Annotated in this window: 87 protein-coding genes and 1 pseudogene (1 of these 88 only partly in view); 19 read left to right on the top strand and 69 right to left on the bottom strand. The window is 38.1% G+C overall.

Annotation, left to right across the window (positions count from 1 at the left end):
* Nucleotides 1-104: 104 nt before the first annotated feature.
* Nucleotides 105-344: an IDEAL domain-containing protein gene (locus tag MKX73_RS10710; RefSeq protein WP_079524745.1), complete on the bottom strand. Its 240-nt coding sequence runs from the start codon at nucleotides 342-344 to the stop codon at nucleotides 105-107.
* Nucleotides 345-531: 187 nt separating this feature from the next.
* Here MKX73_RS10710 and MKX73_RS10705 point away from each other — a divergent pair, with 187 nt between their 5' ends.
* The gene (locus MKX73_RS10705) at nucleotides 532-1,023 is read left to right on the top strand and encodes a competence protein ComK (protein ID WP_340717417.1); all 492 of its coding nucleotides are present in this window, start codon (nucleotides 532-534) and stop codon (nucleotides 1,021-1,023) included.
* 5 nt (nucleotides 1,024-1,028) lie between these two features.
* Here the strand turns inward: MKX73_RS10705 and MKX73_RS10700 are convergent, their stop codons facing one another.
* The 34 genes and pseudogenes from MKX73_RS10700 to MKX73_RS10535 all read right to left on the bottom strand — a co-directional run bounded on the left by MKX73_RS10700 (nucleotide 1,029) and on the right by MKX73_RS10535 (nucleotide 34,250).
* Entirely contained in the window at nucleotides 1,029-1,382 is a 354-nt protein-coding gene (locus tag MKX73_RS10700) for a hypothetical protein (RefSeq protein WP_079524743.1), read from the bottom strand.
* A 174-nt stretch (nucleotides 1,383-1,556) separates the two neighbouring features.
* Nucleotides 1,557-2,661, bottom strand: a protein-coding gene (gene prfB / locus MKX73_RS10695) for a peptide chain release factor 2 (RefSeq protein WP_340718887.1) whose coding sequence is annotated in 2 segments (ribosomal slippage) — nucleotides 1,557-2,588 and nucleotides 2,590-2,661 — 1,104 coding nt in all. Because the reading frame shifts where the segments join, the coding sequence is not laid out codon by codon here.
* Nucleotides 2,662-2,947: 286 nt separating this feature from the next.
* Entirely contained in the window at nucleotides 2,948-5,458 is a 2,511-nt protein-coding gene (gene secA, locus MKX73_RS10690; RefSeq protein ID WP_340717416.1) for a preprotein translocase subunit SecA, read from the bottom strand.
* A 386-nt stretch (nucleotides 5,459-5,844) separates the two neighbouring features.
* On the bottom strand, nucleotides 5,845-6,402 hold the full coding sequence (hpf, locus tag MKX73_RS10685; RefSeq protein ID WP_079524740.1) for a ribosome hibernation-promoting factor, HPF/YfiA family: 558 nt from the start codon (nucleotides 6,400-6,402) through the stop codon (nucleotides 5,845-5,847).
* Between the two features lie 159 nt (nucleotides 6,403-6,561).
* Complete coding sequence (locus tag MKX73_RS10680; RefSeq protein WP_340717415.1) at nucleotides 6,562-6,939, bottom strand: PilZ domain-containing protein; 378 nt, start codon at nucleotides 6,937-6,939, stop codon at nucleotides 6,562-6,564.
* Nucleotides 6,940-7,177: 238 nt separating this feature from the next.
* Complete coding sequence (locus tag MKX73_RS10675) at nucleotides 7,178-7,720, bottom strand: competence protein ComK (protein WP_340717414.1); 543 nt, start codon at nucleotides 7,718-7,720, stop codon at nucleotides 7,178-7,180.
* Nucleotides 7,721-8,333: 613 nt separating this feature from the next.
* The gene (gene fliS / locus MKX73_RS10670) at nucleotides 8,334-8,741 is read right to left on the bottom strand and encodes a flagellar export chaperone FliS (protein WP_340718886.1); all 408 of its coding nucleotides are present in this window, start codon (nucleotides 8,739-8,741) and stop codon (nucleotides 8,334-8,336) included.
* A 44-nt stretch (nucleotides 8,742-8,785) separates the two neighbouring features.
* Nucleotides 8,786-9,145: a flagellar protein FliT gene (locus tag MKX73_RS10665; RefSeq protein ID WP_340717413.1), complete on the bottom strand. Its 360-nt coding sequence runs from the start codon at nucleotides 9,143-9,145 to the stop codon at nucleotides 8,786-8,788.
* A gap of 18 nt (nucleotides 9,146-9,163) precedes the next feature.
* Nucleotides 9,164-11,062 (bottom strand): flagellar filament capping protein FliD, encoded by a 1,899-nt coding sequence (fliD, locus tag MKX73_RS10660; RefSeq protein ID WP_340717412.1) that lies wholly within the window; start codon nucleotides 11,060-11,062, stop codon nucleotides 9,164-9,166.
* A 57-nt stretch (nucleotides 11,063-11,119) separates the two neighbouring features.
* Entirely contained in the window at nucleotides 11,120-11,476 is a 357-nt protein-coding gene (locus MKX73_RS10655; RefSeq protein WP_340717411.1) for a flagellar protein FlaG, read from the bottom strand.
* 122 nt (nucleotides 11,477-11,598) lie between these two features.
* Nucleotides 11,599-11,727 (bottom strand): hypothetical protein, encoded by a 129-nt coding sequence (locus tag MKX73_RS10650; RefSeq protein ID WP_340717410.1) that lies wholly within the window; start codon nucleotides 11,725-11,727, stop codon nucleotides 11,599-11,601.
* 1,124 nt (nucleotides 11,728-12,851) lie between these two features.
* Complete coding sequence (locus MKX73_RS10645; protein WP_340717409.1) at nucleotides 12,852-14,255, bottom strand: glycosyltransferase family 4 protein; 1,404 nt, start codon at nucleotides 14,253-14,255, stop codon at nucleotides 12,852-12,854.
* A gap of 436 nt (nucleotides 14,256-14,691) precedes the next feature.
* A complete protein-coding gene (gene tnpC / locus MKX73_RS10640; protein ID WP_340717408.1) occupies nucleotides 14,692-16,254 on the bottom strand; it encodes an IS66 family transposase in 1,563 nt (520 codons plus the stop codon).
* Nucleotides 16,255-16,307: 53 nt separating this feature from the next.
* Nucleotides 16,308-16,661 (bottom strand): IS66 family insertion sequence element accessory protein TnpB, encoded by a 354-nt coding sequence (gene tnpB, locus MKX73_RS10635; RefSeq protein ID WP_340718885.1) that lies wholly within the window; start codon nucleotides 16,659-16,661, stop codon nucleotides 16,308-16,310.
* Nucleotides 16,661-16,852, bottom strand: coding sequence for a hypothetical protein (locus MKX73_RS10630; RefSeq protein ID WP_340717407.1), 192 nt, complete (start codon nucleotides 16,850-16,852; stop codon nucleotides 16,661-16,663). Before MKX73_RS10630 ends, tnpB begins: the two co-directional genes overlap by 1 nt.
* A gap of 80 nt (nucleotides 16,853-16,932) precedes the next feature.
* On the bottom strand, nucleotides 16,933-17,262 hold the full coding sequence (locus tag MKX73_RS10625; protein WP_340717406.1) for a class I SAM-dependent methyltransferase: 330 nt from the start codon (nucleotides 17,260-17,262) through the stop codon (nucleotides 16,933-16,935).
* A 132-nt stretch (nucleotides 17,263-17,394) separates the two neighbouring features.
* Nucleotides 17,395-18,807: a glycosyltransferase gene (locus tag MKX73_RS10620; protein WP_340717405.1), complete on the bottom strand. Its 1,413-nt coding sequence runs from the start codon at nucleotides 18,805-18,807 to the stop codon at nucleotides 17,395-17,397.
* Nucleotides 18,808-19,373: 566 nt separating this feature from the next.
* The gene (locus tag MKX73_RS10615; protein WP_340717404.1) at nucleotides 19,374-21,026 is read right to left on the bottom strand and encodes a glycosyltransferase; all 1,653 of its coding nucleotides are present in this window, start codon (nucleotides 21,024-21,026) and stop codon (nucleotides 19,374-19,376) included.
* Nucleotides 21,027-21,163: 137 nt separating this feature from the next.
* Nucleotides 21,164-21,277, bottom strand: a pseudogene (locus MKX73_RS10610) (flagellin); the annotation flags it as partial.
* 347 nt (nucleotides 21,278-21,624) lie between these two features.
* Nucleotides 21,625-22,407, bottom strand: a complete 783-nt coding sequence (hag, locus tag MKX73_RS10605) for a flagellin Hag (RefSeq protein ID WP_340717403.1) — start codon at nucleotides 22,405-22,407, stop codon at nucleotides 21,625-21,627.
* Between the two features lie 160 nt (nucleotides 22,408-22,567).
* Entirely contained in the window at nucleotides 22,568-22,780 is a 213-nt protein-coding gene (gene csrA, locus MKX73_RS10600) for a carbon storage regulator CsrA (RefSeq protein WP_087615601.1), read from the bottom strand.
* A gap of 4 nt (nucleotides 22,781-22,784) precedes the next feature.
* Nucleotides 22,785-23,222: a flagellar assembly protein FliW gene (fliW, locus tag MKX73_RS10595; RefSeq protein ID WP_340717402.1), complete on the bottom strand. Its 438-nt coding sequence runs from the start codon at nucleotides 23,220-23,222 to the stop codon at nucleotides 22,785-22,787.
* Between the two features lie 8 nt (nucleotides 23,223-23,230).
* Nucleotides 23,231-23,785: a DUF6470 family protein gene (locus MKX73_RS10590; protein WP_340717401.1), complete on the bottom strand. Its 555-nt coding sequence runs from the start codon at nucleotides 23,783-23,785 to the stop codon at nucleotides 23,231-23,233.
* A 55-nt stretch (nucleotides 23,786-23,840) separates the two neighbouring features.
* A complete protein-coding gene (flgL, locus tag MKX73_RS10585) occupies nucleotides 23,841-24,716 on the bottom strand; it encodes a flagellar hook-associated protein FlgL (RefSeq protein ID WP_340717400.1) in 876 nt (291 codons plus the stop codon).
* A gap of 13 nt (nucleotides 24,717-24,729) precedes the next feature.
* Nucleotides 24,730-26,316 (bottom strand): flagellar hook-associated protein FlgK, encoded by a 1,587-nt coding sequence (gene flgK / locus MKX73_RS10580; RefSeq protein ID WP_340717399.1) that lies wholly within the window; start codon nucleotides 26,314-26,316, stop codon nucleotides 24,730-24,732.
* A 92-nt stretch (nucleotides 26,317-26,408) separates the two neighbouring features.
* Complete coding sequence (locus tag MKX73_RS10575; protein WP_340717398.1) at nucleotides 26,409-26,912, bottom strand: flagellar protein FlgN; 504 nt, start codon at nucleotides 26,910-26,912, stop codon at nucleotides 26,409-26,411.
* 36 nt (nucleotides 26,913-26,948) lie between these two features.
* Nucleotides 26,949-27,209, bottom strand: a complete 261-nt coding sequence (flgM, locus tag MKX73_RS10570; RefSeq protein WP_340717397.1) for a flagellar biosynthesis anti-sigma factor FlgM — start codon at nucleotides 27,207-27,209, stop codon at nucleotides 26,949-26,951.
* A gap of 354 nt (nucleotides 27,210-27,563) precedes the next feature.
* Nucleotides 27,564-27,974 carry a TIGR03826 family flagellar region protein gene (locus MKX73_RS10565; protein ID WP_340717396.1) on the bottom strand — a complete coding sequence of 137 codons (411 nt, stop codon included), beginning with the start codon at nucleotides 27,972-27,974 and terminating at the stop codon, nucleotides 27,564-27,566.
* Nucleotides 27,975-28,042: 68 nt separating this feature from the next.
* Nucleotides 28,043-28,648, bottom strand: coding sequence for a ComF family protein (locus MKX73_RS10560; RefSeq protein WP_340717395.1), 606 nt, complete (start codon nucleotides 28,646-28,648; stop codon nucleotides 28,043-28,045).
* Complete coding sequence (locus MKX73_RS10555) at nucleotides 28,641-29,747, bottom strand: DEAD/DEAH box helicase (protein ID WP_340717394.1); 1,107 nt, start codon at nucleotides 29,745-29,747, stop codon at nucleotides 28,641-28,643. The genes MKX73_RS10560 and MKX73_RS10555 overlap by 8 nt, the downstream gene beginning before the upstream one ends.
* Before the next feature lie 806 nt (nucleotides 29,748-30,553).
* Nucleotides 30,554-31,396 carry a DegV family protein gene (locus MKX73_RS10550; protein WP_340717393.1) on the bottom strand — a complete coding sequence of 281 codons (843 nt, stop codon included), beginning with the start codon at nucleotides 31,394-31,396 and terminating at the stop codon, nucleotides 30,554-30,556.
* Between the two features lie 176 nt (nucleotides 31,397-31,572).
* Complete coding sequence (locus MKX73_RS10545) at nucleotides 31,573-32,088, bottom strand: nuclear transport factor 2 family protein (RefSeq protein ID WP_340717392.1); 516 nt, start codon at nucleotides 32,086-32,088, stop codon at nucleotides 31,573-31,575.
* A gap of 301 nt (nucleotides 32,089-32,389) precedes the next feature.
* Nucleotides 32,390-33,064 (bottom strand): response regulator transcription factor, encoded by a 675-nt coding sequence (locus tag MKX73_RS10540; RefSeq protein ID WP_340717391.1) that lies wholly within the window; start codon nucleotides 33,062-33,064, stop codon nucleotides 32,390-32,392.
* Between the two features lie 22 nt (nucleotides 33,065-33,086).
* A complete protein-coding gene (locus tag MKX73_RS10535) occupies nucleotides 33,087-34,250 on the bottom strand; it encodes a sensor histidine kinase (RefSeq protein ID WP_340717390.1) in 1,164 nt (387 codons plus the stop codon).
* 161 nt (nucleotides 34,251-34,411) lie between these two features.
* Here MKX73_RS10535 and MKX73_RS10530 point away from each other — a divergent pair, with 161 nt between their 5' ends.
* Entirely contained in the window at nucleotides 34,412-35,047 is a 636-nt protein-coding gene (locus MKX73_RS10530; RefSeq protein ID WP_340717389.1) for a YigZ family protein, read from the top strand.
* 140 nt (nucleotides 35,048-35,187) lie between these two features.
* Complete coding sequence (locus tag MKX73_RS10525) at nucleotides 35,188-36,237, top strand: LCP family protein (protein WP_340717388.1); 1,050 nt, start codon at nucleotides 35,188-35,190, stop codon at nucleotides 36,235-36,237.
* Between the two features lie 373 nt (nucleotides 36,238-36,610).
* Here the strand turns inward: MKX73_RS10525 and MKX73_RS10520 are convergent, their stop codons facing one another.
* On the bottom strand, nucleotides 36,611-37,666 hold the full coding sequence (locus MKX73_RS10520; RefSeq protein WP_340717387.1) for a glycosyltransferase family 4 protein: 1,056 nt from the start codon (nucleotides 37,664-37,666) through the stop codon (nucleotides 36,611-36,613).
* Between the two features lie 350 nt (nucleotides 37,667-38,016).
* Here MKX73_RS10520 and secA2 point away from each other — a divergent pair, with 350 nt between their 5' ends.
* Together secA2 and MKX73_RS10510 are read left to right on the top strand one after the other, a co-directional pair.
* Nucleotides 38,017-40,377, top strand: a complete 2,361-nt coding sequence (gene secA2, locus MKX73_RS10515) for an accessory Sec system translocase SecA2 (protein WP_340717386.1) — start codon at nucleotides 38,017-38,019, stop codon at nucleotides 40,375-40,377.
* Nucleotides 40,378-40,380: 3 nt separating this feature from the next.
* Nucleotides 40,381-41,286: an accessory Sec system S-layer assembly protein gene (locus tag MKX73_RS10510; protein WP_340717385.1), complete on the top strand. Its 906-nt coding sequence runs from the start codon at nucleotides 40,381-40,383 to the stop codon at nucleotides 41,284-41,286.
* A gap of 225 nt (nucleotides 41,287-41,511) precedes the next feature.
* Here MKX73_RS10510 and MKX73_RS10505 read toward each other — a convergent pair whose 3' ends face one another.
* Together MKX73_RS10505 and MKX73_RS10500 are read right to left on the bottom strand one after the other, a co-directional pair.
* Entirely contained in the window at nucleotides 41,512-42,060 is a 549-nt protein-coding gene (locus MKX73_RS10505) for a C40 family peptidase (protein WP_340717384.1), read from the bottom strand.
* A 322-nt stretch (nucleotides 42,061-42,382) separates the two neighbouring features.
* Nucleotides 42,383-43,402, bottom strand: coding sequence for a C40 family peptidase (locus tag MKX73_RS10500; protein ID WP_340717383.1), 1,020 nt, complete (start codon nucleotides 43,400-43,402; stop codon nucleotides 42,383-42,385).
* Between the two features lie 298 nt (nucleotides 43,403-43,700).
* On the opposite strand from MKX73_RS10500, the gene brnQ reads away from it, so the two are divergent.
* Nucleotides 43,701-45,020, top strand: coding sequence for a branched-chain amino acid transport system II carrier protein (gene brnQ / locus MKX73_RS10495; protein WP_340717382.1), 1,320 nt, complete (start codon nucleotides 43,701-43,703; stop codon nucleotides 45,018-45,020).
* Nucleotides 45,021-45,215: 195 nt separating this feature from the next.
* Entirely contained in the window at nucleotides 45,216-46,586 is a 1,371-nt protein-coding gene (locus MKX73_RS10490; protein WP_340717381.1) for a S41 family peptidase, read from the top strand.
* Between the two features lie 48 nt (nucleotides 46,587-46,634).
* Here the strand turns inward: MKX73_RS10490 and MKX73_RS10485 are convergent, their stop codons facing one another.
* From MKX73_RS10485 to MKX73_RS10470, 4 genes are all read right to left on the bottom strand, one after another.
* Nucleotides 46,635-47,228: a TetR/AcrR family transcriptional regulator gene (locus MKX73_RS10485; protein WP_340717380.1), complete on the bottom strand. Its 594-nt coding sequence runs from the start codon at nucleotides 47,226-47,228 to the stop codon at nucleotides 46,635-46,637.
* Between the two features lie 242 nt (nucleotides 47,229-47,470).
* Complete coding sequence (gene murJ, locus MKX73_RS10480) at nucleotides 47,471-48,988, bottom strand: murein biosynthesis integral membrane protein MurJ (RefSeq protein ID WP_340717379.1); 1,518 nt, start codon at nucleotides 48,986-48,988, stop codon at nucleotides 47,471-47,473.
* Between the two features lie 31 nt (nucleotides 48,989-49,019).
* Nucleotides 49,020-50,108, bottom strand: coding sequence for a glycosyltransferase (locus MKX73_RS10475; protein ID WP_340717378.1), 1,089 nt, complete (start codon nucleotides 50,106-50,108; stop codon nucleotides 49,020-49,022).
* Nucleotides 50,108-51,250, bottom strand: a complete 1,143-nt coding sequence (locus MKX73_RS10470; protein WP_340717377.1) for a polysaccharide pyruvyl transferase family protein — start codon at nucleotides 51,248-51,250, stop codon at nucleotides 50,108-50,110. Before MKX73_RS10470 ends, MKX73_RS10475 begins: the two co-directional genes overlap by 1 nt.
* A gap of 365 nt (nucleotides 51,251-51,615) precedes the next feature.
* Here MKX73_RS10470 and MKX73_RS10465 point away from each other — a divergent pair, with 365 nt between their 5' ends.
* Complete coding sequence (locus MKX73_RS10465) at nucleotides 51,616-52,563, top strand: nuclease-related domain-containing protein (protein WP_340717376.1); 948 nt, start codon at nucleotides 51,616-51,618, stop codon at nucleotides 52,561-52,563.
* 705 nt (nucleotides 52,564-53,268) lie between these two features.
* Here the strand turns inward: MKX73_RS10465 and MKX73_RS10460 are convergent.
* Together MKX73_RS10460 and MKX73_RS10455 are read right to left on the bottom strand one after the other, a co-directional pair.
* Nucleotides 53,269-55,542, bottom strand: a complete 2,274-nt coding sequence (locus tag MKX73_RS10460) for an S-layer homology domain-containing protein (RefSeq protein ID WP_340717375.1) — start codon at nucleotides 55,540-55,542, stop codon at nucleotides 53,269-53,271.
* 409 nt (nucleotides 55,543-55,951) lie between these two features.
* Nucleotides 55,952-57,442 (bottom strand): O-antigen ligase family protein, encoded by a 1,491-nt coding sequence (locus MKX73_RS10455; protein WP_340717374.1) that lies wholly within the window; start codon nucleotides 57,440-57,442, stop codon nucleotides 55,952-55,954.
* A gap of 449 nt (nucleotides 57,443-57,891) precedes the next feature.
* Between MKX73_RS10455 and MKX73_RS10450 the strand changes: the two genes are divergently transcribed.
* Together MKX73_RS10450 and MKX73_RS10445 are read left to right on the top strand one after the other, a co-directional pair.
* Nucleotides 57,892-58,158 carry a multidrug ABC transporter ATPase gene (locus MKX73_RS10450; protein WP_340717373.1) on the top strand — a complete coding sequence of 89 codons (267 nt, stop codon included), beginning with the start codon at nucleotides 57,892-57,894 and terminating at the stop codon, nucleotides 58,156-58,158.
* 302 nt (nucleotides 58,159-58,460) lie between these two features.
* Nucleotides 58,461-60,470 carry an S-layer homology domain-containing protein gene (locus MKX73_RS10445; protein WP_340717372.1) on the top strand — a complete coding sequence of 670 codons (2,010 nt, stop codon included), beginning with the start codon at nucleotides 58,461-58,463 and terminating at the stop codon, nucleotides 60,468-60,470.
* Nucleotides 60,471-60,768: 298 nt separating this feature from the next.
* On the opposite strand, the gene MKX73_RS10440 is transcribed toward MKX73_RS10445, so the two are convergent.
* From MKX73_RS10440 to MKX73_RS10395, 10 genes are all read right to left on the bottom strand, one after another.
* Nucleotides 60,769-62,745: an N-acetylmuramoyl-L-alanine amidase gene (locus MKX73_RS10440; RefSeq protein ID WP_340717371.1), complete on the bottom strand. Its 1,977-nt coding sequence runs from the start codon at nucleotides 62,743-62,745 to the stop codon at nucleotides 60,769-60,771.
* A gap of 659 nt (nucleotides 62,746-63,404) precedes the next feature.
* On the bottom strand, nucleotides 63,405-64,346 hold the full coding sequence (locus MKX73_RS10435; RefSeq protein WP_079524693.1) for a C40 family peptidase: 942 nt from the start codon (nucleotides 64,344-64,346) through the stop codon (nucleotides 63,405-63,407).
* Nucleotides 64,347-64,630: 284 nt separating this feature from the next.
* On the bottom strand, nucleotides 64,631-65,692 hold the full coding sequence (locus MKX73_RS10430; RefSeq protein WP_340717370.1) for a CAP and S-layer homology domain-containing protein: 1,062 nt from the start codon (nucleotides 65,690-65,692) through the stop codon (nucleotides 64,631-64,633).
* Nucleotides 65,693-65,946: 254 nt separating this feature from the next.
* A complete protein-coding gene (locus MKX73_RS10425) occupies nucleotides 65,947-69,984 on the bottom strand; it encodes a hypothetical protein (RefSeq protein ID WP_340717369.1) in 4,038 nt (1,345 codons plus the stop codon).
* A 490-nt stretch (nucleotides 69,985-70,474) separates the two neighbouring features.
* A complete protein-coding gene (locus MKX73_RS10420; RefSeq protein ID WP_340717368.1) occupies nucleotides 70,475-73,036 on the bottom strand; it encodes an S-layer homology domain-containing protein in 2,562 nt (853 codons plus the stop codon).
* Between the two features lie 386 nt (nucleotides 73,037-73,422).
* The gene (locus MKX73_RS10415) at nucleotides 73,423-74,082 is read right to left on the bottom strand and encodes an S-layer homology domain-containing protein (RefSeq protein WP_340717367.1); all 660 of its coding nucleotides are present in this window, start codon (nucleotides 74,080-74,082) and stop codon (nucleotides 73,423-73,425) included.
* A gap of 475 nt (nucleotides 74,083-74,557) precedes the next feature.
* Complete coding sequence (locus MKX73_RS10410) at nucleotides 74,558-77,476, bottom strand: S-layer homology domain-containing protein (RefSeq protein WP_340717366.1); 2,919 nt, start codon at nucleotides 77,474-77,476, stop codon at nucleotides 74,558-74,560.
* Nucleotides 77,477-77,651: 175 nt separating this feature from the next.
* On the bottom strand, nucleotides 77,652-80,426 hold the full coding sequence (locus MKX73_RS10405; protein ID WP_340717365.1) for an S-layer homology domain-containing protein: 2,775 nt from the start codon (nucleotides 80,424-80,426) through the stop codon (nucleotides 77,652-77,654).
* 30 nt (nucleotides 80,427-80,456) lie between these two features.
* Nucleotides 80,457-80,705 (bottom strand): hypothetical protein, encoded by a 249-nt coding sequence (locus tag MKX73_RS10400; protein ID WP_340717364.1) that lies wholly within the window; start codon nucleotides 80,703-80,705, stop codon nucleotides 80,457-80,459.
* A 251-nt stretch (nucleotides 80,706-80,956) separates the two neighbouring features.
* Nucleotides 80,957-82,144 carry a chromate transporter gene (locus tag MKX73_RS10395; RefSeq protein WP_340717363.1) on the bottom strand — a complete coding sequence of 396 codons (1,188 nt, stop codon included), beginning with the start codon at nucleotides 82,142-82,144 and terminating at the stop codon, nucleotides 80,957-80,959.
* Nucleotides 82,145-82,390: 246 nt separating this feature from the next.
* On the opposite strand from MKX73_RS10395, the gene MKX73_RS10390 reads away from it, so the two are divergent.
* From MKX73_RS10390 to MKX73_RS10380, 3 genes are all read left to right on the top strand, one after another.
* Entirely contained in the window at nucleotides 82,391-83,071 is a 681-nt protein-coding gene (locus MKX73_RS10390) for an amino acid transporter (RefSeq protein WP_340717362.1), read from the top strand.
* The gene (locus tag MKX73_RS10385; protein WP_340717361.1) at nucleotides 83,071-84,501 is read left to right on the top strand and encodes an HlyD family secretion protein; all 1,431 of its coding nucleotides are present in this window, start codon (nucleotides 83,071-83,073) and stop codon (nucleotides 84,499-84,501) included. Before MKX73_RS10390 ends, MKX73_RS10385 begins: the two co-directional genes overlap by 1 nt.
* A 143-nt stretch (nucleotides 84,502-84,644) precedes the next feature.
* Nucleotides 84,645-86,120 carry an S-layer homology domain-containing protein gene (locus MKX73_RS10380; RefSeq protein ID WP_340717360.1) on the top strand — a complete coding sequence of 492 codons (1,476 nt, stop codon included), beginning with the start codon at nucleotides 84,645-84,647 and terminating at the stop codon, nucleotides 86,118-86,120.
* 82 nt (nucleotides 86,121-86,202) lie between these two features.
* Here the strand turns inward: MKX73_RS10380 and MKX73_RS10375 are convergent, their stop codons facing one another.
* Nucleotides 86,203-87,540 carry an aminotransferase family protein gene (locus MKX73_RS10375; RefSeq protein WP_339197632.1) on the bottom strand — a complete coding sequence of 446 codons (1,338 nt, stop codon included), beginning with the start codon at nucleotides 87,538-87,540 and terminating at the stop codon, nucleotides 86,203-86,205.
* 226 nt (nucleotides 87,541-87,766) lie between these two features.
* On the opposite strand from MKX73_RS10375, the gene MKX73_RS10370 reads away from it, so the two are divergent.
* The 3 genes from MKX73_RS10370 to MKX73_RS10360 all read left to right on the top strand — a co-directional run bounded on the left by MKX73_RS10370 (nucleotide 87,767) and on the right by MKX73_RS10360 (nucleotide 92,005).
* Nucleotides 87,767-88,756, top strand: a complete 990-nt coding sequence (locus MKX73_RS10370) for a 2-hydroxyacid dehydrogenase (protein ID WP_340717359.1) — start codon at nucleotides 87,767-87,769, stop codon at nucleotides 88,754-88,756.
* Nucleotides 88,757-88,911: 155 nt separating this feature from the next.
* Nucleotides 88,912-90,036: an alanine dehydrogenase gene (ald, locus tag MKX73_RS10365; protein ID WP_340717358.1), complete on the top strand. Its 1,125-nt coding sequence runs from the start codon at nucleotides 88,912-88,914 to the stop codon at nucleotides 90,034-90,036.
* A 325-nt stretch (nucleotides 90,037-90,361) separates the two neighbouring features.
* Nucleotides 90,362-92,005 carry a PucR family transcriptional regulator gene (locus MKX73_RS10360; protein ID WP_340717357.1) on the top strand — a complete coding sequence of 548 codons (1,644 nt, stop codon included), beginning with the start codon at nucleotides 90,362-90,364 and terminating at the stop codon, nucleotides 92,003-92,005.
* A 132-nt stretch (nucleotides 92,006-92,137) separates the two neighbouring features.
* On the opposite strand, the gene ehuA is transcribed toward MKX73_RS10360, so the two are convergent.
* From ehuA to MKX73_RS10320, 8 genes are read right to left on the bottom strand one after another with little or no spacing between them, the layout of a single operon-like run.
* Nucleotides 92,138-92,935 (bottom strand): ectoine/hydroxyectoine ABC transporter ATP-binding protein EhuA, encoded by a 798-nt coding sequence (ehuA, locus tag MKX73_RS10355; RefSeq protein WP_445265742.1) that lies wholly within the window; start codon nucleotides 92,933-92,935, stop codon nucleotides 92,138-92,140.
* Nucleotides 92,936-92,948: 13 nt separating this feature from the next.
* Nucleotides 92,949-93,701 carry an ectoine/hydroxyectoine ABC transporter permease subunit EhuD gene (ehuD, locus tag MKX73_RS10350; protein ID WP_339197626.1) on the bottom strand — a complete coding sequence of 251 codons (753 nt, stop codon included), beginning with the start codon at nucleotides 93,699-93,701 and terminating at the stop codon, nucleotides 92,949-92,951.
* Entirely contained in the window at nucleotides 93,701-94,360 is a 660-nt protein-coding gene (locus MKX73_RS10345; protein WP_339197624.1) for an amino acid ABC transporter permease, read from the bottom strand. Before MKX73_RS10345 ends, ehuD begins: the two co-directional genes overlap by 1 nt.
* Nucleotides 94,361-94,380: 20 nt before the next feature.
* Nucleotides 94,381-95,244, bottom strand: a complete 864-nt coding sequence (gene ehuB / locus MKX73_RS10340; RefSeq protein ID WP_339197622.1) for an ectoine/hydroxyectoine ABC transporter substrate-binding protein EhuB — start codon at nucleotides 95,242-95,244, stop codon at nucleotides 94,381-94,383.
* A 19-nt stretch (nucleotides 95,245-95,263) separates the two neighbouring features.
* Nucleotides 95,264-96,697 carry an aldehyde dehydrogenase family protein gene (locus MKX73_RS10335; protein WP_445783311.1) on the bottom strand — a complete coding sequence of 478 codons (1,434 nt, stop codon included), beginning with the start codon at nucleotides 96,695-96,697 and terminating at the stop codon, nucleotides 95,264-95,266.
* Between the two features lie 44 nt (nucleotides 96,698-96,741).
* Nucleotides 96,742-97,986: a M20 metallopeptidase family protein gene (locus tag MKX73_RS10330; protein WP_340717356.1), complete on the bottom strand. Its 1,245-nt coding sequence runs from the start codon at nucleotides 97,984-97,986 to the stop codon at nucleotides 96,742-96,744.
* Between the two features lie 29 nt (nucleotides 97,987-98,015).
* Nucleotides 98,016-98,993 carry a cyclodeaminase gene (locus MKX73_RS10325; RefSeq protein WP_340717355.1) on the bottom strand — a complete coding sequence of 326 codons (978 nt, stop codon included), beginning with the start codon at nucleotides 98,991-98,993 and terminating at the stop codon, nucleotides 98,016-98,018.
* A gap of 14 nt (nucleotides 98,994-99,007) precedes the next feature.
* The gene (locus MKX73_RS10320; protein ID WP_340717354.1) at nucleotides 99,008-100,195 is read right to left on the bottom strand and encodes a M24 family metallopeptidase; all 1,188 of its coding nucleotides are present in this window, start codon (nucleotides 100,193-100,195) and stop codon (nucleotides 99,008-99,010) included.
* 189 nt (nucleotides 100,196-100,384) lie between these two features.
* On the opposite strand from MKX73_RS10320, the gene MKX73_RS10315 reads away from it, so the two are divergent.
* Together MKX73_RS10315 and MKX73_RS10310 are read left to right on the top strand one after the other, a co-directional pair.
* Nucleotides 100,385-101,386, top strand: a complete 1,002-nt coding sequence (locus MKX73_RS10315) for a pyridoxal-phosphate dependent enzyme (protein WP_340717353.1) — start codon at nucleotides 100,385-100,387, stop codon at nucleotides 101,384-101,386.
* 81 nt (nucleotides 101,387-101,467) lie between these two features.
* A complete protein-coding gene (locus MKX73_RS10310) occupies nucleotides 101,468-102,859 on the top strand; it encodes an aspartate ammonia-lyase (RefSeq protein WP_340717352.1) in 1,392 nt (463 codons plus the stop codon).
* A gap of 170 nt (nucleotides 102,860-103,029) precedes the next feature.
* Here the strand turns inward: MKX73_RS10310 and MKX73_RS10305 are convergent, their stop codons facing one another.
* The 4 genes from MKX73_RS10305 to MKX73_RS10290 form a co-directional block, all read right to left on the bottom strand.
* Nucleotides 103,030-104,595 carry a sensor domain-containing diguanylate cyclase gene (locus MKX73_RS10305; RefSeq protein WP_340717351.1) on the bottom strand — a complete coding sequence of 522 codons (1,566 nt, stop codon included), beginning with the start codon at nucleotides 104,593-104,595 and terminating at the stop codon, nucleotides 103,030-103,032.
* A 274-nt stretch (nucleotides 104,596-104,869) separates the two neighbouring features.
* Complete coding sequence (locus MKX73_RS10300) at nucleotides 104,870-106,435, bottom strand: sensor domain-containing diguanylate cyclase (RefSeq protein WP_340717350.1); 1,566 nt, start codon at nucleotides 106,433-106,435, stop codon at nucleotides 104,870-104,872.
* Nucleotides 106,436-106,629: 194 nt separating this feature from the next.
* Nucleotides 106,630-110,766 carry a chitobiase/beta-hexosaminidase C-terminal domain-containing protein gene (locus MKX73_RS10295; protein WP_340717349.1) on the bottom strand — a complete coding sequence of 1,379 codons (4,137 nt, stop codon included), beginning with the start codon at nucleotides 110,764-110,766 and terminating at the stop codon, nucleotides 106,630-106,632.
* Nucleotides 110,767-110,814: 48 nt separating this feature from the next.
* Nucleotides 110,815-112,692 (bottom strand): S-layer homology domain-containing protein, encoded by a 1,878-nt coding sequence (locus tag MKX73_RS10290; RefSeq protein WP_340717348.1) that lies wholly within the window; start codon nucleotides 112,690-112,692, stop codon nucleotides 110,815-110,817.
* Between the two features lie 262 nt (nucleotides 112,693-112,954).
* Here MKX73_RS10290 and MKX73_RS10285 point away from each other — a divergent pair, with 262 nt between their 5' ends.
* Nucleotides 112,955-113,845, top strand: coding sequence for a sulfurtransferase (locus MKX73_RS10285; RefSeq protein WP_340718882.1), 891 nt, complete (start codon nucleotides 112,955-112,957; stop codon nucleotides 113,843-113,845).
* Between the two features lie 70 nt (nucleotides 113,846-113,915).
* Here MKX73_RS10285 and MKX73_RS10280 read toward each other — a convergent pair whose 3' ends face one another.
* On the bottom strand, nucleotides 113,916-114,701 hold the full coding sequence (locus tag MKX73_RS10280; RefSeq protein WP_340717347.1) for a 5-deoxy-glucuronate isomerase: 786 nt from the start codon (nucleotides 114,699-114,701) through the stop codon (nucleotides 113,916-113,918).
* On the bottom strand, nucleotides 114,694-115,343 hold the 3' portion of the coding sequence (locus tag MKX73_RS10275; RefSeq protein ID WP_340717346.1) for a ketose-bisphosphate aldolase. It continues 196 nt past the right edge of the window; 650 of the gene's 846 nt are visible here — the last part of the coding sequence; its start codon lies off the right edge, out of view — the gene reads right to left on this strand; the stop codon is at nucleotides 114,694-114,696. The genes MKX73_RS10280 and MKX73_RS10275 overlap by 8 nt, the downstream gene beginning before the upstream one ends.

Below are 115,343 nucleotides of genomic sequence, written 5' to 3'. Positions count from 1 at the left end.
TATATTAGAACTATTTTAATTTTATTAGAAACTTTCCTCCTATTATTAGAAAATAACGGATCCGCGTTTGCCCATAAAAAAAAGCCACCTGGATAGGGCGGCTCTTAAGAAACGGTTTCCAATAACTCTTTTAACTCTGTAGTATAGCTGTGAAATGCTTGTTCGTTCTTTTGATCTAATGATGTATCGATAAGTAACTTTAATTGTTCAATACGTTGCATCCGCTGCAACCGACTAATAAATAAATCTAAATAAATTTCATTCAATAGCTTCTCTGCATGATGTTCAGTGGACTGCTGACTAACCGCTTTCAAAAAGTCTGTATACGAATAATATTTATCCATCGATATCACCTCGACCTCTTTTAACCATTATAAATTAAAAGTCATTTAATTTGCAATATATTCTGAAAAATTATCATATGACAGAATTTTCTAAATATAATGTTGATTTTTAGCAGTTTATGCAGTAGTTTAGATGTATAGTGAAAATTTAAGCGATTAAAAAAGTAGGAAAGATAGGGGATACAAAATGATCAGTAATTTAACACAAAAATCCAATTACATTATTTCTAACTCTACCTTCTGTTTAAGGTCCTATCAGCATCGAGATAAAATTCACACTGCCATTTTGGACAAGTACGGTCAATCTACATCTCCGTATAAACCATTAAAACTTATTCGCGATACTTGTCGTCTGCATGGAAGTTCCTATGACGCAAGCAAATATCAGGCGAGACGATTTTTTGGAGAGAATAAACATAAATTGCCGATCATGGTGGCCTATGATTTCGGGGATCCGTGTATTTTATTCCCCCTGTTTTCTCCGTTTTCACCTCACAATATTTGGTTATCCTTGAATCCTATTATTAATATTAGTGAAGACGGTGATAAAACGCTCGTAACTTTTGTGGATAGTACGGAGATTAGTCTGGACATCAATATGAAATCATTCAACCAGCAATATGTACGCGCTGCGATGTACTATAAATATCTGCTTTTACAGCGCAATGCCATCTTATAGGAGCATCAGCTTTTTTTAAAATATTCAGCAAGAAGTAACTCACTTTGATTACGAAGGCGAATATTCGAATATCTTCTACACTCCATGATTCCCCCAAAATAAAAATGATACTCGGTAAACAAATCATCCGTTTTGCCTCTCACTAAGCGCATCTGATGAAGTTTAAAATAGTCCTTCGTTTCTTTTAAGTCATGCTCTATTTTGATACGTACAGCATCGATTAATTGCAAATAGGGATTTTTAAATTTGAACGGACTTTGCTCCACTATTGTGTAATCTTTCCCAAGAATAATTAACAGCAACGGCAAATAAATCCCAGCCTCATAATACGGAATCGTTTTAGAAGGAATTTGCAGCATACGAATACCTCCAATCAATAAGAACGTTTGTTCGTATATGTATTTTCACATATTTTTTTAAATCTGACAAGTGGAAAATTATTACTCAGCTTAAATTTCACTAAAAAACCGTGCCTTAGTTTTTTACTAAGGCACGGCTTTCAATTTTTCCAGCGGATGACCGCTGAAAGTTGTTTAATAGGAGATTTTTGATCGTAAATAGGCAGTAATGAAAATATCGAGGTCGCCATCCATTACAGCGCCTACATTCCCTGTTTCTGCACTTGTACGGTGATCTTTTACCATTGAATACGGATGGAACACATATGAACGAATTTGAGAGCCCCAGCCGATTTCTTTCTGTTCTCCACGGATTTCATCCAGCTGTGCCTGCTGCTTTTCGATTTCCAGCTGATACAGCTTCGATTTCAGCATTTTCATTGCGGCATCACGGTTTTTGATTTGCGAACGTTCAGACTGACATTGTACAACGACACCTGTTGGTAAATGGGTAATACGTACAGCCGAGTCGGTCGTGTTAATATGCTGACCACCGGCACCAGTTGCACGGTACGTATCGACTTTCAGATCTTCTGTTCGCACATCGATTTCGATTTCGTCATTGAACTCCGGCATTACATCACACGAAACGAATGATGTATGGCGTCGACCTGATGAATCGAACGGTGAAATACGTACTAGACGGTGTACGCCTTTTTCCGCTTTCAAATAGCCGTATGCATTATGGCCTGAAATTTGCAGTGTAACCGATTTAATACCGGCTTCATCACCAGGCAAATAGTCGATTGTCGTTACTTTAAAGCCGCGCTTCTCTGCCCAGCGTGTGTACATACGTAATAGCATCGAGCCCCAGTCCTGCGATTCTGTACCACCTGCACCTGGATGCAGTTCCAGAATGGCATTGTTTTTATCGTATGGTTCTGATAACAGCATCTGCAGTTCGAAGTCTTCCATTTTTGCTCGGAATTCGGCCAGTTCTTTGCCCAGTTCTTCCTGCAATTCTGCGTCTGGCTCTTCGCGTAGAAGCTCGAGCGTCATTTCAAGATTTTCCTGTATATCGACTAATTCTTTGTATTCGTTGACAACTGCTTTAATGCCGTTACTTTCGTTAATAATTGCCTGTGCTCCGTTCTGGTCATTCCAGAATTCGGGTTCAAGCATTAGTTCATCTAGTTCCTGGATACGAGCCTCTTTGTTTTCTAAGTCAAAGAGACCCCCTGAAGTCCGCTAGTTTTGTAGCTGTATTTTCGAGTGCATTCCGCACATCTGCTAATTCCATCATATATTTTCCTCCGTAGTGGGTGTTAAAGTTTGGTCTTCTTATATCGTTGATTTCCGTTGCGGCGGACGCGTTTCGCGGGCGGGCGCCAATCCTCCTCGTCGCTACGCTCCTGCGGTGTATCGGCTGTCCCGCTATTCCCGCAGAAGTCGCCGCCTCCACTCCAATCAACTAATGTCGTTTAAAATGAAAACAATTCACTATATAAATATTTGGCAACTAGATTTTATTACAAAAACAAACCGGGTCATTGAGCATAGTTTCAATGACCTCGGTTTTATTGCTTTTATTGGCCTACGCCGTGGCATGATTTGTATTTCTTGCCGCTGCCGCATGGGCATGGGTCGTTGCGTCCGATGTTTTCCGCTTTACGTGTCGGTAGTTTTTTCGGTTTTGCTGCGCCTTCTTCTTTCGGGTTAACAGCTTGACCTTTTGCTACTTCTTCACGTTGCAGGTTGCTGCGGATTTCCGCTTTTAATGCGTACTTCGCCACATCTTCACGTACTGCTGCGACCATTTCCTCGAACATTGCAAAACCTTCTTGCTGGTATTCGCGTAATGGATCGTTTTGACCGTATGCTCGCAGGTGAATCCCTTGACGTAACTGGTCCATCGCATCGATATGGTCAATCCATTTCGAATCGATTGAACGCAGTAAAATAACCTTTTCAAATTCACGCATACGCTCTGGTGTCATCGCTTCTTCTTTTTCATCATAGCGCGCTGTCACTTTTTCAGAAATGAACGCGATCATTTCTTCCGGTGATTTATTTTCAAGCTGCTCTTTCGTAATATCGCCTTCATCTAAAAGATTTGCTGCGATATAGTCTTCCAGTGCATCCAGTGTCCAGTTTTCCTTCTCGCCTTGTGTGTGAAGGGCTACTTGATTTTCGATTGCCTGAGAAATCATTGACTCTACCAATGCACGCATATTTTCCGAATCCAATACTTCTTCACGTTCTTTGTAAATTACTTCACGCTGTTGACGAAGTACATCATCGTATTGCAATAGACGTTTACGCGCATCGAAGTTATTCCCTTCAACACGTTTTTGTGCTGATTCTACCGCTTTTGAAACCATGCCTGACTGGATCGGCTGTGTATCGTCCATACCAAGCCTTGCCATCATCGACTTCATTTTATCTGAACCGAAGCGGCGCATTAATTCATCTTCTAAAGAAAGATAGAATTGCGTTACCCCCGGGTTCCCTTGACGACCAGAACGACCACGAAGCTGATTATCGATACGGCGTGATTCATGACGCTCAGTACCGATTACCGCTAAACCGCCGATTTCAAGTACACCTTCACCCGGTTTAATGTCCGTACCACGACCTGCCATGTTTGTCGCAATTGTAACGGCACCTTTTTGACCGGCATTTAAAATAATTTCCGCTTCACGCTCATGGTTTTTCGCATTTAACACGTTATGCGGAATTTTAAATTTCGTTAAATATTTTGAAATAATTTCCGATGTTTCGATTGCCACCGTACCAACCAGTACCGGTTGGCCTAAACGGTGACGCTCTGCAATATCTTCCGCAACGGCTTTGAACTTGCCTTCCATCGTTGCAAAGATAAGGTCAGGACGGTCATCACGCGCAATCGGCTTGTTCGTAGGAATCGCCACAACCTGCATATTGTAGATATTGCGGAATTCCTCTTCCTCTGTTTTCGCTGTACCTGTCATACCAGACAGTTTCTCGTACATACGGAAATAGTTTTGGAATGTAACGGTCGCCATTGTCATCGATTCATTTTGAATCTCAAGACCTTCCTTCGCTTCAATCGCCTGGTGAAGACCATCCGAATAGCGGCGGCCTTTCATTAAACGACCAGTAAAGCCGTCAACGATAACAACTTCCCCGTCCTGCACAACATAGTCGACATCTTTATGCATCGATGCATGTGCTTTTAAGCTTTGGTTGATCGCATGGTTTAAACGGACATGTGTTAAATCGAATAAGTTATCGATGCCAAACGCACGCTCCGCCTTTTCGATTCCTTGCTCTGTCAGCGTTACGCCTTTTGTTGATTCTTCATAGTTGTAGTCTTCATCTTGCTTTAACATACGGGCAAATGCATTTGACTGCACGTAAAGCTGGGCTGACTTCCCTGCTTGTCCGGAAATGATTAACGGTGTACGCGCTTCATCGATTAAAATCGAGTCAACCTCATCGATTACCGCATAATAAAGCGGACGCTGTACACGGTCTTCTTTGTAAAGCACCATGTTGTCACGTAAATAGTCGAAACCAAGCTCATTGTTCGTCGAATATGTAATATCCGCTGCATATGCTTCGCGCTTTTCTTCTTTTGACAGGCTATTCAAGTTCAGACCGACTGTTAAGCCTAGCCAATTATATAACTCTCCCATTTCAGTCGCGTCACGGCTTGCTAAATATTCGTTGACCGTTACGACATGAACACCTTTACCAGTAAGCGCATTTAAATAAACGGACATTGTCGACGTTAAAGTTTTACCTTCACCGGTTTTCATCTCCGCGATGTTACCTTCGTTTAATGCAGCCGCCCCCATAATCTGAACGCGGAACGGGAACATGCCAAGAACACGGCGGGATGCTTCACGAATTGTCGCAAATGCTTCAGGCAACAAAGCGTCCACTGTTTCCCCGTTTTGATAACGGTTTTTAAATTCTTCTGTCTTCGCTTTTAATGCATCATCAGAAAGGCTTTCAAACTGCCCTGCCAATGCCTCTACTTTATCTGCAATTTTTTCTAAACGCTTTACTTCTTTTTTATTGAAATCAAATAATTTATTTAATATGTTTGCCATCGAATTGGTCACTTCCCAATAAATAGTCTCAAAGTATATTTTAGCATTATATATGCCGGTGGTGCAAATTGACTGTTGCAATCGTGGTAATGCGCATCCAAATTTTCACTAGAAAGAAACTCATCGGGATATGGAATATTTTATTAGCCACTTTTTCGTAGATATTAGCCATCTTATATATTTATTAGCCACCTTAACTACGATAATAGCCATTCGGAATTACTTAATAGCCATTTTGCAATAAATATTAGCCAATTCAAATTATAATAGCCACTTTATATTTTTATTAGACGGTTCCATATGTTTATTAGCCACTTTGCTGCAAAATTTTCACTACCTAAAAAACGGATTGCCCATTTCAGGCAATCCGCTTGTAAGCCAATCATTTAGTTTGTTTCGATTAAACCGTATTTACCATCTTTACGTTTGTAAACGATGTTTGTGCCGTCTGTTTCTGCATCTGTGAAGATATAGAAATCATGGCCCAGCATGTTCATTTGTAAAACAGCTTCTTCCTGATCCATAGGTTTCAGATCAAACTGCTTCGTACGAACGATTGTATATTCATCCTCTGAAGATTCAGCGTTCGCTTCCATTTGGGATGTCACATTGGCAAAGTAGATACCTGTACCTTCGCGATCACGGAATTTACGGTTTACTTTTGTTTTATGTTTACGGATTTGGCGCTCAAGCTTGTCGACAATTAAGTCAACAGCCGCATACATGTCGTTATGTCGCTCTTCGGCACGCAGCGTTAAATTTTTCATCGGAATCGTCACTTCTACTTTTGTTTGTTTATCATTATAAACCTTCAAATTGACGTTAGCGTTCGCGTTCAGATCTTCATTAAAATAGCGTTCTACCTTTTCAATTTTGTTCTCCACGTAATCACGAATCGCTGGAGTTACCTCAATATTTTCACCACGAATGTTAAACTTTAGCATGTGAACTCCTCCTTCATTACTGCTCTTATTAACTAATTCTACATACATAAATAAAATCCTGTTACGTCTTGAAACTTTTTTCAATTTTCGACAAGTTGTCCTACATATTGATAAGAAAGACACCGTATCGTTATATAGACTCAATGGTAACCAACCAATTTACTTACGTCCGACTTCTTTTTTACGACGAACTTTTAATTCGCTGACGATCAGTTCTTCAATACCTGGCTGATTTTCGAAGATCAAACCATATTGGAACTTATCGCCGTACCTCTTCTTCCATACGATGTCTCCAATGGCCTTAATCAGTACTTCGTCTAAAATGAATTCCAGTTCCAACTGCACCAGGTTATTATTATTTTCACCAATTTCCCGAGAAGAAAACATTTTCATTCCATGCGGGCTCACATCGATGATTTCACAGGGGTATTTTATCACCTCTAATTGTTCCTGTTTTCCATTGATCAATTCGGTAAAATTTGCTTCGATCGGGACCCCGAAAGTAAAGCGGAATCCTTCTGTGCGTTTAAATAGCATAACCGTTCCCCCTAGCCATTCAGTGCTACAATTTATATACCCACATTATGATGGAATATACGATTAAATGTCTATGTGCTTCAGTGCTATTTTAAGAAGAATTTGTGACTTCAAACTCATGACTAATGAACCAGAATTGTTTCCATTTGCAATAAAGGATTATGCAATCGATAAAAAATTGAGAAACAAAAAGAGTTTCACACATTGGGATGCTCCGTTGCGTAAAACTCTATGCTTATTATTGGATTACATACTCTTCATTTATTTCTGCACATTTTAACAGTATTTGCTGTTCGGCTTTGGAATACAAAGGACGCCTGTAAAATTGCTTTACAAAAGTCGTCGAACAGTAATCTTTTGCCTTAAGCCACTGTTTATACAGTTTACTGTACGATACAGGTACTTTAATTCGTTCATAATTCATTAAGATGACGATTGAGTGATTTTCCGTATCCGGTTCAATATTATGAACATGATGCAATGCAAAGTACATACAATTTTCCAGGTTGCGCATTGCCTCTGTCGGAAACCAAATATGAAATAACGGAGACCTCGGAATCATGATCGGGTTGACTGAATTGGAGCTAATGACCGCTTTTGCCGCTTCTTTAGCGCCTTTTAAGCTTGAACCATGTTGTTTCAGCTCCATATCCAGCAATTGCATTGGTGTGAAAGGCACTTTTTTATAACCAGTCGGAGTGATTATAAGCGTATAAAGATTATTGAACTGATCGAATTTAGGCTTTAATACACAGGCATCATAAAGGGAATTTCTATACATTTTCCATACTCCTTCCAATTTCTTGTTATCATTTTCAGTAAAAAGGAGTATACTTACTTTATGTCGGTATACTCCGGCGTCCAAACCTCAGGTGATGTCTATGCAGGATCTTCACTTGGGGTTTTTTATTTTGCCGTTTCACATACTCACTCACCCCCTTTACCGGTTAACATGATCTGGTAACCGCTTTCTTTGATGAATACAAGTAATAGAATTTTTCCAGCCAAAAACAATACCGCGACGGAATAGAATTATGATAGACGACTAACCGATTTATTATGTATTGGGAAAACGGATGAAATATTCGGATTCATGGAATGTAGTGGCATCTTGGGGGTTAATATTACCGTTTTCTGATTACTAAAAGGCGAATATTAATTTATTGGATGCTGATGGTCATAGGATGTACTCATTGTAGGACTTCATTCAAAAACAGAAGCTTTTTTGATTAAATTTGCTAATTATTTACATTATACAAAATAGTACAATATAATCAATACTATTTTGACTATTTTAAATTTTATAAATAAAGAAGTCGAAATTTAAGAGGAAAGTTGTATTTGAAAAAGCCGTTGTGAAAAGACTGTATTCTTCTCACAACGGCTTCTATATTTTAAACTTGTCCAGCTGTACCGTATTGCTGCTGGCGTGTAATTTTGATAACTTCTTTCCATGTGTCGCGGAATTCTGTTACGAGGCCTTCGACTTCTGTGATGATTGTAGAGTCATTGTTGATATTCGCTTCCATTAAACGACGGTTCATATAGTCGTACAAAGGGATCATTTGCTTCGATACTTCAAGATCTGTATTTAAAGTCGACATCAGTTCCGAAATAATCGCCTGTGCCTTTTGGATGTTTATATTTTTTTCTTCGATATTTTTTTCTTCAATCGCTTTTTTAGCTCTCGTTAAAAATTTCAGGCAGCCATTGTATAGCATTAATGTAAGCTCACCCGGTGACGCCGTTGTCACACTGTTTTGTTTATATGCATTAAAAGCAGCTGCTGTTTGAACTGTCATCATACACACTCCTCTATAGTTAAAACGCGCGTATCGGCACGTTGTTATTTCTTTTGATCGTAGTACTTCCCGTCCATGACCCGAACGGACGCATACGGGTTATTATACTGCACTTCGCTTTTCTTTGCTGTCTGGACGTTTTTCATATCCTGTCTGATTTCACCCATGAGCGATGCCAGACGTTCCTGTATCCCTTTATCGAGCTCTTGTAACAGCGCATGCTGCGGGTTTGTTTTGGACAGCCGGTTATTTTCCTGTTGAAGGGAGGCAATAAGCTGGCCGCGCTCTTCCAGCAGCTCATCAACAGATATTAAAAGTGCATCACGATCTTCCGTTTTCCCCACTTCCCCAAGTTGTTTAAAAAGCTTCGCGGAAACTTGAAGTAATTGCTGTTCTACCGCCATGTTTTCGCCTCCGCTCTTTTAGTAATACTGACTCATCAATGACGCTGATTGACTGTTCGCTTTGTTAATCATAGCTTCCATCGCACCGAATTGCTTCCAGTAACGGTCTTCGATAGATATTAATTTATCTTTCCAGGCATCTAGACGGTCGTTAACATTTTTCAGATATTTACCTAACGTATACTGTGTTTCCGTCATCGAACCACGGCCTGCACGCTCATCGATTTTTTTCTCAATTGCATCCATTTCATCACGGATTTTACGCATGAAACCACGTGTATCACCTGTGTCGATTGTACCGTCTGCTTTCGTTATCGTTGCTGACTTTTCACCGCTCATTGTCAGCAATTGTACCACTGCATCCGGGTCTTCCTCCAATGCTTTACGCAATTTCGTTTCATCGATTTCAAGCGTACCACCGCTCATGTAATCTTTCGAAGTACCAATACCGATAGTGTACAACGCGTTGTATTTCTGGTTCGTTACAGCGTGATTTGTCTGGTATACAAGACCGCGCAGTGATGAAAGTCCGCTCGTAATAATTGAATCATTTTTTAGCAATCCACTTTTCGCACGAGACTCCCAATTTTCAATATCTTTTTCTTCCATTTCTTTCTTTTGAAGCTCTGTTAATGGCTGGTAATCGCGGTATTTCGGCTGTTTCGTCTGATCAGTTAAATCTTTGATGAAGCCATTGTATGTTGAAACAAATTCTTTTACTTTTGTCATGATTTCGTCGACGTTTGTGGATGATGTCATTGTTACAGGGTTAGTCGTTGTATATGAAGCTTTCATTAAATCTTCTAATGCTTTATCAGCATCTTTATACTTATTTTCCACCGTCATAAGAGAGTCTTGTGCATCAATTGCATTTTCCCAATTTACCTTAGCAGCATTCCGTTCTTCTTCACTAAGAGCTGGGTCTATACTTTTTTGTTGTTGTTCATTAATTTCACTTGCAATTTTTGCTTTTACAGCATCAATTTGTTCTTTTAGTTTATTTGGATTATCTGGAGAATCGGATAATGCAACATTATAAGTTTTCGCTAATGAGTTAATTGTCTCCATTAATTTTTGTGAAGCCACAGTTAAGGTTTCTTTAGCTTCATTAACAAGTGTATCTTTATTATTAAACGTAGATTTCAATGTAATATTGTAGCCGTTTATCGAAAAGGCATTTGTTGTACGTTCTGTTACGATTCCATTTACTTGAAACTCTGCATTTTGACCTGCTTTTGTTACTAAGTTATTCAAGCCCAGTTTTTCAAACAACAATTTGCCATTATCATTTGTCGTCATTGCATCTGTCGGCGTTACACCGTCCGTTTCAACTGCCTTACCTGTGTTTTTAGCCGTAATCGATAACTGTCCACTTTCAAATATTGCAGAAACCCCTGCATTACTGCCATTTATTTTAGTAATAAATTCACTTACAGTTGTATTCTCATCGATTCTAATTGATACTACTTCGCCCATTTTTCCTTGAGCATTGATTGCCTGAAGCGTAAATTCTGGCGGCATATCCTTAGCACTACCAAATAAAGAACTCAGCTTTGTATCTCCTGTTACTCCATCTACCTTATTACCAACACCACGTGCTGCTTCAGCTAATTTTGTAACTTTCTCAATTGAAAGGGAGCCTGAAGCCGAACCCGTCGCAACCGCAGACACCAGATCCGAATTTGAACTTGTTGCCGTCTTCGTATTTAAGCTTTTTAAAATAAAATTATCGGCAATATACGTATCCAATGTCGTCATCTTTTTGTTGACGTCACGGTAGGCATCACGCTGCCATTCATAAATTTGCTTTTGCTGTTCTAGCTTATCCATTGGCATTCGCTCAGCTACCATTAACTTTTCTACAATACTATCTATATCCATTCCTGATGCTAAACCGCCAATACGCATCGTTGACATATAATCTCCTCCAAACTTCTTATGCATCCTTTTTGCTAGGCAATATTACGACAGGCACTAAATTTTCTTATCGACAATCATTCCTACGAGCTTTTGCATTTCATAAAATACATCAAGCACTTTTTTTGAAGGAATTTCACGAATAACCTCATGTGTTTCTGAATTCACGAGCTGTGCGTAATACGTATCCAATCCTTCATGGAATACAAATTTCAATTCACTGTTATTTATTGTGAAAAACTCATTTAAAGAATCGATCGCCTGCTCTAGTTGTTCTTTTGTGTCTTTTTTATCTACTGCTGATTGATTTTGTTGTAGAGCAATGGCATCCGCCTGTTCAGATCGTTGCCATTGTCCTTCTGTTGAATGCTGTGACAAGTTTGGCATTGAAATACTCGTTCCGTCAATTCTCATTTTTAACCCTCCGTTACCAAATATTCTTATTTATTTTATCGGCTGCATTTCTGATTATTTTATCGTTGTTTGGAATATGGAAAAATAATTTATTCACTAACATCTTATCAATTTTAGTAAATTTAGAACTGGTCATCTAACTCTTCTAATTCAGTTCTTAACTGCTGAAACCGTTCATTTAATTTCTTTTTAATATACTCTAGCAGTGCGTTCCGCTGTTTTACCCACTCTAGCTGCGCCTCTCTATTCATTACCAACCCTTCTTTCATTGTCTTTCACTACTCATTTTTTTCTTTTTCATTTTGAAATCACATATACACAATACGCAAAATAAATTTTTACGTTATTCATTTCAATTATGCAATTCTCATCTATGGAAAAGAATTTGATGCAGTATTATCATTATGAAGGGAGATTAGTATTCAAAATATGTTTGATACCTTGGTAAAACTAAGTTTCATAAAATTTTTCTTTCTCATTTTTTATTTTGCAGACCTGCTTCCCATTCTTACCTTCGTATACGTAGCGTTTCGAACATGATAGGGTAAAATGACACTTTAGATGGTCATCTTGAATGAGTTTCTCATCAATCTCATCTTGGAATTCAATTGATTCAACGCTGATCTTTCTTTTGTCTGTCGTAACATCACAATGTTTCTCCATCAATTCGATAAACAGCTGAATTCTTTCAATTTTACTCCGCCTCCTTCACACGTCTTTTCCTTTAAGAAAAGCGTAGTTTCCATCACCTCAAGTCTAAGAAATTAAAAAAGCCCAATCCCTTTTCTTGGAATAAGGCATTTTATACGTGTTCGGTTTGTTCAGCTAACTAGTTCTCCGTTTCCTCACCTAGTGTTTCAACCATAGAGTACAACATGATTCCACTTTTATTGTCATTCAGGATGAAGGTTTGATAAAACAAACTTCATACTCCAAGGGTCTCCAACTTTACGTACTCCACTATGCTGCTTGACAAGCCTATCAACTTGATATCATCTTCCGATAATTCCAGGAAAATCATTCGGCAATGTTTTCTTCTGTAAAAATTATCCACCTACTCACTTTGAATATTCTCCAACTTTTTCGATACAATTCGCCATGTTCGTTCAATATCTCGTCTTCCTCTTCCTTCAATTAAAGAAGGACTTCTCTTCGAAGAGAGAAGCCCTGTTTTTGGACATAAAGCTCAAGATTCAGAATGTGAAATCATCCAATGTCATCCTGCTGTAGTTAGTTACATTTACAACTTAAAGTTTGGCAATCCTGCAGCTTAAATATCTAATGTTTCTTCCTTAGTGTACAAGGAATCTATACAGTATTACCCGCAAATTCAACTAATGTTGAGAAGAACCTATTTGATGGGTGCAAAACACTTTTAATTCCTCAAATTCTTTAAAAATATAATACCGTTATTTTGTATTTCTATGTACTCAATAGGAAGGTTCCGACATACTATTTCAAATGATGACAATAATGCATTTTTATGATTCTCACCAAAACGGATATGGTCCATATTAAGCAGGTTCTGCATCGCAGAGATATCACCATTAATTAATAAAAACATTAGTCGAAGGACTTTTGAACTGAATCCATAAAGGTTAAATGGTGTGTAGTATATTTTTTCGCTTTCTAATATTGCTTCTTTATAAATCCCCTCTAATTGAGGAATAATGAAATCGGTCTTAAAACACTCGCTTCTTTTTTTAGCTTTTTTAGACCAAAAAAGTTGCTCGTCTTTACTACTCATTAACAGCTGTATTGCTGATTTTAATTCCGAACTATTTCTTTCTTTAACAAGAATACCACCAGATTCCAAAACCTCGCTTAACCCACCTATTTTACTCCCTATTACTGGTATTCCAACCGTCATTGCCTCGATTCCAGTATATGAGGAAGTTTCTTTGCTAATTCCAGAAGTTACAGAAGGAATAACACAAACATCCGCAGTCCTATAGATAGAAAGAAGTATTTCTCTAGAAACTGGCTTGATAACTTTAAATTTCTCATAATTTTTACTATCTGCAATCGCTTCATTAAGTCCCTGAATTCCGTGATCAACTAAAATCACACTGAAATTTCCGGTAATTTGTCCAACAGCTTCAATTAAATATTCTACGCCCTTATTAAAACTGAAGCGACTCGGACAGAAAACAAGAAAATTATCCTCTGGTATATTCAACTGTTTTCTAATGTCAAGATAATTTCCATTAAGAAAAGATGGATGGATTGGATTGGGAATTACATCTATATTAACTCCAGGGTAGACATTCATTAAATACTTTTTCAGTTCCACGCCTACTGCTATTACTCTATTAGCTTCTTTTAAAGCAAACCATTCCGTCTTCTTCCAATATTTATGCTCAATAGAATATCTTTCAATATTTCCATTTTCTACTTCTTCTTCAGCAATATAACCGTGAACAGTTAATATTATAGGTATATTGTACAATGCTGCCCTTTCTTTTAAATGATGGAAAGAAATTACATCGTGACAATGTATGATATCTGGTTGCTCTTCTGAAATCATCAGAGAAAAGTTCATTTCTAAGCGCACAGCCCATGTTTCAATAACATCAACCATCCAATTATTCGGATAAGGGTTTAATATTTGCTTATTTACATTTAATACAATACTAGCTAAATCTTCTACAATTTTACCTGCAGGGGTAATCCATTTAACTTCATGACCGGCATCTCTAAGCCCTTCTGTAACATTAAATAAATGTGTGGATATCCCACCCCCGCTATGCGCATCTAAAGCAACCATCCAGATTTTCATTATTACACTCCTTAAAAAATATCCTTAAATTTACACATCTCGAATAACTGCTTTTCTTTTTTAGTTGCGTAATCGGATGTAACGGGAGTCTTACTAGTATCAGGTAATGGTACTTTAGTAAAAATCATACCGTTCGTATAATTAAATTTCTCCAACATAGGATGATTATTAATATAGAGGAAACCTCTCTTTTCAAATTCTTTAGCCCACCACAATTTCGGATATAAAGTAACATGTGTTTCATCTAAGTCCCAAGGATCATAGAAATGCGGTTGGTTTAAGTAAATAGTATTTCCCATTTTTGTAATGCTATCGATTGTGGTGAAAATTTCAGGTTCGGGTATATGTTCGTAAGCCCGAAATATAAAAAATAGCGCACCTTTACGGTACGCATGACGAATGGCCAACTATCCTAGATTTTTTTTCGGATAGTTGGCTATTTTGCACATGTGGCTTGAATATTTTCTGACCAAGGCATGTAGTTATGTAAAATCTCAGGTTGTTGATGGAACGGTAAATTTGGTAACTCCGTCATCAGCTTCACTAGATATTGATAAAAATCAATCCCGTTTGCTTTGGCCGTTTCAGCTAAGCTTAAACAGATGGCATTCGCATTGGCACCCGCTTCGCTCACAGAGAAAAGCCAGTTTTTACGGCCAATTACATTTGGGCGAATCGCATTTTCAGCGGGATTATTGTCAATTGCGATGTGTCCGTTATCAAGAAAAACTTTTAACTCATCCGCTCGGCACAATGTATAGTCCGCTGCTTTCGCAATCGCGTTTTTCCCAAAGAAAGGAGAACGGTCAATCCAATCGAAAAATTCAGCTACGAGGGGCTTTGCTTCTTGTTGGCGAACTTGCACACGTTCTTCCGGCGAAAGGTGTTTGATTTTACGCTCGATGTGAAATAAACGATCGCAATATTCAACGCCTATTCGCCCGTTTTTACTATCGGCTTTCAGCCAATAACGTCGTACGTGCGCCCAACAGTTAGCGAACTGAACATTAGGCAATTGACCATAAGCCGAATAACCATCACAAATCACAGTCCCTTTGAATCCCGCAATTAAATTTTCTAATATAGCTCGCCCTCGTGAGAGTGCGCTCTTAAATAAAACGATAATAGGACCTTCACTTTGTACACTACGACATACCCAGTTATAGGCGTTCGATTGAGCAGATTTTCCATCCGAACGTTTAAGTATCTGTGCATACGTTTCATCGACATGCAGCACAGACTTCGCCGTCAATAGTTGCTTCATCAAATTATAAATCGGCTGAAGCCAATCTTCTGCTACACGTATTACCCAATTGGATAAATTCTTATCGTTGGTATGTAGGCCATGTCGCTCCCATTCATTTACCTGACGGTAAAGTGGCAAGTACTGGATAAATTTATCGTAGAGAAGCTTTGCTAAAACAGTGGGGCCGGCAATGCTTCTTTGGATAACACCTTGTGGTGCTTTGCCACGTTTGATTTGTGCTTTTTGTAGGGTATCTTTTTTACACGCTTTGCACTCATAAGTATGTTCGAAATGTTGTACACGCTTCATCGTCGCTGGAATAAATTTAGCTTCTTCACGTACCATTGTTGAACTGAATTCTACCATTTCACCAAGACAACAATCACATGCTAAGTTAGCTGGGTGATGATGAATTTCTTCAACTTCAATATCCTCACGAAACGAATCATTTCGTTTTTTATTTGTCTTTTTACGAGTAACAGTATAACTAACCGTTTCCGTGCTTTGTTCTTCTGTCTGCTCAGGTTCGCTAAAAGACGGATCATCTTCAAATAAAGAGCCTTGACCGTCTGGTGCTTGATATTTGGATTTCTCTGATTTAGAACCGTATAAAGCTTTTGTTAATTGGCGAATTTGTTCAGTTAATGCTTCAATTTGTTTGGTTAAACTTTTATTTTGTTCTTTTGTGTAGGCTAGTTGTTCTTCCAATAATTGAATCACTTTTTCATTTGAAGCGTTTCCCAAATCATTCACCACATTTCGTTCAATATAAGTTATGAATGATTATACCACTTAAAATAGGGCTATTAAAAGACACCTTTTGTAGATTTCGCAATCGCCTTTGGCTGTTGCAGGGATAATCCTTCTAATAACCAACGAAGCTCTTGTTGCGAAAGATTGCGCACCTCATTTTCATTGTTTGGCCATTGTAATTTTCCATTATCTAATCGTTTATAAAGTATGGCGAAGCCATCTCCATCGAAATACAAACATTTATAACGGTCCTTGCTCCATCCAGAAAACAGAAAGATCGAATCACTATACGGATCTAATTCGAAAGAATCTTGAATGAGCGTTGCGAGACCATCAATGCCTTTACGCATATCTGTCTTGCCGCAAATGATGTAGATGTTTTGCACGCTCGTAAAATCCTGTTTCATCAACCCTTCAGCTCCTTCATAATGGTTTGTATAATTCGCTCATCTACGCCATTGAAGAAGGAAATTTCAGCCGCAGCGGTTTTAATTACACAACTTGGCTCAGTAGTGTATTGGATAGAATGAATCGAAGAAGTTTCAACTGGAAAAGGATCGAGTTTGACGGGAACAATGGTTAATTTGTTTGTTGGCATAAGAATGGCACCTCCTTAGAATGATACGTTTATCGTACCGGAGGTGCCAGGTCATTTATATGCGTTGTTTGATTGGGGGCTTACATATGTTCTAAGACATCAAAAGCTACAATCAAATCAAAAGGCCCCTGAAAAGGACATTCTGTTGCGTTTGCTGTAGCCACATAAGGGCTTGCAAGTTCATCTGCATTTTGAATAGCATAACTACTAATATCAATTCCATATGAGTCTATTCCTAATAGTCGAAGGGTACGGACTAAATATCCCATCGCACACCCAACCTCTAATACAGTTTGGGGTTGTAAATAACAGTCAATATCATAAGCCCATTGTAAAAAACGATTATCGTATTTGTAATCTTGGTAATTACTATTACCAGAATAATAATTTTGATCAAATAAATTGGTCATCTTTATAGTCCCACCCTTTCAGATTTAATAAATAAAATCTATGCCATAACCTTTAGTATCCTAATGTATACCAAATGTCTTTTGGACATTTTCCTTCTCTTATTACTTAAAATGTCCAAAATACTGGTTAAATTAGTTATTAATATTCTTCACTTTATTTAAATAACTTAATGCAAGTTCTTCTTCACCAATATTTCTTAATACATACCCTAAATTTAAAAGTGCATCATCGTTATTCGGATTATATTCAATTGCCTTTTGAAACGTAGGAATAACATAATCAAATAATTGATGTTCCCAAAATAATACTCCAATTCTTGTTAGCCATGTGCTTTTAACATCATTTGAAAAATTTTTCTGAATAATTGAAAACAGCACATTTATATTAAGTTGGTTTTCTATTACTAATTCAAAAATTAGCTGTGCCTTGTCCTCTTCAGAAAGATCGGGGACTAACGAAATTTCTTTTTCAATTTTGTCTTTTAAATAATAAGTTTTCAAGATTTCTTCTATAGAATTCACTACAATCTGAGGGCTATAATGAAGTACTGACTCCCGACAAATCTTTATTTCCGGTAGGTTTATATCTCCATTTATTATTTCTTGAAGTTTTTTGTATAAAGTTGAAATATCCCTAACTTGATAAAGCCATCCATTTATACCTTCTTGGATTATTTCTTTTGGTCCATCACAATTTGTAGATAAAACTGGAATACCTCTTGATAATGCTTCGATTAAGACTAGACCAAAACCTTCAATATCGGAAGATAACAGTAATAATGAGGCTTCTTTTATTTCTTCCCATGGATTTTCCTTCCACCCATGCCATTTAACTCTATTGTTAATTCCGAGCCTATTAGCCAATATTTTCAATTCATTTTTGTTTGGTCCGTCTCCATATATATGTAGTCTCCAATTTCCTCTTAATTTACTCATAGCCCTAAACATTATATCTAATCTTTTCTCGTTATTATTTAAACGTCCAATATAGAGAAATTCATAAATATATTTTGGTCTATATATTATATTCGACTCATCAATATTCACAGGATTCCCGACATAATGAATAGATGTCTTGGCTCCAATAACATTTTCAATTTTTTTAGAAATACTATGTGAAATAGCGAGATGAGCATCACAATATTTTAATAATCCACTACCTCCATATGCTTCTGGTGGTCCATGCAACCAGGAGATAATTGGAGGACACTTAATTTCTAGGGAACTAAATGCCATTTTACAAACTGCACCAAATATTGGTGTGTGAGTTGCTAGAACTATATCCGGTATTCCAATCTGTGTTATAAGTTCACTATATCCTATTGCCATCTGATTAATATTAGTAGGCTGTTTAGAATCAATATTCCGTCTACAATAGTAATGAATTTCTGGTAATGTTTCCGTCCAATCCTTAAAATCCGGTTCAAACATTTGACATACTCTAACACGATGACCGCGATTTTTTAGTTCATTACTAACTATCGTCAAAACTTTTTCTAGTCCCCCGCGGCCAATAGCTCTACCAAGGACAATATCTACAATCACTTAAAAATCCTACTTTCTTTTTTATAATTTAATTATTCTCAAAAAGGACCTATTTACATTTAATAGTTAGTTTCATAATACGAGCCTTAAGGTTTGTAAGAAATAAAATAGAGCGCCTTCTCATATCATAAACAATGGGAAATTAACACTCAACCATACGGGAGAGATGCATCTACACCTCTAAAACTTAAACATCAACAATCTCTATTTAAAACATGAATTATTCGTTTTGAAATCTACTCATCATTTTAAAGACGCCTTTTTAACGATAACTAGTCATTAATCACTCGAGTAATGAAACAGGTTGTGACAATCAATGATTTGGTCAAACGTTAATTCTGATTTTTCCATATAATAGTGTTTTATAATTACATTACGAATGGAATGACACATATTCAAGAAAGAATTAATGCACTTACATTTTATGAAGTGCATATCGGAGAAGAAAACATCGCTTTTGAAGCAATTCATTTTCAGACAAAAAATCAGGCTAAAGCATCTGAAAGGAAAAAAATGACTGGTCTGAAAAGCTTGGACAGTGGAAACAATGCCTAAAAACTTCTGGTTTACATTAAATAATTTTTTATTTTTATTTTTATTTTCAATTGAGTTTCTTTAGTTAATAATGATGTTTTTCTTAGGAAAATTTTTTCTAAATCAGTATCATTAAGTGTAATTGCTTGTTTATAAAGTTTTGTGAATACCGCCACTTCATTGCTAGATAATTTTGTTCTTTCGCTTAAAAATAAGAGATTTAATAAGTTTGAAATGTCGGGATTTATCTTTATCTCGCTTACAAGTGTTTTGTATTTTGAATCATTAATTTTTAATGTTAATAAAATTAAATCATTTATATTAAAAATTTGTGTCGCTAATAGTGCATTTAAATATGTGAGTGAGTTTTGATTAATTTTCCTAACTACTCGTTCGTAATCTTTTTGCAAAAACATATATTTGACTTTTACTGCCTCTTTCTCAACGGATGTTAGTTGATCTTTAAAATCATATACATTAATTAAACGCTGTACTTTTATATTTTGAGAAGCTAATAATATCTTGACTAATCTTAATACAGTCATTGTATTCCTAGATAATACATTATTTTGAATAAACAGGAATAAATCGTCTTTTGAATGATATTTTGATAATAAAGTGATTAAACTACTCCATCTTTTATCATCATTTTCATTTAATGCTAAAAATCTTGAATAATTTAATACAGCTTGTTCAAATTTTCCTTCTCTTTCATAGAGCTCACCAAGATATCTATGTGGTAATTGTTCTAAATAATCAAAACTTAATTCTGCATGTAATTTCTCTCTATTGTTCAATATAAACTCAAAAATATTAATTGCTTCTTCATTTTTCCACTCATTTGCATACATTTTTCCTTTTAAAAATTTAAAATCTACTGTACTCGAAAATAAATCTTCACATGAAGCTATAATATCCATTGCTTCTTGATCTCTATTTGTATAATGCAAACAATGAATAAGTCTTATTAATAACTTTTGAACCCATTCATAATAAATATTTTCCTTTAGTTGATAACCTTTCTTATAGTATGAGATTGCTTTATCAAAATCACGTAATGAATAATATTCATTTCCCAAAAAATAATAATCAATTCCTTCTTTTTCCTTAATTGATTTTAGAAGTTTTAAATTTCGTTCAGATTTATTTTTTTCATTTACAATTGATGACATATATCCTGAATGAAAGATTTGTAGATCGATTTTCCCTCTTATCTCCAAGCTATTTTCGTGTTTTAATAATTCATGAATGCTACGACAATAACTTATCGTACCATCATTTTTATATAGTCTTTCATGATAGTTTAACGATGTGCTACTTCCATCTTTCCCAAGAAAGTTAACGATTTGCACAAAAAATATATTCTCTTTAACTAACCTACTTTGGAGATTAGTTCTAAATATTATAAAGCTTTCCCGATCAACAAACTCATCAGCATCCATTACTAAAATCCATTCACCATTTGCTTTACTAGCAGCAAAATTTCTTGCTTTTGAAAAATCATCTTCCCATCGATAGTCAAATACTTTATCTGTATATTCAAAAGCGATATTTTTTGTGTTATCAGTAGAACCTGTATCTACAACAATAATCTCATCCGTAATTCCTTTAATCGATTCCAGGCATCTACCTAATACCTTCTCTTCATTTTTAACAATCATGCAAACTGATAGTAACTTTTCCATGCTGCAACTCCCCACAGTTTATCATATTTTATATGAATTTATACTCTTCATTAATAAAAGGTTCGTACAAAATACGAACCTTTTATTAATGAACCTATCTCTACTTAGAGATAGGTTCAAAAAATAAAATTTTAGAATTAACGTAATAGCTGTAAAACCCCTTGAGGTTGTTGATTTGCTTGCGCAAGCATAGCTTGTGATGCTTGTGCTAGAATAGAATTCTTCGTTTGTGCCATCATTTCTTTCGCCATCGTGCGAACATTTACTTTCATAAATGACTAGACTATATCTTCACCCTTTAGTAAATCTAGTAGGGGTCGGGCACTTCGGATCCACAATGCTGATGGACATTGTCTCACCTATGGAATTCATTACCATAGCTTTCACCTTAGATAGTTTTTCCTAGTCGTTGAACCTTCTCCACTCTTTCGAGACAGGAGCTTGGCTGCTGATTGCCCAATCTTTTCTTTTATCAAACCTTCACGCTTGTCGTTTCCAACTACGTTGTGGCAAGAAAAGCTCTAAGGGGTTTCCAGCAATTCACCCGATAATAATCTCTAGCCGTTACCAGCTAGGACGACTGTGCTTGCTACTGCTCTTAGGCAGCTAAAGCATAATCTACGTCACGGATACGAGATTCCGCAGAAGTTAGGTTTTCAGAAGCTGTGCTTAGATTATTAATTGTATGTTCTAAACGGTTTTGAGTTGCACCAAGACTTGAACGTTCTGCAGATACTTGTTTAATTGCGTCATCAACTGCTTTCAATTGGGCATCAAAACCATTTCCACCTGAAGCAGAGAAAGCTGTAACGTCAATGGCAGCAATAGATACTGTAACTGTAGTACCACTAGCTGTTCCTAGTGCGTCTGCGGACATATCTTTAATGTCTAAAGTAATTTGTTGCCCACCATTTGCACCAATTTGTAAAGTACCACCTGAAAATGTTCCGTCAAGTAAATTCTTCCCATTAAATTGTGTGCGATCAGTAATACCTTTAGATCCACTTTCTCCACCTAATTCTTCTTGAAGTGCATCAATTTCATCTTGAATTGCTTGAAGATCATCTGAACCTTGCGTACCAGTATTTCCTGCTTGAACTACAAGTTCACGCATACGTTGAAGGATATCATGCGTTTCATTTAATGCACCTTCAGCAGTTTGGATTAAAGAAATACCATCTTGTGCATTTTTAGAAGCCATATCTAAACCACGGATTTGTCCACGCATTTTTTCAGAGATTGCTAAACCTGCTGCGTCATCGCCAGCTTTGTTAATACGTAATCCAGAAGATAATTTCTCCATTGATCCTGATTGTGCATTTGTTGCACTATTTAATTGACGGTGTGTGTTAAGAGCAGCGATATTGTGATTAATTCTCATTATTATTTCCTCCCTGGAATGTTTGACCCACGTCCTTGTGGGCAAATTTTGTTTTATGTAGAAGAGAAGTTAGCCGGCCGGTCTGGCTTCTCTTGCTGACACTATTAATATCGGACGAACTAATTTTTGTTTAATAGTTTTTCAATCTTTTTTTACTTTTTTATTTCAACTTATCAAACAGTGATAAATCTTTCACTACTGCCTCTGTATTCGAATCGGAAATATCCTTCCTCAGCTCACCGCGGATGATGTCCACATGCCGTGGTGCTCGGATACCTACTTTCACCTGATCACCTTTAACTTCTGTAATAACGATTTCAATCTCTTCATCGATCCAGATTGTTTCGCCTACTTTCCGTGTTAATACTAGCATGTGGTCATACCTCCTTCTTCTCTACAGCTAACTGGTGGCGAATTCCGTAGTCATCATCTAAAATAATTTGCTTTGCTTTTTGATTTTCGATATTTAATATAATTGGTGCCTTTAAGTTTACTGTGGAATTCTCTAAAGTATCCTTTAAAGACACAATGACAAATACCGCGACTTCTCCAGCACTTTTAATATCCAGTGCTTGAATAACCGAGGCTTCCAAGTCAAAGTTATAATCAGCAATTACTGCGTATGGACTTGTAATAATAAATGCTAGCCCTGCTGTATTTATCGACTGCAGTACTTGGTACGCACTTTCTTCTGACAAGGTTAACTGAACAAACTCTTTTTCTTCTTCAAAACCGGGTAAACCATGTTCAAATTTGATGATTTGAGATGGGTTAATTTCGACTTCACCCATATAAGCAGTTGTAATTTTCATCATATTCTCCTTTATACAAGCCAATCAATTTTCAAAGACGGATATTGCTGCATTTCCACATTTACTTTACCAGGTATGTAGTTATGGATTGGCTTGTTTATTTTCGTATTATTAATCACCTTTTGCGGTTCTATCTGAATATTAGCTGAGCCTGGTGTGAAATTTATCTTGACGCTATCAGCCTGTGGGATAAATTTAATTCCTAAGCTTGTATATGGTTGTCTTCCAGTTCTTTTTGCCTGCTCGGCAAGGGGATTGCCGCCATTTTCAATTTTCATAAGCTCTGCGCCTTCTTGTGCCCTTCTAGCCAGTCCTTCCATTGCAGTTTGCTTACTGTACTGGGCAACTTCGGCTGTACGGCTGCGGGAACTTTTTAAATCAAGGCTTTCACGCATTTCAACCGAATCAATGGACAGCTCCGAGTTTGTTGTACGGATTGACATTTCGGCTTTTGGCTGCTGAAGATCCAAATCGGCTATTGGCTGTTCGATTTGCTGGACCGGTCTTTGTGTTGTCAGCCCGATTTGTCCTTTTGTTGTCGACAATTGAATTTGCGGGATATTCATTTTGTCCCTCCCTTTAAAGAAAGCGCTTGGCACAATGTGTCCAAACGCTTTTTCATTATCTTAAAAAGTCTGCTAATGTTGGTTGAATAATTTTTGCACCTACTGATAGGGCAGCACGATGAATCGATTCCTGTGTAATCATTTGCGTAATCGTTTTTTCATAGTCGATATCTTCATTTTCTGACATACGCTTTGTTGCTATTACTTCCTGTGACTGCAGGCGTGTGTCCATTAATTCCACACGATTTTGAAGTGCACCGATTCCCGCTCTTGTTTCAAGGAGCTTGTTCATGTTTGTATCAATTGTGGAAAGATGCTCTGAAAGTTCACTGCCTGTTGCACCGCCTTCAATCGCTGCGCTGATATCTCCAAACATTTTATCGATATCTTTAAATACATCAATCGGCGTACTATTAATCGGCAGCATAATTCCGCTGAATACTTCAATTTCAATCGGCTTTGTAAATGCTGGGTCATCCACATATTTTTCGCCATCAAACGGTGCAGTCGTAGTTTTTGTACCGCTGAAAATATAGCGGTCGCCGATTTTCGTATTCGCCAAGTTTTGAATATGTTCTCTTAGCTGCTGAAGTTCAGTGTCAATTTTTTTACGGTCATCTGCTGTCACCGTATCAGATGACGCCTGTACCATCAGCTCATTCGCACGCTGAATTGTTGAACCAATCTTATCGAATGTATCATCTGTCGTATCAAGCCAGTTATGTGCTTCACCTATATTACGGGCAAATTGCTCCACGTTATTTAATTCAGCACGATAGTTAATACCTTTCATAGCAGTAACCGGATCATCTGATGGACGGTTCACCTTTTTCCCGGTGTTCACCTGCTCCTGCAGTTTCCCCATTTTTTCATAGCTGTTCGATAAATTACGCAGCATATTGCCTGAAAGCATTGATTGTGTCACACGCATTTTGGTCTACCTCCTATAATCCGGCGCGGCCCATGCCGTTGATGATTTTATCAAGTGTTTCATCTATTACTGTAATCATGCGGGCGTTGGCATTGTACGCCTGTTGGAATGTAATCATATTTGTCATTTCTTCATCGAGCGAGACAGAACTTACTGAGTCACGGCGCTCTTTTACCGCCTGCTGAAGTGTCCCTGCATTATATTCAAGGCGTGTTGCCTGCTGACCGTCTACACCGAGCTGTCCTATTAAGCCTTCGAAGTATGTTTGTACACTCAGATTATCCAAATCTTCCAGAGCTACAAATTTCATATTTGCCAGAAGAAGCGCATTTTTACCGTTCCCTGGTTCCGCATTACCCGGATCCGAATCTGAAGCGGCGATTGTGTTCGGATCTTTTATAATCGTGTCCGATACATAAATATTTTCTGCTGTAATGCCCGGCACTAACGGATCATTTGAAATAAAGAAATCTTCTCCTTGATTCCCTTCTAAATCTGTTCCGCTCTTATGGATTTCATTGAACTTTTCAGCAAAAGCCTTTGCCATATCATTTAGTTTATTGATCATTTCAGGGAAGAGCCCTGTTGTCTCACCGTTATTATTTGTATAACCGTACGAATTGACTAATGATTTAAATTTCCCAAGGTCGCTAAAGTCGTTGATGTCAACAGTAGTACCTGTTTGCGACCAGTCAGCCGGAAGATCAGTATCATTTCCGTCTTTGTCTAATTTCACAAGTGAAATCCCAGTCATATTACCAACCGGTGTAACACCGTCATCTGCTCCATCCGTACGGAACTGTGCATAATCTTTCCCGTCTACTAGTTTAAGCTTTGAACCATCTTTTAATAGAAGGCTAACAGTAACCGGCCCTTCTGCAATCGCTAAAGAATTCCCGCCCGACCCTTTTTCCGAACGCTTCACTTCAATCGGGAAATGCGTAGCAAGCTCATCTATTAAACTATCACGAGCATCATATAAATCGTTCGGCATATAGCCATTCGGTTCGATTGTTTGAATTTGTGCATTCAGATCGCCAATTTGCTTCAAAATCGAGTTTGCATCTCTTAATTGAATGCCAAGTTCAGCACCTGCATTGTCCTGGATTTTCTTAATCGAGTTATACATGTAATGGAAAGAATCCGCTACCGCAATCCCGCGCTGTACGACAACCGCACGCGTTCCGCCATTTTCCGGACGGACATTCAGATCCTGCAGTGAATTCCATAACTCATTTAACGATTCCGCCAAACCATAGTCAGATGGCTCATTCAACACATCTTCTAGCTGACTAATAGAATGAGATCTTGTCTGCCAGTAACCAAGTTTATGCGTTTCCTGTCTGTATTGCTGATCAACAAAACTATCTCGAATCCGCTGTACAGAATGTGCCTGTACCCCTGTTCCGATATGCCCCGCCGATTTACCTGTATTTAAACCCGGACTTGGGAATCCCAGTGTTGTTTCCATATTAACGCGCTGGCGCGAATAGCCGTCTGTATTGGCATTTGAAATATTATGTCCTGTTGTGTATAGCGCAGATTGCTGCGTGAACAGACCGCGCTTGCTTGCTTCAAGTCCCATAAATGTTGAACGCATTGTAGGACCTCCCTTTTAAGTGTGTTGTATCGAATAATGTATCAATAAAAAACGCATGTATTCCCCCGCAGCATGCGGAAGCTTACATGCGATTAGGCTTTAAATTCATTGAATGACCGTTTCGTTACTTCTGCATTGCCGCGCACTTCCGCACCGGAATAATTGAACTGTTCGGTACGTTGCGGGCGCATAGCATCCAAAGTGATATTAACAAACTGCAGTGAGTTCATGACCAACTTCTGATTCAAATCATTTTGCATCTTTAACTGATTCAGAAGCGCGATTAATCGTTCACGCACACTGACCAATTGTTCTGTGGATTCGCTGTTTTCAGCGGCCGTTATCACATCGGCAACAGACGGTGTGTCAGCGAGAGCAATTCCTTTTGCTCGGAGGTAATCCGTTACCATCGACTGACGCTGTTGTTCAAGTGTATTAATCGCCGCTACATGTGCCTGCTCATTTTTGATGAGCTGATCAAGCTTTTCCATATCACCTTGCTTAATGTATTCCGTTTTCGCAAGCGCTAGTTCCAGCAGACTTTTATGCATTTTCTCTAGCTTCTCCAGCGTGACGACAATCGTGGCAATTGACATGTATTAAGTGCTCCCTTGCTTGTAAAATTTCTGTTTTTAGTCGCGGTAGAATTTCAGCATGTCTTCAGCAACCTGCTTTGCGTCTACTTTGTAGTTTCCGGAATCAATAGCTTCCTTAATCTTTTTCACACGTTCTGCACGCTCATTTGCATAGGTCGAATTCGCCTGCATCTCTTTCGCTTTACTTGAAATTTCGATCTGGTCCGCAAAAGGTTTTTGAGTTTCTGTAGTTTTCACAGGACGCGCTTGCTTATTGTAATTATTGATTGCTTGCAAACCGATTGGATTAATCTTCATCTTTATAGACCTCCTCTCAAAATCAATTACGCCACGGCGTAATTGCGTCTGGATTCGGCTTTAGGTCCACATGATGTGGATCAGTCAGCCATTGTCGCACGACGCGACGTTTTTAGGCTGACTTCCTTTATGAATGGAACTCCTTGCCGAATCCTTGACATCCGCCCGGGGCTTAAATTCATTCAGCGGCTTTTAGCTGAATGAATTTTAAAGCTCTGTCTATTATATATTTCGACTGCTTTAGCAAATTGTTTATGCTTTATCGCAAAAAACTGGACTTATGTAGTATTTTATTATGCTCATTTTACGAAAAATAAAAACGAAGTCCTATTCAAACGACTTCGTTTTACGAAATTATTTTTTTTCAGAGAGATAAGTTGCACGAGTTTTACGATCCATCTCTTCTCGGAAATCCTGTGCAGCTTCCAATGTACGCAACTCTGCTTTCAACTCATTTTGGCACTTTTCACAGAGCTTGCCTGACTTTGTCAAACGCCCACAAGTATCGCAAGGGTAGCCAAGGTTTGGAAACATCGCCGGGTGCAGACGTCCTTTACGTACCCATTTATAAAGCAAGTCCCGCTCAACCCCTGTTGCCTCTACAATCCGGTCCACATTTGCGGCACGATTTTCACGCTTACGCAGGAAACGGTATACGACCTGATATTGATCCTCTTCTATTTGTGCACAGTTATGGCAAACATCCCGCATACCCGTATAGTTAAAAAATCCGTTACATGACGGGCAATTTCTTAATTCAGCCATTTTGAGCCCTCCTCAATCGTTCACTTTAAAATGCTTTAATAATTTTTATTAAATAGTAGGTTCTATTTTTACCCATGGATTAATGTAAATCCGTCCACTGTTTTTGCGCCGGCTTCAAGCAGCGCCTTTTTCGCATGGTTTAATGTTGTCCCTGTAGTATAAATATCGTCAACTATAAGCAAATTTTTATCTTTTATTGCATTTGGGTTGATGACTTCGAACAGTTGCGGGGTTTTTAGACGTTCTTCTCTTGTTTTAAGGGATTGCTGTTCATTCGAAAGCTTTGTTAAATGGTGGGCAAACGGGATATTTGCCGCTTTCAGTAATTCATCGATATGCGCAAACGTTCTTAATTTCAGGTTTTCGGGATGCATCGGAATCGGGACAATGAGGCGGGTATCATCCTTGAGGTGTTCATGGATGACTTTATTGAATACTTTCGCAAGGAGAATGTCGTGCAGAAACTTGTAGCGGTGTAAATAATCTTTCATCGCTTCATTATAGTGGAATAAAGATACAACTCCTTCTTTCTGTTGCTGCTCGATTCGTTGAAAGCGTTGTTCACAACGTGTACAAATGGTTTGAGGCAATGTTTTTAGGAGCAGTTCTTTCCAGCCAATGTTTTGGTGGAGTTCGCGATCACATAAGAGACAATTCTGGACCGGCTTATTCATGGCGGTTCATCTCCAATATTTTATTGCGGGCCCTGTCCATTTCCATCGTGATGCCATGGTGGAAAAATACGATATCACCAGTAGGGTACTGTATATTCCGCCCGACTCTTCCGCTAATTTGAATAAGCGCACTCGATGTGAAAACAGGATTTTCCGCACCGACTACGGCTACCTGGATATTTTTGATTGTGATTCCGCGCTCTAGAATAGTCGTCGTCAGTAAGCCTTTTCGTTGTTCATTGCGCAATTCCAGGACCTTTCCTTTTCGATCCGTGTCTTCGGAATGGACACTGTCAATAGTAGATTCTATTTTTTGAAACAGCGGTGTTGCTTGTTCCATTAGTTCGATTGTCGGGAAGAAGATGAGAAATGGTTCGTTTTGTTGAAGTCTTTCGTAGAGCCAGGCTTGGAGCTTTTGGGGAATTTTATTTTTCTGAAATACTTTTTCGTAACTCCATAGCGACTGGAATCTTGGGACAGGTAAAACATGGCCATGAAATCTTCTCGGAATAAATGAATAACCCCAGTTTTCTGCGTTTCGCTGCTTTAGCAATTTGTTCGACGGAGTGGCTGTAACGAATGCAATTGGGGCATCGGGTTTTTTCGCTTTCAGTACTGCACGCTGCAATACCTCGTCATAAGTATACGGAAAGGCATCCGCTTCATCGACTATCATAACATCAAAGGCATGTTCGAACCGGTACAGCTGGTGTGTCGTTGCCAGTACAAGCTGTGCGAACTGATTGTTAATTTCTGCGCCGCCGTAAAGTGCATGAATCGTAATCCTTTGGAACACTTGCTGAAAACGCGGGTATAATTCCAATACGACATCCGTTCTTGGTGTTGCCACACAAACTCTTTTACCTGCTTTTAGGGAATTGTAGATTGCAGCAAAAAGAATCTCTGTTTTTCCGGCACCACACACCGCTTCCAATAGATGGTTTTTGTTTTGTGAAATACTTTCTGCTAGTTCATCCGCTGCTTTTTTCTGGTGAGGGGTCAGGTTGCCGGACCATGTAAACTGAACTCGCGGTTTCTGTATCAGGGGTTTCGTTCCCTTCCAGAGAATTAGCTCATCACAGCTGCACATTCGCCCCATCGTAATACAGTGCCGGCAATAGTGACAGGTTTTTTGACACTTCGCACAATGAAAGGAAACGAATTTATATGACTGTTCATTGAGACAACGACGGCAAATCAGTTTAGGTTTTGTAGTGACAGCGGGGACCGTTTCAAAATAGCCATGTTTGATATAGGTGTCGATTTTTTGCTGAGGAAATGGCGTGTGGTTGCGCGACCATATTCGTCCGGTGAAGAAATTTACGATTGAAGGCTCCGGGATCAGACCGGAGTAACTGATATGGAATGGAGATTTGCTTGAGATATTGAAAGATTTGAGAAGCCGATAGCGTTTTTTCATTGAGGTTATTGACATAATTTCCGCTCCTTTATTTGATTTTTGATGGTACTCGATATTGAGCCAATGAGTGGCTGCTTAAAAATTTCTACTTTCCACATTATTTAAAAAACTTTCTACTTTTCACTCTAAAATTTCTACTTCCCCCTGTTACGTTCCATTTTCACCTTAAAACTGTCTACTTTCTGTGGCGAATTTTCTACTTTCCGCCTACTAACTTCTAATACCAAGAATTACTTCTACTTTCGACTCAAAACTTTCCACTTCCCCTGAATAACTTTCTACTTTCCTCCCGCTAACTTCTAATACCGTCAACCGCTTCTACTTCTCTCCGTTCACGTTCCACTTTCAACTGAAAACTTTCCACTTTCCACGCCGTGTGTTCTACTTTTCCCCCACAAACTTCTACTATCCCTCGCCACCCCCACTACAAATCAAAAAACAGCCACTCTCCCTAAGAAGTAGTGACTGTTAAGCCTAAAACAAAATTATTTCTTAATCCACCCGATTGCCATTGCACCTTCACCTAGGTGTGTGCCGATTACCGGACCGAAGTAGCTTAATGTGAAATCGACTGTTGGGTAAGCCGCTTCCAGAGACTTCATCCATTCGCGCGCTTCGTCTTCACAGTTGGCGTGAATCACTGTTGCTTGAAGAGCGCCGTGCTTTTCGACTGCTGATGCTAATTGCTCTTCCACTCGGCGTAGTGCTTTTTTGCGCGTGCGGATTTTTTCGAATGGCACGATGACTTTGTTCTGGAATGTTAAAATCGGCTTTACCTGAAGCAAACCGCCGATCAATGCCGCTGCTGCAGATAAACGACCGCCGCGCTGCAGATGCTGCAGGTCGTCGACAATAATGTAATCATCCATTGAATCTTTCAAATCATTCAAATGTGTCATAATCTGCTCGCCCGATGCGCCTTCCGACGCTAGTTTAGCAGCTTCCTTTACATAGAAGCCTTGAAGGTAGGCGGCAACTTCCGAATCAAATGCGTGAACGTTCACACCTTCCACCATTGCACCCGCTTGCACGGCACCTTGGAAAGTTCCGCTGATTCCGCTTGATAAGTGTATCGTTACAATTTCTTCATAATTTTTTCCTAATGTTTCATAAAGCTCGACAAATTTTCCGACAGATGGTTGCGTTGTTTTCGGAAACTCCGCAGCACCGCGCACACGGTCGTAAAATTCTGAAGCTGTAATATCGATTTCTTCATCGTAAAATGTTCCTTCAATGTTTACACTTAGAGGAATCATATGGACATTGTACGAATTTCGTTCTTCAAGTGTTAAATAGGCTGTACTGTCTGTAACAATTGCTGTTTTCATCGCTCTCCCACTCTCCTATGTTCACTAGTTTACATGAACTCACTATAATTGTGAACGGTAATTTGTCTTTCTTATAGGGAACTCCACCCTTTAAAACCTACTTCACTATATGAAAAAAACATCTTGGCATCCATTCGCGCAAGATGTTTTTACTATATATTATAGAAGATCGGTTTTTATTCACTGCCGATATAATAGATGCTCGAAACTTTCCAACCGTCTTCCTTTTTCAACACCGTTACTTGGCGGCCGACACCGGACAGTTCTGCACCTGTATCGATTTCTTTCGTTTCAGTCTTTAAATTTGAAAATACCTGCGCTTCATCGCCGCTGTATTTTACAATCGTAATATCTTCGGCCGTACGTTTCACATCATATTGATTAAACACGTCGGAAACCGCTTCGATATCTTCATCATAATTAAAACCTGTCGCATTTTTTGAAATTATATTTTTATAACGTTCTAAATCTTTTTCATTAAAGGCTGCAATATATTCATTGAAAGCAGATATAATATTATTTTTTTCTTCCTCCGGGACATCCGCCTCTTCCTGAACTGAATCCCCCATCATTTCAAAGCCTACAGTACCTTCGTCGATCGTTTTCTGCAGATTTTCAGGTGAAGCTTCTTGTTCATTCCCGCAAGCTGCCAGTACAAAGACCGCAAGTACAGCTACCAACCATTTTTTCATAATTTTACAACCTCCCGCAAAACATTTTAGCACACAATATTGGAAAAACCCATCTTGTACAAAATTGCATGAGATGATGTTTTTTCTTATACGAATATTATTGAAGACCGATAATTTTTAAATCAACGTAAAAATTCAGTGTCCGAACTATTTGCTATCGCCTTCAAAACATTAGGACGAAACTTGTTCACAGATGTTTCATAGATTAGGCCGTAAAATCTATTTATTAATCGGTAATAATATGCAAAAATAAAAACAAGGAGACAAAAATCGAATCCTTGTTTTAACGTTTAATATGTAATTAACGTACTTCTACCCAGCCGTTTTTGATTGCTGTTACAACTGCTTGAGTACGGTCATTAACATTCATTTTCTGTAAAATACTTGATACATGGTTTTTAACCGTTTTTTCCGAGATGAATAATGTCTCGCCGATTGTACGGTTTGATTGGCCATCTGTTAATAATTGAAGCACTTCGCATTCACGCTTCGTTAATAAGTGGAATGGACGGCGAATTTCTGTTTGATGGAAATTACCTTTGTTTTCGTGCTCTGATAGACGACGGAATTCCGCAACCAGATTTTTTGTTACTTTCGGGTGCAGGTAAGAGCCACCGTTGGAAACAACTTTGATTGCTTCAACGATTTCATCGGCATCCATTTCTTTCAGCATATAGCCAAGTGCACCTGATTTTAATGCGTGTGTTACATATGATTCGTCATCATGAATCGATAAAACCATTACTTTCGCGTCCGGATATACAGCGATCAAATCAGCTGTCGCCTCTACACCGTTTCTGCCCGGCATATTAATATCCATCAATACAACATCCGGTTCGTTTTGTTCATATAAGTTTACGATATCTGTGCCGTCATCACCTTCAGCAACAACCTCGAATGTGTCTTCAAAATCTAAAATACGTTTTACCCCTTCACGGAATAATTGGTGATCATCTACAATAATAATTTTCGTCATTTCGAAACCCCCTGGAATTCTGCTATCTTATCTCGTCATCTTTTACCGGCAATGGAATTTTCATTAAAATCGTTGTTCCTTTACCGATGCTGCTGCTAATTTTCAAAGAACCTTTCAGCAGTTCGATTCTTTCTCTCATCCCTATAATACCGAAAGATCCTTCACGAACACTTTCCGTATCAAATCCAACCCCATTATCTTTTACCACAACATTAATTTCGTCACATAACCACTCAAGTTTAACAATTATCAGATTTGGTTTTCCGTGTTTCAATGCATTGTTTACACTTTCCTGCACTAAACGGAAAACGGCCACTTCATAATCTGAAGGGATTCTGCGCTCGTTATTATATGAAAGGAACTGAATCTCAACACCTGGATTGTATTCCATAATTGTAGATAAGTACTTTTTCAATGTCGGATCAATACCAAGGTCATCGAGTGCCATTGGACGTAAATCGTAAATAATGCGGCGTACTTCGGATAAGGCGTTGCGGACGCTTATTTTCAAGTCATGAATTTCTTTTAAAGCGGCGTCGGCTCCTTTTTCCCGGAAAGTGCGGTCAATTAAATTCGAACGCATCAGCACATTCGCCATCATTTGTGCAGGCCCATCATGAATTTCGCGCGATAAACGCTTGCGTTCTTCTTCCTGGGCTGCGATAATACGTATGCCAAAATCCTGTTTGATCTTCGCCTGTTCAAGTGCTGCCCCGACATTTTTAAGATCGGTAGTCAAAAAGTTAATAACAACATTCACTTGGTTCACGATATGATCCGCTCTTTCAATCGTATCATAAAGTGTGCGCAGGCGTCTTTCCAAATCGTCACGCTTATCTCTTAGCTGCTTTTCACGCTCCCGGCAAAGGGAGACCTTTAGTTGTAAATTACTTGTATTTTCATAAGCAGCACGTATTTGCTCTTCTGAATGATTATTGAAACTTTTACTTACAACGACTAATCGCTGTCTAGATAATTGAAGCAACTTTTCCAAGTTATCACTTTCATCTATTATAATCTTAATTTCATGACGCACCACTTCCAGCTCTTGTTGCATCTCTTCAAAGTTTCTGCGGCTTTGTTCGCTTATAATAAATACATCATCTTTCGAACTTGTAATAGTTTCCAACATCCGATTAAATATTACATCAAGCGAGGCGATGTCTATTTGATTGTTTTCTAGCACTTTTTCCCCACCTTACTTAGTCAGAATGCGAACTACTCTATCTTTTTACTTTGTAACCTACTAATATAGTACATACATATTATATCATGAGCAAATCATTTTTTAAGTTAAATTATAACCACAAATTTGAAATCAAATTGTAATATTAAGGAGAATAGATAATGAGAAATAACTACTTTACAGTAAAAGGTTACGGAGAATCTGAAATCATCATATCCAAATCGCGTTTTTTAACTTATGTAGAACGCGTTGAAACAGAAGAAGAAGCGATTCTCTTTATTGATAAAATAAAAAAGATGCATGCATCGGCAACCCATAACTGCTCCTGCTATATGATCGGGGAGCATGATCAGATCCAAAAGGCGAATGATGACGGGGAACCAAGTGGCACTGCAGGCGTCCCTATGTTAGAAGTTCTAAAAAAACAAGGCTTAAAAGATACGGTTGTTGTTGTCACTCGCTATTTTGGCGGGATAAAGCTTGGCGGAGGCGGTCTGATCCGCGCCTACAGTAAAGCAACAACAGAAGGTATCGCCGCTGCTCAAGTTGTTGAGCGAAAATTGCACTATTTAATGAAAATCGGGATTGATTATGTGTGGTTGGGGAAAGTAGAAAATGAGATACGCGGTTCCCACTATCCTCTTTATGATATTCAGTATGCTGAAAATGTAGAAATTTATGTACATGTTTTAAAAGAGGAAGAGCAAACTTTTATTGACTGGATTACAGAACTGACAAATGGCCAGGCAGTAGTCACACAAGAAGATGCGCTTTTTATCGAGTTTCTGAAGGAATAGTGTCGAATATACGTCATAAATATAAGAGTTACCGTTACTTTACGACAAAAGTAGATTGTAGTATATTAGATAAGATTACGAACTAGCTATAAAACCCAATTTAATATAGTGACCAATCCCTAACCTAGAGGAGAATCTTTATGAAAACAAGGCAAAATAAAAAGAAAGGCTCTTCGAAATTCAGATTGTTTCTTAAAGTTACGATGCTTTTGACTCTTTCGCTCGTAATTTGCGCAACAGCATACGGTGTCTATTTGACGAAGCAAGCCGAACATGCTGCGAATAATGCATATGAAGAAATCGAGGACCGCAAACTCCCGGAACAGCGTGAAGTAAAAGTTGAGCCGGCCCAAGACAATGTTTCTATTTTAATTTTAGGTGTCGATGATAGTGAAAAGCGCGGACAAGGTGCAGATAACTCCCGCACAGATGCCCTCATGCTTGCCACTTTAAACAATAAAACAAAAACAGTTAAACTAGTAAGTATCCCGCGTGATTCATATGTTTACATCCCTCACATCGGATATAACGATAAAATCAACCATGCCCACGCGCGTGGTGGCACACTTGCTTCAATTGAAACTGTAGAAGAATTATTTGATATCCCAATTGACTACTATTTACGTGTTAACTTTAATGCCTTCATCGATATTGTCGATGCATTAGGCGGCATTGAAGCAGAAGTACCTTACGCAATGCTTGAAAAAGACGAATTCGACCGCAACACTGTCAACCTGCAGCCAGGATTGCAAACATTGGGCGGCCGTGAAGCACTGGCTCTTGCCCGCACACGTAAACAGGACAATGACATTGAACGCGGCAAACGCCAGCAGGAAATCATTCAGGCGATCGCTTCAAAAGCATCATCATTTACATCCATCTCAAAATACGATGATATTTTAGAAGCTGTCGGTAACAATATGAAGACAGATATGACATTTACGGAAATGAAATCTTTCTTCAGCTACTTATCTGACGGCATGCCTCGTATTGATACATTGACGCTGGAAGGCTATGACGACATGTCGACAGGCGTCTATTATTACAAGCTGGATCAGGAAGCACTTGAAGAAACAAGCCATATTTTAAAAAGTCACTTAGGACTTACTCCGGAATCGACAAACATTTCGGGCACAAGTTCACAATCAAATTCAGCTTATACAACAAGAACGAATACAGATACACAATAATATTTAACCAACCTCCGCGAGTGATGCGAGGGTTGGTTTTTTATTTGATGTTTCTATTATATTTTAGAAGAGTTCTACTTTACGGATGATCTTTTCTACATACTCGTGAGAAATTTCCACATTAGACTTGAAACTTTCTACATTCTCCTGCGACTATTCTAATAAAGTTCGCGCGTTCTACTTTTCAGATGATTCGTTCTACATTTCCATGAGAAACTTCTACTTTAGCTTCAAAACTTTCTACTTTCACTTCATTCTGTTCCACATTAGGCGTAAAAATTTCTATATCCCAACACTAACTACTGCCTCAAAAAATCCCCCAAAACAAAAAAACAAGCAAACAGCACGAGGCCATTTACTTGTTTCGATCTTTTCACTTATTAAATATTCTTACGAGGTTGAGCAACGGTTTATAGTTTTTGCCGGCGAGGCCGATAATTTCTACGAACAGCTCAATCGCCACTAATATAACGGCAATGAGTAAAATTGCGCCCCATACTTTTGCCATCGAGAAGATGACAGCAGCGAGACCGAACATTGCAGCCATCGCATAAATAATCGTCACGGTTTGACGATGCGAGAACCCCAAATCCAATAAACGGTGATGTAAATGCGATTTATCCGGATCCGACCATTTTTTACCGCTGCGCAAACGACGTACGATTGCGAAGAATGTATCAGATATCGGAACTCCCAGCATAATAACCGGGATAACGAACGAAATAACCGCTACGTTTTTAAATCCTAGAAGTGCGAGCACCGAGATCATAAATCCTAAAAACAGTGCACCTGTGTCCCCCATGAAAATTTTCGCAGGGTGGAAGTTGAAAAACAGGAAACCGATTGTTGCAGCAGCCAAAATGGCAGCCATTGCGATAACGATCCCGTTCCCCATGATCATCGCCATTACAGCCAATGTCATTAAGGCAATTGTCGAAACACCTGCAGCCAGTCCATCAAGACCATCAATTAAGTTGATCGCGTTTGTAATACCGACAATCCAGATAATTGTGAATGGAATGCCTAACCAGCCGAATTCCAGTTCCCCACCAAACGGTAAGTTAATGTTATCAATTTGAATACCGCCGACAAATACAACGATAAAGGCTGCGATTACTTGACCAAGCAGCTTGGCCTTCGCAGAAATTTCGCGCATGTCATCGACAATACCTGTTGCTACGATAATTGTAGCGGCAATTAAAATCGCATATAAGTAGTCACTTTCGAAGTTCGTGACAAATTTTAAAAGTAAAATCCCGATCATAAACGCACCAAAAATTGCTAAACCGCCTAATCGTGGCATAATGCGAGCATGCACTTTACGATAGTTCGGGGCATCTACAGCTCCAAGGCGAAAAGCCAATCGCTTCACAAGCGGAGTTAGTATAATAGCAGCAATAAAAGCTACGATTAAAGACACGTAAATCATGTCTCTCCTCCTTAATTTTTGTAGTATTAAGCATTACAATAAATCGCCTTTTGGAGATTCATTAAAAACTCTACATTTTTATTCAACTTAAGTATAGCATGAACATCGCATAAAATATAGCTCAAATTCCTTCCACTATTTATTCGGCTCACATAAATTTTACATCTATCATTCTTCTACTATATTTCCAGCCTATCAGATAATTATTATTAAAATGGAAGGACTCATCCAATTTATTTATATTGCTCCTATGAATTCCCTTTTGGTCAGTAGTCTTTTTGCGCATTATTTGATAAAATAACGAAGTGTCTACTATATTAAAGTAGCCAATTTCAAAGGAGAGTAAAATAATGTTCTCAATTTTCAAACGTAATAAAGAACAAACAAGTGCTCGAGAGCTAAAAAGATACTACAAAACGGTAGAGCAAATTAACAGCCTCGAAGCAACATATAGTCCCATGTCTGACGAAGAACTCCGAAATATGACATTTACATTTAAAGAGCGTTTAGAAAGCGGAACTCAGCTGGTTGATATTATCCCTGATGCATTTGCTGTTGTCCGTGAAGCTTCTAAACGTGTATTAAACATGCGCCATTTTGATGTGCAGTTGATCGGCGGGCTAGTACTGACTGAAGGTAATATTGCCGAAATGCCGACAGGTGAAGGTAAAACGCTTGTTGCCTCACTTCCTTCTTACGTTCGTGCATTGGAAGGCAAAGGTGTACACGTTATTACAGTAAATGATTACCTGGCAAAACGTGACTTCGAATTAATCGGGCAAATCCACCGTTTCCTTGGGTTAACAGTTGGACTGAACGTTCCAATGATGGGACCTGCAGATAAAAAGGAAGCGTACAATGCGGATATTACATACGGTGTTGGTACTGAATTCGGTTTCGACTATCTGCGTGATAATATGGCACATACAATCGGTGATAAAGTACAGCGTCCGTACCACTTTGCGATTATCGATGAAGTGGATTCGGTCTTGATCGACGAAGCAAAAACACCGTTAATCATTGCCGGTAAGATGGGCGCAAACGAAGAACTGCACCGTATCGCTGCAATGCTGGCGAAGCGTTTCAAAGCTGAAGAAGATTATGATTTCGATGACGAAACGAAAGCGACCTCTTTAACAGATCAAGGTATTGAAAAAGTTGAAGCAGCGTTCGGTGTCGACAATCTATACGATTTGGAACATCAAACACTGTACCATTACGTAATTCAGGCGGTACGCGCCCACGTAATGTTTGAGTGTGATGTTGATTACATCGTTCGTGATGACAAAATTGAATTGGTTGATATGTTTACAGGCCGCATTATGGAAGGCCGTTCACTTTCAGACGGCTTACACCAGGCGATTGAAGCGAAAGAAGGCGTGACAATCACTGAAGAAAACAAAGCACAGGCCCAAGTTACAATACAGAACTATTTCCGTATGTATCCGACATTATCAGGGATGACAGGTACTGCGAAAACTCAGGAAAAAGAAATTTTAGAAGTTTACGGTATGCGTGTAATTCAAATACCGACAAACCGTCCACGTCGACGTCTTGACCAGCCGGATATCGTATTCGAAAACATCGAGCAAAAATACGAATATGTGGCACAGGAAGCAGTACGCCGCCACGAAAAAGGACAGCCGGTATTAATCGGGACAACTTCTATTTTACAATCAGAAAAAGTAGCAAGTTACTTAAAAAAACACGGCTTACAGTTCCAATTATTAAATGCGAAAACAGTCGAGCAAGAGGTTGAGTTAATCTCGGAAGCAGGACAAAAAAATCGTATTACTGTTGCAACAAACATGGCTGGACGTGGTACGGATATCGTATTGGGCGAAGGCGTCGAAGATCTTGGCGGTCTATTAGTAATCGGTACTGAAAAGCATGAAAGCCGTCGTGTCGATAACCAGTTACGCGGACGTTCAGGTCGTCAAGGTGACGTAGGTGAAACCCGTTTCATCCTTTCAATCGAAGACGACATGTTCAAGCGTTTCGCTAAAGATGATGTTGAAAAATTCCGCAAGAAAATGACAACAGACGAAATCGGTCTTATTCAAAACAAAGATGTGACAGAGCTGATCGAACGTACACAGCGTATCGTTGAAGGCTCACACTTCGCTATGCGTGAATACAACTTAAAGCTGGATGATGTGATTAACGATCAACGTCGTATTGTCTACGATTTGCGTGACAGAGTATTGAAAAACGAAGACATTATTCCTCTATTAGTTCGCATGATGTATGAAACGGTGGACTTTGCGGTTCGAGATAATGCACCCGAGGATAAAGATGTTGCTGAATGGAATTTCGATAAAATGGAAAAAACAGTAAATTCTTTATTTATTGAACCTATCTTAGTTAATCGTGATGAAACAAAGGTGAAAAATTTACTGGATTCTATGGATCCTCCAGTTAAGCAATTAAAAGCGGTAATCGAAAGCTTCGAGGAAAATGAACAAATTATGGCCATAATTCCACAAGTGATGCTAAGTTTCATCGATCAAATGTGGGTGAAACATTTAGAACAAATGGCTCACTTAAAAGAAGGTATTGGCTTACGTCATTACCAGCAGGAAGATCCAATGCGTATTTACCAACGTGAAGGACTTGAATTATTCGGTAAAAACTATCAGGAACTTCGCCGTACAATTGTAGAAGAACTTGTAACATTTATGAAAAACATTACGATGAATGTGGAGGAATAGCAGATGGGTTTATTCGATTTATTTAAAAAAGGTGACAAAGTGGGTAAAGACAGTGCTGTAGATTCATCATCTGTTGTAAAAACATCTGATGATTCTTCTAAAAAAGGTGCTGACCGTGATGTTATTACAAAATTATCATTCCATCCTGAATGGGATGTACCTCAGGAACAAAAATATGTTTTTAACTTCCTGGCAAATGATTTGGCACCACTTAAGCCAAACCAGTTATCATTATCAGCAATTAATATCGAGCCTTCATTAGAGACTGGTTCTTGGAATGTAAAAGCTTTTTTCCGTTCTTCATTATCAGAAGCAATTGAATTAGGCGAAATCGAACTATTAATTTTAGATAAAGATGATAAACGCGTTGCTTCACATTATTTTGATTTTAAAGAGCTGGGGGTAATCCCTGCTGAAAGTGCGCGTCCATGGATTTTCACATTCCCTGCTTCTTCAATTACAGCAGACGAAGTGCCTGAAGAAGGCTGGAAAATTTCATTCAACTTGCTTTCATTACGCGGTCACCAATTAGATTTGGATGAAACATGGAAGAAACAATTACCAAGAGATCAGCAGGAAAAATTAGCTGAAATTGTGAAAGACTTACCTAAATTAGGTAAAACAGAAGTGAACTTTACAGGATTGCAAGCCAAAATCAATAATGATGGCAGCTTACACACATCTATTTTCATCCGTAACGGTCATGATAAAGCGATTAACCTGGAACAGTTACCTTTAGAAATTACGGATGCACGCAATGTTGTAGTTGCGAAAGGCTCATTTAAATTAGACCCTGTCCTAACTGTTCTTCCTAATACATCAAAACCTTGGACTTTCATCTTCCCTAAAGAATTAGTGGATGTAAAAGGTATTGATCTTTCTCGTTGGTCAGCACGCGTTCCACAATAGTTTTATAAAATGCATTGCATGCAGCTTCCGGAAGTCATTAAATGGCTTCCGGATATTTTTTTGACGTCTGTACGATGGAGCAACCCGGTCACCTCCTTTAAAAGAAAAGCAAAAAATATTATTCACGTCTCCAAACAGCAGCAATAAAAAATCCCCCACCCTATAAAAGGTGAGAGACTATTATTACGTATTTTGCAGTATGTAGTAGTGTGTATAAGTTATGTATTATTCTGCATTCTTTGTTTTATCTGCATCTGAAATGTCCGCCATTGCTACAAGGGTTTCTGCTGTTGAGAAGTTAGCGATGCGTTTAGCACCTACGTACTTTTTACCCCAGTAATATTTATCGTTGATGCTTGTTTTTATAACACCCTTGCTTGTAGAAGCGTGGATGAATTTTCCTGAACCAATGTAAATCCCTACATGAGAGATGCGTTTGCCTGATGTGTTGAAAAATACTAAATCGCCTGGCTCAAGGTCGCTTTTCTTAACTTTTGTACCTTGTGTATACATTTCTGAAGATGTGCGATTCAGTGATGTGATACCCAGTTCTTTAAATACGTGACGTACATAGCCTGAGCAGTCAAAGCCTTTTGCCGATGTCCCGCCGTATGAATAGCGAACTCCCAAATATTTTGAAGAGACTTCTTTTAAGTCATCAATTGAGTACGCCGATTCTGCAGAAGCTTCCTTTTCATTCACCGGTGCGAAGAAAATTACGAAGGCAGCTGCCAAAGTTAGTACGGTATTGCGTAATAATTTCAAGTAATCCATCGTGTTCCTCCAACCAATTAGTAAATTTTCTGAAAACTTAATTGATATTAGGTTAACACGAGATCATATTGAATAACATTACAGTTATGTAACAGCAAAGTTACATTTACCCGTTTTATAATAACTTCAAACATTTCTAAAGAACCTATTATAAACAGGGATTTAAAACTATCAATTAAACAATTAACGATATTTCTTGTAATATTAACCAATATTCAGGGCGTTATCTGTAACATTTGTAATACTTTGGCGGATTTATGTAACAAAAAAGAACTAATAAGCGAATTTTATATTCACTATCACTTATCAGTTCTTCATTATTTTATTTTATACTATTAAGACGTTTAAACGCGACAAAGCGCTCAGCCCAATATTTTTCCTGGACATTCGAAATCGTAATACCTTTTGAGCCCGCATGGATAAATTCATTGTTTCCAATGTAAATCCCCATATGTGAAATTGTTGGGATAAATGTATTTTTGAAAAACACTAAATCTCCCGGTACAGGTTGCGTTACTTTTGTCGTATCTTGTTCGAAATACATGAGACTGCTTTTACGATCCATTTGGACACCGACTGAATTAAATATGTAGTTTACAAATCCACTGCAGTCAAAGCCTTCTATATTCGTTCCCCCATATTTATAAGGTGTACCTAATACTGCGTTAGCTGCTTGAATAGCTTGTGCATAAAGGCGCTCTGTTTGTTGCGAAACTTTCCCGGGCAGTGCAACTTCCTTCTTTAACTGTTTTTCAATCGCTTCGTCAGCTGTTTGATTAAAATTAATTTCCGCTTCCACTGTTTTGGCAGAAGGAGCTTCGACAGCTAAATCTTTCGTTGGCTCTTGGCTGATTGTCAGCTTCTGACCAACTTTAATCGCATCTGAATTCAAATTGTTCAACTGTTTAATACTCGCTACCGAGATACTGTACTTTTTGGCGATCTTTGTTAAATTATCCCCTTTAATGACAGTATGGGATACTGCATTTTGCGGACTTACGACTTTTTCCTCAACGACTGAAACAGCAGTCGTTTTCGTTTTAGAGGTTGTCGTTACTGCTTTAGTTGCTGCCGGCGATTTGCTCACTGTACTCACTGCACTTTTTGCAGGAGTAACAACCTTAACAGGCGCAACGACCAGTTTTTGTGCGATGAAAATGTGATCCTGAGATAGTTTGTTCCATTGTTTAATCTGATTGATCGTTGTGTTGTGGGCTTTCGCAATTTTTGTTAACGTATCACCGTGTTTCACCGTATAAGTGGATGCTTGGGCATCTGGTGCGATGAGTAGTGCAAGTGAAAATGCTGCACCTGTCAGCACTACCTTCCATTTATTATTCAATATGAAAACTCCCCCATTTCAATGAAACTTTTTCTCTATTTTACTTAATTTCCCATAGATTATACAACCCTATTTTTATAAGAAAATTTTCCAAAGGATTATACCTTCCCTATCTTATTATACTCACATATTAATAGCGTGTAATAAAATTCATTAACATTTCATAAGTCCTGATTTCGCAAAATTGTTTTCTGAAAATATGCTTGTATTTTGATAATTTTATGATAGAATTAGTTTTTGTTAAAAGATTTAAATTTTTAGAAAACTTTGTATTTTCAATTAAAGGAGTTTAGTCAACATGAATAGCAAGTCGAGTTTTTTCCGTGAGAATATCGCGGTAGGTTTTATGTTATTTGCATTATTTCTAGGTGCAGGTAATATCATATTCCCACCACAATTAGGTCAAATGGCCGGGGAAAATATAGTAATATCCATGATCGGATTTTTAATAACTGGAGTCGGGCTGCCTCTATTAGGTATTATTGCCGTTGCCAAAAACGGCGGGGATTTAGAAATATTGGCAGGACGCATTAATCCATATTTCGGCATAATTTTCACTTCAATTATTTACTTGTCGATTGGACCATTCTTTGCCATTCCTCGTACTGGCGCTGTATCTTATTCAATCGGTGTGGAACCGTTTTTAACAGAAGCAATGAAAGGTAGCTGGATTCCATTATTCGTTACAACACTTATCTTTTTCGGAATCACATTCTACTTAGCATATAACCCGACAAAAATCGTCGACCGTGTCGGAAAAATATTAACACCTGCTCTTTTAATCGTTATCTGTTTGTTAGCGATTAAAGCCGTTATTACTCCTTTAGGTGAACCTGGTGAAGCGCAGGGACCATATATTAATAACGCATTTGGTGAATCCTTCATCCAAGGTTACTTAACGATGGACGTACTCGCATCATTAGTTTTCGGGATCGTTATTGTTCAATCATTAGTTGGCCGTGGTATAACAGAAAGGGCAAAACAAGTTAAAATCACAATTTTTGCAGGGATTGTAGCTGCAATTGGTTTAGCTTTTGTATATGTATCATTAGGTTATATTGGGGTAACAAGTACATCCGCAATCGGCTTCCATGAAGATGGCGGCACAATCATTTCTTTGGCAGCACAACAGCTGTATGGACAAGCCGGTAAGATTATTTTATCAGCAGTCATCATTTTAGCTTGTTTAACAACATCTGTAGGTCTTTTATCTGCAAACGCAACATTTTTCAATAAAATTTTCCCGAAGCTTTCTTACCAAGTATACTTAGTCATTTTCGCACTATTCAGCTTTGGTGTTTCAAACTTCGGATTAGCTGATTTAATCAAATTGTCATTACCTGTTTTAGTAGCAATTTATCCGTTCGCAATCGTGCTTATGGTTTTCGCACTATTCGGAAATCTTTTCAATCATGCACCAAGCGTATATGGTATGGCTTTAATTTTCACAGGTATTGTTGCAATCTATGACGGTATCAAAACTGCCGGCTTTGAAATTGCAGCATACGATAAATTTTTATCAATCTTCCCGTTCTATGAGCAAGGCATCGCATGGGTTGTTCCTGCATTAGTCGGTGGTGTTATAGGCTACATCATGTATTTAGCAAAACGAAAATAAGTTTATCTACTAGAAGAAGGGTAAGTTATGAGTGTAAAAACTTGTAACTTACCCTCTTTTATTGACTAATAATAGCTTAAAATATTTTTTACCCTTACCATAAATTTGGTAAGCTTTCATGATAAAATATGGTAATATCCCTATCATGGCATTAAGCATGACATTATAGAAAAATAAAATTGATGAGGTGGACTCATGTTAAAAAAACATTTATCAGCAATGCTGTTTTTCATCATGTGCCTGGCTGTTCCTTTAACGGTACTAGGGGCTCCTTTAGATGAAGCAAAACAGATTGTTAAGGAAAACTATGTAGGGAATGTCAACGGTGACATTAACCGTGCCACAAGCATCGAGCAGCTGGCAGAGATGCTTGATCCGTATTCCGCTTACTTTACGCCGGAAGAATTCGATGAGTTTTTTAATGGCGTGGATCTTACTACTGTAGGTATCGGTGTGGTTATTGAGAAGGTTGAAAGCGGTATTCAAATTTCCGAGCTGATCGATGGAGGCAGCGCTAAAAATGCAGGCTTGAAAGTTGGCGATATCATCATAGAAATCGATGGAAAACCTGTTTCAGAGCTGACAATCGACCAGGCTTCATCCCGTATAAAAGGAGCAGCAAACACAACTGTTTCTATAACGGTTTCACGTGAAGACGGCACTATTTTAACAAAAAAATTAACACGTAAAGCTTTCTCGCTCCCTAATGTTGAAACAAAACTTCTATACGGTAATACGGGCTATATTTCATTAAATTCATTTTCAAACGACACGGCAACCCTTGTATCAAAAGCCGTTCGCGATTTGAAAAATAAAGGGGCAAAATCATTTATTTTCGATTTGCAAAATAACGGAGGCGGCTATGTTACAGCAGCAGAACAGCTCATCGGTATGTTCCCGAATGCCAACTATGCCTACAAGCTGAAGGAAGCTTCGGGGACATCTATTGTACGTTCGATGAAGCAATCCGTAACATTCCCTGAAAATACGAAAATGCTTGTAAACAGATATAGTGCAAGTTCGTCTGAAATGACTGCAGCGGCTCTCGCTGATCAAAAAGCAGTTACGCTCTACGGGGAAACAACTTATGGGAAAGGTTCTATGCAGGCATTTTACGAGCTGGAAGATGGTAGCTTTCTAAAATTAACAGTAGGTCATTTCTATGGTCCAAACGGTACGAAAATCAATGAAGTCGGGGTTAAACCACATATTAAAACAGCAAGTGAACCGCTCTACAAAGCACACTACGACACAATCGCATCAAACTTAAAAAACTATAAAGAACTTGCTTCATTAAAGAATGTTCCATTAAACAAAACGTTTACGGTCAAGTTTTCAGCTACACTGGCGAAAGAGCTTGGTTCTTCTTCCGTTGAACTAGTCGAGCTAGGTGCAGATACTGTAAAAACAACGTACAAATTATCGGGGCAACAGCTCGTTGTTACCCCTTCGAAAGAGTTAACGGCTGGTAAGGAATACGCACTGATCATTCACCCTAAAATAAAAAATGAAAAAGGCAAGAATTTAAAAGCCGGTGTTTATTTACATGTAACAACTAAAAAGTAAACAAAAAAATGAGACGCTCTGCATAATTGCAGTCGTCTCATTTCAATTTTATGAATGTACTAAACTCAGCTCCGTTGCAAAATAAATCATACAGATTTCTTTCGCCAGCTGTTCCGGCTTCGATTTATTTGTCAGTAAGTTAGTCAATGTTAGTCGTTCCACCGAACCAACGAAACTTTCTGCAAGAATATTAGCATCCACTAGCTTTACAGCACCTGTATTTTGTAGTTGCGTGTTAAGGATATGTGTCAATTTAGAAACGAGCATTTCCTTTACGGCCGTTGATTGCTCTGCTTCATAAAAGCCTATTTTCGTTAAGTTAGGGTTTTCGATGAAATAATCGAAAATATGTACTAGACCTTCCTGAATAACCTCGATTCCAAATTTCCCGTCATTCATATCATTTGAACCGGAAAAAATCTCAGTTAATTCATTGCGGAACTTTTCATTTAAATCGTTAAACAATGTTTCCTTGCTTTGGAAATATAAATAAAAAGTCGGCTGTGTTAAATTTGCCGATTTTACAATATCACTGATTTTCGTTTGATGATAACCATATGTAGAAAATAACTCAATTGCTTTTTCCAATAATAATTTTTTACTTTTTTCACCGCATGAATTTACCCGTCTTCCTCTTGCCATACTTCTCCACCCTTATCTCTATTTTAGATGTTTAGTAAATTATATATTTAATTCCAATTATTCCACTTATGATTATATAGTAAAGTTTTTTTAAAATAAAGTTTTCTGTCATATAACTAACATTTCTCTTTAATATCAGCAACCCAACGACATAACTTAGCAAAAACCAATTCGGTATTTCTGCAAATAGTAAGTACAAAAAAGGCGTATCCTATTAAATCAAGGATACGCGCTTTATCAGATTATTTTTTTCCTGAAATCTTTCCTTTTACCTTACTTGTAATTTGCTGCAGCTCATCCATTTTGAAAGCAAACAGCAAGACAATATAGCTAATTGATGCAACGATAAATGTAACAATTATATGAATCCATTTCTGATCGATTACAATCCACTGTGCAATCGCCCAGTTAATCGCAACAAAAATTAGTCCAATGATGGCCAACTTAAACAGCTGCCCAACGTTTTTGTCCAAAAGTTTCAACTGATACTTACTTTGAAGTACAATGACAAGCAACAGGAAGTTTACGATGGCACTGATCAACGTTCCTAAGGCAACCGCATTTGCACCCATCCCATCGATTGTTGCCATAACGACCGCAATATTCACACCGAATACCGTTAAAATACTGAAGATCATCGGTAATACGGAATTGCCCTTCGCATAGTAGAAACGCGTAATGTATGTGTTTGCAGCAAGGAAGAACATCGTCGTACTGAATACTTGAAGCAATGGTGCTGTAATCGCTGTAGACGCTGCATCAAATTCTTTATATTCAAAGACGATGCGGATAACTCCCTCTGCCTGGAAATAAAAGAACACCGAAACCGGCAATACGAGTAAATATAATAAACGCATCCCGCGAACATAAAGCTGTTTTACCGACTCTGTATCCCCTTCCCCTTCTTTTTTGCTGAGTAGCGGGAAAATAACAGTCGTTACAGCAGTCATTAAAATTGCCTGCGGGAACTGGGACATCTTTGTCGCATAGTTCATCGCCGACGGAACACCGGCTTCCAGCATATTCGTGAAGAATCGTTGAATTAAAATGTAAAGCTGTGCAGTCGCTCCGCCAAGCATAATCGGCAATGCAACTTTCCATAGCATTTTCTGATCTTCAGCCTGTTTAAAGTTCGGCTTGAAGGACATTTCTTTCACATTCCGAACTCCGAATACAAGGAACAGGAACATACAGATCGCTCCGACTAATGCCCCGATTCCCATTCCGATCGGTCCCATTGTGATCGATAAGACTACGGATACGATTAAAAATGAACCGTTATAAATAAGCACCGAAAATGCCGATAAATGATAACGGCCCTGGACATTTAAAATACCGCTCATCCAAGTTGATAGCACGAGCATAATCGTCGATGGCATCATCCAGTAGTAAAGTGAGCGCAGCATTTCATATTCCGCCTGATCCTCCACTTGGAAAAATTGCATTAATATTGGATCAGCCAACACCATAAACAAAATGACAATGAGCGTAATCGAAACAACAATCGTTGTAAATGTTCGCTGTATATATTCCGTTATGCTTGATGACGTTTTATGGTAAATGGATATAAACGCTGTCGTAAACGCTCCGCCGATAACTAAGTATAAAAAGTTTGGAATTGTATAAGCATTGATAATACTATCTGAATATACAGTTGTACCAAATTCAATCCCGATATACGTTTCACGGGCAAAGCCGACCAGACGCGCTAAAATATTAATAACCGCGACGGCTCCTATTATTTTTAAAATTCCTTTCAACGCTTATCACATTCCTTTAATTACAATTACTTTATTTCGCATATGTTGTGTAGAGCTCTTTTAAACGTGCAATAATATTTTCTGCATCATGAGTATGAAGCAGCTCGGCTACACGCTCTTCATTCACTGCAATCCCGTCTTTCACTGCATTTTCAATTGCCAGTTGAAGTAAAATTTCATCTTTAGGAGGCACTAAAACCCCTGCTCCATCCACCAACATATAATGCAGTCCCCCGACGTCCGATGCAATGACCGGTGTGCCGCAGCTCATCGCCTCTAAAGCTACTAATCCTAATCCTTCAATATAAGAAGGCAGTACGAAAACATCTGCCGCCTGGAAATAACGTGCCAACTCATGCTGCGGCATTGGCTCGATAAAGTGAATGGCTGTATTGCCATTAGCCAGCTCTTTTACTTTACTAGTAAAATTACTGTCTTTTGTCGAACCGACACAATAAAGAGCGGCTTGCTCCGGAAGCGTTTCCGTTACTTTATTGAATGCACGCACAAGTTCTGTAACACCTTTTTCCCGTATAATATTGCCTACGAATAAAAAGTTTGTCTTATCAGGATCCATACCTAACTCTTTTGCACTTTGTTTTTTATCTTCCGCGCCTTTGAAAACTGTACGATCAATTCCCATGCTCATTACGGAAATTTTATCATTTTTGACATGGAAAGTTGTTTCAATTGTTGCGGCAAGCTCTTCCCCAACAGCAATGACATGATCTGCAGACTGTAAAATTTTCTCCGTAAACTCCCGGATTTGCCCGCCTTTTTTGGCCATTTTATTAATATCGCCACCATGTGCTGTCACGATATACGGGATATTATGACGCTTTTTTAAATAGTAGCTGAAAATCCCGCTTGGAAATACGTAATGGCTATGCGTCAGTGAAATATTACGCTTATTTGCACGGAATACACGCATAAACTGTTGCGCCCATTTTAAATATTTCGCAATAACATTTTTTTTACCTGTTGCAGGATTGGTATTTACCGCAAGCACTGTTTCGATTCCTTCTCGTTCCAGTTGCTCTACCTGATTTTTCACGAAAATGCCGTAAGCTAAATGTTCCTTTGAAGGATACATATTGCTAATGACGAATACTTTTTTCATTACTTTTTCGCACCTTCTTTTAAAAGCTGCTCCCCTAATGCTGATTTTTCTTTAAATGACGCATTTGTACGAGCCGCTAGGTTTTGTGCACCGTCCCAATCTACTGCCATATCGTTAAAGAGCATTGCAAACTTCTCGTCTGTTTCATGAAGAGAATCAATCGGTAATGAATAGTTTCCAAGCCCTGCCATCTGTAAAAAGTCATTTACCTTCACATGATAAGACACACCGATAATCGGTGTTTTTGCATCTGTTGCCAATATTAATGAGTGAAGTCTTGTACCGATCAGCACGTCAAATGTGGACGTAATTTGTAAAATACGCTGCGGCGGCAAGTTTTCATCAATAATTTTTGTATTTTCCGGATGCTTCATTTTAGCTTGAATATCCTTTGTCACATCAGCATCTTGCGGATATTTAGTTGCAAAAAATGTAACATCGACATTATGCTCTTCAATTAAACGGTCCAGATTTTTTGCCATGCCATCAATATAGTTTTTGTACTTTGCCTCATCGCCTGTTGGCCAGTATGAAGTATTATAGTATGGTACTGCTGTCACCCCAACCGATTTTGGTTTATCACTATAATTTGAACGTTCTACTTCTAAACTGAATGCCGGGTCTCCAATAACATGAACATCACGTTTTACACCGATTGTTTTAAGCAGCTGTTCTGATTGCGGGTCACGCACTGAGATGTTTTGTGCATGCTTGGCCATATAGCGGATAAACCATTTCCCTAAACCTGTGTTGAGCGGACCGGCACCACAGCCGTATACAACATATGGTACATTATTATTTTTTGCCATCATCGCATAAGAACCATATAGCGGTGCTTCACGTTTATAGAGATCCATTAGAATACCGCCGCCGCCGATTACGACAAAATCAAGGTTTTTCACGACATTGGAATTCTCTTTGTACGTCTTCATGAACGTTTTCACGGCATTGCCGTTTTTGTAGTATAAAGGGTAACTTTGGACAGTATAACGTTCCGCTGTTTGTTTTGGATTATTACTAAATACAGTAATATTTTTTGTGTCTATTTGAAATACCTTCTGAAGCTGGCGAATAATACTTAATAAAATTGCCTCGTCTCCGTTATTATCATTTCCGTAATTTCCTACAATGCCTATTTTCATTTGTTCATTCATCCTTTGAATCAAGCATATCGAGTACGCTTGGCTTATTTCATTTTTCATTTGAAAAACACATCTGAAGTAGATGTGTTCTGCGTTATGATTTGTATTTTCAGTATAGCATAATGTCTGTTTGAAACGATATTCCTGATGGCAAGATCAAACTATTTCCCAACAAGAAAATTAGCAATAAATTTGTAGTTTTTCATTAATGGGACGGTTTGTATATAAGATTAGTTTCATTTTTACTTTTTGAAGAGAAATTTATGCGGAAAATGGCTTTTCAAGGTCATTTGCATGCTCTGAAATTTTCGTATACATTGCTGTCATAAGAGATTATGTCTCAATGCCCGAGTAGAGGTGATTTATTGTACAAGACTGAAAAAATTGTCTATTTGGAAGCTCTTGTTTCTAGATTACAAGCTGATGATGAAGAATTTACCGCTTATCAAGAGGCTTACTATCGCGTCCAAGCTGGAATCGCAGGCGAATTAAAAATGCAGAGAACATTAGCAGATTATCATTTTATTGATCCCTATAAAATTTTTTATAACTTTGAGTGTATAAATGAAAAGGGTTTTTCTCATCAAATCGATGCCCTGATAATTACAACAAGATTTCTTCTCGTTGTCGAGGTTAAACAAATTTCCGGTACGTTATTTTATAAACCATCCTTTCATGAATTTGCTCGTCAAACTGATGAAGGGATTATAGAAAATTTTCCAAATCCGTTCGATCAAGCTTATCGTCACCAATTATATATATCGTATTTATTATCTAACTGGGGAATCCAGTTGCCCGTTCTGTATATTGTGGTCAATGCTAATATAAGAACAAAGTTGGATTCTTCCTTAAACGGTTCTCCGATTATTCATTTAAGCGGCTTACCAAAGTTTTTGGAAAAATTATATAAAAACAATGTTGAAACGACAGTTAATCTGACCGATTTGGAAAGAAAATTAATGGCTATCGCATGCCGGCTTCCTATAAGCAAGAAAGTGGAAAGAGATCGTATACGAAATGGCGTTCTTTGCAAAAAGTGTGAATTTCAGCATGTCATGTATTATCATCACGGATTGTGGATTTGTCCACAATGTGGCGTGAAAAATAAAGAAGCAATTTTTTGGGCTTTGCACCACTACCGTGTATTAATAGGTGATCGCATTACAAATCGAGAATTGAGGAAATTCGTCGGAATCGACTGTAAAGCAGTTGCTTCCAAACTATTGAAGCGCTTGAACTTTGAGCAATTTGGTAAGGGTCGAGGTGTATATTACTTAATTCCTGAAGATGTTTTAGAACGGAGTATTGAATAGGTTGTTTTCTTATGTGATTTCTACTTAAAGGGGGTGATGAGTTACTTACAATATATATTCTATTTTTTCCGGTTAGAGTTCAACTTTTCTGGGGCTGGGTTCTACATTAACGTTAATTCATTCTACTTTCTCTGACAGCTCGTCGAATACTCGCAACCTGTTCTACTTTTCAAGTGATACTTTCTACTTTCTTGGTGCGAAGTTCTACTTTATTCCGTAAGCATTCTACTTTCGCGCCACAATATTCTTCTTTCAGCGACAACTCGGCGAATATCCGCAATTCGTTCTACTTTTCAAGTGATACTTTCTACTTTCTTGGTGCGAAGTTCTACTTTATTCCGTAAACATTCTACTTTCGCGCCACAATATTCTACTTTCAGCTACAACTCGGCGAATACCCGCACCCTGTTCTACTTTTTAAATGAAACTTTCTACTTTACCCGGGATACGTTCTACTTTCCTGGCGCGAGGTTCTACTTTCTCGTCCAAGCGTTCTACTTCCACACAAAAACATTCTATACTTTCACCAACACCAAAGTAAATACTTACTTCTCTCCCTATCAAAACCTTTCCCCGCAATAAAACTCCACATTCTAATCACACCCCCCTCGCGCCTCCCTCTCCTCCCCAGCTCCTCCGTTTTCTCCATAAAAAAACCTTTGTAAAAGTTGCGATTCCTCGCTGCAACTTTACAAAGGTTTTCACTTATTTATTTTGTGTTATTGTGCGGTATAAGAATAAGCTGAAGTGCACGCGTGATACTTCTTGACTTGGTTTGTAAGTATTATCTTCATAACCTGTCGTAATTTCATTTGCTGCCAGCGTATGAATGTAATCGTATGCCCAGTGCTTTGTACTTACATCTTTAAATTTCGTAGAAGTAGTACCCGTTAACTTATATGCTTCAACTAGAATTTTCGCCATTTGAGCACGAGTTAATGGTTTGCCCGGTTCGTATTTGCCGTCACCAGTACCGCTCATGATGCCTGCCTGCACAATCGCAGCAACTGCACCATAATATGTGCTCTTTGTTGATAGATCGCTAAATCCAGGGTTTGGCACATCTTTTGTAGATAATCCTAATGCACGAGTTAGCAATACAGCCGCTTGACCACGGTTTAATGCTATTTCCGGTTTGAATGTACCATCCGGATACCCGTTGATCAGGTTATTATCAACTAAATATTGAATTTCTGTTTTATAAACATTGTTTACAGAAATATCTTTGAATAATGGTTTTTCCACTGACTTTACAACGATTTCCTTAGAAACGGATTTTGTTCCTAATGTCGCCGTTACACGGGCAGTACCTTCTTTACCATTCGATTTGAAAAGACCTGAGCTGGATACTGTACCGATGTCTCCATCAATAGTCCATTTAATTTGTGAATCATCATAAATGAGTGTTTCATTATTTGCCCCTGTTACATTTGCTTTTAATTGAAGCGATGCATTTGGTTCAATTGCACCTGATACTCCTGAAATCGAAAGTCCAGCCGGTGCATCCACTACATTGAAGCTGATTGTTTGTGTTGCACCTTCATTTGAAACTGTTATACGTTCAGAACCAGGTGCTACAGCTGTATAGCTTAAGCCGTTAACTGACACTGTATTATTTTGCGGTGTTACTACAAAGTCATTTGCATTTACTGCCAATGGGTTATAATACTCGTCCAATACGTAGTTTGGTGTAAGTTTCACTGTTGCACCGACTAATAATGTACCTACTTTATCACGATTTACTTGAATATATTTTGGTGCATTTGTTGTTGGTGCTGTACTGATTGCTTCAATAATTGCAGAAACGCGACGTTGCGTACCACCAGATGGTGTATTGGCTAAAACGACCGTGTTGCTGCCGTATTTACGGATACCCATTGTTGTTGAACCGCCGCCATCTAAATTAATCGCACGGTCAAAGCCAAGGCTTACCAGATAATCCGCAAACTGTGGTAACGTCATACCTGCACTTGAGTTAATACGACCGTCCACTGTAATTAAGTGTACTTTTTTCTTATCTTTGCTGATCGCAATCGCTGTACGTGGTGCAACTTCTCTAGCACGTGAGCTTGATTCATTGATTGTCAGATTTTTTTTGCCGTCCAATACTAATAATGGACCACTTGCCATCATAAACTGTGCATCCATCCAACGATCATCAATACCAAAGTTTACTGAAATTTCTTCGCCGACTTTAATTCCACGGTATTTATCGCCCCATGCTGATCCGTTAAAAGAAAGCACGAAACCGTTACGCGGAATTTTCGTTTTTGTTTCATCATCATAACCGCGGATTGCAGTTACTTTACCTGTTAAAGTTTGTCCGAATTTCGTTGCACCGATTGTGTTGTCAGTTTCAACGATAAATTCCATACCTTTTCCGTTGTTCGGCGTCATAGAACTATGGTTTTGCGGTGTATAAACAATTGCCTCATCAGTTCCGCGCTTTACATTAAGACCATTTACTTCATTCGTTTGACCGTTATATGTAACGCTAATCTTACTATTGTAGTAAGCGATCTCTCCAAATCCGTCCTTTGTAATACCGAATGCGATCGGCTGGCTCACATAGTTCGAGCTTGAGTCTGAAATAACGCTTGGTGTAACGATTGTATTATATTGAGAAATTAAATATAAAGGATAGCCATCCCCCATATTGTAGAAGTTTGAGTTGATTGCCCCGACTACTCGGTTTCCTTCCTTCGTATGACTGTTCGCGTGCTGCGTTGTTGTCATAAGCGTATTAACCGGAGATGGTAAACCTAAGCCGATCTTTGTGAAAGAATCTGTTAAGTCGACTTCTAAATGATTAACGATACTTGTTTTAGATCCTTTATGGGTATAGTTTGAATATGTTACCCCTGTCGAAAGCGGGTATGAGTCATTTGTCGATTGTGCTGCACTTGCAAATTGCGGTGTACTGAAAATAAGTGCAAACATCATGAGCACTGCTATAAATAGTGATTTAGTTGTTTTCATATTTTGCGCTTCCTGTAAACTTGAAGCAAGTCACCTTCCCTTCTTAATGTCCTATCTCTAACCTTAACAAATTTTCGCGTGAGAGACTATTAATCTTTTGTTACATTTTACAAAAAATCGATTTATTCAACATAAAATTACATAGTGTATAAGAAAATAATACATATACTTTTAAGATTAGTTTTTAAATTACTTCTAATTTATTCCGTTGATTTCCATTACGGGCAGACGCTTTCCGCGAGCGCGGCTCGAGCCTGTAGTCTCTCCCTCGCGCTGTTCCCGCTGGCGTCTGCCGCCCTCCATTCCAATCAACTCCTGTTAATCCTAAATAATTTTAATCAATTATATATATTCCATAATGTTTTTAATCAAAAAAAGAACTATCCTCCTAAGAAGATAGTTCCTTGATCTATTCTGCTTTTTGTTTTTCGTAGTCGCTGAGCTTGAGCATTGGATACATTGTGCGCATACTCGCAAATATTCCAAAGAGGATAAAGTAGAATAATACATATACTTTTAATTCCCAAATATTATAGAAGAAACCGGCTACACCTGTTGCGAACCATAGCCCGAATAAATATTGTCCGAAGACTGTTTTACGTTCTTTCCAGTACATCCATACCATTGCAAGCAGGAAACCGGCAAATAATAGAACTCCGACTGCTCCTGTCTCGGCAATCACCTGGATATATTGGTTATCGGAATAGAAGTTTTTCCCTCCGTAAATATCAGAACGGATACCGTACTCCTCATAAATAGGCGAGTCATATGATAAAGTCGCCGAACCACCGAATGTACCAAAACCGGCACCTGTAATCGGATAATCTTTCAGCACTTCAAATCCTTTTTTAATATAGAACATACGACCACTTTCCTGCATAAGCTCCAAAGTGTCGTCCGAGAATGTTTCCGTGAAGCGGTTACTGATTCCCCCGGAAATTTCCTCTGGCGCAACCGTATTTTCCACACCTAAGTTCTGCAAAAACGATACTCCCCAGTTTACAGGGAAATAAATAAGCGCAATTGCCACAACAAATGAAATGGCAATTCTCTTCAATAACTGCCAATTACGTGATAGCAGCATAAAGAATAAGATGAATACGATAGCGGAAATCCAGGTACCGCGTGAAAGTGTCAATAACAGCATTCCAATGAAAGCGACCTGTGCTATACGGAACGTCCATTTAAATTCATTGTTTTTATATGCCCATCGCAGGAAGAATACCGCGCCGATGGCAAAGAACATAACTAATGCCAATGAGTTTGGATTGTTCAGCATACCGTAGACACGCACGAAGTTTGTTGAAGAAAGTATTTTTTCCGTCCATACTTCCGGCATTAATAACTGGCGCATCGAAAGCTTTTCGACAATCCCCTGTACGAAAATAACGGCACCTGAAAATACAGTAATCCATGCTATTTTTACAAGGAAATTTTTCGGCAGTTCACTACGACTTAAAATGTAATACAGCAAATACATGACGCCGAATGTACGTAGTTGGAAGACAATCGCACCAAGTGATACACCGTTTTTGTAACCGATGATTGCACCGAAGATTAAAAAGGCGAAGAAGAAGTATTCGAATGGTTTGAAATGAAACCAAGTTTTAAATTTCTTCGTATTTAGTAAAAATAAACGCAGCAATACGACGATCGTAATCAAATCGCCGATGAGTTTAAGACCAGGGTTCAGTTCAATAAAGAATGTACGGAAAATTACGTACGGTACTAAAATTACTAAACTTTGAAATGGCTTAAAAAATGCAAAAAGTACAAAGAAAATCGCTGTACTGATTTGCGCTATCGAAGGCGGAAGCAGTATGGCCGCCACAAGTACAAGAATTGCCCCAAATATTTCGAGCCACTCTTTTTTATTCATTTTGACAGAAATGTCATTCATAGATGTCCCAAACCCTTTCCTATATGTAGTTCTCTATTTTTTAGATGAGTTTTGCTCATGTGGATTAAGACGAACTTAAGTATAATATGGTTACAATTATAATTCAATGAGAGTGTAAAACACACCCTAAATTACTAGAATAATTGTCAGATCAATGGTTTTTCAGTCCTTTAGACACTAAAAAAGAGGCAAAACTTTTGCCTCTCTTCAAAATCTTCCTAGTCATGCTCTTTTTAAGAAACTCTTGCTTTTCCATTTAAACAAATCCCGATGTTTTTCATTATAACCAGCATTACTAATAAAGGAAAAATCAGCACAAATATATCTAGATTTTACCATTAAATAAACTAGAGAGAGTTAAAACTTTCCGGAATGATTTCCATCCAGCCATTCATAATTGCTCCTCAAAACCATAAAATATATACATCACTATTTTGGAGGTCGTAGTATTGCATAATAATAGCCGTAAGAAAAACAATGAACCGCCAATCGACAACAATCCATTAATTCAAGCCGCTTCACTTGAGGTGCTGGCCGGTTTATTAGCTACGTTAGCGGAAGGGATTTCAACATTTGCCGCTGCTCTCGCATTGCAGGAAGCACAACAGCAGGCCAGTAATTACAGCCAAAATAACGTGGATCTCCAGGAAGTTCATGAACAGCTTCATTACTTAACTAAAGAAGTTAAAAAAATATCGAAAGCATTGAACCTGTAATTATTATTGATTCTTATTATATAGAAAGAAAAATTGCGTCACTTTAAATTGAGAAGCTCCCTATTCTTTCATCTCTCCCCTCAATTTCAAGAACCCTCTATGTTATGAGCTTAAATCTAGCTCACTCTTTTTTATTTCTTCAATAATATATTATCTAACTCATTTTTCCCTATCTTTAAATTATTTTTAAAAGGACTTTTTAATTACATTTATATTACAAACGTCTAAAGTATTAGGATTCATCTATGATTCTCGCTCATATATTGGTAAAATATCATCATATAGGAAAGGAGCGTGAATCTGTGTTTAAAAAAATAGTTGGACTGGCATTCGCATTTATCGTTGCTCTGTCTTTTACAACACAATCAACATCTCATGCGAATGATATAGAAGGCCATCAGATGGTAAATGAATTAACATACTGGTCTAATCTTGATGTCATTCGACCGGACAGTAAAGGAAATTTCAACCCAAACCGTGCCGTAACGCGTGGAGAATTTGCTTCTTACATTACTCGTGCACTTAAATTACCAGATTCGTCTACATACACTTTTAAGGATTTAAAAGCTGGTAATGAACTGACACGTGAAATTCAGGCCGCTGCAGCTTCAAACATTTTAAGCGGCTATCCTGATGGAACATTCCGTCCAAACGAAAAAATTACGCGCCAGCATATGGCAGGTCTTTTGGAAAAAGCATTGCGTTATTCAAACGTGCCTTTGGAAGGACAACCACTAACGTTTAAAGATAACAACAAAATTAGTGATCAGTTCAAACCGGCAGTAGCTACAAACGTTTACTACAATATTATCCGTGGATCACATACGAAAAACGGGGTATTCTTTGAACCACAAGGCAATGCGACGATCGCTCATGCCGCAGCATTTTTATTCCGTATGCAAACGACAATCGAAAAATTTGCTGTAAATGAAGGTGAGGAACCGACGGAAACGCCTGCTCCAAACCCGAATATCTATTATGTCGGTAAAATTTCAAATGGAGTAATTACGAAAAACTCTACTGTTTACTTTAATTACGAACAAGCTGAATCAGCGTTAAAAAGCTCTGGCTCAAACTTGATTATTAAAGGCGATAAGATCATTAAAATGTCTTCAGGTATCGCTTCTGCAGCGGATGTGAAAGCAAACACTGTAACAATCTATTCAGATAAAAACTTTACGAAGTCGTTATCGTATGCTGTAGAAGGCTCTCAGTTTAAATACATTGGAAGCAATGATCAATATGCAATCGTTCAATTAGCGGATACAAAAGGCTATGCGAAAATTGATGAAGTAACATTAACACCAACAAGCTTAATTAAAGGACAAGACTACTATTTTGCTGAAGGTGGTTACTTAACACATCGTACTTATAACCACATCACACAAAAATATTACGGGAATTACGTAGTGAGTGAAGCACCTGTCTTTATGAAACCAGGTGCACAATATTATAGCCAAGATGGTGTAAACTTCTACTCTGACGTTCTATTAACGAAAAAAGTAGGTACACATTATCCGTATTTCCAATTCCAGTCGATTCGTCAGCCATCAAACTATACTGCTGAAGAACTGGACAATATGATTATGACATTATTAACTGAGCGCAAGGATATTAAAACTTCCCCTCAATATGCAAAAGCAACAGTTGAATCTCGTTTAATCGGGATGGGGAAATTTTTAAAGCAGGTGGAAGCGCAACATAATGTCAATGCCCTATTCATTTTAGCTGCAGCAATGCATGAAGGTGATTATGGAGTAAGTAAAAATGCACTGACGAAAAACAACATCTTTGGTATTGAAGTGTTCGACACTGATCCAACATTAGGTCAAGTATATAAAAACCGTGACGACAGTGTTCTTGCCTTTATTAACCGCTATGTCAATCTGAAGTACGTACCTCAATCAGGTGGTTATGCAAAAGGTGCAGTACCGGGGAATAAAACATCCGGTATTAATGTTCACTATGCATCAGATCCATTCTGGGGCAGTAAAATTGCCGGTCATATGTATCGCATGGACAACCGTTTCGGTAAAAAGGATTACAAGCAAGCAAAATTGGCATTCGTATCATATGAAAATGGCCATCTTGTAAATGTGCGTAATGAACCAACAACATCATCGCCGGTCCACTTCACTTATAAAGCGAAAAATGTAGGTGAAACAGGCGTGTTCGGCTACCCTGTCGTAATCGTTGAGGAAACGAAAGGTACGGACGGCTATGTATGGTACAAAATTTTGTCAGACAATAACCCTCCTGCAAAATACGGTTGGGTACGCTCTGATTTAGTTCAGTTAATTCCAGAAAATTAATTTTTAATCCAGTACTTCTGCAGAAGTGCTGGATTTTTTTGCAGTTTTCAAACTAAGCTTTCGAGAGCGGCAGTTTATTAGAAAAGTTGGAAAGGTTATTAGAAGACCGGACGGGATATTAGAACTTTGGGGGAGGTTATTAGAACATCCGAATGACATATTAGAAGAAGTGCCTATTATATTAGAACTTCGCACTTTTATTAGAACATTTCCCAGGATATTAGAACTTCCACGGAACATATTAGAAAATCACAAAAAAACCGAGCAACTCCCTCCGATCAGGAAGCTGCTCAGTCAATCATTTCGTATAATACTGCACAATACCATTGTAAATAGACTGCGCGAAAATCTCGACATATTCGTCAGATATAAGCTTTTCTCTATCTGCATTGTTAGTGATGAAACCTAGCTCCACTAAAACAGCAGGCATCACGTTTCCTTTAATAACAACATAGTCTGCGCGCTTTACACCACGGTTGTACATTTTCGCGTTTTTAACAATTTCGTTATTAATAGCTGTTGCCAACGCTAAATCTTCTTTTTCATTTGCATTGGAAGTAACACTGTAGAACGTTTCCGTTCCATTTGCTGATTCCTTTGCTGCGGCATTCGCATGTAGACTGATAAAAATTTCACCGTTCTCATTTTTAGCGTATCGAACACGATCCTCTAAGCTAGGATATGTATCACCAGAACGCGTCATTTTTACTGTCGCACCATCTTTTTCAAGTTTTTGCTTTACTAGATTTGCAACTTTTAGAACGATTTCCTTTTCACGTGCATTACTTTTGACAGCACCAGGATCTTTACCGCCATGACCTGGATCAAGAACAATAATACGATCTTTTACAGCAGGTCCTTTTTGATTAAGAAGCTGTAAATAGGTTTTATTAATATAGCCGTTAACTCCGTTATACGTGATTTTAGCCCAGCTGCCTGATACCGAATGCACTTCCACTAGTGTACCTCGCTTAATTTGACCAAGCGAACGTGAAGTACCTGAAGCAGACTCACGAATTTGCAACGCATCAACTGTCGCTTTACCAACCGTATTCGTCAATAGCTGTTGCGGCGGCGTAACAGGCTGTTCTTTTTCACCGCTATTTTCCGCAGGAGGTTTCGGTATATTAGTCTCCTCTTCCACTACCGGTTTTTCCGGTTCCACTACTGGAGGTGAAACTGGTTCTGTCTGCAATGAATCCTCGGTTTGAGAAATTCGTACATATGCAGGTAAACCATTTACCAGCGTAACATACCAATTGCCAATCGTATTATAAACGGCAATTTTCTCTTTTGCTGCAATCGGACTTACACTATTTGAAGCGACATCACGCTTTTCATATGCCTGAATATTGCCCGATGCGTAAACATGTTTTTGCACTTTGTTAAGCTGCTTGCCGGATTCATCTAAAAAATCTACATAATCCTTGTAAACATAGGCATAGCGTCCTTCATGGGAAACCTTCAGCCAACCGTCCTTCTGAATTTCGTAAACGGCAAACGATGCGCCTGTATTTACTTTTGCCAAAATATTTGATGCATTTGAAGAAGATGCAGATGTGCGGACATTTAAATTATTTACATTTGCTTTAGCAGAAGCAATTGCTGCCGAAACATCCGGAACGTTCACCCCTTGAACAGGTAATGGCAAACGGTATTTTTCCGAAGAGGCACGAGCGATAAATGAAGCGAACTGTGCACGTGTTACCGAATTTTTCGGATTATATTTTTCAGCTTCCACTGTAATTCCGTTAAAGTATATAGCTGCGATGTATGGATAATAGCCATACGTCGGTTTAATATCATTAAATGGAATTTCCAGCATTTCTGTTTGAGCCGTGTTTAATTTAAAAGCAATGGCCAGTACTTTACTCATTTCTTCTCGTGTTAAAGGTGTATTCGGTGCAAATTTCCCTTTCGATTGCTCAGAGAAAAATCCTAACTGTACCGCACTTTCTACAAAGCCTGAAAGTTCTGTTCCCAACTTAACATCAGAAAAAGAAGACTTTTTAACAGTTAAAGGCTTGTTATTCGTTGCAACAACGACCATTTTAGCAGCTTGGCCCCGGGTTACATGGGCATTCGGTTTATAAAGAGTTTTACCATTTTCCGTATACCCTTTTATAACCCCCGCATTTACTAAATAGTTAATTTCATTATACGCCCCGTTTGAAGAAGGGACATCGGCAAAGCTTGTACTAGCATATGCCGTATTCAATTGGAACATTGCCATGAAGATGATTGTCACCGTCACGACAAGATTGCGCAAAGACAATGTTAAAATCCTCCCCTCTATTAGATAGTTCCCATTTTACCAAATTATTCATAAAATTAATATGTACAAAGCAAGAAACTTAATATTTTTCTAGTTTACAGGGAGTAGAATATGATATTTTTCATATAAGAGATGAGAGATTCTGTTATAGATGAAAGTGGTTCTAATTTTAGTCTGGAATTGGCTAATATATGTGCGCGTTCTATTTTAGGTATGAAATGTTCTACATTTTTAGCTATAGCTTCCACTTCACCTGGCAAACGTTTTACTTTTGATAGGAAAGTTTCTACCTTTATTTAGAGAACTTCTAATAAGGTTACCGCTTTCTACTTTCGATCTGAATTGTTCCACATTATGAACTGCAGCTTCCTCTTCCCCTGGCAAACGTTCTACTTTTGATGGAAAAGTTTCTACCTTCATTCGGAAATCTTCTATTTAAATTTCAGCTTTCTACTTCAGTCGAAATTATTTCCACTTTCTCTCCCCCATTGGCTATAAAGCAGCACACAGCCCAAGTCCCACAACAAAAAAGAAACACAGACAAATTTGTCTGTGTTTCAACAACTATTAGTAAGTACTTCCCTGCAAGGTGGATATCTAATGAGATATGTAGAAGTTACTAATTTTTATTCATTAAGTATTGGTTATTGCCAATCTTATTATTGTAGACGGTTAATGAAAGCTGTTAAATGTTTTAACATAACGTTATCGTTTGTACCGAATGTGCCGTCACCTTTACCTACTGTAATGCCGTTCGATGCTAAGATCGAGATGTCGTTATGTGCCCAGTGAGATGTTGGTACATCTGTGAAGTTTAAAGTATCTTGCTTCATTTTTAAGTCAAATGCTTTTACTAATACTTTAGCCATTTGAGCACGTGTTAATGGTGAAGCTGGATTGAACTTACCTTCGTCACCAGTGAAAACGCCTAATTTATAAAGTGCAGTTGCTGCACCTGCATATTTTGATGATGATTTAATATCTGTAAATGGTGAATTTGTATCAGATGTATCTAAACCTAATGTTTTTGCTAATTGAATTGCTACTTCACCACGTGATGCATAAACCGTGAAATCGATTGCTGAATCTTTTACTTCTTCTTTTTCAACTGAAGAAACTGCTGCAACTACTTTTTGACTTTCTCCAAAGCTTGCTACGCGTTTTGCTCCGTTATAACGCTTCGCCCAGTAAGAAGAAGTTAAACTTGCTTCAGTAACGCCTGTGCTTGTACCAGCGTGAACGAATTTATTACCTCCTAATGAGATACCAACGTGAGAAGCTGTTTTACCAGTTGTATTAAAGAATACTAAATCGCCTGGTTGTAAATCTGATTTTGAAACGGCACTACCTTGTTTATATTGAGCAGCTGCTGTACGGTTTAAGTCAAAGCCTAATTGCTTGAATACTAATTGAGTAAATCCAGAGCAATCTAACCCGCGTGCTGTTGTTCCTCCATAAACGTATGGTACACCGATATATTTAGAAGCTGTTGCTGTTAATTCTGAAACTGATGCTGCTTGTGCTGTATTATTCGAACCCATCCCTACACCTGAAAAAATCATGAAAGTTGCAAAGATCGGTAATAAGATTTTCTTTTTCACTTTAAAATGGAACTCCCTTCAAAATAGGCCTCGCGATGAATATTCGAGGTATAACATAACGTAAAACTTGTTTGTTCATGTTTATTTAACCTAATAACAGGGTAACATATATATTTGTGATATTATTTTTCACTTGTGTAACAGTTTCTAGTATTTTGATATAAAAACAGAAAACACCGAATCTCAGTATTTACGCAGAGATTCGGTGTTTTTTATAGAATATTTATATTAATGAAATAAAACTTGTAACATTACTGTAATGTAAGGTACTAGTATTTACCAGTTCATTTACTAGAAAAATGTTGAACTACATAATATTTCCCATTTTTAGATTGCTCAATGCCGATACCCATATGTGTATATACTTCTTTTAAAATATTGTCACGATGTTTCGGTGAAGCCATCCAAGCCTTTACCGTTGTTTCCGGTGACTCGAAGTTTCGGGCTAAATTTTCTCCATAGCTTGTATACTCATAATCGAATAACATCGCTAAATCCCACGGATTGCCGTAAAAAGGTGAATTATGTTCAAAATAATTGCGCTTCAGCATATCCTTCACTTTAATAATAGCAATCTGGGTTAACTTCTTGTCCTGCATAAGTGGAGAAAGTCCTTTTGCAGCTCGTTCCTCGTTAACAAGGTCCAATATTTTTTTCTCCCACTGTTTATGATGATTTACTGTATCAATATAATCCTTTTGCAGAAAGTCATATACTACATCCAAATTTTTTACCTTTTCCTTAAACTCCATACCGCGCATTGTGAGTGCAGCTACATGAGCACGGGTAACAAATTCATTCGGTTCAAAAGTTTTTGCAGTTTTTCCTTTTACAATTTCCACATCTGCCAGTGATTCAATATAATCTTTTGCCCAATAGTTTTTAGGTAAATCCTTAAAAGATGTCTTGTTTTTCTGATCGACTTCAACTGCATAGGCAAGGGCAATCATTTTTGAAATATGCGCACGTTTTAAAGGGTCTTCAGGATGAAACTCACTAGCGTTTTGAATAATCCCCAATTCCGCCAGTTTACAAATCTCTTTATAATAACGATGATCAGTAGGGACATCCGTAAAATTCGGGACAAAGTCAGTCGTTAATGGTACGCCCATCGTTCTTGCAATAATCCCTGCCGCCTCAGCACGAGTCGTCGTTCTGTTCGGTTTGAATGTACCGTCTGTATAACCTTCCATAAATCCTTTTTCAACCAGCTCATATATTACAGGTGCTGCCCAATACGTACTTTTCACATCAGTAAAAGTTGGAGACGTATTTGCATAAACCTCAGAAGATGGTGCATGTAATAAACAAGCAATGACGGACCCCATAATTAAAACCCGTTTCATCAAATCCCCCCTATCAGTCCATTTTCTATTATTATACAATGGATTAATTACTTTTCTCTTACCAGAAAACTTTGCAACTAACTTAAAAGCCATGAAATAGAAATTTCATGCCAAATTCGATAGGAACCACTCTTATTTTCTATAAATATGCGATTTGCTTTCTTATCATTTTACACTAAAAAATACCCCAAAAGGCAGATTTTCCATTCTACCTTTTGGAGTACAGTTATTAAATTATAGTATTTCCATTATAATTACAACCCTAATTCAAAAATAGCGGCCTGCAGTTTATTGTAATTTTTCACTAACGATTTTTGGTTAATTGTCAGGCGTTCGTATGCTGTTTTCGCTGACTTCGCTCTTGAAGCATATGTTCTTAAAGATGGATCCAGATCCTCTATTTGCTTCATGACACGCTCCGCCGCTTTTAAATCTTTTTCGGCCTGCACAAGATCAGAATAGTTCAGTACTTGACGCTTCGAACCAGAAGGAAGTGCTTTATAAGCTGCCACCGCATTTATTACATCTGTTTCAAAACTGCTTGATGAAGCATTTAAAGAAGCAATGATTGACGTTACTTTTTGCACTTCCGTCATATCAAGTACAGCCTGCTGTAATTTGTAATAGTTTGTAACCTTCAGTTTTTCTTCTTCCGACAACTTGTCATATGCAAGCTTTGCGGCTTCCATATTTCCTTGATAGTACTTGTCGCTTGGCTTCAAACCGGCAATGAGTGTATAGACATGGATCACATTGGATAAGTTTGAGTATTGGTCGATATTTGTTACGTACTCTTTTTGCTGATCATCCAATTTTTTTAAAGCGTTATTCACTGTATTGAATTGACGGCTCAAATCATTTCTTGGATTGCTTAGGCCATCAATTGCTTTTATTGCCGCTTCGATCGGTTTAATGTACTTTTCCTGCTCTTTTAATTCATATTCGAGGGTCACGCCTTTTTTGTTGGCAGAACTTAACGATTTATAGGCTTCACGCGCCTCTTTAATTTTGGCGATAAATTCATTTGCCGATGCTGCATTTAATGCGCGGATCATTGCATCCACCTTTGCGCCGCCTTCCACATTCAGCTCATGATCCAGCAGTGTCGGTAAATTCGATACTTGTACTGCTAACTCAGCCGGCAGTTCGTTATATGACGCTCTCGCTGCTGCCGTCTCTTCTACGAATGTTTTGCTCGTCGGCTTAATCGAATTGATCGCATTTACTACATTATATACTTTCGTAAGATCTCCTAATAACTTTTCGCTGTTGATAAGCAGTGAGCGTTCAGACATCGTCAGTTTTTCATATGCTTTTTCAGCCGATTTATATTTAGAAATAAATGTACGTGCATTCGACGGATCCAACGCTAAAATATCATTATCCAGTTTTAATACCGGTTTTACGCCGCGCTCGCGAGTCGTCAAGTCTTTGTAGTTCGTTACTAGCCGCTGATCTGATTTAGCCAGACTATCATAGCTGTTTCGCGCATCAATCAGTTTTTGGATATAATTCTCTGTCATAGGAAGAGCTGCATCAATGAGTGCGATTACTTGCTTGGCATCAGAAACACCTTTTTCTGCAGCTGCTAGTTTCGTAATATTATGCACGAGTTCTTGCTCTGCTGCAGTCAACACTTCATATTCCGCACGAATTGCCGTGACATCCGCTTCATATGTTTTTGAGCCGACACGCAGCTTTTCAATGCGATTGATTAAATCTGCAACCCTTAAAATATTGTCCAAATTCGAACCATAATTATAAACATCTTGCTTTTGCTTTTCCGTCAGCCGGTCATACGCTTTTTTTGCTGCCGCTACTTTTGTTGGATAATTACGTTCCGTATGCACGGGCAGCTTTTCAATAAGATCGATTACTTTCAATGATGCTTTATAGTCCCGTTCAAGCTCCGTTAAAACTTTTGAATTTCCGACATTGCGTTTCGTTGCAGAATCCAGTTTTTTATAAACAGCCAATACCTCAGCTAAATCGGTGATGAACGCTTCACCGGATTTCGTTTGCAGTGTATCGATTCGGCTTTCCATTGAAAATGCATCTGAAACAATCGCTTCATAGTCCTTTACTTTTTTTCCGTATTCAGTAAAGAGTCTTAATTGAATATTTTCCAGATCCGTAACTGGCTCTGCCGGAGCAGTATAGTCCTCTAGTATCTTTTGAAAATTATTTTTCACTTTTATTAGACTAACTATAAAATCTGCTGATGTCGGGCGAATTGCATCAATTTCCAGCATCAGCTTTGCGAACGGCAACAGCTCAACTAGTTTATCTCTATTGTAGACAAGCCCTTGCAAAGGCTCTGCCAGTTTATTAAAGGAAGTTTCCGCTGCAGTCGTTTTACGTGTAAAATCTTTTGCCGTTACATCAATTTTACTGATTGCCTGAATTGTTTTTAATACTGCCTTGTTCGCGTTTTCGATCTCTGTTAGTACTTTAATATTTTTTACTAACCGTTTGCCATTTGCAGATAAGGCATTATATTTTTCGCGGGTTGCATCGATTTGCTGGAAATCAACAAATTCTGCATTTTGGAAGACAAGAATATCCGCTTCCAATTTTGCTGCGATAGATTGTTCCTCTTTTTGTAATCGCACATAGGATGTTAAAAATTGATGAAGCTTTTCGATATTTGCTGCATCATTTGAAGGAATCGCTTCTTTTAAGGAATCCCATTCGTTTAACTTATTTTCCATGGATACTAAATCTTCCGCATAAGTAATGCTCGTGACATTCAAACTCACTACTTGATCGGCAATTTTTATTATCGGGATTAAAGCTTCAAGACTAGCACGATTTGTGACAAGCTCCTCATTGTCCTTAATTTTGGCATACGAAGATTCCGCAGTACGCACCTTTGTGATAAATGAAGTGACTGTTGAGCGCTTTTTCGTGTCCGTCAGCTTTTCATTATCCAGATTTTCCAATACATCTGTTTTGATCGCATCAATTTGTTTATTGATCGTTGCCGCGGTTGCCGTTGATTTTTCCCATGACGTAAGGAAATCCAATAATTCTTTTAATACATATTTACGCTCATTTGTTGGTAATGCATTATACGCAGCTCTTGCATCTGCAACAATTGAGCTTTTTTCTTCATATTTTGCTGAATCAATCTTTACTATATCTGTTTCAACTTTTTTTGCATTTTCAATTGCCGCTTGTATTTCTAGTAATTTGTCAAAATTCACTACAAATCGTGTATCCAATGGATCAAGGGCATTATATAGTTCCGCTGCATTTTCCGCCGCTTCACGGAATTCTTCAGTATTTGCTTGTAACTTAGAAATTCTTGCAATTTCATTTACTACATTTAATACATTTTCATATGGTTTTAATTCATCCGCGTTTGGTACGAGTTTTTTTTGAACATCGGATAATTGCCCATATTCTTTAACAAGACCATTTACTTTCGAATTAAAGGTTGTAGCAGTTGGCGGCTCTTCTACTAAATCTATAATTTTATCTTCAACCGTTTGTGCCTTTTTAATATCATTTTCCGCATTTTTTATAAATTGTTCGATTCCTGAATCACTCTCAGCCAATTGAATTTTCAATACACTTTTAAATGCCGGATCTGTTATTTCATTAAATGCTGTACGGGCATTAGCTACAGCGCTAATATAGCTTTCCTTACTAAATGCCTCCTGTGCCGTTAATGTTGTGACCGGACTGATGTAATTTTCAATAAATTGCTCAATGGCTGTCGTTTGTTCTTCAAAAGATTGCAGATGACTTAAAGATGCTAATGTAACATATTTGTTAATGAAATCCGTTTGGCCATTTCCGTCGTAATACAGTAATGTTTCCAAAAACGTACCGGCATTCCCGTTTACTGCATTGCTTAACTCCGTGCCTGTATTTTCCAAATGTACATATAGATTTTCAAGTGCCTCCTGTACTGCTTGTGTGTCTGCAACTAAGCTATTGTTTGTATTCGTTAACTTTGAAACTAATATTTTCACTTGTGCTGCATCTTGTTTAAGCTGCATGTATTTTTCTAAATATGTCAGTTTGGCATCGATCAGGGGCATGATATCTGCAAATGTTTCATTATCTTTATATGTATTATAAATAGTTCTTTCCTGAGTTAATGTCGCACTTGCGGATTCTTCATTGGCTGCTTTAAAACTGTTCAATAACTCTTCCGCAGTAACTGAAGCTACGACATTGTACGGAGTCGGTGTTTCACTCGCTTCTGCCTCACCAGCTTGTGCGATAATTGCCGGAGTAATCAAAAGCCCAGCCATCAACCCAACCTTCAAGTTTTTCTTCATCGTTTTATCCCTTCCTTCATGGGTAGTGCTTCAAGTTTGTTCATAATCCTAGGTTAATTATCGGCATATTTTCTCAGGTTGTTAGTTTATATGAAAGGAACAGAGTTTAGCGAAAATGAACCTTTGGATAAGGAAGTGTATGATGTAGAATCTTCAAATGCTAAATTCCTCAAAAGGAAATGCTATTTCGCAAAATTTATTGTAATGTATGTGACTTGGAAATTTTATTAGACAATTAACAAAACATATTAGTCATAGTTACATACTTATTAGTCACAGCTATGTACTTATTAGTCATAACTTTGTACTTATTAGTCATAGTTACGTTCTTATTAGTCACAGCTATGTGCTTATTAGTCACTTTAATACGTATTATAGTCATTCGATATCAAGTAATCGTCACTTTCAAGAGTTAATCGGCAATCCCAGATTCGAGATTTCCCCTATAAAAAAAACCACTCTATCCATTAAAGAATAGAGTGATCTCTCATTATAATGCGTCTGTATATAATTTACCCGCAGGTAAATACTGGGACATTCCGATTTCTTCCAGACCATTTTTGATTTTGTATGTGTGGCCTAAACGATTTTTCGATAAATAGTTTGCTTTTGAAATGAGCATCTCTTCAAATACCGGCAGTTGTGTTGGATCTATATCTTTCCAGTATTTATAAGAGTTAATCAGATCTTCAAGCGTTAAATGCTTATAATCATCGCCGGCAAATTCACCTTTTGGATTTACACGGTACCAAATATCTCCGTTTGAACGGATCCACTTATTCTTCTCAATTTGTAATGCGCGGCTAATCGATTTTGCCGCTTCTAAATATTTAGGATCCTTGAATTCTTTATAGGCCAACAACAGCACATTCATGCCACCAAGTACATGGTTCATCGATGCATGTGTTGTCACCTGCTGATTCACAGGGAAATAATCCGAAATATAATAAGCATCATTTGCAACATTAATGACATGGCCCGCCTGTTTACGCGATGCTAATAGATTCGCATAATTGCGTAACGGTTCTTTATAATTCGGAATATTAAATTCTGCACCGGAGTTATAGTAGAATAACGCAATCTGCTCATTGAATCTTGTATCGATAAATGGCGCTGTAATGCCAAATAAGTTTTTCAAATACGTACTCGTTACTTCTGTTTTCCAGTAAGTAGCATCGTCATCTTTAAATTTATCCAGGTTAATGAACGAGTTTTTCACTAAGTTTGCAAAATAACGATCGCCCTGTTCTTTCAACAAAACTAGTGCTCGGTCTTCTTTTACTAACAGCAGGTTACGCCCGAATCCTTGGAAAGATTTCGGCATTGGCTCTGTAGTAGTCGCCATTTTATTGTATGGACCTTCAGCAGTGTACCAGTTGTTACGCTTTTTATAGTTAATCGCGCTTTCAAGCATCCAGCCATTCATATTTTCGTCTGTTTCAAATAAACGTTCATTTGAATTCATATACCAAGTATCAACAATATCGTTGCCGTTCGAAACCAGTGTATAGTAGCTGAATAAATCTTCGCCAAGCCAAGCTTGTGAATATGCTTCGTACTCGGATTCCAGATCACGCATGTAGCTTGTACCGCCAGTATCTTTATAGCTTTGTGTTAATTGTTTTGAACGATATGCCTGTCCGACCATACGCTCTGTCGACAGCTTTTCGTTCTCCATAATACGTAATAATCCTGTCGGGTATGATGACGAGTCAAAGCCAAATACATCGGCCGAATTTTTTTCGATTGGGAAACGATCATAACGATATAGACGGAAATTCGTTACATTCGTTGCTTTATGGAATAAGTCCACAGTCAGTTTTGATTTCCCCTTGTTCGTCAATGTTGTAAATACAAAGTCATCTCCGTTTTCCAAAGCACGAACCGTTACTTTAACTGTTGCTCCTTGGTTTCCGACTGCATAATTATAAACAGTATCTTTTGCAACACCGTAAGTTTCTGTAGTTGTCCCTTTAAATACAATTGTTGCTGTTGAACGAAGATAGAGCGGGTTTGCATCAGATGTTACTTGTGCAAAGTTCATTTCTTCACGATTGTTTTTAAAATTACTGGATACTTCTGCTGCTTGTACTTTATATTCGTTTTTCGCAATTTTATTTGTTGCGACAAGTGCACGATGAAGCATTACCGAGAATGTCACACGGTTGACCGTTGCTTTCGGATCAAAAGTGCCATCTTCACGACCTGTAGTAATCCCGTGCTGCGCTAAAATTTTAACATTTTCGCGGTGTGACTCACTGATTCTGTTCCAGTCTTTAAACGTCAGTTCTTTACCTGTGTCTTTCAAATCAAATGCACGTACTAAAGTTGTCGCCATCTGTTCACGTGTTAACGCATCCGCTACGCCGAAACGTCCATCTGGTTTACCACCGAAAATACCAGCTTCATATGTAGAAAACACACCTAGTAAATAGCTTGATTTCGTACTTACATCCGAAAACTTGTTCTGATATTTACCGTCCGGAAGCTTTAATGCACCTTTAAACAGGTTTGCTGCCTGACCACGGTTTATATTAAGATTTGGACGGAACTGTGCATCCGGATAACCACCGATAACGCCCATTTCTACAAGTTGCATCACTTCATTTTTAGCCCAGAAACTATCCGGTACATCCGCAAGCTTTTGCTTAACCGTTAATTTCTGGCCTGTTAGCGGCTGAGTCACTGGTTGATCTGATGACTCATCATCTGCAGGCTGTTCAGTATTTGCCGGAGAATCTTGTTCGTCTGATATCTCGTTTTCCGGAGATGTTTCTGTCTGTGGTTCTTCTGGCTGAGCAGGTGTTGACGGTGTCTGTTCAGCATTTTCGTCTGCAGAAATAGATTCCGCATCCTTTTCCTCTTTAACCGTTTCCTCTTGAACTACTGGATTATTACCGGAATCCGTAGTTTCAGTCGTAGTAGTGGTTGAGTTTTGTACTGATGAATTTTCAGCTTCAACTGTGCCTTGTACATTTGCATATGTTGCGGTTGGTAGCGCTGTGGATAAAAATAGTAGCGAGGCTAACAGGGCTGATTTTATTTTAAACATTCGACAGATTTCCTCCTTTTATTTCATTAACGTATAAATTATACCGAATATTGCCATATATTTCACTGAAATGTACAATTTTTAATAGAATAGTAATACACAAAGTAAGTGTAGCATGCTACCTGTTGTGAGGCGATGGTAAATCTCGCTTCCTTTAGTAGGTATTTCTTTATTGGGAAGTTGGGTTGAAGTACGGAGGTGGTTCTACTTTTTACTGAGAGTTTCTACTTTCTATGTGTCTTGCTCTACTTTCCGGCACAAACTTACTCATTTCTCAGATAAACTATCTACTTTTCTTTTCTGCTTGCCTCATTACCTTTATCTCAAAATTCCCCAAAAGAAAACACTTGAAGCCTATACAAGCCTCAAGTGCATAAAAATCTCTACTACTCTACACCAATAACAATAAAGTCATCTGAAGTTGCTTCGATAGCATTATATAAAAATGTCGCTAACTGGGCGCGTGTTAATTTCATATTCGGGCTGAATGTTGTAGCTGTCGTGCCTTTCGTAATTCCGTAATCTACTAATGTTTGAATGTACTTTCTCGTTGCAGTATCTGCTAATTTATTGACATCGTTAAATTTCGTCTTTGCAGTAGTAGATTGCTCCAATTCAAAACCGATCGTTAACATTTTCGCGATCTGTGAACGAGTCAAGGTTGCATCTGGGCGGAATTCATCGCCATAGCCATTCACAATACCTGCTTTGTTTAATGCAGCAATCGCTTTATAATATTTGCTTGAGGTTGGGACATCTTTAAAACCTGGATTTGGGGCGGTACTATTTTGCAGATTTAAGGCATTTGCTAAATATAATGCCGCATCCCCGCGCGTTGCCGATTTACCCGGTTCATACGTTTTGCTCGTTACACCTGTAATAATTCCTTCATTATATAGAGAGACAATTGCATTTGCATGTGAGTTTGTTTCTTTTACATCGGTAAATGGATTTGCAGATGCCTGTACAGAATGGGCATTTACTACAAAACTTGAAATAACCACTAGTACCGCTGTAAGAATTGAGCCATATAGTAACTTCTTCATTTAATTTCAATCCTTCCTCTTAAACTGATTAGCATAATTATACATTAGTTTTCGTTTTATGTAGATGAGAACTTACAGTAGATATCTTATTGACCTTAACCAATTTTATTAGAAAAATTGTTAAACATATTTGATGATTTCTACCCTTTATTAGAACTTCCGATAGCGATATTAGCAATTTCATGTATTACGGTTGTAAGTTCAACTATATCTAAGCCCATAACGCGTCTGTTTGTTCGCATTAAATAGTTTATTAGAACAATCAACCCCTATATTAGAAGTTCCGACTTACTTATTTGAACTTTGAACAGAGATATTTGAAAATGAAGCACACTTATTAGAAGAAACTAACTTCTTATTAGAAAACGACCGACTTATTAGAACTTTTTCGTGTTTATTAGAAAATAAGCTTCTCTTATTAGAAAACTAAAAAGGCATACATGCAATCAAACATGTATGCCTTTACACCTGCAACCTAGTTTGTTCTTAATGTTGGGGTTAAAGTGAATGTATCGACTACCGCATTGCCTGCTTCATCAACTACATCCTCAATTCCTGCACCTGGAGTAATTGTAATGGTCGTACCTGCATCTTGATTTGCAGACAAAGTAACCGTTACTTTATTGGCTGACGTCGATCTTGCTACTGATGCAATTCCGACCGTTGCTCCTGCAGCATTTACAACTACAAATGAATCGGTATCAAGACCGCTTACATTCTCGCTAAAAGTAAGCTCAATTTGGTTTGCTGCTATAAATTGAGCTGAATTTATCATTGGGCGAATATTTTCCTTTAAATTGACTTCTGTCGTTATGGTTGGCTGATCTGCAATAGAATCCTTCGCTTTCACATTTCTAATTATTAATTCACGCGGGCCTGTTGATGTTGTTCCATTTGGCGCTAACGTCAAAACAACCGTATCCAATGCACCGCTTAGAACTTGAGCGTTCGTAATTGTTGCATTCGGAATAGAATAATTGCTTACTCTAGATGCTGTTGTGGCATCCAAATCATAGTCGAACTTCAATCGGACTTGATTGTTTGTCAACGTTGAATCCGTCACTGAAGTTGTAACAGTCGGCGCATTCAATACATTTTCATTAGTTGAATAATCCGATGTACGATTGAATGTGACTGATTTGCTAGCTGTATTCACACCATAGGCACTGTCTACTTCTGTGAACGATAATGTCACGTTATATGTTGCATCCGCCGCGTCGCCTGTTCCTAGTAAATTGTCCAGTCTCACGCGCACTACAGTACGATTGCCGTTTTCCCGATACTCTAATTCAGTTGCTGTTCCATTGAATGAATGTGTTACGCCGCCTTTGACATAGTTGCCGGAAGCGGTTACACGTGATGCATTCACTAAATCCACTGGTTTGTTGAGCGTAATATTTAAATACTCGAAATTGCCTTCTCGTGTTACAGAAGTTGACGTCACTTCAGGTGCTGCTGTATCAAGCGTAAATGAATGAGTAGTTGTAAATGTATTCGTTTCACCTGAAATATCAGTAATCGTTTTGCCGGCTGCTGTGCCAATATTATAAACACCGGTTAAATCATTTGTAGCGGTAACGATAAATGATCGATCATCACCAGGGACTGCCTCGATTGCCGTAATGGCATTTGGCGAATTACCTAAACGTAATTCCAGATCCGTAACTGCCGGCTTTTGAATGCGCTCCGAGAATGTCAGTCTGAATGTTCTCGGACCAGTTTGGGAAATACTTGTTAACGTTGGCTTAACTCCATCAGCCCCACCCATTGCAAAGCTCGTTTTTAACGGGTTTGGTGTACTGAAGTTTCCTGCGATATCACGCAGTCCAGCAAATGTTGCTTCTACTTGTGTATTTGCTGCTAATGGCTGACCATTAACCGTTGCATTTGATAAATCAAAATCCGCATATGTTGCGCCCGCAGCGATTTCCCCGGTAATTCCCGCTACATTCGTACCGTTCGCCAGTCTGAATGTAATACTGCTGTTGCTAAATGCGCGCAAAGGCTCCGAGAACGTAACGCGAACTGTTTTCGCATCCCGGTTCACTGTACTGATTAACGTTGGTGCAACTGTATCCGTACCGAAGTTGGCGATTTCTTCATATGGAGTAACCGTTGTACCGGCTGCATTTTTCACATTATTTACTTTTACGAGATAGCGGCCTGTTAAAGCTGTTGTCCCGTTTGTAAAGATTGTCAGTGTACGGCCATCTTCGCTTAACTGTCCTCTCGAAAGAGTAATCGCATTTAAACTATCTACATCCGCCACTGTTACATAGTTTGCTAATTGAGCTTGTGTTAAGCTGGCAGGCAAGTCTACTCTTTGATTGAACTTCACTTCAATTTGTCCACCATTCAGTGCCTTGAGAGTTGCGACTTTCACTTCTGTAACGACATACGTTACTTTCGCTGAATAATCTTTACCGTCAATCTTAAAATCTACCGTTGTTTCTTCATTTTCAGGAAGATTGTTTTCTAAAGTAACTTCGTGCTCGGAATTGTCGCTTAATGTGACTTTTAATTTATTCGCTCCCGTAGCTTCAGCTGCTTTTACTGTTAAAGGAACATTGTAAGTGACAGAAGTACCATACTCTTTACCGTTGATCGTAAATTTAACAGGCGTTTCTTTGCCGGCTTCCAACGGCGTATCTAAGTTCACCGTATGTTCCGTATTATTCGTAAGTGTAACTTTTAATGTCGATGCATCCACAACTTCAATCGCCTTCAACCCTTCACCCGGCACTTCCACTTGAAGCATTTTATACAGGAATGAAGAGAACTGTCCTCGTGTTGTATTGCCTTTCGGGTTGAAGTTCGGTACGCCGGTTACATTGTAGAAATCCAATACTCTGATTGCTGAACGTGCCTCTGCTTTTGCCCTATTATAATCAATGACATCTTCATTAAAACTCTGGTTCATCACATGTCCCAGGAAATCAAAATTATTTATATTCGTATAAGCACGCACTAAAACAACCGCCATATTTTCACGTGTAATCGGATCTGCAGGTAACAGGTTTCCATTACTTCCGTTAAATACGCCGTTGTCTTTTACCAATGCCGCATATTGCAGTAGTTCGTCCTGTGATGTACTGCGCAAGTCTGAAAAGCGCATATTTGTTTTATAATCTGAAGGGATATTATAACCTTGTGATACTAAGTATTTTCCTAGTAGTTTTACAACATCCGAACGTGTCAGTGTACGATTCGGTTTAAATGTGCCATCCGGATATCCTGAAATGATGCCTTGACTTACGAGTGAATCAATTGCAAGCTCATGAGTATTTCCTGCTGTGTCCGAAAAACTGGCCGCACTTGCTGCCGGTGCAATTGCCGATGCCACTAGTGTCGCACTAGCTGCCGTCGTCAAAAACTTCCTGTACTTTTTCTGCATTTTTTTTACCTCCTAGTTAGTAAAACAATTAATAGGTTGTCTGTCTTTCAAACTTGCTTACAACCTTTTCATTTCCACAAATTATTTGAATATAAACACAATTCCACCAAAACGACTCGAAAGCATTATAAAAATATAAAAAAGCATATCTAATGAGATAGATATGCTCCAAATTTTAGAAGTTTATATAATTCGGCACCGTAAATTGGATAGGTGACAGATTTAATTTATTATTCGCTAAATCACTTATCAAAGACGAGGTGTTTTGTGTTATCTGAACTTCCTGGTTAGCCCTTAACTGTTGAGTTAATCGAATCGCTATTTGCTCATTATTAACACCTGTAGTGTAAGTCTGTGCAATTGATGCTGTTGAATTTCCTACCTTTACCTCAAATGAATTGTTTAATACATTTTTAACGGATTCATTAAATGAGAGAATGATTGTATCAGAACCTGTAATGTTATGATACAAGTATTGTGGTGCAAGGTTTTCATTCAAGAAAACAAGTTCTGTTTTCGGTTCCATCGTAACTATTGAATTCAATGCCCGCAAATTGCTGATTGTCAAATTCGCTCCTCGCTGGAAATCAACATCGCCTTCCTTAATTGTTAAATATACCTTATGAGGCTCATTATGGTTGACAACGGCACGTTGAATTGTGGCACCTTCCAATACATAGTTTTCAAGGTTGGATGCAGTAATACCATCTACTTGATTTGAAAGTGTAATAACTATTGTTTTATTATCAATTTTCGTACCTTGTTTTGCATTAAAAGAAGTTTCTACACCTATAACGGTGATTTTCTCCTCGTTTAGGATAATATCTGTACCCCGTTCAAAATTTACTTGGTATGCAGGATTTACTGCTTGTCCATATTCACTTGTTACCCCGGTAAATGTTGCACCTACTGTATACGTGTAGCCTGAATTTGCTGTTAACCCTGGGATTGTACTTAAACGAGTACGGATTATTTTATCATCTGTTGCTGATTTCTCCAGCTTCCCTATTAAAGATTTTTCTAATGGATAAGTATAACCGTTCGAGATATAACTTCCTGCCAGCGTAACTTGAGCTATTGGACCTAATTCAACGTTTTTATCAAATGCAAACTCCAGATATTCTGCACCTTTATCCTTCACAACATTTGCACTTACAATATTTGGAACTGATGTATCTGCAACAAAATTATAGGCTGTTGAAAACCCGTTTACTTCACCCGACATATCTGTAATATATCTTCCAGTTGCTGTAGAAATCGTTGTATAGCCATTCAATGAGCCGCCTGTAGTGACAATATAAGACTTTGGATCTTCTTGATCCTGAACGACATTCATAATCCGGGGTGAATAAGAATTTTGATTTACATAAATATCAGCAGGGACAAGTGTACGGATTTCTTCTGAAAAAGTTAATTTGAATTTTTTTGCTCCAAGCTGCGTAACATTTGATAAAGTCGGGATAACGCCATCTTTATCACCTTTTGAAATATATGTTGTTAAAGGATTCGGTGTAGATAAATTGTTTCCAATATCAACAACTATCCCAAAGTTTACTGCAATTGATGTGCCGGGTTCTATGCTTTTCCCACGTGCAGTAGCACCAGATAAATCATAAATAACTTCTGTTGCATTTTTATCAATCGCCCCTTGAATACCTGTAACTATAGAGCCATCAACGAGCTTAAATTGCGTAACCCCTATTGGATTTGTTACTGGTTCTGTAAATATAACTTTTACTTTCGTTGCTGAAATATTTTCCACCTTTAATACACTTGGTCCGGTTTTATCAGCTATAAAAGTTACGATATCATCGTATTTAGGTAATTTTTTAGAATTTATCGATTCAATATTATCTACAACTACACGATAGCGCCCCTCTAGTCCCTTTGTTGAATTTATGGTAACAGTTAATGTACGCTTATCCTCACTTAACTGCCCTTTCCACAATTGAACTTGTTCAAGTCGTTCTATTCCTGTAACAGCAACCAGTTTATTAATCGATGCCGCATTTAATTCCGTATCTGCTTTTATAGGCTGATTAAATGTAATAGCTATTTGTGCTCCATTAGGATTAGTAATAGATGTAATTTTTAAGTCAGGCACTTCAAAAGTTACCTTCGTTGTAAACGATTGTTCACCAATATCAAAAGTAACTTCTGTTTCCATATTTTCCACTAATGGCGTTTTTAATGTCACTATATACGCTTTATCATCAGAAAGAACTACACGCAATTTGTCAGCTGCTTGTACTTCTACAGTTTTTATAGTTACAGCAGGTTTTTCCGGCTCCGGCTTAGGGACTTTAATTTGCAGCATATTATAAAGGAATGTTGCGAATTGGCCACGTTTTGTCGGATCTTTCGGATTGAATGTTTTTTGTTTTGTTACCGCATAGTAGGCCAAAGTTTCAATTGACTCCTGATGCTCCTTAGATGTTCTGTTTAAGTCACTAATATTTGATTTGTAGTCTGTTTCTTTCATTGTTTCTATATAATCGAATTCATTGATGACTTTAAATGCACGTATCAAAACAGTCGCCATTTGGTCACGACGCAACTGGTCACGGTGCATAAGTGCCCCGTTACTGCCTTGGAAAACCCCAAGATCTTTTACTAATGCTGCATACTGCAAAAGTTCATCTTGAGACTTTACCGATAAATCCGTAAAACGCATTTCCGTTTTGTAATCTTCAGGAATTTTATGACCTAACGAAACTAAATATTTACCTAATAGTTTTACAACATCGGAACGTGTCAAGTTTTGATTTGGTTTAAATGTGCCATCCGGATATCCACCGATGATACCTTGCTCTGCTAGTATCATAATTGCATTCTCATGCCCGCTGCCCTTAATATCTGTAAAAGATGCGGCACTAGCGGCTGGAACAATTGCCGTGGCTGCTAGAATCGCTGCTGTTGCCGATGCTAGAAATTTAGTATGAACTTTCATAGGTAACTCCCCCAATTTAATATAATAGTTTTATATATGTAATAACTTTATTTGATTATGACAAACTTCTGCTATAACCAAAGGAGAGCTATCTGAATACACTGTCTGATCATTATCAATTAAAGAAAGTTCTTCCACAAGCACCTCTTCATATTTCCAATTTTTGAATATTGGCAAGGCTTCTTTACATTGAATTTCAAGGATATTCATTTTCGACTGAAAATAACCTTGCACCTCTAGCAAACATCCGTTTACTTTTAATTGACTAAAAAAATGCATGTTCATCCCTCCATAGGAAATATTGTATATAATTTTATATATTTTTACAAATTTTCTCACAAAATTACTCTTCCTATTAAATTAGAAAGAGTTAATACCAAATCTATTAATATTATTTTACTTTTATTTCAATGTTTAATATTTATGGATTGGTATGTTCAACTTTATCCGTAACAGTTGTCCCCATAAATACCTAAGTCACGTAATGTTCGGATAGTTTTAAGAGCCTCGAGAGACAGCTGCACATTCTTCTATAATAGTACTCCCCCGGCTACGGCCCCGGTAAAAACGACAATCCACGGCGGCAGTTTCCAATACGCCAGCATGCTATATAAAATCACGGCTAATCCAAAATCCTTCGCCTCCAATATAGAGCTTGTCCAGATTGGCGTATATAACGCAGCAATTAAAATACCAATAACACCCGCATTCACGCCCATGATGGCACCTGTAATTTTCGGATTGTTACGCAGTTGATCCCAAAACGGCAGTGCCCCAATGATTAATAGAAACGCCGGTAAAAAAATCGCTATTGTCGCGACGAGTCCACCTTGCCATCCGTTCATTACTGTTCCTATGTAAGCGGCAAATGTAAATAGTGGACCTGGTACAGCTTGTGTCACACCGTATCCTGCTAAAAATGCTTCTTCACTCATCCACCCTGTCGGAACAAACTCCTTTTCCAGTAAGGGCAGTACAACATGCCCCCCGCCAAAAACGAAAGAACCTGAGCGGTAAAAGCTATCAAACATTGCCACCCAATAAGAACCTGTCGCCTCCTTCAACAAAGGTAAAGCTACCAGTAAGCCAACAAATAAAAGAAGGCAAAACCATCCAACCCGTTTAGAAACAGGAATGCGCGACGAATGCCCCCCTGTTCCATCATTCATAGGTTTCAGCAAAAAATAACCTATACATGCGGTAATTAATATAACCCCTACTTGGCTAAAAGCAGTTTGCCAAAGAAGCGTCGCCAGTAAAGCAAAAATGGCAATTGCCTTCCGTTTCCGATCTGGTGTTAGACTTTTAGCCATTCCGATAATGGCATGCACAACGATTGCTACCGCCACAATTTTCAAACCATGAATCCAACCGGCATTACCGACATCAAATCCGGTCACAAGTAATGCAAAGATGATGAGAGCTACTACTGAGGGAAATGTGAACCCAATAAATGATGTTATTCCCCCTACTATTCCAGCGCGCATAATTCCAATGCCGATTCCCACTTGGCTGCTTGAAGGACCTGGTAGAAACTGGCAAAGTGCAACTAAATCTGCATAGCTTTTTTCATCCATCCATTTTCTTCTTCTTACATATTCTTCATAAAAATACCCTAGATGAGCAGTCGGTCCCCCAAAGGATGTCAGCCCTAATCGTGTTGAAACCAAAAATATTTCGATAAGTGATTTGATACTATTTTGCTTAGTTAAATTCATCGCCAGCTAACCCCTTAAGACTATTTTGAAATGTAATACTCCTATATTTGCCAACTACCTTAACTAAAAGTAGCACTTCTTTCTCGCTTAACCTAGACTATTCCTCATAATTTACATACTTTTTACATTTAAATTGCGATAAGGTTTATAATAAAATTATATTTTCTATTACACTATTAATATATGTGTTATTTACTCCAAATTAGGGTATTAGGCATATGTTAATAAAAATATTGAGGTGAATTTATGTTCGAGTACAAGTTTTGGCATCATCTTTCAAACCCCTCGCAACTCATACATAATATTGAACGTAGCGAAGATCAAAGACTTATAGGGTATCGAAAAGTTTTGATGGCTATTTTTGGTTTTACATTACTGTTTTTTATCGTCCGTAACTTCTGGGGGATGAATACAACCGATTTAACTGCATTGCTTGTAAATGGTGAAGGAGATATGTACAGTTTCGCCAGACTGATGTCTTTAATCGGTGCGATTCTAGCAGGTATTTTATTTTTTATCATTCATTATTATGTCATTACATATTTGATTCATTTATTGACAAATATTGATTATGACTGGATTCGAAAGATACAGTTATATGTTATCTTTTTCATTGTTCTTGAAAAGCTGCTGACAGTGATTATCTTTGCAATAGCAGGATATTCTACACAGTTCACCATGTTTTCACTGGCACCTATGATGGCATATGTTTATTATCATGACTATTTATTGTTCTTCCTGAATCAATTAACAGTCGCATCGATAATTGCGGTATGGATTCAATACATATTTTTATCGAATTGGACAGATCGACCGAAAGCTTTGCTGTTTAAGTTAATACTTATTCAAATCGTATTGGCATCGCTTGTTGCGTTGTATAGCATTCTTCCTGTTTTAACATGGATCGAAGGGTGGCTTGGTCTGTAATGCGTATGACGAAAAAAGTAAAGATTTTTAGCGCTGTTGCCTTACTATTTGTTTTGATAAACGGTTATTTATTATTAAAAGACAACGATATCATTATGAAAAACTACTATATTAATAATGTGCAGTTTGCGGTAGCCGATTATCATGAAAAAGTTCTGGAAACCGATGCTGTAGTTGCAGCGAAGCAAGAGCACTTCATCGCAGCGCCTGTACAATCGATCAGTGAGGTTCTCGTTACACAAGGTCAAAGTGTCAGCGTCTTAACGGAGCTGGCCATTTATAAACCTGAAGAAGCTGAACGTGAAATTACACGTCTTGAGACAGATCGTGATGCATATGAAAATGAGCTATTGGAATTGGAAAGAATCGTTTCCGATCTACAATACGAAAGCAGTAATTCCTCACCGAGTACTGCAACCGATTCAACAACACTTGGTGATAATGAAAACTGGAACCTTAATTTAACATTGGAGCTTGGTATTGAACAAAACACACCAACGGCTGAGGGTATTGCCATTATCCAACGTTCCATTGCGGAAACAGAGCGCCAGATCAGCATTTTGGACAGTATGATTTCCCAGTTGAATAACAATAATTCTTTAACTACACCAGTGGACGGAATTATTAAGGAAATTGTTCTTGAAGGCGATTCAATCATTTTCCAGATTCAATCACTTGAAAAGAAATTTGTTGCCTATGTGGAGCATGAGGACTGGAAGGAAGTCGAGATTGGTCAACAGGCTTCTGTTATATTGAATGAAGGCAAAGAAGACGAACTGGTCATTGCTGGAGATGTACTGGAGAAACAGCAAATACCTGCTCGTGATTCTATTGCGTTTAATGAAATGAAAAAGAAAGATAAAGTGAAACAGGATGACACGGTTTACGAAGTTAGCATCGAACCAACTGACTTGTTAACGGAAACACCGATCGGAATACTTGTAGATGCGAAAATTACGACGTTTGAAGCAAATGACAGCTTCCAAGTAAACGAGGATTGGCTTGTAAAATATGAACAGGACAATTCAATAGACCTTATTTATACAGTTGGAGAAGACGGGAAAACAAGACTGGAGCCGGTCGACCTTCTGTTCAAGCATAAAGCCGAAATTGAACAAAAAGAGTTCATGTATGGTGAACCGATCGCGGAAAACATCAACGAAGAAGGCATTGAAGAGGATGCCGTCGTTACCGAACCGCGCATCCGGACTGTTGAACTGGAAGATTCCGAAAAAGAGGACTCTGCAAAAGACAAAGATTTAGAGGACACGGCGGTATTTACAGCTCCCATCGCCCCACAACAAATATTCATTGACGGCGACGAAAAAAATCTGTTCGCCCCTACATTCCGACCATATCCATTACGTACGTTTGAATGGACATATGTTAATGCAACATGGAAAGATGCACTATGGTATTTAATTAAATAAAACAATAAACGGCGGGAACATGCACATCTTCCCCGCCGTTTTATTATTATACATAACTCCGTGTTTTGTTGTTTTTCCGTACGGGTAAAGACAACAAAATAATAGATACGGAAAATAGAATATTAATAAAGGAGTCGAAATGCATGAAAAAAAGAATAACAAAAAGTTTCATTGCTACCACTTTGTTCGCTTCCGCATTATTTGTCGCAAGCGATGACGTCTTTGCGAAAAAGACTTTTTACGATGTTGAAAACAGCCGCAATTCCCATACTGAAGCCATCCAATATTTAAACAACTTAAATGTGTATGATTATAAATCCGGCAATCAATTTAATTTCAGCAAACCTGTTTCACGTGCAGAAGCATCGAAAATTCTCCAAACCATTCTTTCAAGCGATTCGGCCCTTGCCATTCCAAAAGAACGTTCTTACAACGGTAAATTTAAAGATGTAACGAATTCGACTCCTTTTGCACAAGAGATTATTTGGGCGTATGAATCAGGTATTTTTGATGGGGATGAATACGGTAATTTCAATCCGGACCAGCCTGTAAAGCGCTCACATCTATCAAAAATATTAGTAGAAAGCCTGAAATTAAACGGCGGTACGACGATCAGCTTTAAAGATGTCTCAAAATCCAGCTGGTACTATGACTATGTAAATATTTTGGCGAGCTATGGTATTACGACCGGCAATGAAAATAATCAGTTTTTACCGAATAATAATGTCACAAGTGCACAAATGGCAACATTCCTGTACCGGGCACTCATTTATAAAACGACTGGAGAAGTAATCAGCGAACCGGCACCTCCACCTGTCGAAAAACCCGATACAGCTACTGCAACCTACAATAGTGAATATGACTTTGCATGGAAGCAAACAGGCAAAAATCTGGACTTTGAACTGGAAGGTGTCGACAACAACAAGATCGTTGCACGATACATGACAAAACAAGAAAAAAGCTTCTTCGCTGCACAAGATCTGAAAATCGGCAAAAATAATGCAAGCGATGTAAAAGCGAAGTACGGAACGAAAAATGTAAATGTGCGTCGTGGTAATGTAATTTATAATACGCCTTCTTCCAATGAATATAACTTCTATTTAATAGATGACTATTACGTAACGTTTTTCTATGATATTCATAAAAAGAATGTTATCCGCTCAATCCTTTATGTCCATAAAGACTATGAAGTGAACAAAGATGGCTATTACGGTGATATATCGGATACGCAAAAGCATTCAGAACAGCTCATGGTCGAGCTGATGAATCAGGCACGTGCTGCTGAAGGTGTGGATCCGCTTACACATTCACCGCAATGGGCGACTATTGCTCGTAAACATAGTAAAGATATGATCGATAACAACTATTTCTCTCATACAAGTCTTTCTGGTACGACACCATATGACCGTATGATCAGCGGCGGCATGAGCAAGTCCGAGCTGAGAACTTGGGGCGAAAATATTTCGTATGGGCACTACAATGTGATTTATGCACATGAAGGCTTCATGAATAGTAAAGGGCACCGGGACAATTTATTACAGCCTGCCTATAAAAACGCAATCGTAGGCTTGGAGTACAGCAGTAATAAGAGTCCTTACTTTACGATTAATTTCTATTAAACTAATAAATCCAGTCCCCTATTCTTGATGAACAAGGGACTGGATACTTTTTTATATGCCTTTTCTATAAATTAATAACTAATTATAAACCAAGGCTGTTTTTCACTGTAATAAAGGAATCATCAACAATCGAAATAATTGTTTCCACTTCTTGTTTTGTAATGATGAATGGTGGAGCAAACGCCAGCGTATCCTGTTCTCCGTATACAATACTACGTAGAATCAGTCCGCGTTTGAATGCTTCTTCCACAACCTTTGGAGAAACCCGGTCTTCATATCGTTCTTTTGTTTCTTTATTTTTCAATACTTCAATTGCGCCTAATAAACCGACCCCTCTCACCTCTCCTAGCAAATCATGCTTCTCCTGTAACCAGTTTAAGCCTTTTTGCAATTCAGCACCCATGTTTTTAACATTCGTGATCAAATCTTCTTTTTCGATGATTTCCAGGTTCTTCAAAGCAATCGCACTGCATAAAGGATGTCCGCTGTACGTATATCCATGGTAAAAAATCCCTTGAGAATGTTCTTCCAGTTCATTTTTAATTTTATCGCTAATAACCATGCCGCCTAGTGGTGCATACCCGCTTGTCAGTCCTTTGGCAATACACATAATATCCGGAACAACTTCAAACAAGTCCATTCCAAATTTCTCTCCTGTTCTACCGAAAGCACAAATGACTTCATCAACGATAAATAAAATATTATTCTCGTCGCAGATTTTTCTTACTTCTTTAAAATAATTTTCCGGTGGTAAATTCACTCCACCCGAACCTTGTACAGGCTCAGAAATAAATGCGGCAATTGTTTCCGCACCCTCTTTTTCAATTAACTCTTTTAATGCATTAATTGAAGAATCTACATAAATGAAGTTAGGAGCTAAAGAAGTAGTGAAATCTCTGAACGCCGGTAACCCCGTAGCGCTTGTAGATCCCATTGCCACACCATGATAGGATTTATTTCTTGAAATTATTTTCGTTTTCTCAGGCTGACCTTTTATTTTCCAGTAATTGCGGACTGTTTTAAAAGCTGTATCGTTAGCTTCTGAACCACCTGAAGTAAAGAATGTTGTATTTAAATCACCAGGAGTCCACTCAGCCACTTTTTTCGCTAAACGGATTACTAAATCATGACTTTGAGCTGAAAAAATCGAGCTAAACCCTAGTTTTGCTAACTGATCAGAAGCTACCTGCCCCAGCTCGGAACGTCCGTGTCCAATATTTACATTCCATAGACACGATAAACTATCAATATATTTATTTCCATGAACATCCTTTAAATAAATGCCTTCTCCTTCTGTAAAGATGATACTCGGTCCGAATTTTTGATGTTGAGGAATAGAAGTATTTGGATGCAATACATGCTTTTTATCCCATTCAATTAATGTTTCTACAGATACTCTTTCTACTAAATTAGTTTCCATCTTGTTACCTCCCAGTTTTTATTGGATTTAAAATAATTATAGATTGTCGTTATTAAAAGAACATTCTAACTAATGTATGAAATATTTTCTTGATATTTAGACAGTATGTATACATTAAAAATTGAACCTGATACAGCATAAATTCTTCAGGAAAATAATATTGACTTCTTCATTATTTATAAGGTAAAGTTTCTAACCAATAAATTTATTAGGAGCTGATTTCCAGATGAAAAAAATAATTGCTTATAATCGTTTAGACAGTACTGTTTTAGAAAAGCTCTCTGCAATTTATGATGTGGAGTATTTTGAAAACATTGATCCTAAAAACAATACCGTTTTTCTCAATTCTCTTAAGCAGGCTGAAGGAATTATAGGACTCGATCTACCAGTGGATAAAGACTTGCTGGACAAGGCACCAAGTCTTAAAATAGTCTCGAATGTGTCAACTGGTTATAATAATTTAGATATCGGCGAAATGACGAAGAGAAATATACTTGCCACCAACACACCGGGAATTGTAGAAGATACGACTGCAGATTTAATAATGGGGATAATGATTTCCGCCGCCAGAAGAATATCAGAATTGGATCGATATATGAAAGAAGGTAAATGGACTAATGTCCTCCCTCCAAATATGTTTGGAGTAAATATCCACAAAAAAACTTTAGGGATAATCGGTATGGGGAAAATTGGGACCAAAATCGCAAAGAGGGCCCATCTTGGTTTTGATATGGACATACTTTATCATAACCGTTCTCGTAATTTCGAAATTGAAAATGAGTTTAATGCTAATTATTGTAGTATGGAATTCTTATTGGAGAATGCGGATTTTGTTTGCGTAATGACACCGTTATCCCCTGAAACATACCATTTAATCGGTGAAAAAGAATTTAAACTAATGAAAGAAACCTGTATTTTCATTAATGGCTCAAGAGGTCATGTGGTCGACGAAGAAGCTCTTATATTCGCACTGGAAAATAAAGAAATTTATGGCGCAGCGCTGGATGTTTTTCAAATGGAGCCAATTAATCCGGATAATCCGTTATTAAAATTGGATAATGTAGTGACTACTCCTCACATCGGTTCGTCAACTTATGAAACAGAATTAGAAATGTCAAAAACAGCTTACAGTAATTTGATTTCTGGTTTAACAGGAGAACGTCCGGCCAATCTAATTAATCCGGAAGCGTTTCCTAACTGGAACAGTGCCAAATAAAGCATTAAATTTATTCTGAATAATAGTGTATAAAATCAACAAATATCTTTCATACATTTTTCATATTGTTACCAGACCCTTCCACATATAAAATTTTTTTAATAGAGTTAAACGCTTAATTCTAAAGAAAATTATTATTCTGGAGGAGTGTTAGTATGATTATTGGTGTGCCTAAGGAATTAAAAAACAACGAAAACCGTGTTGCGATTACACCTGCTGGAGTTGATGGATTCATTAAAGCCGGCCATATGGTCCTTATTGAAAAAGGGGCAGGATTAGGCAGCGGTTTTACTGATTTAGAGTATGTCAATGCTGGAGCCTCAATTCTAGACACTGCGGAAGAAGTCTGGAAAGCGGATATGGTAATAAAAGTGAAGGAGCCACTTTCATCGGAGTATAAATATTTCCGGGAAAACCTTATATTATTTACTTACCTTCACTTAGCTGCCGAGCCAGAACTTACAAAGGCTTTAGTAGAAGCAAATGTGAATGCCATTGCTTATGAAACAGTAAAAGTCAATAATGCTCTTCCATTATTAACGCCTATGAGTGAAGTAGCCGGTAAAATGTCTGTGCAAATCGGGGCACATTGTCTTGAAAAATTAAATGAAGGTAAAGGTATTTTATTAGGCGGTGTTTCGGGCGTACAGCGCAGTAAAGTGACAATTATCGGTGGGGGCATCGCCGGTACGAATGCCGCTAAAATCGCTGTTGGTATGGGCGCAGCTGTAACCATTATTGATTTAAGCGCTGACCGTCTACGTCAGCTAGAAGAAATTTTCGGAAGAGATGTACAAACATTAATTTCAAATCCGTTTAATATCGCGAAAGCTGTAGAAAAAGCAGATTTAGTTGTCGGTTCTGTATTAATTCCAGGTGCCAAAGCTCCAAAGCTTGTCACGGAAGAGATGATTAAATCAATGGCTCCGGGTTCTGTAGTTGTCGATATTGCAATTGATCAAGGAGGTTGTTTTGAAACATCCGAAAAAGTTACGACACACGACAACCCGACATTCGTAAAACATGGTGTGGTGCATTATACAGTTGCCAATATGCCTGGTGCTGTGCCTCGTACATCAACAATTGCCTTAACGAACAATACGATTCCGTATGCCTTACAAATTGCTAATAAAGGAATATATAGAGCAATTGAAGAAAGTGCGGCTTTAAAATCCGGTACGAATGTATTCGCCGGTCGTATCACACATGAAGCAATTGCAAAAGATTTGAATTACCAGTTCACTGCCATTGAGTCATTACTTTCTAAACAACCAATTTAATTCAATACGATTCTTTTACTCTGTAAAAGTTATTGTACATCGAGAGCTAGTTGTGACCTTACGACTAGCTCTTATATATTATTCAAACAATAATATATTAAAATGTTAAATTGACATTTTAATGAATTTTAAATATATTTGTTTATAGGTAGTTTTTGTAAAATTTCAAATTATTTAATCATTCAATAATTTGAAGCTTAAAATACATATTGGATTGTTATCCAAACAATTAGGAGTAATCTATACATTATTTAAAAAACACCTTGTACAGTCTATCTAAATCCATCAGAAATTTTAAATAATATTCGATAAGGAGGCACTTCCTATGAGCATATATTTAGAAGAAATTATTAATTCCCCTGTTCTCCACCAAGCCAAAATCTTAAATGAACAAACAGTCCCGAAAAATATAAAGGTCAGCAGAGTATCGGTAATTGAAGGACCTGTCGAAAATTTTATAAAGGAAAACGAGTTTGTCTTAAGCTCCGGAATAGGCTGCCACGACAATATAGATTCGCTTTTAAATTTCGCAAATGAAGTCTATCAATCAGGTGCTGCTGCGTTAGCTTTTGCTACAGGGGGATTTTATCTAATAGACATCCCTAAGGAAATTATAGAATTTGCAAACAGCAAAAATTTCATGATAATTGAAATTCCCTGGGAAATTAGGTTTGCGGACATTATTGAGGAAGTCAACAAAATGCTTCATAAATCCCAACAAAAAGAACTGTCTATCATCAAAGATTTCCAAAAACAACTTGTAGAAATGTTTATGAGCAAAAAACCTTATAAAGATATCATTGATTTTGTGGAATTAGAATTAAATCTCTCCTTATTGATTGTGGATAGGAACGGCAAGTACATATCAGGTTCTGCGGATTTCAATAAAATCCAGAGTAATTTCAAGCTTGAATTTTTCAATAATTTCACTTATCACGATTTTTATTCTAGTATCAATAAAGTAAAAATTGATACAACAACTGCTTACTGTTCCACAATCAGTTCAAAAGAACAAATTCACGGGTACTTTTTCGTATTGGCCCCTAACTCCTTATCACTTACATCTGAACAATTAAATATTATGGAACAGACCATTTTAATTTCAGCATTATGGTTTTCAAGCCAAAAAGAAGCGGAAGAACCGAAGTTTTTAAAGCAAAATGAGTATGTCTTAAATCTCGCAAAACATAATAACTATAATCAGGTTTCAAAATTAGAAGCACAAGGCTACAATTTCGAACTGTCATATGAATGTATTGTAGGCTATTTAGAAGATTCTCTTTCATTTTTCCTGAAGAATAAAAATAATCTGGATACAAAAGAATCATGGCTCGTCTGGTTATCTTCCTACATTCAAAATGAATTGGATTTCATTTCAAAATCATATGGATATAAAACTATCTTCGCTTTTGATGAAGGAGAAATTTTAATCTTTCTCGAAGCACGTGAGTCATCATTAAACAGCCCAATCAATCAGATTCTGGATTTGATAGAAAGACGGCTGCATAGTGTTGCACCGGGAATCATTATTTCCTGGGGCATCGGAAAACATGAGCAAGGTAAGATGTGTTTTCATGAGAGCTACAAAAAAGCGAGCATCGCAGTAGATATCGGCAGAAAACAAAAAGGGAAAGGTATGCGTATTTATTATGAAGACACAAAAATAGATCGGCTTTTTATAGATCTCAATAATAACCCCGATATCCAGACCATCATTTCAGATACGATTTCTTCATTGGTAGAGTATGACGAAAGAAGAGGCATGGAATTATTACATACTTTTATTTCCTACAATGAGAATAGTCGAAATGTTAGTCAGACGGCACGGGCTCTTAACCTACATAGGCAATCATTATTATATCGCTTAAAAAAAATTGAGTCTTTGACAGGTCTTTTATTAAATGAATCTGAAGACTTGTTTTTACTCGAGCTAAGTGTACGAACTTGGTTAAAGCATACAAAGCAATAAAATTTTCTCATACAAAAATGCAGGCTTCTGTACACGATGTGTATAAGCCTGCATTTTAATTTTACAATATATAGTTCTATTATCATTTTAAATATCCCTGATTTCTCTAGAGAACCAATACCAATTTTTGAATTAGTTCTGTCTAAATCTCTTTAAGAAATTTTGAACCCTTTCATTACTTGAATGCTCCAAGACTTCTGAAGCTGTTCCTTGCTCCGCTATTACGCCTCGGTCCAAAAATAGAACTTTATCCGCAATATCCAATGCAAAGTCCATTTCATGCGTAACTAAAACCATTGCCATGTCCTCATTTTTCGCAATGTCTCTGATTACTTCCAAAACTTCTCCCACCAATTCCGGATCCAATGCTGAAGTAACTTCATCAAACAGCATAATCTTAGGCTTCATAACAAGTGCTCTGGCCATTGCAACACGTTGCTTTTGACCTCCTGAAAGCTGGCTTGGATAATGATCTAGCTTATTACCTAATCCAACTCTTTCCAACATTTCAATTGCCCGTTTTTTTACGACTTCTTTATTTTCCTTCTTTACTTGAACCGGGGCTATCGTACAGTTTTCCAAAATTGTCATATGGGGGAATAAGTTAAAATGTTGGAACACCATGCCTATATCACCTCTTATATTCCGGAGATGTCTTTCATTGGCTGGAATCATTTTATTATTCTTCTCCATTTCCCATAAGTTGTTTCCTTCAACTAATATAGTGCCCGAATTCGGCTGTTCTAAAGTCATTAATAGTCTGATCAGTGTCGTCTTACCTGATCCGCTAGGACCGATTATCGCTATTTTTTCTCCAGCATATATATCTAAATCGATGCCATTTAAAATCTGAACTTCCCCAAAAGATTTTTTGACATCCCGGTATTGTACAAGAGGAGATTTTTCAGCTACATTCTGTGCGCCAACAATATTTTCTTCTAATTTATACAACTTGATTGCTCCTCTCTGCTGAAAGATCCTTCAGTTTTTCATCTGAATTTTTCTTTTTATTTTTTACTGCAAATAAATCTTTATTATTAATTTTGGACTCAATTTTGTTTACCAATATCGAAGCAGGTACACTTAATACTAAGAAAATAATCCCTACAACTGTTAACGGTTCTAAGTATGCGAAATTTAATGCTCCAAAAGAATTAGCTAAAGATAAAATTCCTACAACACCAATAATTGCTGTTATCGGCACTTCTTTAAACATAATAATCAAATAGTTTCCTAGCATAGGAATTGTAGGCGGAATCGCTTGCGGAAATATAATTTTTATCCATTTATCCCTTTTACTGAAATTCAAAGCTGTGGCTGCTTCCCATTGCCCCTTATCAACACTTTCGATACCGGATCTGTAAATTTCCCCTATATAAGTGCTGTAGTGTATTCCCAGCCCTAAAACAGCACATACATAAGGGTTTAGCGTTACTCCAATTACAGGCACCATCGGCAGCGCATAGAATAAGAAGAATAATTGAACCAATGGAGGTGTCGAATAAATAAACATTCTGAGAAATTGAACAGGTTTTTTAATAAAATTTAATGGGATATAACTATTGATGACCCATACAAAACCAAATATTAACGCAACCAGAAAACAAGCTATAGTTAGTCCTATCGTAATCGGGATTCCTTTTACAATGTAAGGAATAGACTCAAGAAAAGTGTTCCAACTCCAGTTACCATTCATCAGTTAGCAACTCCTTTCTTCGCTAATACCTCAGTTTTTTTCGTAATATATATAATTGGTAATGCGATTACAAAATAGATAAGCAGAATGATCAAATAGATTAACGGTGATAGTGATAAATTGGTATTTCTCAAGATGTCACCATAGTATAAAATATCTCGTAAGCCTATAAGCGATACTAGCGGAGTAGCTTTCATTATTTGAATCGTATAGCTTCCAAAGTCCGGAATCATCATTTTGATTGCCTGCGGTAAAATAATATATCTCATTTTTTTATACTTCGAAAAATTCAGTGCAGTTCCCGCCTCATCCTGTCCTTTATCAATCGCTAATATGGAAGTTCTCACAACCTCAGACATGTAAGCACCATAGTTTAATCCGATTGCAATGACTCCAGCCCACCAATTCGAACCTAACTGAATGCCAAGCAACATCGGAATGGCATAATACAGCCAAAATAACTGGACGATAAGGGAAGTACCACGGAAAAATTCAACAAATGCAGTTGTAACTCTAAAAACAGTTTTATTTTTAGAAAGCTTTGCAAAACCCGTTATAAACGCTACTAAATATGCAATCAGAACTGCAGCAATTAACACTGAAAGAGTTACACTGAGTCCCCTTAGGAGTTGTGGTAGTATTTCAAATATGGGGCCCATACCTAACCATTCCCTTCAAATTATGATGGATTACAAATTTGTTCTGTTGTTACGTCTTCTGCCATGTTACTAATCTCGCTAAATCCGTTATCTTCCAATATTTTTGCCACTGTTCCATTTTCCTTTAGTTCAGCTAGTTTTTCGTTATAAGCATCTCTTAAAGTTTCATCCGCAAGATTAAATACGCTTCCACCATAACTTGGGACACCTTCAACATCCGGTTGTTCAAATGTCTCCACAAATTCCAATTTATCATTATTCAATGATTTCCAAGCAAGCTTTACTGTCATTTCTGTTCCAGTTGTAGCATCTGCACGGCCAGATAATAAAGCGGAGAATGTTGCTGAAATATCCGGTACAATTAGAATCTGGCTCGGATCTACGCCTTCCTGCTGAAGGAACCCTATTTCTGTTGCCCCTTCCATTACAACTACCTTAACTTTCGGATTTGCTGCAATGTCTTTATAACTTTGCAAATTAAGTGGGTTTCCTTTGTTTACAATTAATCCTTCACCATATTTCATTTCCGGTTCACTAAATAGTACTTTTTCACATCTATCCGGTTTTATCGCCATACCAGCAGTTACTATATCGAACTGCTTAGCTTGAATACTTGGAATTAGTTGACTGAAGTCACTTAAACTAGCATCAAATTTTTCGATTCCTAACTCCTTAAATACAGCTTTTGCAATTTCAACGTTTGCCCCTTTAATTTCACCATTTTCTTCATAAGCATAAGGAATTTCATTTGCAAAACCTATTTTCACAACCCCTTTTTCCTGAAGTTGCGCCAACTTATCTCCTGAGCCCTCAGCCTCATTCCCACAGGCAGCTAAAAATAAAACCATTAATCCAACTAAAATATATTTAACATTTTTTATCATAAAGTTCTCCTTTCTTATTTTAAATTTTAAAGCAAACTACTCTAGTTTCAGTCATTTCTTCAATAGTGAAAGGAACCCCTTCTCTCCCTATTCCGGATTTCTTCATTCCGCCAAATGGCATTGCATCGATTCTGAAGTCGCTGCTGTCATTGACCATCACACCACCGTAATTAAGGGTGTTCACCGCATGAAAGGCATTCTCAATATTTTTAGTGAAAATCCCTGCTTGAAGACCATAAGAAACATTATTCGCTTTTTCAATTCCTTCCTCTAAGTTAATGATTGGTTCAATAATTACTACTGGCCCAAAAATTTCTTGAGTAACGATTTCATGGTCAGGAGGAACATTCGTCAACACTGTAGGCAAATAATACGTTCCGTTACGTTTCCCCCCAATTAGACATTCAGCGCCGCATTCCTTTGCGCTTTCAACTAAACGTTCCACACGAATTGCTTCTTTCTCATTAATAAGAGGTCCCATATCAGAAGTTTCCTCTAATTTGGATCCGACTTTCATAAAACTTGTTTTTAAAACTAATTCATGTTTGAATTTATCAAAAATGTCTTCTTCAATGTAAACCCGCTGAACTCCTAGACAGTTTTGACCTGCTGCCCAAAAACCTCCCGATACAATTGAGTTTACAGCTAAATTAAAATCAGCATCCTTTAAAACAATACAAGGTGAATTGGATCCCAATTCCATGCTGATTTTTTTCACTTTTGCTTTAGAAAAAATATCCTCGCCTGCTTCATAACCGCCCGTAAAGGTAATCATTCTAATGGCTTCATGTGTGACCAGCACTTCACCGATTTCTCTGGAAGATCCTGTAATGACGGATAACATTTCATTTGGCAATCCGCTTTCTTTAAACGCTCTGGCAAGTAAAAGGGCACTAAGAGGTGTTTCACTGGAAGGTTTTAAAATAATTGCATTCCCGCTTGCAATCGCAGGACCCAGCTTATGAGCAACCAGATTTAATGGGTCGTTAAACGGAGTAATCGCAACGATTAATCCAACGGGAACTTTCATATAATATCCTAATCGATTTTCATTCCCTTCCATTTGATCAAAAGGGATTGTTTTACCGTGAATTCTTCTTGCTTCTTCCGCACTGATTTTAATTGTTTCAATGCATCGTTTTACTTCTTTTTTAGCTTCTCTAATCGTTTTGCTGCTTTCATTCACCAATGTTGTTAGAAACAGATCTTGGTTTTCCTCAATCCATTTCACGACATTATTTAAAATCGTCATTCTTTCGTTAGTAGACAATTTCCTTGCAATTTCTGCCCCTTTTATCCCTTCCTCAATTGCCAGAGCCACATCTTCTTTACTTGCTGATGGAACTGTTGCAATCAACTCCTGATTTTCAGGGTTAAATACTTTAATTGTTTTCTCACGTTCTACCCAATTTCCCGCCACGAGCATCTTTTTGTTCTCATAAGTATTTATCAACTAACACACCACCCAATCTAGTATTATAGTTTTTTATAAGTCCACTAATTTTCAATTTTCTCTAATGCGGTTTTAGTTGGTAATAACGCATTGCTTGTAAAATACTTTAATAAAGTATGACAGAAAATTGTTACCCCAAGTGACAATGCTTTTTCATCAATGTCAAAAATCGGTGTATGAAGTTCTCTTTTTACATCATCGTTTATTGCACAACCTAAGAAGATCATTGCGCCTGGTACTTTATTTACCATATGAGAGAAATCTTCTCCACCTAAACCAAAAGGAATATTTTCAATGACCATGTTTGGAAGTGCTTCTTTTATGGAATCTCTAATGACTGCATTAACTTCCACGTTATTAAACAGGGCAGGCTCTCCTTCTATAATCTTCAGTTCGTAATCTCCACCGAAGAGGCGCGTAAGTTCAAATGAATTATACAGATGCTCTATTATTTCTTTTCTGACTTCCGGCTTGTAACTTCTTAACGTACCTGATAAATAGGCCTCTTTTGGTATGATATTACTTGCCGACCCGGCTTTAATTTCACAAATACTGATGACTGCCGCATCTAATGGTGACACTTTTCGGGATACAATTTGATTGATGGACTGAATCACTTGTCCAAGCAAAGAGATGGGATCAATCGTTAAATGCGGGTAAGCTCCATGACCTCCTGTACCGGATATCGTTGCTTCAAATACATCGACATTTGCCATACTGTAACCGTCATGAACTAAGACCGTACCGACTTCTTTTTCAGGGTTCATATGCAATGCCAATACACAATCCACATCCGCTAAAATACCGGATTCTATTAGATAAGGGGAGCCTGTTTTCCCGAATTCATCAACCGTTTCTTCAGCCGGCTGAAAAATAAATTTGACAGTCCCATTTAGATCCAGCTCTTCGAATAGTTCACTCATAATCGTTGCGACACCTATTGCAATGGCTGTATGGGCATCATGTCCACAGGCATGCATGACTCCCGCGGTTTCTGAAGTATAGGAATGGGTATTTTCTTCCTGGATCGGCAAGGCATCAATATCCGCTCTAATCGCGATGGTTGGACCAATTCCTTTCGATAAAGTACCAATTACAGCTGTGGGCAGCCCTACTCCAACCTCTACTTTCACATTTTTGATTGTTGAAAGCTGGTTTGCAATAAACCTTGCTGAGTTGTATTCTTGAAAGCTTAACTCCGGATGTTTGTGAAGTTCCCGGCGCCATTCAATGATTTGATTACTTAGACTTTCCACTTTAGAAAGGACATTGTTATTCAAAATGATCATCTACTCCCCTAAAAAGTTTGTATAAAAAATCACTTTACTTTTTCTTTTGAATTTTCCAATAATTTAAAAGCTAACCGGGCTATTGCTGTATCTTGAATTCCTGTACCTGTTAAGTCACAAACTGTAATCTGTTCATCAGATACTCTTCCTTCAGTTTTTTCAGAAATGATATCTCCTAATTCGACTACACTGTGCAAATCAAAATCTGTCAGGTGTTCATTTGCATGGTGTAATTCTCCAAGACGTACGCACTGCTCCCGAATATCACAGGCTACTAAATCTGCCTTTGAAAATACTTCGGGTTCCAATTCCTGCTTATGTTCTGCATCTGATCCTACAGCAGTAATATGAACACCTGGGTGTAACCATTCAGATTTGATAAGCGGAACAGTAGCTGGCGTTGTCGTAATGACGATATCACTGTTTTTTACAACTGATTCAATATCTTGGTGAACTATCACCTGCTTGCCTAATGTGGCGGAAATATCTTCTGCATATTTCTTTGCAGCACGTTCATTTCTGCCAAAAACATTTACCGTATCGAAATCTCTAACTAAACTCAGGGCTTCAACCTGATATCTGGCCTGTACACCAGTTCCTATTACGCCTACACTGCTAATTTGTTGTTTTGCCAAATATTTTGCAGCTATTGCTCCTGCGATTCCTGTCCTCACATCCGTTAAATAACCATTGTCCAGGAAAATTGTTTTTAGCATTCCTGTTTGAGAACTGAACAACATCATTAATCCACTTAGACTTGGTAAATTTAATTTGTGATTATCGAAAAATCCTGAAGAAACTTTTAGGGCAAAAGAATCCAAATCTTCAATCACCGCTGTTTTCACATCGATTTCACCTTGTACATTCGGAAAATCGAGTCTTAAAATCGGCGGTACTTGCACTTTTCCATCTGAATAGGCAGTAAACCCTTTTTCGATTTCTTCAATTGCTCTCGTATCTACTTTGATCACGTTTCTTATTTCATCCTCTAAGAATACTTTCAACATCCTCACATCCTAAATTAATAGATTTTAGTGGTATTCTTTACAAATAATTGTCTAGGTACTGTAGCAAATACTTCAATACCTGTCTCGGTTACTCTAAATGATTCACTTAACTCTACTCCATATTTATCCAGCCAAATTCCCGGAATACAATGGAATGTCATGTTTGGCTGCAGGACTGTTTTATCACCTTGTCTTAAGCTGGCTGTGTGCTCGCCCCAATCAGGAGGATAATTTAATCCCATAGAATAACCTATACGTGATTCTTTTTCAAAACCGCTCTTAGAAATGGTTTTTCTCCAAACCTCTTCCACTTCTTCACATGTGATTCCTGGTTTAATCGCATCCAATGTCGTATTTAACCCTTCAATCACAACATCTGCCAAGTATTTAACTTTTGGATCTGGTTCACCGATGTAGACTGTTCTTGAAAGAGGTGCGTGGTAACGATTATAGCAACCTGCCAATTCTAAAATGACTGGAATATCGGACGGATATTTATTGTCAGTCCAAGTTAAATGCGGTGTGGATGTTCTTTCGCCTGCAGGTAATAAAGGCATGATTGCCGGGTAATCTCCACCAAACTCTACCGTACCGGAAATTTGAGCATGCATGATTTTTGCCACTACATCACACTCTCTTACTCCCTCTTCAATGGCTTCAATTCCTGTATTCATCGCATGATCTACAATTTTTGCAGCTTTTCTAATATATTCAATCTCATTATCCGATTTAATCAACCGTACATAATTAACTAAATTTGTAACATCTTTAAATGTTGCTTGAGGCATTCCGAAAGATAATTGTTTATAACATTTTGCTGTAAAATAATACGTATCCATTTCTATACCGATAGTCGATTTATGTTTACCTATTTCCATCAGGAAATTGCAAACAAAATCCATAGGGTGTCTTTCTAATGATTGAACGTAATTGTCAGCATAAGGCAAAATATGATCATCATTCAGGAAAGTTGTAACTCTGGCCCCATTCGCATCCTGCCCTCTGCCGATCCAAAATGGCTCCTTTTCATCCAACAGTACAATTAGACATTGGTGTACATAAAACGACCACCCGTCATACCCAGTTAAATAGTTCATGTTCGCTGGATCTGTTACGATTAAAACTTCGATGTCTTGTTGAATCATTCTTTTTTTCGTTTCTTGCAGACGTTTCTGATACTCTGAAACTTCAAATACCGGCATTGTTTTTCCCCCTTTTATAATAAATCGATATTTATTTAATTCTATTTTCTGTAAACTTCTTATTCAATTCGTAATATTGTATAAAAATTATCTGATTTTTTTTACAATTTGACACATTGACTATTCCTGGTAAATAAACGATTGTAAGTTATAAACAGTTAAACAATCAAAAGAAGAGAGGTTTTATCTATGAATTTCGGGACAGATTTACTTACAGAGACATTAGAACTACAAGACTTCTATCTAGCCAGAAAAAGAATTGAACCCTATACTCAAAAAACTCCTTTAGTATATTCGAAGAAGTTGTCACAACAATTAAACGCCAATATTTACTTGAAATATGAGCATTTTCATGAAAGTGGTTCATTTAAATACAGAGGTGCCCTTAATTCGCTGAACAATTTAACCGAAGCACAAAAGCAGAAAGGTGTGATTACCTTTTCTACCGGTAATCATGGATATGCTCTAGCATTAGCAGCCAAAAAGTTAAATATCCGTGCCATCGTCTGCGTATCTAAAAATGTTCCGCGGGCCAAAACGGATCGAATGGTAGATTTGGGAACGGAATTAGAAATTTACGGCAATAGCCAGGATGAAGCGGAGGCACGCTGCTATGAACTGGCGAAGAGTGAAGGTTTTATGATCATCCCCCCTTTTGACCATTTGGATATTATCGCGGGGCAAGGAACTACAGCTTTAGAGATAATAGAAGATCTTCCAACTACGACCGACGTCATTGCAGGTTTATCCGGTGGAGGTCTGGTCTCCGGAATAGGGGCTGTCATGAAAAAAATCAACCCTAAAATTGGTGTCATTGGTATATCCATGGAGCACGGTGCTGCAATGCATGAAAGCTTAAAACAGGGACGCCCGACAATCGTCGATGAACCATTTTCATTGGCAGACAGCTTATTAGGAGGAATTGGGGACAATAATCAATATACATTTAACTTTGTAAAACAATATATGGATTACAGTATTTTGATTTCCGAAGAACATATAAAAATGGGTATGGCCTATTTATATAAGGAACATAAAATTGCTGTTGAAGGGGCTGCGGCTGTAGGGGTCGGCGCACTGTTAAATAATAAAGTACCCGTTAAAGAAGGGGCAAACGTTGTTGTTATCATCAGTGGTTCCAACGTGGATTTAGATGCCCATTACGAGGCTGTCCGTGCTTATTTAGATTAAATCTATCAGAATTTCATAAATCATTCATGATCTTTCTACTGTCTTTTTCCATACCACTAATGATGAAGGAGCGTTCTTTCTATGAAAATTCGAATCGAAAAAGATTTTTTAGGAACAATGGAAATCCCTGCAGATCAATATTATGGAATTCAAACAATGCGCGCTATTCAAAACTTCCCGATTACCGGATTAACCGTTGACCGGGAATTGATTCGGGCTATGGCAATTGTCAAAAAATCCAGCGCACAGGCCAATGTAAAAGTAGGAAATTTAGATAAGGTCATTGCCTGTGCCATTATTCAAGCAGCTGATGAAATTATTTTGGGACAATGGCATGACCAATTCGTAGTAGATCCGATTCAAGGAGGAGCCGGCACCTCTTTAAATATGAATACTAATGAGGTAATCGCTAACCGGGCATTAGAAATTATAGGTTATGAAAAGGGCAACTATGCGAAAGTCAGCCCTAATTCCCATGTCAATATGGCCCAATCTACAAATGATACATTCCCTACCGCAATTCATATTTCAACTGTCCATTTATTAATCGAATTATTAAAAGTGATGGAATACATGGTTTCGGTTTTTGATTTAAAAGCAAAAGAATTTGATCACGTCATTAAAATGGGACGAACGCATTTACAGGATGCTGTTCCGATTCGTCTCGGGCAGGAATTCCTTGCTTATGCGAAAGTGCTGCGTCGAGATATGAAACGAATTTCCCAGTCAAAGGAAGACTTATATGCCATTAACTTAGGAGCAACTGCAATCGGCACTTGCCTAAATGCCGATGCCGCCTACATTAAATCAGCAGTAGAATTTGTAGCAGAAAATACTGGTCTCCCGTTCACTCAATGTGAAAATCATGTAGACGGGACGCAAAATACAGATATTTATACAGAAGTTTCAAGTGCACTGAAAATCTGTATGTTGAACATGTCGAAAATTTGTAATGACCTTCGTTTAATGGCATCCGGTCCGAAAACAGGATTTGCCGAAATTTTACTGCCTGAGCGTCAACCTGGTTCTTCCATAATGCCTGGTAAAGTAAACCCTGTCATGCTGGAAGTGATTAACCAGATTGCATTCCAAGTTGTCGGGAATGATGCAACGATTAGCATGGCTTCCGAAGCGGGACAATTCGAATTAAATGTTATGGAGCCTGTGCTAGTGTATAACTTACTACACTCAATCCGCATTATGTCGAACGGCTTCACAGCTTTCACAAACTACTGTCTAATGGACATTAAAGCAAATGAAACAGTATTACGTGATAATGTCGAACGCTCAATTGGGGTTGTTACAGCAATCGCTCCTTATGTAGGCTACGAAATGGCTTCTAAATTAGCAAGAGAAGCATTAATAACCGGTGAGTCAGTTCGATCCCTTTGTTTAAAACAAGGATTATTCACTGAAGCCCAAATCGATATTATGTTAGACCCTTTTAGGATGACGAATTTACAGGCAAAGTAAATTTACTTTTTGACTACTAATTGATGAAGATCGACGGGAATTTCCTGACAGACGCTCTCGAATCTTTATATATTTAAATAAACAACGGCTTGAACCTATATTATGAAGGATTCAAGCCGTCGTTTTTGTCTGTACCCATTACATACGTAATAACAGAAAGATTAATTTTTTTATGCATTTGTCACTTCCACACGGTTTCGCCCGTTCTTTTTGGCTTCATATAATGCAGCGTCCGCTTTTTCCAATATAATTTTTGGCTGATCCCCGTGCAACGGATAATTTGCGATTCCGGCTGAGAATGTAATCTCTTCCCCCGTTGGACTAATAAGCCGTGAAATTTCCTCCCGGAGTGCTTCTATCCGGCTATAGGCGTTACCTACCGTCTCTTCGGAAAGCAGAAGTACAAATTCTTCCCCACCATAACGACAAGCTAAATCTTCTGCACCAACAACTTCTTTTAATTTACCGGCTATAAACTGTAATACCTCATCCCCTATAGTGTGACCATAAGAATCATTGACTTTTTTAAAGTAATCCACATCTAAAATTACTAATGTATATGGCTTTTGCTGTTCGGTCCATAAGTGAATCATTTTATCGAAAGTTCGGCGATTCAACAGCTTTGTTAACGGATCTGTTGAGGATTCTTTTTTAAGTGTATTGACTTGTCCATGTAAAATTGAAAAGCTTTGAATAAGAGCTTCCCGGATTTTATAAACTTCAAAATACCATGCGCGAATGTCTTTGAGCTTGTTCATCTCCTGCTCCTGTGCACTGTTCCCCGCTATTTCCGCCATACTTTGAAGTGGGCGGACAATACGTGTTGCAAGAATAAAAACGAAAATAGTTGAGAGAATAAGAAATGGTAAACCTCGCGTAAAAACATCCGATACTTGTTTTCCCACAGCATTTATTGCTTCATCATATGGTGTCTGAACTACAATTCCCCAACGTGTTCTTTCCGTGGAGCTATACCCGGCAAGCATTCGCTGATCAAGAGAGTTGACAATTTCCTTTGCTCCGCTCTTTTCCTCCAGCAGATCTTTTACAACCTCATTCTGGGAGAGGTTTTCCCCTAGCCGTGCTTTATCCGGATGATAAATGATTAATCCATTTGTATCAACTACATATACATAAGAACCGTTTTCATAAGGATGCCGACCTAAAATCATTTCAAAAATGTCCGAGTCATGCAAATAGATCGTACCGTTCACAACCCCTTTAAATATGCCTTCTTTATTATAGACAGGCATGGAAAGAACAATGAGTTCATGACCGGTCGGTGACATATAAGGATTGGTAATATAAGCCGCACGCCTTTTCAGCACATCAAGCCCTTCTTTTGATGTTATCTTACTACCAGCCAGACCAAGATCTTGCGGTGCATTGACTAAAATATTTGCATTTGCGTCTACAACAACGACGGAACTAAATGTATTTTCCTGCGAATAAAGACGGTTAACCTCTTGTTGCAGCTTTTCCATATTATTAAAGTCTTCACCAATTTCTGCTGCACTATAACGCAGAACCCGGTTTGTATCACCGATAAATTGGTCAATAGTTTCAGATAATTTCAAAGCATATACACGGTTATTTTCCAATGCCTGTTCTTCCATAAATTTCACATTTCCTTGATAGCTACTATACGTACTGACAATAGCCGAAAGTAAAAAGGCAAGGGAAATAACCGCGACGATTAAGTATTTTAATTTCATATATTTTTTTAATGAAATCATGCAGTTCTCCTTAAGAATAAAATATTTTTAAGTTTGTTGCATTCTACATTTTGATTAACATTTAAGTCCAAGCAGAATTAAACTAATTAAAATCTGCTTAATTTATACTAATTTCAGCATACCATTCCTTGGTCATTTATCAATTAACTGGAACCCTATCTGTAGATTTGAATAATTTTTACTATTCTTTTATGCAAAAATATAAAAACTCTACACAGCAAAGCCATGTAGAGTAATATTTCTTCTTACTTGTAAAGGGAGATGGGTTTTCTAGTTATGCATGTGTCACTTCCACACGGTTACGCCCATTTTCTTTCGCTTGATATAAAGCTTCATCCGCTTTTGCAATAATATCTCTTAATTCTTCACCATGTAGTTGAGAATTTGCAATACCCGCCGAAAATGTGAGAGGTTTTCCTCCAGGACAGATCATTTGCCGAACATTTGCCCGAAGCGATTCAACCCGCTCGTAAGCATCTTCAATCGTAGTTTCTGTAAAGACAAGAATAAATTCTTCTCCCCCGTAACGACATGCTAAATCATCTTCTTGTAACGATTCTTTTAGTTTGCTTGCCAAAATTTGCAGTACTTCATCCCCTGCAATATGCCCATACGTATCATTAATAGATTTAAACCAGTCCACGTCCAACATGACGAGCGTATAGTTTTTTTGCTGCTCTGTAAGCACTTTAATTTTCTTTTCTAAAGCATGGCGGTTCAATAGTTTAGTTAGTGAATCTGTCGATGTTTCTTCTTTCAGAGTATTCACTTTACCATGTAAAACCGAAAAGCTATGGATGAGTGCTTCCTGTATTTTATACACTTCGTAATACCAGGCATGGATTCCCTTCAGCTTTTTCATCTCTTGATCTTTCACACTATTTTCCGAGATATCCGCAATTTTTTCAAGTGGACGAACAATATGGCGGGCCAATAAAATGACGAGAATTGTAGAGAATATAATGAAAGGCAAACCGATTTTAAATACACTTGCCACTTGTTGCCCTACCATACTAAGTGCTTCATCATACGGTGTTTGGACTATAATCCCCCAACGAGTTGCTTCACTTTGGCTATAACCCGCGAGCATTGGCTGATCAAACGTATTAACAGCAACTATCGCACCTCGTTTTTCTTTTAATAATTGAACAACTACCTCGCTATTGGATGCATCTACCCCTAATCTTTCTTTTTCAGGATGATAAATGATTTTCCCCCGGGTATCGACAACATACACATAAGAACCATTTTCATAAGGATGCTCACCTAGTATCGATTCAAAAATATTGGAATCATACAGGTAGATGGTGCCGCTCAAAACTCCTTTAAATACTCCCGATTCATCGTAAATAGGCATTGAAATAACAATTACTTTCCGACCTGTTGGCGAAGTATACGGATTAGAAACAAAAGGTTCATGTTTATCATAGTTTTCCAGTCCCTTTATGGAGAGAACTTTCTTTCCTGCTTCACCGAGAGATTGCGGTGCATTCACCATAATATTTCCTTCCGCATCAACAATGAGAACGGAACTAAATGTATCCCCATTTAAATAAAGACGGTTTGCGGCTTCCTGCAATCTGTTTATATTTTCAAAGTCATAGGCAAGCTCTTCTGCACTATAACGCATTGTGTTTTTTGAATTAACAATAAATTTATCAACTGTTTCCGCTAATTTCAGCGCATAAACCCGGTTATTTTCCAGTGTCTGTTCCTGCATTAATTTCAAATTCCCTTTGTAGTTACTGTAAACACTGATAAGCGTTGAAAGTACAAAGGCGAGGGCAATGACTGATATGAATAAATATTTTAATTTAATGAAATTTCGTAACGAAAACATTACAATCTCCTAGTTCAAATATAGGCAGATATATTTGATTTAATATAATTGCTAGTATTATAACATAGCGGGACTAATTCCATATCAATTTATGCCGCGTATTTATGACAATCTTGTTAGGAATTTATGTATTAAGATAGTAAAAAAGCATCACCAAATCAATTTCCCGATTTGGTGATGCTGCTCGTTATCTATTATTTAAATTCGATTGTTTCTGGTGATGCTCCTTTTGTATACGTAATATTCGCATCGGATGGCAGATTACGTATCTCTTTTACATGATTACCCTCAATAATGATTTCTTCGATTTTTGTTCCTTTAAAATCAATAATCGCATTTCCTTTTTTAGGGCTGATCGTTACAGTTTTATCAGCAAACCCTGTCCCGTGGAATTCGGCATACTCACTGAATACCGCAATACCGTTTTTAATATCTGTATTTTCACCTAGTGTAAGAGAAATACTTGTACGGTTCATGATCAGCTTACCTGTTTTATAGTTTTTATAATTGTACTCATTTTCCGGCACGATCGGCTCCGGTGTTTCTTCTTTACCAGACTTCAGATCAATCTGAACTAATACCGGATCGTGGTCAGATGCGCGGCCTTGCGCTTCAGTAAAGTTCGCATTAATATGAATCATATCAATTTCCGTTACATCTGCCAGATTGTTTGAAACTAAAATATGGTCCAGCACTTGGTTGTTCCCTTGGAAGTAGTAGCTGAAACGGTCTTCCACAGGTGCCTTGTCCACCATATTTGTTAATACGTCACCTTTTAATGCTTCAAGAGCCGGTGTGAATTCAAAGTCATTCATATCACCCGCTACGACAATGTTGATGTCCGGATCTTTTGCAAGTCCTTCATCAATAAAGTCGTTGATTACTTGTGCAAGCTTAATACGCTCAGCTTCAGATCCTAAAATCGGTGGCTGTGTCAGACCCCATAATGAATCATCTCCACCTTTAGAATTTAAATGTGCACCAATAACAACAATGCGTTCTTCCTGGAATTCAAATTCTGCCGCAATCGGTTTACGTGTATCTTCAAACTTTGAAGGATTCACATAACCTGGGTTCAGTGTAAGGCTGCCTTCTTCTGTCCATGCATTCGCCTGATCGCCTGTTCCATTTGTTCCTTCAACAAGTGAAACGCGTTCCGGATTGTACAAGTAACCTACACGGATATTTCCGCCAGGTGCGCCACCGCTAGTATTATTGATCGGTGTCACATCAGTCCAGTCATACTGAGGACCACCCGCTAATTTAATTTCATTAATTAACCGCAAATAGCTTTCTGATGCATCGGCATTTCCTGAATCGGTTTGTCCATCATTATCCTGCACTTCCACCAATGTAATAATATCAGGTGACTTCATATTATTCACAAACGTTGAAGCGATTTTTGCTGCTTTTTCGTCGGATGTATTATCCGTATTATTCGAGAAGTTTTCGATATTATAAGATGCCAGATTCAGCTTGTCCGCTACTGGTTCAAGATGTGTTACTTCCTGCTGAATATTTGCTTTTGTTACTTCCGGGAATACTTTATTCGTATTCAGGCGGTATCCGTCAGAGAAGTTTTCCACAAATCCGATCAGTGCCTCATTAAATTGATCGCCTGATTCATAGTTTTTCGCTGATACTCCTTCAAGCATTATCTTTTCAGGATTGTAATCATCGGCAGCAATATTCAGACCACCATTGGCATTAAACGTATTATTTGTTGTACTCGGAACGACGATTGGTGAATCATTGCTATACATCGGTCCTACTACTCTTGCATCAGGGAATGACACAAGCATATATTCGATTGATTCCCAGAAATCGATTCCGTCTTCCTGCGGGTCAAAACTTGCAAAACTGTCATTATCGATTATTTTGTTCGGCGGGTTTAAATCCTCACCGATCACAAGTGCTTCAGGAACAGTATCTGTACCTGTTTTTACAACTGTTACGGCTGCAATCTGTGTATCTTTTAAACGCGTATTTCCGCCTGCTTCCGTTACAGTACCTGTTACTTCCACCGTATCTCCTACCGCTACACCATGTGATGATTTGTTCACTTTAATCGCAGTTGATTTCAAACCATTGAACGGTGTATTTTCCTGCATAATGAAGTTTGAACCATCAATTACAAATGTTACAATTCCATCTACATCGTTCACTTGTAACCCTGCATATGGAGAAGTATGACCTGCCCCTTGAATCACGCTGATCGTTGCATCGTCCAGATTAATGATTTCATAAACGAATATTGCAAGTGCACTGCCCGTTAAGCCGTCTTTAACTCCGATTGCTTTAATCGTCATATCGTCATTGACAGTAATAGCACCTGTATATTCCGTACTTTCTGTCGTCGGCAGTGACCCATCCGTTGTGTAATAAATTTTCGCACCTTCTGTAATTGTAGAAAGCGTTACTTCCGTGCCGGCAGTTACGAAACCTGAATGTGAAGCTTGGATATCCTGGACTTTCGTCGTATCTTCAATAATACGGATTGGTAGTAACTGATGGTTTGTATACTGACCAACAATACCGGTAATTTCCCCGTACGTTTTGCCGCTTTCTAAGCCTGAATCTCTTAACTTATCATAGATTGCAAATGTACCGGCTCCATCTGTCCCCGTAAAGTTTTGGCCTGAACCTGTAATCGCTACATCTTTCAAAGTTACTAATCGCGACTCATTGTCTTCTGCTATACCGTCACTTGTGATAATTTGTGGCTCTGGTAACACCGCTTTTGATGAACTGACAACTGTAATATTCGCCAGTTGTTTAAGTCCGCCGTATTCATCAACTTTCCCTTGAACGGTAACAAAGTCACCCACATTTGCTGAAAGGCTGTCCGCAGGGTAAATGGCGATCGCTGCACCTGTTTCATCCTGGATATGCGCTGTCGCTGTTTCCAGTTTTGCTGTGACAATACCCGAAACGGTAACTTCATCGCCGTTTGCTTTATTGCGCGCTTCATCAATCGAAATCGCTGTTGGTGCGGCTTTGATCGTGTAGGCAAATGTTGCCACTTCACTATCATCCAGACCTTCTGCTGTTGCGAATGCTTTGATCGTCATTGCTTCATTAATTACAATGTTTGATGATGCATTATAAACTGTACTTTCTGTCGTCGGATCAGAACCATCCGTTGTGTAATAAATCGTTGCATCTGTTGTATCCGTTGACAGTGTTACTTTTGTTCCTTCAAAAACTTCACCGGCTGCAGGAGAAGCTTTGACAGTTGCTGCTTGTGTAGGTTCGTAGTTTGAGACTAATTGGAAGCTTTCCGCGCCTAGTGTTTTTAACTGGTATGTTCCGTTAAAAATTGATGCAATTCCTGTTACTGTCACAACATCATTATTGTTGTAACCATCCTCTACAAAATTCGAAAAAGCATAGCCTGTACGATTATCATGGCGCACTACCAGTTCATTGTTTGCAGCATCCACTGCTTTAAATTCGAACGTGCCATAATTATCAGTCGATCTCAGCTCTTTAATTGTTACATTTTCAAGTGTTACTAATTCACCTTGTTTATTGTCGCCCTCAATCGGCAATTCCAATGTTTGAGGTGACGGTACTGTTCCTGGAGATACTAGGTCAACTGTCGGTGAATTGAACTGTACTTCCCCGCTGTAAACACTTGTTTTCCCTGTGATTTTTACGATATCCCCTGCTGATAACTCAACTGTTGCCGAAGAACTTAAGTAAACATAAACTCCGGCAGATTCATCCTGTACATAGAAGGCTTTGCCTCCCCAGTTGCCAGGTTTTGTCGTAACAGTTCCCTGAATTTGAACTGTCTGTTCCGTTCCAGCAGCTTCACGTGCTTCAGCAATTGTTGTTTCGATTACTGAAGGGTCAGTTGGATTAGTTGGTTCAGTTGAGCCATTCTCAACAAAATTGATGAATGATGGTTCTTTTAATCCTGCATGATTTCCAAAGTATTTTTCCAGTGAACCTGTTACTACTATTCTTTTCCCAAGATTACTTGGATTTGTTTGCAAATTAAATTCGGATCTGAATGAGACGGGTAATTGGATATATAGCATTTTTGTAACATCGGTTTCCCCCGGAGTATCCGCTATTGCAATATTTGTATCACCATTCGCTACTACCGTATAAGAGGTTTCACTTTTCGCAAACCCTACTATATATCCCTCGACTGTAACACCCGATTTTTTCAAAGTCGGATCAAACTGAATGATTGCTTCCCCAACGCTAAGAGCATCTGTTGTCTCAGCTTTCACAACTGCAAAGTGAGGCAGAATCATAGAAATTACAAGTAAAAATGATAAAGCGATTTTGGAAACGAAATTGAATCCACTATTTTTCATTAGTTTAGCTCCTTATTATTTTTTAGCTTGTCCTGTATAAAATTCGGTTTAATTTATTACTGTTTCGCCTTCTACTGTTATTCCATCAATATTGATATTTACATTAGGCGCATTAATTACGAGGTTGCCTGTAATCGTTCCTGCTCCACCAGTTGGTGCCAATGAATACGTCCCTGTAGCTGCAGAATCTGTAATTGTTACATTCCCGTTTAACGTATGACCATTAAAATCAAGATTTACAAGAGTCGTCAGATTAATGTCACCTGTTATTGAAGCCAATAATTTGATTGTTTCACCTTTTTTGGCTGTTTTTAACGCTTCATTCAGTTCTGTTAAATTCTTTACATCCAGCTTATTGCCATTCACCGGAGGATTCGGTGTATCGCTTCCTCCATCCGTGTCCGGTGTTCCCGGATTTGGTGCAGGTGTACTTGGCACATTCCCGACAATAACCGTAGCTATTTGTGAAGCAATTGCATTATAGTTATTAATGATTTTTGCCGCAGATGATCCTGCCGGAATCGACAATTCATTAATTTTTAATCCTACATCTACCGTAATTTGGGCAGTTGCATTATTGACTGTCAACGTCGTAATAGACCCTTTAACTTTTAAAGCCAAATCCACTGCGGTTGTTAATAATAATTGACCAATGTTGGCATTCCCTTGAACATCAAGTTTTGTTGATGATTCTACGGTAACCTTAGTGAAAGTACCATCAATATTGATTAATGTCACCGTTGCCGCTACTGTAATCTCAGGAATTTCTGCGTCTGATTCAATCGAGATATCGTTACGCTTTACATGTACTTTTCCAGCACGCGAATTTTTCATTTTTATTTTTGGACCTGCTTTTCCATCATTAGCAAAGTTCTTGTCGATTGAAGCGGTTGAACCGACTTGATTATCAATAATTAAATCACCTGTAATTTTTGCATCTTCAAATTTCACCTCTGACATTACAGCTGAAGTAACTGTTGCATTACCTGTTAAGGATATATTTTTTACCGAAACATAATCAGCATTAATTATTAATGAACCGATTGTTGCCGTTGAATCAAACACGACAGGAGATTCAGCTGTCCCGGATTTACTTAATGTTACATTATTAATTTTAGTCAAGACTCCATTTTCAACAGTTGCTGTAATTACAGCACCCGTTAAAGCAGTTTTATTTGTCTCCTTAAAGATAGAAGATATAGAAGAATCGAAAGAATAAGTAGACCCATCAATAACAATTCCTGATGCTGTATAATCTTCAACTTTAAATTTTATACTTTGAGCTGGTTGTGGCGTTTGGTTTGCTACTGCTTCCGCGCGTGTGATAAATGCAGCCATTTGTCCACGTGTTACATTGGAAGAGCCATCAAATAATGTAGCCGTCTTACCCGTTGTAACATTATTTTCAAATAAAGCAGCTATTGCTTCCTTATAATCTGTACGCACATCCGTGAAAGGAAGGGAATCAACATTTTCAGCTTTTAAATTTAATGCGTTGGCAATAATTTTTGCTACGTGATTACGCTGGATATTTGCCCCTTGGCGGAATGTCCCATCTTCATAGCCATCGATAATTCCTGCCTGTTTTAAGGCAGCAATCGCTCCATAATACTGGTGAGAGACAGGAATATCTTTAAAATTAGGATTCATTACATTCTTTGTATCCAACTGCAGAACACCCGCAATAATTTTTGCTGCTTGTCCTCGTGTCAGATTTTGCCCCGGCTTAAAAGTACCATCTTGAAAACCGTTAATAATGCCTCGTTCACTTAAACTTTGAATTGCATCGTAAAATTGATGAGATGGTTTCACATCACTAAAACTGCTTGCTTCTGATACAGTAGGTGCTACTACCACAACTGCTGATGCAGCAACTGCCATTGCTGTTATTGCTTTAAAATAATTCGAAGATTGCCTTTTACTCATAATTATAAAAATACCTCCACTCCGATTTTGGAATTCCTTCAACGGAAAATATAGTAGAATTTTCCTTACTATATTTCTATTAACAAAATAATTCTAACAGATTGACGTTAAAAACTATGTAAATTTATGTTAAATTTGTTTTTTTGAGTATAAATATCTATGACCAAAAAAACTCATTAGTTAGAATTAACTAAATATTTATGATAAGGTAATATTTATAAAAAACTATTCAGTTTTAATTGCGCAAAGGAGCTTGATATTGATGAAAAATATCCCTTATATAGTGGATGGTGACTGGTTGGAGGCTAGACTGGAAGATCCGAACCTATGCTTAATCGATGCATCAACATTCTTAAAAATTCCTGAGGGAGAAGGGTTTCCAGAGCTCTGGTCCGGATTCGAAGCTTATAAAGAAGAGCATATTCCCGGAGCGGCTTATGCTGATTTACTGAAAGACTTCACTAACCCTGAAGGAAAGGTACCTTTTACAATTGCCACAAGAGAGCAATTTTTGAAAGCTGTGGAACCTTTAGGTATTACTGAGGAGACATATGTAGTGATCTATGACCGCGGCCCATTAGTAAATGTCGATATACTAGCATCCGACTGGTCGGCACGTTTACGCTGGCAGTTAAAATATGAAGGCTTTGATAATGTAGCCGTACTTGACGGCGGATTCCGCAAGTGGAAGCTTGATGGCCGTCCAACTGAATCAGGAATCTCAAACTATGAGCCTGCGCCATTCCCGGGAGAACGCCGCGAGCATCTGATCGTATCAAAAGAAGAGGTAAAAGCAGCTTTAGGGGATGAAAATACAGTATTAATCAATAGTTTGTCGGAGGCAGATTTCAGAGGTGAAACAACAACATACCCGCGCCCTGGTCATATCCCGGGAAGCAAGCATGCGTTCTTCGGATCCCATTCAAATCCGGAAACACGTTTACTGAACGATGATGCTACATTACGTGCTACCTTTGATAAGTTAGGGGCACTTGATCCAAATAAAAAGGTGATTACTTATTGCGGCGGTGGAATTGCTGCGACATGGAACGCATTATTACTCAATAAACTAGGACAGGAAAATGTGTCAGTATATGATGGATCGTTGAATGAGTGGGCGGCTGATGAAAGCTGTCCGTTGGTGACTGGTTAAATGTATCCATAAAAACAAACAAGCTCAAGATCATCTTGCCAATTGATCGAGAGCTTGTTTTTGTTCGGTTTTATTTTTTATGGTTTGGCCAAATAGATGGTTGTTCTTCCAACAACCATTTATGCTCATCTACGAATATTCTTTCAGTCCAAGGTTTGTTATCCAAATGACGAATCATCCAACAAAAATACATTGCATAACCCGGTGCTGTCGATTGAGGATGGTCTAAGTTACCTGGTATAGTAATATAACTATGATCCTCTATTCTGTAAGCCTCTTCGCCGACCATCGCACAACCGAATCCTTGTGGTCGGTCAAAGCGATAATAATATACTTCCGGTTGTTGATGTACATGTGGCGGATAGCTGGACCATTTTCCAGGATGAGAAATTACTTCACCTATTACAAGATTGGAATATGGCGCGTTCGTGTAATCAAAAATTGTCCGAATTGTTCGGAATGCTGTATCATTCCAGACATCTGCCCCTGCATCCTCGCTCTGGCATTCCTCAGGTTTATAGAGGTACGCATCAAACTTCGATGCATTATCGGTTTTTTGTACAAGTACTTGACTGTCTTCAATTGCATTCATAATGACAATTGTATCTTTACTCACATGGAGACAATGGGGTTCTTCATCAAACAAACTTTGCCGTTTTACAGTTATTTGTTGCGTTTCCCACTGAAGTTCAACATGTGCTTCTAAAGGCAATACAGCCATCTCGCATATTTCATCCTGCAATGTAATCGATTCCCCTGCTTTTAAATGGTAAATTCCAATATCCATCAAGGAATCTGGATTGGACCTTTCTGTTATGGTGATGTATCCAAAATCCTGTGTTAATTTTTTATACATACTGAACCCTCCCGGCACTTCTGAACATATGGATATGCTTTTCCACATTTTCTGCAGAACCATCTATTAAAGCATTATGTAACTCGTAATAGTCTTGCATTGGTTCAAGTTCCTTTACTTTCTGTAAGGCCGCATGAAATGTGGATGTTGCTACATTAACTTTTGCAACACCTTGTGCAATTGCTACATGAAAATCTTGCTCCGTCAATCCTGAACCACCATGTAGTACAAACGGATACTGCAAAGCCTGTTGTAATACTTCCAAATGGTCAAAACGAATTTGTGTAGTACTTTTATAAAATCCGTGACTATTGCCGATTGCAACAGCTAGTACATCTACATCTACTTGGTTAAGAAACAGCTTCGCTTCATGAAGAGCCGTTAATTGTGCTTCAATATCTTCTGTACCATCTTCTGAACCGCCCACTTTACCAATCTCCGCTTCAAATGATGCTGAATATTGGCGAGCGATTCGAGAAATTTTTTGTGACTTGGCGATATTCTCTTCAATAGGAAACATTGAGCCGTCAAACATCACGGAAGTAAAGCCTAAATCCAGTGCCTGCTTTATTACAGACTCAGATAATCCATGATCAAGATGTACCGCTACTGGGACAGCTGCCTCTTTCGCTGCTTGTACCA

Source organism: Solibacillus sp. FSL W7-1436 (assembly GCF_038007305.1).
Classification (GTDB): Bacteria; Bacillota; Bacilli; order Bacillales_A; family Planococcaceae; genus Solibacillus.
Note: the sequence above shows the minus strand (reverse complement) of the source record. Positions and strands in the feature narration are given on the sequence as shown.

Coding starts and splice junctions, on each gene's coding strand:
- MKX73_RS10710 (WP_079524745.1), bottom strand. CDS start 344: ATGGATAAATATTATTCGTATACAGACTTTTTGAAAGCGGTTAGTCAG.
- MKX73_RS10705 (WP_340717417.1), top strand. CDS start 532: ATGATCAGTAATTTAACACAAAAATCCAATTACATTATTTCTAACTCT.
- MKX73_RS10700 (WP_079524743.1), bottom strand. CDS start 1,382: ATGCTGCAAATTCCTTCTAAAACGATTCCGTATTATGAGGCTGGGATT.
- secA (WP_340717416.1), bottom strand. CDS start 5,458: ATGGCAAACATATTAAATAAATTATTTGATTTCAATAAAAAAGAAGTA.
- hpf (WP_079524740.1), bottom strand. CDS start 6,402: ATGCTAAAGTTTAACATTCGTGGTGAAAATATTGAGGTAACTCCAGCG.
- MKX73_RS10680 (WP_340717415.1), bottom strand. CDS start 6,939: ATGCTATTTAAACGCACAGAAGGATTCCGCTTTACTTTCGGGGTCCCG.
- MKX73_RS10675 (WP_340717414.1), bottom strand. CDS start 7,720: ATGTATAGAAATTCCCTTTATGATGCCTGTGTATTAAAGCCTAAATTC.
- fliS (WP_340718886.1), bottom strand. CDS start 8,741: ATGACAGTTCAAACAGCAGCTGCTTTTAATGCATATAAACAAAACAGT.
- MKX73_RS10665 (WP_340717413.1), bottom strand. CDS start 9,145: ATGGCGGTAGAACAGCAATTACTTCAAGTTTCCGCGAAGCTTTTTAAA.
- fliD (WP_340717412.1), bottom strand. CDS start 11,062: ATGTCAACGATGCGTATTGGCGGTTTAGCATCAGGAATGGATATAGAT.
- MKX73_RS10655 (WP_340717411.1), bottom strand. CDS start 11,476: ATGAGAATTGACGGAACGAGTATTTCAATGCCAAACTTGTCACAGCAT.
- MKX73_RS10650 (WP_340717410.1), bottom strand. CDS start 11,727: ATGAATAGAGAGGCGCAGCTAGAGTGGGTAAAACAGCGGAACGCACTG.
- MKX73_RS10645 (WP_340717409.1), bottom strand. CDS start 14,255: ATGAAAATCTGGATGGTTGCTTTAGATGCGCATAGCGGGGGTGGGATA.
- tnpB (WP_340718885.1), bottom strand. CDS start 16,661: ATGAAACAGGATTTTACGAGCGTGCAAAACATCTACATCATTTGCGGC.
- MKX73_RS10630 (WP_340717407.1), bottom strand. CDS start 16,852: ATGCCAACAAACAAATTAACCATTGTTCCCGTCAAACTCGATCCTTTT.
- MKX73_RS10625 (WP_340717406.1), bottom strand. CDS start 17,262: ATGACCAATTTATTTGATCAAAATTATTATTCTGGTAATAGTAATTAC.
- MKX73_RS10615 (WP_340717404.1), bottom strand. CDS start 21,026: ATGGAAAAGTTACTATCAGTTTGCATGATTGTTAAAAATGAAGAGAAG.
- hag (WP_340717403.1), bottom strand. CDS start 22,407: ATGAGAATTAATCACAATATCGCTGCTCTTAACACACACCGTCAATTA.
- csrA (WP_087615601.1), bottom strand. CDS start 22,780: ATGCTAGTATTAACACGGAAAGTAGGCGAAACAATCTGGATCGATGAA.
- fliW (WP_340717402.1), bottom strand. CDS start 23,222: ATGATGAAAATTACAACTGCTTATATGGGTGAAGTCGAAATTAACCCA.
- MKX73_RS10590 (WP_340717401.1), bottom strand. CDS start 23,785: ATGAATATCCCGCAAATTCAATTGTCGACAACAAAAGGACAAATCGGG.
- flgL (WP_340717400.1), bottom strand. CDS start 24,716: ATGCGTGTGACACAATCAATGCTTTCAGGCAATATGCTGCGTAATTTA.
- flgK (WP_340717399.1), bottom strand. CDS start 26,316: ATGCGTTCAACATTTATGGGACTTGAAGCAAGCAAGCGCGGTCTGTTC.
- MKX73_RS10575 (WP_340717398.1), bottom strand. CDS start 26,912: ATGTCAATTGCCACGATTGTCGTCACGCTGGAGAAGCTAGAGAAAATG.
- flgM (WP_340717397.1), bottom strand. CDS start 27,209: ATGAAGATTAATCCAATCGGTTTGCAAGCAATCAATAATTACAATAAG.
- MKX73_RS10565 (WP_340717396.1), bottom strand. CDS start 27,974: ATGGCTGAATTAAGAAATTGCCCGTCATGTAACGGATTTTTTAACTAT.
- MKX73_RS10560 (WP_340717395.1), bottom strand. CDS start 28,648: ATGAATAAGCCGGTCCAGAATTGTCTCTTATGTGATCGCGAACTCCAC.
- MKX73_RS10555 (WP_340717394.1), bottom strand. CDS start 29,747: ATGGGGCGAATGTGCAGCTGTGATGAGCTAATTCTCTGGAAGGGAACG.
- MKX73_RS10550 (WP_340717393.1), bottom strand. CDS start 31,396: ATGAAAACAGCAATTGTTACAGACAGTACAGCCTATTTAACACTTGAA.
- MKX73_RS10545 (WP_340717392.1), bottom strand. CDS start 32,088: ATGAAAAAATGGTTGGTAGCTGTACTTGCGGTCTTTGTACTGGCAGCT.
- MKX73_RS10540 (WP_340717391.1), bottom strand. CDS start 33,064: ATGACGAAAATTATTATTGTAGATGATCACCAATTATTCCGTGAAGGG.
- MKX73_RS10530 (WP_340717389.1), top strand. CDS start 34,412: ATGAGAAATAACTACTTTACAGTAAAAGGTTACGGAGAATCTGAAATC.
- MKX73_RS10525 (WP_340717388.1), top strand. CDS start 35,188: ATGAAAACAAGGCAAAATAAAAAGAAAGGCTCTTCGAAATTCAGATTG.
- MKX73_RS10520 (WP_340717387.1), bottom strand. CDS start 37,666: ATGATTTACGTGTCTTTAATCGTAGCTTTTATTGCTGCTATTATACTA.
- secA2 (WP_340717386.1), top strand. CDS start 38,017: ATGTTCTCAATTTTCAAACGTAATAAAGAACAAACAAGTGCTCGAGAG.
- MKX73_RS10510 (WP_340717385.1), top strand. CDS start 40,381: ATGGGTTTATTCGATTTATTTAAAAAAGGTGACAAAGTGGGTAAAGAC.
- MKX73_RS10505 (WP_340717384.1), bottom strand. CDS start 42,060: ATGGATTACTTGAAATTATTACGCAATACCGTACTAACTTTGGCAGCT.
- brnQ (WP_340717382.1), top strand. CDS start 43,701: ATGAATAGCAAGTCGAGTTTTTTCCGTGAGAATATCGCGGTAGGTTTT.
- MKX73_RS10490 (WP_340717381.1), top strand. CDS start 45,216: ATGTTAAAAAAACATTTATCAGCAATGCTGTTTTTCATCATGTGCCTG.
- MKX73_RS10485 (WP_340717380.1), bottom strand. CDS start 47,228: ATGGCAAGAGGAAGACGGGTAAATTCATGCGGTGAAAAAAGTAAAAAA.
- MKX73_RS10475 (WP_340717378.1), bottom strand. CDS start 50,108: ATGAAAAAAGTATTCGTCATTAGCAATATGTATCCTTCAAAGGAACAT.
- MKX73_RS10470 (WP_340717377.1), bottom strand. CDS start 51,250: ATGAAAATAGGCATTGTAGGAAATTACGGAAATGATAATAACGGAGAC.
- MKX73_RS10460 (WP_340717375.1), bottom strand. CDS start 55,542: ATGAAAACAACTAAATCACTATTTATAGCAGTGCTCATGATGTTTGCA.
- MKX73_RS10455 (WP_340717374.1), bottom strand. CDS start 57,442: ATGAATGACATTTCTGTCAAAATGAATAAAAAAGAGTGGCTCGAAATA.
- MKX73_RS10430 (WP_340717370.1), bottom strand. CDS start 65,692: ATGAAACGGGTTTTAATTATGGGGTCCGTCATTGCTTGTTTATTACAT.
- MKX73_RS10425 (WP_340717369.1), bottom strand. CDS start 69,984: ATGAAGAAAAACTTGAAGGTTGGGTTGATGGCTGGGCTTTTGATTACT.
- MKX73_RS10420 (WP_340717368.1), bottom strand. CDS start 73,036: ATGTTTAAAATAAAATCAGCCCTGTTAGCCTCGCTACTATTTTTATCC.
- MKX73_RS10415 (WP_340717367.1), bottom strand. CDS start 74,082: ATGAAGAAGTTACTATATGGCTCAATTCTTACAGCGGTACTAGTGGTT.
- MKX73_RS10410 (WP_340717366.1), bottom strand. CDS start 77,476: ATGCAGAAAAAGTACAGGAAGTTTTTGACGACGGCAGCTAGTGCGACA.
- MKX73_RS10405 (WP_340717365.1), bottom strand. CDS start 80,426: ATGAAAGTTCATACTAAATTTCTAGCATCGGCAACAGCAGCGATTCTA.
- MKX73_RS10400 (WP_340717364.1), bottom strand. CDS start 80,705: ATGCATTTTTTTAGTCAATTAAAAGTAAACGGATGTTTGCTAGAGGTG.
- MKX73_RS10395 (WP_340717363.1), bottom strand. CDS start 82,144: ATGAATTTAACTAAGCAAAATAGTATCAAATCACTTATCGAAATATTT.
- MKX73_RS10390 (WP_340717362.1), top strand. CDS start 82,391: ATGTTCGAGTACAAGTTTTGGCATCATCTTTCAAACCCCTCGCAACTC.
- MKX73_RS10385 (WP_340717361.1), top strand. CDS start 83,071: ATGCGTATGACGAAAAAAGTAAAGATTTTTAGCGCTGTTGCCTTACTA.
- MKX73_RS10380 (WP_340717360.1), top strand. CDS start 84,645: ATGAAAAAAAGAATAACAAAAAGTTTCATTGCTACCACTTTGTTCGCT.
- MKX73_RS10375 (WP_339197632.1), bottom strand. CDS start 87,540: ATGGAAACTAATTTAGTAGAAAGAGTATCTGTAGAAACATTAATTGAA.
- MKX73_RS10370 (WP_340717359.1), top strand. CDS start 87,767: ATGAAAAAAATAATTGCTTATAATCGTTTAGACAGTACTGTTTTAGAA.
- ald (WP_340717358.1), top strand. CDS start 88,912: ATGATTATTGGTGTGCCTAAGGAATTAAAAAACAACGAAAACCGTGTT.
- MKX73_RS10360 (WP_340717357.1), top strand. CDS start 90,362: ATGAGCATATATTTAGAAGAAATTATTAATTCCCCTGTTCTCCACCAA.
- ehuD (WP_339197626.1), bottom strand. CDS start 93,701: ATGAATGGTAACTGGAGTTGGAACACTTTTCTTGAGTCTATTCCTTAC.
- MKX73_RS10345 (WP_339197624.1), bottom strand. CDS start 94,360: ATGGGCCCCATATTTGAAATACTACCACAACTCCTAAGGGGACTCAGT.
- ehuB (WP_339197622.1), bottom strand. CDS start 95,244: ATGATAAAAAATGTTAAATATATTTTAGTTGGATTAATGGTTTTATTT.
- MKX73_RS10330 (WP_340717356.1), bottom strand. CDS start 97,986: ATGATCATTTTGAATAACAATGTCCTTTCTAAAGTGGAAAGTCTAAGT.
- MKX73_RS10325 (WP_340717355.1), bottom strand. CDS start 98,993: ATGTTGAAAGTATTCTTAGAGGATGAAATAAGAAACGTGATCAAAGTA.
- MKX73_RS10320 (WP_340717354.1), bottom strand. CDS start 100,195: ATGCCGGTATTTGAAGTTTCAGAGTATCAGAAACGTCTGCAAGAAACG.
- MKX73_RS10315 (WP_340717353.1), top strand. CDS start 100,385: ATGAATTTCGGGACAGATTTACTTACAGAGACATTAGAACTACAAGAC.
- MKX73_RS10310 (WP_340717352.1), top strand. CDS start 101,468: ATGAAAATTCGAATCGAAAAAGATTTTTTAGGAACAATGGAAATCCCT.
- MKX73_RS10305 (WP_340717351.1), bottom strand. CDS start 104,595: ATGATTTCATTAAAAAAATATATGAAATTAAAATACTTAATCGTCGCG.
- MKX73_RS10300 (WP_340717350.1), bottom strand. CDS start 106,435: ATGTTTTCGTTACGAAATTTCATTAAATTAAAATATTTATTCATATCA.
- MKX73_RS10295 (WP_340717349.1), bottom strand. CDS start 110,766: ATGAAAAATAGTGGATTCAATTTCGTTTCCAAAATCGCTTTATCATTT.
- MKX73_RS10290 (WP_340717348.1), bottom strand. CDS start 112,692: ATGAGTAAAAGGCAATCTTCGAATTATTTTAAAGCAATAACAGCAATG.
- MKX73_RS10285 (WP_340718882.1), top strand. CDS start 112,955: ATGAAAAATATCCCTTATATAGTGGATGGTGACTGGTTGGAGGCTAGA.
- MKX73_RS10280 (WP_340717347.1), bottom strand. CDS start 114,701: ATGTATAAAAAATTAACACAGGATTTTGGATACATCACCATAACAGAA.